General features: G+C 48.6%; 99 protein-coding genes, 1 tRNA gene and 1 pseudogene (1 of these 101 running past the window's edge). 17 read left to right on the forward strand and 84 right to left on the reverse strand.

Annotated elements, in window-relative coordinates:
- Positions 1-486: 486 nt before the first annotated feature.
- The 8 genes from EKM75_RS03600 to EKM75_RS03635 all read right to left on the reverse strand — a co-directional run bounded on the left by EKM75_RS03600 (position 487) and on the right by EKM75_RS03635 (position 8,823).
- Entirely contained in the window at positions 487-2,544 is a 2,058-nt protein-coding gene (locus tag EKM75_RS03600) for an LTA synthase family protein (protein WP_125692219.1), read from the reverse strand.
- A gap of 136 nt (positions 2,545-2,680) precedes the next feature.
- Positions 2,681-2,917, reverse strand: coding sequence for a YkuJ family protein (locus EKM75_RS03605; protein ID WP_125574787.1), 237 nt, complete (start codon positions 2,915-2,917; stop codon positions 2,681-2,683).
- 76 nt (positions 2,918-2,993) lie between these two features.
- Positions 2,994-4,028, reverse strand: coding sequence for a lysylphosphatidylglycerol synthase transmembrane domain-containing protein (locus tag EKM75_RS03610; RefSeq protein WP_125692221.1), 1,035 nt, complete (start codon positions 4,026-4,028; stop codon positions 2,994-2,996).
- A gap of 4 nt (positions 4,029-4,032) precedes the next feature.
- Positions 4,033-5,055: a glycosyltransferase family 4 protein gene (locus EKM75_RS03615; protein WP_125692223.1), complete on the reverse strand. Its 1,023-nt coding sequence runs from the start codon at positions 5,053-5,055 to the stop codon at positions 4,033-4,035.
- Positions 5,056-5,067: 12 nt separating this feature from the next.
- Complete coding sequence (locus EKM75_RS03620) at positions 5,068-6,246, reverse strand: glycosyltransferase family 4 protein (RefSeq protein WP_125692225.1); 1,179 nt, start codon at positions 6,244-6,246, stop codon at positions 5,068-5,070.
- Positions 6,247-6,458: 212 nt separating this feature from the next.
- Positions 6,459-8,189 carry a phosphoenolpyruvate--protein phosphotransferase gene (ptsP, locus tag EKM75_RS03625; protein WP_125692227.1) on the reverse strand — a complete coding sequence of 577 codons (1,731 nt, stop codon included), beginning with the start codon at positions 8,187-8,189 and terminating at the stop codon, positions 6,459-6,461.
- On the reverse strand, positions 8,189-8,455 hold the full coding sequence (locus EKM75_RS03630; RefSeq protein WP_125692229.1) for a phosphocarrier protein HPr: 267 nt from the start codon (positions 8,453-8,455) through the stop codon (positions 8,189-8,191). Before EKM75_RS03630 ends, ptsP begins: the two co-directional genes overlap by 1 nt.
- Before the next feature lie 164 nt (positions 8,456-8,619).
- Complete coding sequence (locus EKM75_RS03635; protein ID WP_164508722.1) at positions 8,620-8,823, reverse strand: hypothetical protein; 204 nt, start codon at positions 8,821-8,823, stop codon at positions 8,620-8,622.
- 299 nt (positions 8,824-9,122) lie between these two features.
- On the opposite strand from EKM75_RS03635, the gene EKM75_RS03640 reads away from it, so the two are divergent.
- Together EKM75_RS03640 and EKM75_RS03645 are read left to right on the forward strand one after the other, a co-directional pair.
- Positions 9,123-11,366 (forward strand): ATP-dependent Clp protease ATP-binding subunit, encoded by a 2,244-nt coding sequence (locus tag EKM75_RS03640; protein ID WP_125692231.1) that lies wholly within the window; start codon positions 9,123-9,125, stop codon positions 11,364-11,366.
- A 382-nt stretch (positions 11,367-11,748) separates the two neighbouring features.
- Complete coding sequence (locus EKM75_RS03645) at positions 11,749-12,855, forward strand: MucBP domain-containing protein (RefSeq protein ID WP_125692233.1); 1,107 nt, start codon at positions 11,749-11,751, stop codon at positions 12,853-12,855.
- 105 nt (positions 12,856-12,960) lie between these two features.
- Here the strand turns inward: EKM75_RS03645 and EKM75_RS03650 are convergent, their stop codons facing one another.
- Both EKM75_RS03650 and EKM75_RS03655 read right to left on the reverse strand, forming a co-directional pair.
- Positions 12,961-15,567 (reverse strand): cation-translocating P-type ATPase, encoded by a 2,607-nt coding sequence (locus EKM75_RS03650; protein WP_125692235.1) that lies wholly within the window; start codon positions 15,565-15,567, stop codon positions 12,961-12,963.
- 494 nt (positions 15,568-16,061) lie between these two features.
- The gene (locus EKM75_RS03655) at positions 16,062-17,495 is read right to left on the reverse strand and encodes a C69 family dipeptidase (RefSeq protein WP_125692237.1); all 1,434 of its coding nucleotides are present in this window, start codon (positions 17,493-17,495) and stop codon (positions 16,062-16,064) included.
- 235 nt (positions 17,496-17,730) lie between these two features.
- Here EKM75_RS03655 and EKM75_RS03660 point away from each other — a divergent pair, with 235 nt between their 5' ends.
- A complete protein-coding gene (locus EKM75_RS03660; RefSeq protein WP_125692239.1) occupies positions 17,731-19,086 on the forward strand; it encodes an FAD-dependent oxidoreductase in 1,356 nt (451 codons plus the stop codon).
- A gap of 558 nt (positions 19,087-19,644) precedes the next feature.
- Here EKM75_RS03660 and EKM75_RS03665 read toward each other — a convergent pair.
- Together EKM75_RS03665 and EKM75_RS03670 are read right to left on the reverse strand one after the other, a co-directional pair.
- Positions 19,645-21,771, reverse strand: coding sequence for a lectin-like domain-containing protein (locus EKM75_RS03665; RefSeq protein WP_125692241.1), 2,127 nt, complete (start codon positions 21,769-21,771; stop codon positions 19,645-19,647).
- Positions 21,772-22,074: 303 nt separating this feature from the next.
- On the reverse strand, positions 22,075-23,652 hold the full coding sequence (locus tag EKM75_RS03670) for a peptide chain release factor 3 (RefSeq protein ID WP_125692243.1): 1,578 nt from the start codon (positions 23,650-23,652) through the stop codon (positions 22,075-22,077).
- 171 nt (positions 23,653-23,823) lie between these two features.
- On the opposite strand from EKM75_RS03670, the gene EKM75_RS03675 reads away from it, so the two are divergent.
- The gene (locus EKM75_RS03675; RefSeq protein ID WP_125692245.1) at positions 23,824-24,375 is read left to right on the forward strand and encodes a hypothetical protein; all 552 of its coding nucleotides are present in this window, start codon (positions 23,824-23,826) and stop codon (positions 24,373-24,375) included.
- A gap of 288 nt (positions 24,376-24,663) precedes the next feature.
- Here EKM75_RS03675 and EKM75_RS03680 read toward each other — a convergent pair whose 3' ends face one another.
- The 5 genes from EKM75_RS03680 to ntdP all read right to left on the reverse strand — a co-directional run bounded on the left by EKM75_RS03680 (position 24,664) and on the right by ntdP (position 30,063).
- The gene (locus EKM75_RS03680; protein WP_125692247.1) at positions 24,664-26,688 is read right to left on the reverse strand and encodes a CDP-glycerol glycerophosphotransferase family protein; all 2,025 of its coding nucleotides are present in this window, start codon (positions 26,686-26,688) and stop codon (positions 24,664-24,666) included.
- Positions 26,689-26,702: 14 nt separating this feature from the next.
- Positions 26,703-27,587: a hypothetical protein gene (locus tag EKM75_RS03685; RefSeq protein ID WP_125692248.1), complete on the reverse strand. Its 885-nt coding sequence runs from the start codon at positions 27,585-27,587 to the stop codon at positions 26,703-26,705.
- A 66-nt stretch (positions 27,588-27,653) separates the two neighbouring features.
- Entirely contained in the window at positions 27,654-28,070 is a 417-nt protein-coding gene (tagD, locus tag EKM75_RS03690) for a glycerol-3-phosphate cytidylyltransferase (RefSeq protein ID WP_125683723.1), read from the reverse strand.
- A gap of 125 nt (positions 28,071-28,195) precedes the next feature.
- Positions 28,196-29,338, reverse strand: coding sequence for an AI-2E family transporter (locus EKM75_RS03695; protein WP_125692250.1), 1,143 nt, complete (start codon positions 29,336-29,338; stop codon positions 28,196-28,198).
- Between the two features lie 167 nt (positions 29,339-29,505).
- Entirely contained in the window at positions 29,506-30,063 is a 558-nt protein-coding gene (ntdP, locus tag EKM75_RS03700; RefSeq protein ID WP_125692252.1) for a nucleoside tri-diphosphate phosphatase, read from the reverse strand.
- A 165-nt stretch (positions 30,064-30,228) separates the two neighbouring features.
- Between ntdP and EKM75_RS03705 the strand changes: the two are divergent.
- Positions 30,229-30,474, forward strand: a pseudogene (locus tag EKM75_RS03705) (YdeI/OmpD-associated family protein).
- A gap of 1,136 nt (positions 30,475-31,610) precedes the next feature.
- Here EKM75_RS03705 and EKM75_RS03710 read toward each other — a convergent pair.
- Both EKM75_RS03710 and recX read right to left on the reverse strand, forming a co-directional pair.
- Positions 31,611-32,792, reverse strand: coding sequence for a serine hydrolase domain-containing protein (locus tag EKM75_RS03710; protein ID WP_125692254.1), 1,182 nt, complete (start codon positions 32,790-32,792; stop codon positions 31,611-31,613).
- Between the two features lie 30 nt (positions 32,793-32,822).
- On the reverse strand, positions 32,823-33,623 hold the full coding sequence (gene recX / locus EKM75_RS03715) for a recombination regulator RecX (protein ID WP_125692256.1): 801 nt from the start codon (positions 33,621-33,623) through the stop codon (positions 32,823-32,825).
- Positions 33,624-33,803: 180 nt separating this feature from the next.
- On the opposite strand from recX, the gene EKM75_RS03720 reads away from it, so the two are divergent.
- Positions 33,804-34,265 carry a flavodoxin gene (locus EKM75_RS03720; RefSeq protein WP_125692259.1) on the forward strand — a complete coding sequence of 154 codons (462 nt, stop codon included), beginning with the start codon at positions 33,804-33,806 and terminating at the stop codon, positions 34,263-34,265.
- 81 nt (positions 34,266-34,346) lie between these two features.
- Here the strand turns inward: EKM75_RS03720 and EKM75_RS03725 are convergent, their stop codons facing one another.
- Genes EKM75_RS03725 through wecB form a run of 3 tightly spaced genes read right to left on the reverse strand, consistent with a single transcriptional unit; the run spans position 34,347 to position 37,290 of the window.
- A complete protein-coding gene (locus EKM75_RS03725) occupies positions 34,347-35,285 on the reverse strand; it encodes a YihY/virulence factor BrkB family protein (protein WP_125692261.1) in 939 nt (312 codons plus the stop codon).
- A gap of 21 nt (positions 35,286-35,306) precedes the next feature.
- Positions 35,307-36,164: a nuclease-related domain-containing protein gene (locus EKM75_RS03730; protein WP_125683708.1), complete on the reverse strand. Its 858-nt coding sequence runs from the start codon at positions 36,162-36,164 to the stop codon at positions 35,307-35,309.
- Positions 36,157-37,290 (reverse strand): non-hydrolyzing UDP-N-acetylglucosamine 2-epimerase, encoded by a 1,134-nt coding sequence (gene wecB, locus EKM75_RS03735; RefSeq protein ID WP_125692264.1) that lies wholly within the window; start codon positions 37,288-37,290, stop codon positions 36,157-36,159. The genes EKM75_RS03730 and wecB overlap by 8 nt, the downstream gene beginning before the upstream one ends.
- 440 nt (positions 37,291-37,730) lie before the next feature.
- Between wecB and EKM75_RS03740 the strand changes: the two genes are divergently transcribed.
- Complete coding sequence (locus EKM75_RS03740) at positions 37,731-38,672, forward strand: glycosyltransferase family 2 protein (protein ID WP_125692266.1); 942 nt, start codon at positions 37,731-37,733, stop codon at positions 38,670-38,672.
- Positions 38,673-38,876: 204 nt separating this feature from the next.
- On the opposite strand, the gene EKM75_RS03745 is transcribed toward EKM75_RS03740, so the two are convergent.
- The 6 genes from EKM75_RS03745 to EKM75_RS03770 all read right to left on the reverse strand — a co-directional run bounded on the left by EKM75_RS03745 (position 38,877) and on the right by EKM75_RS03770 (position 44,242).
- Entirely contained in the window at positions 38,877-40,232 is a 1,356-nt protein-coding gene (locus EKM75_RS03745; protein ID WP_125692268.1) for a gluconate:H+ symporter, read from the reverse strand.
- A 158-nt stretch (positions 40,233-40,390) separates the two neighbouring features.
- Positions 40,391-40,843, reverse strand: a complete 453-nt coding sequence (locus EKM75_RS03750) for a universal stress protein (protein WP_125692270.1) — start codon at positions 40,841-40,843, stop codon at positions 40,391-40,393.
- A gap of 246 nt (positions 40,844-41,089) precedes the next feature.
- Positions 41,090-41,353 (reverse strand): hypothetical protein, encoded by a 264-nt coding sequence (locus tag EKM75_RS03755; protein WP_125692272.1) that lies wholly within the window; start codon positions 41,351-41,353, stop codon positions 41,090-41,092.
- Between the two features lie 393 nt (positions 41,354-41,746).
- Positions 41,747-41,819, reverse strand: a tRNA-Arg gene (locus EKM75_RS03760).
- Between the two features lie 50 nt (positions 41,820-41,869).
- Positions 41,870-43,225 carry a DEAD/DEAH box helicase gene (locus EKM75_RS03765; RefSeq protein WP_125692274.1) on the reverse strand — a complete coding sequence of 452 codons (1,356 nt, stop codon included), beginning with the start codon at positions 43,223-43,225 and terminating at the stop codon, positions 41,870-41,872.
- A gap of 15 nt (positions 43,226-43,240) precedes the next feature.
- Positions 43,241-44,242, reverse strand: coding sequence for a Gfo/Idh/MocA family oxidoreductase (locus EKM75_RS03770; protein WP_125692440.1), 1,002 nt, complete (start codon positions 44,240-44,242; stop codon positions 43,241-43,243).
- Positions 44,243-44,460: 218 nt separating this feature from the next.
- Between EKM75_RS03770 and EKM75_RS03775 the strand changes: the two genes are divergently transcribed.
- Positions 44,461-44,829: a DUF4828 domain-containing protein gene (locus EKM75_RS03775; protein ID WP_125692276.1), complete on the forward strand. Its 369-nt coding sequence runs from the start codon at positions 44,461-44,463 to the stop codon at positions 44,827-44,829.
- 86 nt (positions 44,830-44,915) lie between these two features.
- Here the strand turns inward: EKM75_RS03775 and EKM75_RS03780 are convergent, their stop codons facing one another.
- Entirely contained in the window at positions 44,916-45,680 is a 765-nt protein-coding gene (locus EKM75_RS03780; protein WP_125692278.1) for a GH25 family lysozyme, read from the reverse strand.
- 57 nt (positions 45,681-45,737) lie between these two features.
- Complete coding sequence (locus tag EKM75_RS03785; protein WP_225426652.1) at positions 45,738-46,601, reverse strand: MurR/RpiR family transcriptional regulator; 864 nt, start codon at positions 46,599-46,601, stop codon at positions 45,738-45,740.
- 141 nt (positions 46,602-46,742) lie between these two features.
- On the opposite strand from EKM75_RS03785, the gene gnd reads away from it, so the two are divergent.
- From gnd to EKM75_RS03805, 4 genes are all read left to right on the forward strand, one after another.
- Positions 46,743-47,648, forward strand: a complete 906-nt coding sequence (gene gnd, locus EKM75_RS03790) for a phosphogluconate dehydrogenase (NAD(+)-dependent, decarboxylating) (protein WP_125692280.1) — start codon at positions 46,743-46,745, stop codon at positions 47,646-47,648.
- A gap of 33 nt (positions 47,649-47,681) precedes the next feature.
- Positions 47,682-49,232: a gluconokinase gene (gene gntK, locus EKM75_RS03795; protein ID WP_125692282.1), complete on the forward strand. Its 1,551-nt coding sequence runs from the start codon at positions 47,682-47,684 to the stop codon at positions 49,230-49,232.
- A gap of 168 nt (positions 49,233-49,400) precedes the next feature.
- Positions 49,401-50,759, forward strand: a complete 1,359-nt coding sequence (locus EKM75_RS03800) for a gluconate:H+ symporter (protein WP_125692284.1) — start codon at positions 49,401-49,403, stop codon at positions 50,757-50,759.
- A gap of 448 nt (positions 50,760-51,207) precedes the next feature.
- The gene (locus EKM75_RS03805; RefSeq protein WP_125692286.1) at positions 51,208-52,527 is read left to right on the forward strand and encodes an APC family permease; all 1,320 of its coding nucleotides are present in this window, start codon (positions 51,208-51,210) and stop codon (positions 52,525-52,527) included.
- A 111-nt stretch (positions 52,528-52,638) separates the two neighbouring features.
- Here the strand turns inward: EKM75_RS03805 and EKM75_RS03810 are convergent, their stop codons facing one another.
- From EKM75_RS03810 to EKM75_RS03840, 7 genes are all read right to left on the reverse strand, one after another.
- Entirely contained in the window at positions 52,639-54,156 is a 1,518-nt protein-coding gene (locus EKM75_RS03810) for a gamma-glutamylcysteine synthetase (RefSeq protein ID WP_125692288.1), read from the reverse strand.
- A 428-nt stretch (positions 54,157-54,584) separates the two neighbouring features.
- A complete protein-coding gene (locus EKM75_RS03815; RefSeq protein WP_125692290.1) occupies positions 54,585-55,883 on the reverse strand; it encodes a pyrimidine-nucleoside phosphorylase in 1,299 nt (432 codons plus the stop codon).
- Positions 55,884-55,901: 18 nt separating this feature from the next.
- The gene (locus EKM75_RS03820) at positions 55,902-56,882 is read right to left on the reverse strand and encodes a sugar-binding transcriptional regulator (protein ID WP_125692292.1); all 981 of its coding nucleotides are present in this window, start codon (positions 56,880-56,882) and stop codon (positions 55,902-55,904) included.
- A gap of 21 nt (positions 56,883-56,903) precedes the next feature.
- Positions 56,904-57,611, reverse strand: coding sequence for a purine-nucleoside phosphorylase (gene deoD / locus EKM75_RS03825; protein WP_125692294.1), 708 nt, complete (start codon positions 57,609-57,611; stop codon positions 56,904-56,906).
- A 30-nt stretch (positions 57,612-57,641) separates the two neighbouring features.
- Complete coding sequence (locus EKM75_RS03830; protein WP_125692296.1) at positions 57,642-58,829, reverse strand: phosphopentomutase; 1,188 nt, start codon at positions 58,827-58,829, stop codon at positions 57,642-57,644.
- Between the two features lie 30 nt (positions 58,830-58,859).
- Positions 58,860-59,549: a deoxyribose-phosphate aldolase gene (deoC, locus tag EKM75_RS03835; RefSeq protein WP_125692298.1), complete on the reverse strand. Its 690-nt coding sequence runs from the start codon at positions 59,547-59,549 to the stop codon at positions 58,860-58,862.
- Between the two features lie 543 nt (positions 59,550-60,092).
- Positions 60,093-60,338: a helix-turn-helix transcriptional regulator gene (locus EKM75_RS03840; protein ID WP_125683669.1), complete on the reverse strand. Its 246-nt coding sequence runs from the start codon at positions 60,336-60,338 to the stop codon at positions 60,093-60,095.
- Positions 60,339-60,501: 163 nt separating this feature from the next.
- Between EKM75_RS03840 and EKM75_RS03845 the strand changes: the two genes are divergently transcribed.
- Positions 60,502-60,861 carry a helix-turn-helix domain-containing protein gene (locus EKM75_RS03845; protein WP_125692300.1) on the forward strand — a complete coding sequence of 120 codons (360 nt, stop codon included), beginning with the start codon at positions 60,502-60,504 and terminating at the stop codon, positions 60,859-60,861.
- Between the two features lie 422 nt (positions 60,862-61,283).
- On the opposite strand, the gene rlmD is transcribed toward EKM75_RS03845, so the two are convergent.
- From rlmD to EKM75_RS03900, 11 genes are all read right to left on the reverse strand, one after another.
- The gene (rlmD, locus tag EKM75_RS03850) at positions 61,284-62,651 is read right to left on the reverse strand and encodes a 23S rRNA (uracil(1939)-C(5))-methyltransferase RlmD (protein ID WP_125692302.1); all 1,368 of its coding nucleotides are present in this window, start codon (positions 62,649-62,651) and stop codon (positions 61,284-61,286) included.
- Between the two features lie 71 nt (positions 62,652-62,722).
- On the reverse strand, positions 62,723-63,739 hold the full coding sequence (locus EKM75_RS03855) for a diacylglycerol kinase (protein WP_125692304.1): 1,017 nt from the start codon (positions 63,737-63,739) through the stop codon (positions 62,723-62,725).
- Positions 63,740-63,756: 17 nt separating this feature from the next.
- Positions 63,757-65,178, reverse strand: a complete 1,422-nt coding sequence (gene gatB, locus EKM75_RS03860) for an Asp-tRNA(Asn)/Glu-tRNA(Gln) amidotransferase subunit GatB (RefSeq protein ID WP_125692306.1) — start codon at positions 65,176-65,178, stop codon at positions 63,757-63,759.
- Entirely contained in the window at positions 65,178-66,647 is a 1,470-nt protein-coding gene (gatA, locus tag EKM75_RS03865; RefSeq protein WP_125692308.1) for an Asp-tRNA(Asn)/Glu-tRNA(Gln) amidotransferase subunit GatA, read from the reverse strand. The genes gatB and gatA overlap by 1 nt, the downstream gene beginning before the upstream one ends.
- A gap of 3 nt (positions 66,648-66,650) precedes the next feature.
- Positions 66,651-66,959 (reverse strand): Asp-tRNA(Asn)/Glu-tRNA(Gln) amidotransferase subunit GatC, encoded by a 309-nt coding sequence (gene gatC / locus EKM75_RS03870; RefSeq protein ID WP_125683656.1) that lies wholly within the window; start codon positions 66,957-66,959, stop codon positions 66,651-66,653.
- A gap of 273 nt (positions 66,960-67,232) precedes the next feature.
- A complete protein-coding gene (locus EKM75_RS03875) occupies positions 67,233-68,378 on the reverse strand; it encodes a CamS family sex pheromone protein (protein ID WP_125692310.1) in 1,146 nt (381 codons plus the stop codon).
- 22 nt (positions 68,379-68,400) lie between these two features.
- Positions 68,401-70,434 carry an NAD-dependent DNA ligase LigA gene (gene ligA / locus EKM75_RS03880; RefSeq protein ID WP_125692312.1) on the reverse strand — a complete coding sequence of 678 codons (2,034 nt, stop codon included), beginning with the start codon at positions 70,432-70,434 and terminating at the stop codon, positions 68,401-68,403.
- A gap of 23 nt (positions 70,435-70,457) precedes the next feature.
- Positions 70,458-72,710, reverse strand: a complete 2,253-nt coding sequence (pcrA, locus tag EKM75_RS03885; RefSeq protein ID WP_125692314.1) for a DNA helicase PcrA — start codon at positions 72,708-72,710, stop codon at positions 70,458-70,460.
- A gap of 475 nt (positions 72,711-73,185) precedes the next feature.
- Positions 73,186-74,337 carry an ATP-grasp domain-containing protein gene (locus EKM75_RS03890; RefSeq protein ID WP_225426653.1) on the reverse strand — a complete coding sequence of 384 codons (1,152 nt, stop codon included), beginning with the start codon at positions 74,335-74,337 and terminating at the stop codon, positions 73,186-73,188.
- A 106-nt stretch (positions 74,338-74,443) separates the two neighbouring features.
- Positions 74,444-75,019 carry a xanthine phosphoribosyltransferase gene (locus EKM75_RS03895; protein ID WP_125692316.1) on the reverse strand — a complete coding sequence of 192 codons (576 nt, stop codon included), beginning with the start codon at positions 75,017-75,019 and terminating at the stop codon, positions 74,444-74,446.
- A gap of 89 nt (positions 75,020-75,108) precedes the next feature.
- Positions 75,109-76,017: a 1,4-dihydroxy-2-naphthoate polyprenyltransferase gene (locus EKM75_RS03900; RefSeq protein WP_125692318.1), complete on the reverse strand. Its 909-nt coding sequence runs from the start codon at positions 76,015-76,017 to the stop codon at positions 75,109-75,111.
- 105 nt (positions 76,018-76,122) lie between these two features.
- Between EKM75_RS03900 and EKM75_RS03905 the strand changes: the two genes are divergently transcribed.
- Positions 76,123-77,100: a polyprenyl synthetase family protein gene (locus tag EKM75_RS03905; protein ID WP_125692320.1), complete on the forward strand. Its 978-nt coding sequence runs from the start codon at positions 76,123-76,125 to the stop codon at positions 77,098-77,100.
- Positions 77,101-78,541: 1,441 nt separating this feature from the next.
- On the opposite strand, the gene cydC is transcribed toward EKM75_RS03905, so the two are convergent.
- The 4 genes from cydC to EKM75_RS03925 all read right to left on the reverse strand — a co-directional run bounded on the left by cydC (position 78,542) and on the right by EKM75_RS03925 (position 84,748).
- Positions 78,542-80,278: a thiol reductant ABC exporter subunit CydC gene (gene cydC / locus EKM75_RS03910; RefSeq protein ID WP_125692323.1), complete on the reverse strand. Its 1,737-nt coding sequence runs from the start codon at positions 80,276-80,278 to the stop codon at positions 78,542-78,544.
- Positions 80,275-82,008 (reverse strand): thiol reductant ABC exporter subunit CydD, encoded by a 1,734-nt coding sequence (gene cydD, locus EKM75_RS03915; protein ID WP_125692325.1) that lies wholly within the window; start codon positions 82,006-82,008, stop codon positions 80,275-80,277. Before cydD ends, cydC begins: the two co-directional genes overlap by 4 nt.
- Positions 82,009-82,290: 282 nt before the next feature.
- Positions 82,291-83,301, reverse strand: a complete 1,011-nt coding sequence (gene cydB / locus EKM75_RS03920) for a cytochrome d ubiquinol oxidase subunit II (RefSeq protein WP_125682728.1) — start codon at positions 83,299-83,301, stop codon at positions 82,291-82,293.
- Positions 83,294-84,748: a cytochrome ubiquinol oxidase subunit I gene (locus EKM75_RS03925; RefSeq protein ID WP_125692327.1), complete on the reverse strand. Its 1,455-nt coding sequence runs from the start codon at positions 84,746-84,748 to the stop codon at positions 83,294-83,296. Before EKM75_RS03925 ends, cydB begins: the two co-directional genes overlap by 8 nt.
- A gap of 287 nt (positions 84,749-85,035) precedes the next feature.
- Between EKM75_RS03925 and EKM75_RS03930 the strand changes: the two genes are divergently transcribed.
- Positions 85,036-85,986, forward strand: coding sequence for an NAD(P)-dependent oxidoreductase (locus EKM75_RS03930; RefSeq protein ID WP_125692329.1), 951 nt, complete (start codon positions 85,036-85,038; stop codon positions 85,984-85,986).
- Positions 85,987-86,459: 473 nt separating this feature from the next.
- On the opposite strand, the gene EKM75_RS03935 is transcribed toward EKM75_RS03930, so the two are convergent.
- The 14 genes from EKM75_RS03935 to EKM75_RS04000 all read right to left on the reverse strand — a co-directional run bounded on the left by EKM75_RS03935 (position 86,460) and on the right by EKM75_RS04000 (position 100,949).
- Entirely contained in the window at positions 86,460-87,911 is a 1,452-nt protein-coding gene (locus EKM75_RS03935; RefSeq protein ID WP_225426654.1) for a lipopolysaccharide biosynthesis protein, read from the reverse strand.
- Between the two features lie 51 nt (positions 87,912-87,962).
- On the reverse strand, positions 87,963-88,964 hold the full coding sequence (locus EKM75_RS03940) for a glycosyltransferase family 2 protein (RefSeq protein ID WP_164508723.1): 1,002 nt from the start codon (positions 88,962-88,964) through the stop codon (positions 87,963-87,965).
- The gene (locus EKM75_RS03945; protein WP_125692336.1) at positions 88,961-90,415 is read right to left on the reverse strand and encodes a hypothetical protein; all 1,455 of its coding nucleotides are present in this window, start codon (positions 90,413-90,415) and stop codon (positions 88,961-88,963) included. The genes EKM75_RS03940 and EKM75_RS03945 overlap by 4 nt, the downstream gene beginning before the upstream one ends.
- Positions 90,412-91,164 carry a glycosyltransferase family 32 protein gene (locus tag EKM75_RS03950; protein WP_125692338.1) on the reverse strand — a complete coding sequence of 251 codons (753 nt, stop codon included), beginning with the start codon at positions 91,162-91,164 and terminating at the stop codon, positions 90,412-90,414. The genes EKM75_RS03945 and EKM75_RS03950 overlap by 4 nt, the downstream gene beginning before the upstream one ends.
- Positions 91,161-91,652 carry a glycosyltransferase gene (locus EKM75_RS03955; protein WP_125692340.1) on the reverse strand — a complete coding sequence of 164 codons (492 nt, stop codon included), beginning with the start codon at positions 91,650-91,652 and terminating at the stop codon, positions 91,161-91,163. The genes EKM75_RS03950 and EKM75_RS03955 overlap by 4 nt, the downstream gene beginning before the upstream one ends.
- Entirely contained in the window at positions 91,652-92,101 is a 450-nt protein-coding gene (gene pssD / locus EKM75_RS03960) for a PssD/Cps14F family polysaccharide biosynthesis glycosyltransferase (RefSeq protein ID WP_125692343.1), read from the reverse strand. Before pssD ends, EKM75_RS03955 begins: the two co-directional genes overlap by 1 nt.
- Before the next feature lie 23 nt (positions 92,102-92,124).
- Positions 92,125-92,793, reverse strand: coding sequence for a sugar transferase (locus EKM75_RS03965; protein ID WP_125692344.1), 669 nt, complete (start codon positions 92,791-92,793; stop codon positions 92,125-92,127).
- A 39-nt stretch (positions 92,794-92,832) separates the two neighbouring features.
- Positions 92,833-93,567: a tyrosine-protein phosphatase gene (locus tag EKM75_RS03970; protein WP_125692345.1), complete on the reverse strand. Its 735-nt coding sequence runs from the start codon at positions 93,565-93,567 to the stop codon at positions 92,833-92,835.
- Entirely contained in the window at positions 93,568-94,302 is a 735-nt protein-coding gene (locus tag EKM75_RS03975) for a CpsD/CapB family tyrosine-protein kinase (protein ID WP_125692346.1), read from the reverse strand.
- A gap of 10 nt (positions 94,303-94,312) precedes the next feature.
- On the reverse strand, positions 94,313-95,080 hold the full coding sequence (locus tag EKM75_RS03980; RefSeq protein WP_125692347.1) for a YveK family protein: 768 nt from the start codon (positions 95,078-95,080) through the stop codon (positions 94,313-94,315).
- A 262-nt stretch (positions 95,081-95,342) separates the two neighbouring features.
- Positions 95,343-96,386, reverse strand: coding sequence for a dTDP-glucose 4,6-dehydratase (rfbB, locus tag EKM75_RS03985; RefSeq protein WP_125692348.1), 1,044 nt, complete (start codon positions 96,384-96,386; stop codon positions 95,343-95,345).
- A gap of 804 nt (positions 96,387-97,190) precedes the next feature.
- Entirely contained in the window at positions 97,191-98,279 is a 1,089-nt protein-coding gene (locus EKM75_RS03990; protein WP_125692350.1) for an LCP family protein, read from the reverse strand.
- A gap of 183 nt (positions 98,280-98,462) precedes the next feature.
- Positions 98,463-99,485, reverse strand: coding sequence for a lipoate--protein ligase (locus EKM75_RS03995; protein WP_125692352.1), 1,023 nt, complete (start codon positions 99,483-99,485; stop codon positions 98,463-98,465).
- Between the two features lie 51 nt (positions 99,486-99,536).
- Entirely contained in the window at positions 99,537-100,949 is a 1,413-nt protein-coding gene (locus EKM75_RS04000; protein WP_125692353.1) for an APC family permease, read from the reverse strand.
- A 223-nt stretch (positions 100,950-101,172) separates the two neighbouring features.
- On the opposite strand from EKM75_RS04000, the gene EKM75_RS04005 reads away from it, so the two are divergent.
- Together EKM75_RS04005 and asnA are read left to right on the forward strand one after the other, a co-directional pair.
- Positions 101,173-101,493, forward strand: a complete 321-nt coding sequence (locus EKM75_RS04005; protein ID WP_125692355.1) for a DsrE family protein — start codon at positions 101,173-101,175, stop codon at positions 101,491-101,493.
- Between the two features lie 444 nt (positions 101,494-101,937).
- Positions 101,938-102,945 carry an aspartate--ammonia ligase gene (gene asnA, locus EKM75_RS04010; protein ID WP_125692357.1) on the forward strand — a complete coding sequence of 336 codons (1,008 nt, stop codon included), beginning with the start codon at positions 101,938-101,940 and terminating at the stop codon, positions 102,943-102,945.
- Positions 102,946-103,141: 196 nt separating this feature from the next.
- On the opposite strand, the gene EKM75_RS04015 is transcribed toward asnA, so the two are convergent.
- From EKM75_RS04015 to secY, 18 genes are all read right to left on the reverse strand, one after another.
- On the reverse strand, positions 103,142-103,804 hold the full coding sequence (locus EKM75_RS04015) for a potassium channel family protein (protein ID WP_125692359.1): 663 nt from the start codon (positions 103,802-103,804) through the stop codon (positions 103,142-103,144).
- A 12-nt stretch (positions 103,805-103,816) separates the two neighbouring features.
- Entirely contained in the window at positions 103,817-105,169 is a 1,353-nt protein-coding gene (locus tag EKM75_RS04020; protein WP_125692361.1) for a TrkH family potassium uptake protein, read from the reverse strand.
- A gap of 227 nt (positions 105,170-105,396) precedes the next feature.
- On the reverse strand, positions 105,397-106,038 hold the full coding sequence (locus tag EKM75_RS04025; RefSeq protein WP_125692363.1) for a hypothetical protein: 642 nt from the start codon (positions 106,036-106,038) through the stop codon (positions 105,397-105,399).
- Positions 106,039-106,514: 476 nt separating this feature from the next.
- Entirely contained in the window at positions 106,515-106,907 is a 393-nt protein-coding gene (rpsI, locus tag EKM75_RS04030; protein ID WP_125682772.1) for a 30S ribosomal protein S9, read from the reverse strand.
- 13 nt (positions 106,908-106,920) lie between these two features.
- Positions 106,921-107,364, reverse strand: a complete 444-nt coding sequence (gene rplM, locus EKM75_RS04035; RefSeq protein ID WP_125682774.1) for a 50S ribosomal protein L13 — start codon at positions 107,362-107,364, stop codon at positions 106,921-106,923.
- Positions 107,365-107,502: 138 nt separating this feature from the next.
- Positions 107,503-108,300 (reverse strand): tRNA pseudouridine(38-40) synthase TruA, encoded by a 798-nt coding sequence (gene truA / locus EKM75_RS04040; RefSeq protein WP_125682776.1) that lies wholly within the window; start codon positions 108,298-108,300, stop codon positions 107,503-107,505.
- A 9-nt stretch (positions 108,301-108,309) separates the two neighbouring features.
- Complete coding sequence (locus EKM75_RS04045) at positions 108,310-109,110, reverse strand: energy-coupling factor transporter transmembrane component T family protein (protein ID WP_125682778.1); 801 nt, start codon at positions 109,108-109,110, stop codon at positions 108,310-108,312.
- The gene (locus tag EKM75_RS04050) at positions 109,103-109,975 is read right to left on the reverse strand and encodes an energy-coupling factor ABC transporter ATP-binding protein (protein WP_125692365.1); all 873 of its coding nucleotides are present in this window, start codon (positions 109,973-109,975) and stop codon (positions 109,103-109,105) included. The genes EKM75_RS04045 and EKM75_RS04050 overlap by 8 nt, the downstream gene beginning before the upstream one ends.
- Entirely contained in the window at positions 109,951-110,790 is an 840-nt protein-coding gene (locus EKM75_RS04055; RefSeq protein WP_125692367.1) for an energy-coupling factor ABC transporter ATP-binding protein, read from the reverse strand. Before EKM75_RS04055 ends, EKM75_RS04050 begins: the two co-directional genes overlap by 25 nt.
- A 26-nt stretch (positions 110,791-110,816) precedes the next feature.
- Positions 110,817-111,038: a hypothetical protein gene (locus EKM75_RS04060; RefSeq protein WP_125692369.1), complete on the reverse strand. Its 222-nt coding sequence runs from the start codon at positions 111,036-111,038 to the stop codon at positions 110,817-110,819.
- Between the two features lie 166 nt (positions 111,039-111,204).
- Positions 111,205-111,588: a 50S ribosomal protein L17 gene (gene rplQ / locus EKM75_RS04065; protein WP_125682782.1), complete on the reverse strand. Its 384-nt coding sequence runs from the start codon at positions 111,586-111,588 to the stop codon at positions 111,205-111,207.
- Between the two features lie 30 nt (positions 111,589-111,618).
- Complete coding sequence (locus tag EKM75_RS04070) at positions 111,619-112,569, reverse strand: DNA-directed RNA polymerase subunit alpha (protein ID WP_125682784.1); 951 nt, start codon at positions 112,567-112,569, stop codon at positions 111,619-111,621.
- Between the two features lie 87 nt (positions 112,570-112,656).
- The gene (rpsK, locus tag EKM75_RS04075) at positions 112,657-113,046 is read right to left on the reverse strand and encodes a 30S ribosomal protein S11 (RefSeq protein ID WP_125682786.1); all 390 of its coding nucleotides are present in this window, start codon (positions 113,044-113,046) and stop codon (positions 112,657-112,659) included.
- A 17-nt stretch (positions 113,047-113,063) separates the two neighbouring features.
- Positions 113,064-113,429 carry a 30S ribosomal protein S13 gene (gene rpsM / locus EKM75_RS04080; protein ID WP_125682788.1) on the reverse strand — a complete coding sequence of 122 codons (366 nt, stop codon included), beginning with the start codon at positions 113,427-113,429 and terminating at the stop codon, positions 113,064-113,066.
- A 25-nt stretch (positions 113,430-113,454) separates the two neighbouring features.
- Positions 113,455-113,574: a 50S ribosomal protein L36 gene (rpmJ, locus tag EKM75_RS04085; protein WP_008855781.1), complete on the reverse strand. Its 120-nt coding sequence runs from the start codon at positions 113,572-113,574 to the stop codon at positions 113,455-113,457.
- 28 nt (positions 113,575-113,602) lie between these two features.
- Entirely contained in the window at positions 113,603-113,821 is a 219-nt protein-coding gene (infA, locus tag EKM75_RS04090; protein WP_011668477.1) for a translation initiation factor IF-1, read from the reverse strand.
- A 163-nt stretch (positions 113,822-113,984) separates the two neighbouring features.
- A complete protein-coding gene (locus EKM75_RS04095; protein WP_318530967.1) occupies positions 113,985-114,635 on the reverse strand; it encodes an adenylate kinase in 651 nt (216 codons plus the stop codon).
- A gap of 90 nt (positions 114,636-114,725) precedes the next feature.
- A protein-coding gene (gene secY / locus EKM75_RS04100) for a preprotein translocase subunit SecY (protein ID WP_125682792.1) crosses the window boundary here: on the reverse strand, positions 114,726-115,343 show its 3' end. 693 nt of this gene lie beyond the right edge of the window; only the last 618 of its 1,311 coding nucleotides appear in the window; its start codon lies beyond the right edge, outside the window; the stop codon is at positions 114,726-114,728.

Here is a 115,343-nt window from a genome sequence, read left to right on the forward strand (position 1 = left end):
GGGTTTGATACTAAGTATCAAACCGCCCTACACATATTTGGTTTGTCGAAACAATGTTCAGTTTTCAAAGGTCTACCAGTTATTAACGAAACGATTAACGCTCCGTGACAACTTTTAAAGTATATCATGCTGTCAAAATCCTGTCAATCAATTTTTAAACAACTTTTTGAATAAATATCGAAGTTATCTGAATCAATTGAATAATTATTCTCAACAACGTTTACTACTATATCAAGAATCAAGCAGACCGTCAAGCCTTTTTTCAAATTCTTTAGTAGTGAAATCTCGTTGCTGTCATAATGTTTGTTCCGGTTAATGACAACAAAAAATAGTTTACCAATATCCAGCCGTCCGGTCAAGGGTAAAATGAATATTTACTGAAATAAATTGCAACTTTACCCGTTAACGTCGCCGATCAATCCCCGCTAATCACCCAAAAACCCCCACTACCGGCAATGGTAGTGGGGGTTCATTCGTATCTATGGTCTACTTCAATTCAGGTGCATCGGTCTTATAGTCCGTGGTCTTACCATCATTCTTAGCTAAAGCACTCGTCTTTTCCTTCTTTTCCGCCTCAGCCAATCTCTCCATGGCTGGTTTGTACTTATAAGTAAAGGACGACTTATCAACCTTGGTAAAACCAGTCGGCTTGTAGAACCGCAACAGGTCACCATAAATCACCCGATCAGACAACGAGAGTTCCGTCGTTACGTGGTTCTGCAAGCGATCAACTGCTTTCTTCTGAGCCGTCGTCAATTTCAGAACGTCCCCGGTCTTCGTATCATAGACAGTTCCCCCAAGCTTGGTGTACTTAGGTGAAACAAAGTTACCATTCCGGAAAGCAACCGTCTGATTCCGATTCTTAGCCAGCAAGTCTTGACCAAACTGCACTGTATCCGTGTTCTTGACCCCCAACAGATCTAATAACGTTGGCAAGACATCAATTTCTCCACCATAGGTGTGATTGATGCCCCCTTTGAGTCCGGTAGCGTGAATCATGAACGGTACCTTTTGGAACTGAGCCAGATCAAAGTTAGTGACCTTACTCTTCCCTAACAATTGTGCAATGGCTGGCCGGTGATTATTGGAAATACCATAATGGTCCCCATACGCCACAATCACACTGTTCTTGTACAGCCCCGCCTTCTTCAAGTAAGTTAAGAATTCAGCAAAAGACTGATCCAAGTAATGGGCCGTCTGAACGTATGGATCCACAGTCTTGTCCCCAGTCTTAGTAGCTGGGAAGTCCGTGTTCTTCTTATCTAGTTCATATGGGTAGTGGTTCGTCAACGTAATCAGCTTTGCATAGAACGGCTGTGGTAACTGTTCAATGTATTTTGCCGACTGCTTGAAGAAAATCTTATCCTTCAGTCCATACCCCACGGTATAACCGGACTTCTCCGTATAGTAACTGGAACTAAAGAAGTATTGATAGCCCCATGACTTATAGGTGTTGTCCCGGTTCCAGAAGCTTGGCACATCCCCATGGAATGCAGCCGTCGTATACCCAGCCTCCTGGCTCAGAATAGCCGGCGCTGCCTGGAACGTATTTTGCGTCCCATAGGTCGTCATTGCTGACCCCTGTGGTAACCCAAACAGAGAATTTTCCAACATCATTTCAGCATCAGAGGTTTTCCCTTGGGCAACTTGATTGTAGAAGTTGTCAAAAGAAAGGGTGTTCTGATTATGATAGAACTTATTTAGAGTCGGGGTGACTTCTTTCCCACCGACCTTATAGTCGAGCAAGAACTGTTGGAAACTCTCCAAATGAATGATAAAAACGTTCTTGCCCTTTTCCTTACCGTAGTAAGAAACATTAGGACTGACCCGATTCTGTTTGAGATACTTCAACACACTCTTCATATCACTGGCATTGGCACTCGCCCGCGTTGCGCTTTCCTTTTGTGTCTGGTAAGCGTTAAAGGCCGCGTACTCGTTCAAGCCGAGATACTTTACGATATAGTTGTTGTCAAATGTCCGCGTCAAGAGTCCTGACCGGTCAGCGTTCGCCATCCCGAACTCAGCAAACATGAGACCAAACGATAGAACTGTGATTGAGAAAGCATACCGCCGCTTAAATGGTCGCGCATCAATACGAATCACGTGCGTCACCAGTAACACAATCAAGACAATGATATCCAGATAAACAAAGAAATCATATAAATGGGTAATCTGAGCCATACTCTTCCCCAGATTATTTCCAACATCACTGGATCCCTTCATGATCCCAAATGAGAGAAAGTCCGAGAATTCCCGGTAATAAAGGACGTTCGCAAAGATCCACGTCGACTCTAACACATCGATGATCATCATCAGCCAGTAGGCCAACCGTCCCCGGAAGTAGAGGGCAATACCAAATACCAATAAAGTTGCCGGTAGTGGATTGATTAGCAGTAGAAACTGTTGCACACTCCCCTTTGCACCTAAAGTGAATTCGGTTTGATAGGCAATATAAGTCTTTACCCAAAATAGAACGATGACTAGCAGGAAGAAGCCCATTCGAGTATTCAACCAGTTGGTCTTCCGTTTAAAAAAGTTCGCCATGAGACAGCCTCCAGAAAATAATTAACATTACTACAGTATAGCTGATATCGAAGGGTAATCAATTCGATTCAATAACCTTTGAAAAAATTCAATGTTTAGCCTAAAAAAAAACAAAACTATGGCACCCATAGTTTTGTTAGTTATCCGTCAGTAAATCGAATAATTCGATAGCGACTAAATCAATGTTATCAAACTCGAAAGTTGTTTCCGGATTGTGTTCGGTTAATGTGTAAGTGTGGGTCAGTTGGTTAAATACGACCGTAGCTTGTTCCACGCCTTCTTTTTCAAAACGACGGGGTTGTGGCTCGTCGGTAGCATCCTCTTGCATCGCCTTTAAGCGATTGATAATGCCAATCAGTTGAGATTCTTCCATGGTTGGTCCCCTTTCTAGCTTTCATAATGATTTTACCAAACTTGGGCCACTATGGCACGCCCAAATCCAGAAAATCTTAGTCATTTACCTGATTCTTCTCTTCAACGACTTTATCTGGACGGATTACCATCGCAATGAGACCAGCGAGCATCCCCAAGTAATAGGTCAACAGACGCCATAAAATCATCGCTAGGACTAATTTACTATTCGACGTGATGTAACTTCTAAAAATCATTTCGAAGCTATACTCCGCTCCCCCAGAACCTCCTGGAATCGGAAATAGTGAGATTACCATCACGATTAGAATATGCAGACTGGTTACCATCACAATGCTGGCCGACGTGTAGCCGAGCGCTAGCATAATAAAATACGGAATTAAGTAGTAAAACATCAGTTGGAAGAAAGTAATGACAAAGACTCGTAACATGAGTTTCCCTTGGCCACTGATACGAACACTCTCCGCATAAAACGAATCAATCTTTCCGTTGATGTTAGCTTCCATACGGTCAAACCGTGTCGGTTTCATAAACCATCGCATTGGGTACAGGACGACACCCACCATCTTTTTCGTGAACGCGTACCAGAACATGACCATTAACAGACCAACAATCACCGCAAAGTGAATGGTAAATCCGAAGACGACCAACCAAGCCAGTGCGTGCAACTTATCCTGAATGCTATGGAACCCAATCAACAGCGCAAACAGGAAGTTGATGACAATCATGGATTGGTACACCACAAACTTCATCAACAGGACCGAACTAGCTTTACCCGCGTCGACCCCGGTCTGCATCAACGCAATCAGTTGGGCTGGTTGCCCACCAGATGAAAATGGCGTAATCCCATTGAATAATTGTTCGACCATGGGAATCCGCAGGGCGTCTTTAAACGTGAAGCCTGTGATGCGGTCAGAAATGAAGACCTTTACGATCCACGCTTCCAACCCCAAGTAAATCAACATACACAAGACGGCGACCCCAAACCACCAAAAGTTAATGTGCACGAAATCATTGATTAAAACTGAAAACTTAATGTCACGGAGTGAATAGGCAAAAATGGCAATCCCCAAGAGTAACATTACAGCTAGTACCCATTTATTTCGACGTGACATTCAGTTACCCCTCTTTAGCTTGTTGCTGATAGAATTTAAGCCAAATCTCCGCTAAATGTTCTTCGGAGTATCGGTTGGCGGCTGCCAGACTCTTCTGACGCCAATGTTCTAGAGCAACTTCATCCGTCGGTAACGTTTGAAGTTGCGCATTCATTTCATCATAGTCCTTGGCTGGTTGATAGTCCCCAGCAATAATCGCCTGGTACAGATCCAAGTCCCGCAACAAAACGGGTGTCCCCGTGCTAAATGCCTCTAAAACCGACATGGGGAATAATTCATTGAACGATGGTAGCAGAAACAAATCTGCCATATCATAATAATCAACGAGTTTGTCTCGATCAACGATTCCCGGGAAGCTCAAGTTAGCTGGTGGATCATCAACAACCTTCTTCAGCGCAGCGTAACCATCCGTCATCCGCCCAAACGAAAAGCCCCCAGCCCAGATAAACTGGAGGTCTGGATTGTTCCGAGCGAGCTTGATGAAGTCAAATAACCCTTTGCGTTCCTGAATCTGACCAGTTCCCAAAATTGTGAACCGATGATCATCATACCCATACTGCTGTCGTAACGCGACCTTTTGTTGGCCATCTACCGGATAAAATTCATCACGACTAACAAAATTTGGAATGTACGTCACCTTTTTTTCAGGGATTCCCGCCACCACTAACTTCGGAATAAACGTTGGATTGACCACCACGATGTGATCCATCCGTTTGTAAAAGGCAATCACATACTTATAGAAGATCGCCCGAAACGGTTGGGGAATCTTAACACTGCCCTCCAACGTTTCCGGGAGAAAATGGACGTAGCCCACCTTGCGGCCCCGGTGTGGGAGAAACGTCGATAAATAGTATGAGAAATTAATCGTGTGATAGTGGGTCAAGTCGACCCGGCGGTACTTATTCACGGACACATCAAACTCGTCACTCAACCGGGTGCGCAAAAGATTCATGAGTTCCAGGTAAGCACTCCCCACACCCTGACCCTTGACGGAATCGGCTGCAGAAAACATGTTGATTTTTAGCATTCAAAAACTCCTCTAATCAGTAAAGTCCGGGGTATCCTCGTGGGAGCGCTCATAGCTAGCCTGTGCGTCCTGATAAAATTCAATCACGTGTTGCCCAAACGTATCCGCTGAAATCTCAGACAGCGTCCGCGCCAACAAGTCAGGATCCTGCTCTTCATCCCCATGAAGCAGGTAATCAACCACATTTTTAATCATGGTCTCAGTCGTGCGGTAGGTCACGCCTAAAGTTCGACTGGATAATAGATCATCCGTATACGGACTGGTCATAACCACGATTTTAGTACCGGCCGCCATGGCTTCGATATACGTTAATCCTTGCGACTCCGAATCGGAAGACGACAGGAACACGTTGGCCATGTGATAATAACGGAAAACCTCATCGTTATTGACCTCGCCAGTGAAGGAAACGTGGTCAGTCAGACCAGCTTCTTCCGTCTGCTTGACCAGATCTTCATGAGCTGGGCCTTCCCCAACAATCAAGAGTTGGGCGTTAGGCACCTGTGCTAGAATCTGCGGCATCGCGGCAATGCTGGCCTTAATGTTCTTCTCATAGGCCAACCGGCTCAGTGATAAAATGACCGGCGTATCGGGCTCGTAGCCCAATTGCCGCCGTAAGTTGGCCGTATCGGGTTGCTCGTACTGGTGTAAATTGACTCCAGTCGGAATCACCCGAATCGGTGCCTTGACCCCATAATCAGTTAAAGTCGTTAACACCCGGTCACTGGGTGCCACCACCCCAGTGAGATGATAACAAAAAGCTAACGTCCCCTGTTTAACGTGAACGGGCTTAAGAATCTTGCCATTCGCCACGTAGTGTAGATAATCTTCATACATGGTGTGATAGGTGTGCAGGCATGGAATCTCCAGATTCCGTGCCACAAACTTACCGATCCACCCCATCGAAAACTCGGTTTGGGTGTGGACCACATCCAAATTTAACTCCTTCGCAATCTGATAAGCCTGAAACAGCCCCCGGACAGCGATTCGGCGGTCAGTAAAGGACACGAACGGAATACTCTGGAACCGAAAAACGTTGCGTTCATAAACATTCTTCTCAACGTGTGGGTCGGTCGTGGTGAATATGTAGACCTGATGGCCTTGCTTTTCCAGCTGGTCCCGTAACGTCTTAATAGACGTTGCCACCCCACTTACTTGAGGGAAATAGGTATCCGTAAATATGCCAATGTTCATCGCCAATCCCCCTTGATTTTGTGCTTGATTAAAAAAATAACCAGTATCTCTATTGTACAATCAACACAATTATATGGGTTTGCCTAGGTGATTGCAAACCACAACTGGCTACATTAAATAAAAAGAACGCTTCCAGAGATAGGCTACTCCAGAAGCGCTCTATTATGGCCTTATTTTCGCCTAAGTGAAACTACCCATGTACTGGTATAACATCATTTAACCACGTCTGGTGCGACCGCTTGGACCATCGTGATAACCTCCTGGCTAGTGCTGGCCGAATTTAAGACGGTTTCCACTAAGGACGCCAAGTCATGGGCCTTCAATTGCCCAATCAACTCACGCGTCCGGCCAAGTTCATTGGCTCCCATTGAGAACTCATCAAGTCCCATCCCCAACAATAGCGGTACGGCAATCGGGTCACCTGCCATTTCGCCACACATCGCCACTGGAATACCGGCCGCATGACCGGCCCGAATAATACTATCGATCAACCGTAAGACGGCTGGATGATAGGGTTGATACAGGTAGGCCACGTCAGGATCTGTTCGATCTGCGGCTAACGTATATCCAATGAGATCGTTGGTTCCAATACTCATGAAATCCACTTCTTGGGCAAAGCGGTCCGCTAAGATTGCTGCTGCTGGAACTTCAATCATCATCCCCACGTGAACTTGCCCCAAGGGAATATTGGCAGCCGTCAGCTGCGAACGCTCATCATTGTAAATAGCTTTGGCCTGCCGAAACTCATCCAGCGTTGAAATCATTGGAAACATAATATTAAGGTTGCCGTACGCCGACGCCCGCAAGAGTGCCCGCAGCTGACTGCGAAACATTTGCTGATGCGCTAAGCTTTGGCGAATAGCTCGTGCTCCCAGGAATGAGTTTTCTGTTTGACCAGCCACCTGATACGGTAAGGATTTATCCCCACCGATGTCTAGTGTCCGCATGACCACGGGACGTGGCGCTAATTTCTGCAAAATATCACGGTACGCCACGAACTGTTCGTCCTCGGAGGGTAATGAATCGGTCTGCATATAGAGGAACTCCGTCCGGAACAACCCCACTGCCTCGGCACCACCTTGAATAATGGCCGGCAAATCGGCAGCCGTTTCCATATTCGCGGCCAGCAGAACGTCCACCCCATCCTTCGTTAAGGTACCGTGATTCGGCTGTTCCGCTAGCTTGGCGGAATTGGCACGCTGCTTGGCCATCGTCACCTTAGCATGGTAAAGCTCGGCTGAACTCGGTCCCAACGTAATGTTGCCTAGCTTCCCGTTCATCACGATTGTTTCGCCATCCCGCAGTTGCGTGGTCGCTGTTTGTGCGCCGACCACCGCTGGAATGCCCTTGGCCCGGGCCAACAACGAAACGTGCGCGACACGACCACCCAAGTCCGTAATGATCCCCAGGATATTCGACATGTCGGTTGGAAAGGCCTCATTAGAGACCAGTTCATGGGCCACCAAGATAACGGGTCGATCAATCAACGCAATATCAGGTAACTTGACCCCCAACAAATGAGCAGTCAAGCGTTTCGTCACTTGGTGCAGTTGGGTCAACCGTTCTTCCAAATATGGATTATCCTGCAACGGCTGGTCGACTGTTTCTAGTTGCTCGACAGCTCGACTCAGTGCCACCTCAGCGTTGAGTCGTTGTTCATTAATAATCTGCTCAACACGTTTGACGAGTTCAGGATCCTTTAACATGGAAATTTGGTGACAAAAAACCTGAGCACCATCAGCGCCCAGGTTCTTCGTTACGCGAGTTTTAATCGTCTCAACTTCCGAGGTAGCAGCGTCAAGGGCCTGATGGAATCGTGTCAATTCGTAATCAAGATTTTTGATTGACCGGGGGGCACAGCTGAGGTCTGGATCAACCAGTCGGTAGACCGGCCCACAGACCACACCGTCACTCGCGGCAATTCCCTTGAGCATCGCTCTCATTAGTCAGACAAACCCTCTTTTTTCATTGTTTCAGCCACAGCACTCATGGCGTCAGCTTCGTCATCACCGTCAGTCGTAATGGTAATGTCAGCATTTTGGCCAACACCCAAGGACATAACACCCATGATAGACTTCAAGTTAACGGACTTGTCTTGGTACTGCAAGCTAACTTCAGAGTTGAACTTGCTGGCTGCTTGTACTAATAAAGTTGCGGGACGTGCATGGATTCCAGTTTCTGCTGTAACATGAAATTCGCGTTTTTCCATAATTGATCGATCTCCTTTAAGCTTAGGTTGACTACTTACCGACATAACCCGCCTTGACCTTGCGCATTGGCCAAACAACCATTCCACGAGCTACGCCTACCTACTAAGAATATCAATCTCAGCAGTAAATTACAAGCGCTTCATGAACCGCTTACATGAAAAAATTAAGATTCCGCATCTTCACCAGCGTCATGATCGTAGTGATAGATGAGTTGGCCGTTCTTTTCAGCCTGACCCACGACTCGCTTTCTGGTTTCAAATGCCATGAAGGCCCGCTGAAACGCGGGAAACTCAGCGGGCGTTACCGTAAAACTATCTATTTTCTTATCCTTTAATTGGTTCATTAAATCGGTATAGTCTTTATCCAACTCGCCACCCCTATTCTTGATGCCTTTCATATTCTACGGTGAAAATCGCCTTAGGTCAAAAATTTAGCAATTTCTCAAAAATGTGGTCGTCATTTTAGCATTCTACCTACGAGAGTGCTAAAATGTAGTCGTTCGCTGGAAATAGCCCAGCTACCGGGATTCATCTGCCAAACAAAATACTTGCAAGGCGAGTTGAACGCGGTATAATGTGGTCAATGGTCAAGAAAGGTCAAACGGCTTTTTGCAACGACCGCGTGGGGTTTCCCACGAGAATTCCAGGCAAGAAAGGAGACGACAAGATGCTATGTCAAAATTGCCACCGCAATGAAGCAACAATTCACCTCTACATGAGTGTGAACGGGCAGCGGCAACAAGTTGACCTATGCCAAAATTGTTACCAACTGCTTAAGCAGCAACAAAACGATTCTGGAAATGGAGGTGGCCGTATGGCACAAGATCCATTCGGCTTTGGTAACCTGGATGATATTTTCCGGGCCATGCAAGGCGGAAACAATAACCAAGCAGATTACCGGCAATCTTCCGCACAAAACGGTCAGCCAACCCAACCATCCGGCGGTCAGGGTTCCGGCGGGAAGGGCCTACTCAGTCAGTACGGCTTAAACCTGACGCAACTCGCTAAGGATGGTAAGATTGACCCCGTCATTGGTCGGGACAAAGAGACGGCTCAAGTCATCGAAATTCTCAACCGCCGGACTAAGAACAACCCCGTTTTAATTGGGGAAGCCGGTGTTGGGAAGACTGCGGTCATCGAAGGTCTTGCGGAACGCATTGTCGAAGGCAACGTTCCCGAAAAACTTGCCAATAAACAAATTATCCGCTTAGACGTCGTTTCACTGGTTCAAGGAACCGGGATTCGAGGTCAGTTTGAACAACGGATGCAACAATTGATGAAGGAAGTTCAATCTAGTCCTGATATCATCCTGTTCATTGATGAAATTCATGAAATTATGGGTGCTGGAAATGCCGAAGGTGGCATGGACGCTGGCAATGTTTTGAAACCCGCCCTCGCCCGCGGCGATTTCCAATTAATTGGGGCGACGACGTTAAACGAATACCGCGACATTGAAAAGGACCAAGCCTTAGCACGGCGGTTCCAACCCGTAACGGTGGACGAACCTAGCGCTGACGAAGCGATTGAAATCTTAAAGGGTATTCAAAAGAAGTATGAGGACTACCACCACGTTCACTACACGGATGACGCCATTGAAGCCGCCGTTCGGTTATCCGATCGGTACATCCAAGACCGTTACCTGCCTGACAAGGCCATTGACCTATTAGACGAGGCTGGGTCTCGGAAGAACCTGACGATCAACGTGGCTGATCCAAAAGCGATTGATGAAAAGATCAAGTCAGCTGAAGACCAGAAGCAAGCAGCTTTGAAGCAGGAAGACTACGAAAAAGCCGCCTACTACCGTGATCAAGTCACTAAGTTAGAGAAGTCCAAGGAATCCGCAACGAACGCGTCTGATAACCAGTCCGCTGAGGTCACCGTCAAGGACATGCAGGACATCGTTGAAGAAAAGACGTCCATCCCTGTTGGTGAATTACAGGCTAAGGAACAACATCAACTGCAGAGCTTGGCCCCTGACCTTGAGAAACACGTCGTTGGTCAAAATGAAGCTGTCGACAAGGTTGCTCGAGCTATCCGTCGTAACCGGATCGGTTTAAACGGAACGGGTCGACCAATTGGCTCCTTCCTGTTCGTTGGACCTACTGGTGTTGGGAAGACGGAATTAGCTAAGCAATTAGCTAATGAGCTCTTTGGTTCAGCCGATGCAATGGTACGTTTCGACATGTCTGAGTACATGGAGCCGCATTCCATTTCTAAGTTGATTGGGTCCCCACCTGGCTATGTTGGCTATGAAGAAGCGGGCCAATTAACCGAACAAGTTCGGCGCCACCCGTACACGTTGATTCTGTTGGATGAAATTGAAAAGGCGCACCCGGACGTCATGAACATGTTCTTACAAATTCTTGACGACGGTCGCCTGACCGACTCACAAGGTCGGACTGTTTCCTTCAAGGACACGCTGATCATTATGACCAGTAACGCCGGTACCGGAGATGCCGAAGCCAACGTTGGTTTTGGTGCCGCCGCTGAAGGAACCACCCACTCAGTCTTGGGCAACTTGACCAACTACTTCAAGCCAGAATTTTTGAACCGGTTCGACGATATTATTGAATTCAACTCACTCAGCAAGGAAAACTTGATGAACATTGTTGATTTGATGATTGGCGACGTTAACCAGATGTTGGCTGGCCAAGGCCTCCACATCCACGTAACGGAACCCGTTGAAGAGCAACTGGTGGCTAAGGGTTACAACCCTGCCATGGGTGCGCGACCACTCCGGCGAGTGATTCAAGAAGAAATTGAAGACCGTATCGCTGACTTCTACCTCGACCACAGTGACGTTAAGAACTTAGTTGCTAAGATTGAGGATGGCAAGATTACTCTGGCCGCCGATAATGACGCCCCAAAGCCTTCTGCTGAAACTAGTGACGATGCTTCATCTTCCAAATAAATGACTTTTAAAGAAACGGTCGTGCTGTGACGCGACCGTTTTTTTGTTGCCCAACATTCCGTAACATCCCCTCCCAGCATCACCGCATACCTGTAATCTACGCAAATTATCTTCATATTTTTGTCTCAACTGCTAAATTCATCACCTATTTCAACCGGTCTAACCGTTCACCTCACAATCTCACTGCCAACAATCTGATCTTATGGCCATCATCGTGGGTCTCGCAACACAGAGTTATCAGTCGCGGTAAAGAACTGCTCCCTGACCGTCTTCCAGTCCCAATGTAGGGCACCAACCCACCTACCGTTGGAAAAAGGCCTGCCGTCAACGGTTGGAATGCGGTATACTGTATTTTAAAGGAAACTTCTGGAGGTGAACTGACATGGCATTTTTTGACTGGCTACGTAATCTGATTGAACCTAATCAGAAACGCCCCGCTCGGCGACCACGACACGCCATTCAACGACCACAACGGTCACTGGATTCTGCCCCACATGAACCGACGGTAACCCCAGCGCCAAGTGCCACGCCCGTTACCCCACCCATTCAATTGACTAAAAATCCTGATTTTTACGTCTCTGAACAACCGCAAGCTTTGCCCCAAGCGACGTTAGTTATTCGCTTAGTGGATATTCATGACCAGGCCCTCCAACCGGCACTTGTGCTGACAGGTAACCTGGGTAGCTCGGTTCATTTTCACTTTCCCGAAATCTCAGGCTATGCGCTCTGGGACATTCACGGGTTCACGCAAGACTTCATCTCCCCCTACGGTCTGACGACGTTAATCTATGACCGTTGCTGGGGCCAACCGGTGATCAGCTACTTAGTCGACTTCGACTCCGGAAAGCTGTTACAGCTTCCCGTAATTCATCGCGGCCGGTTAGACGAAAGCTTCTCCCTAACCCCTCCTGACCTGGCCAACTACCATATCTTTCAAGCACAGGGCCGTCAACGGGGCATCTTTACAGATCAGACCCAACAGGTGGTTTACTTTTACCGACGTAAGTCCTGGCAAACGGTCCAACGCGTTCATCAATTTGTCCGTCTGACCACCGACCATGACGTCTTCGACGAACCAGCCGGCCAGCTCTACGGTTACCAGTTCCCGGCAACCTCGTTGTGGCGCCTATTTGGCATCATCACGCTAACCGATGGGAGCGTGTGGTACAACCTAGGTGGTGAGCAGTGGCTGAACGCAACCGAGACGACCACCCAGGACCACCGGCAAACGACGCCGGAATTGCCGCACCGTCGTAACTGGCAACCCCAACCATTCAACCAGATGGGAACCGTCGATTACGTGCCGGGCAAGTCTGTCTCCTACTATCAGGAACCTTACGGTGAAGTGGCTGGTCAACTTAAGCATGGCACCGACCTAGACATTCGTGTCCGCATCGTTGATGACCAGCGTCTAGTCTGGTTCCAGATTGGACCAGACGCTTATATCAACGCCCGTTACGTGAAATTAGCCCCTACTGAAACTATCTAAACTTGAACGAAAAAAGGAACCGTCAAATTCTTTAAGCGAATTTGACGGTTCCTTTTGATTTGCCGGTAGGAAACCACCGTTGCGGTGATGATTTCCTCAAACTTTCTAGTCCAGTTCGGCCCGCAATCGTGCTGGGCGTTGCTGCTGGACACGTTTCGTTAACTCTAACACCAGTGTTGGCAAGAACATTCCTGGAATCACCACCAACCAAGCAACCGCTGGTAAGGCGACGAGCCCGAACATTGCTTGGAGCCCGGGTACCGTGGCAATCAGGATCACCAACGCTACTGCCAACAAGAGGGACCAATTGAGCACCGGGTTGCGGCGCAGACTCCCTAGCGTCAGCGGCTGACGATCTTTGATAGCGTAAATATCAATCATGGACCCAACAGCCAGCACCAGGAAGGTCATCGTCATCCCGACCGTGGCTTGATTATTGGTCAGAACGAACCGCCCAAGGGCGTATACACCAAGTGTCAGGAAGGTAAATGTCGTTGCGCGAATGGCCAACCGACTCCCTAACCCACGGGCGAAGAGACTTTCTTCGTTGGCGACTGGTGGTTGTTCCATCGCTTCCTTTTCACCCGGTTCGCGACTAATGTAGAAGCCAGGAATACCATCGGCCAACACGTTGATCAGTAAGAGCTGTTCCGCTATCAGCGGGGCACCCCAACCCATCAGGACCGCACCAACCATCAAGAAAATCTGAGCGAAGTTCACGCCAACCAGGAATTCCACGGCCTTCAAAATATTTTGGTAGACCGTTCGACCTTCCTTAACTGCCGCGATAATCGTTGCAAAATTATCGTCGGTTAACACCATATCTGCAGCACCTTTGGAAACTTCGGTCCCAGTGATTCCCATAGCGATTCCAACATCAGCTGCCTTCAATGCGGGCGCATCGTTGACACCATCTCCAGTCATGGCGACCGTCTTACCAGCCTGCTGCCAGGACTGAACAATTCGAATTTTATCGGTTGGTGACACTCGAGCGTAGACCGCAACATTCTGAATCTTTGCTGCCAACTCATCATCCGTTAACGTTCGCAGTTCATCGCCTGACATCACCAGTTGACCAGGTGTCAACAGACCAATTTCTCTAGCAATTGCTTCGGCCGTCACCATGTGGTCCCCCGTGATCATCACGGACTTGATACCCGCCCGTTTGGCTTCCCGAATGGCAGGAATGACTTCCGGCCGGGGCGGATCAATGATTCCCACCAGACCAGCAAACGTCAGATCAGTTGCCAGGCTCGCCCACGCTACTTTGGTGGTCGTTGGCACGACTTTGTAGCCGACTGACAGAACACGAAGTGCTTTCTGACCAAACTCATCATGAATCCGCTGGGCCTGGGCCTGTTCACCCTGGCGCCAAGCTACCGGTAACCGGTCAAAGGCTCCTTTCACAATGACGAGCTGTTCATCGTCAGACAACCGATGAATTGTCGCCATCGTTTTCTTAGTAGAATCAAACGGATCTTCAGCAATCCGGGGTGCGGCGTGTTCAAAGGCTTGCCGACTATGATCATGACTCGCCAACCACCGGACGATTGCTAATTCAGTGGGGTCACCGGTCGTCTTTTCCTCACCAGCCACGACCTGAATCTCAGCGTTCGTCGCCAAACCTAAGTACTTCATTAGGTCGGCCCCCGCTGGTGACAAATGTTCCGCAGCCATTGGATTCTGGGTGTTCGGTGTCCAGTATTGGGTAATAGTCATCTGATTTTGCGTCAATGTCCCCGTCTTATCGGAAGCAATCACATCGACGCCCCCAATCGTTTCAACGGCGTTGACCCGCCGCATGATGGCATTACGCTTGGCCATTCGTTTGACCCCATGGGCCAGGCTGATGGTCACGATAATCGGTAACGTTTCGGGAACGGCCGCCACAGCCAGTGAAATACCAATCATTAAGCTATCCGCCATCCCCTGATTTTGCATCCAAATACTCAGGGCAAAAATAATGAACCCACCAATAATAGCAAAACTGGTCAGCCAGCCGGAAAGCCGGTTCAAACGGCCCTGCAACGGAGTGGCCCGCTTCTTCGTCCTATTCAATAGGCCGGCAATTTGACCCAATTCAGTCGCCATTCCCGTTGTAACGACCTGAATCACCGCTGTCCCAGCAGTCACAGCCGTTCCGGAAAAGACCTGATGAGTATCGCGTAACGCTGTGACGTCCGTCAACGTCTCTTTCGTGACTGGGACACTTTCCCCAGTCAACACAGCTTCATCTACGGCCAAGTTTGTGCTGGACAGAACGATACCGTCCGCGGGAACTTGGTCTCCCGCTTTCAGCAACACAAGATCCCCCGGCACAACATCTTTCGCTGGCACAGACTGGGCAATCCCTTCCCGCCGAACTGTTGTGGTCGGTAAGCTCATGGATTGCAGCGCCGCCAGCGCTTTTTCGGCCGAAGCCTCCTGGTACATCCCGATCACCACGTTGATGACCAGGATAGCACCGATAACCAGCGGCTTTGTCCAGCCTCCACCCTGAGCCACGGCCATGTACGTGGCTAGTCCCACCGCGAACAGTAAGACTAAGGAAGAGACGTCACTTAAATGATGGGCGACTTGTTGCCACCAATGTGGTTTCCGTGCTGCCACCAATTCGTTAGCACCAACCTGAGCCAATTGCAGCTGTGCTTGTTGCGTTGTCAGCCCATCTTGACCCGTCAATTCTACGTTATTCATCTCTTTTCTCTTCATACCATTTTCCTCCGTCGTATAAATGAATCACCCGATTAATTACTATATACTTATTAAAACGAAAAGTTTTGTATACAGTATGGACGAATTGTGAAGATTCCTAGAAATTCAAAAAAGCCGGTGAAGGATTTTCATGAATCTTCCGTACAAGCTATTTTATAATGGATTTCATAGCCTTTAGTTGGCAATAAAATTCCGGGTGAGCCGAGAGGCAGCCAGATTTGGGCTCAGGCGCGTCGTTCTGCTTTGTCAGTAGGTACTTTCCCTACTGGCTTAGCAGAAGACCAAGCTTGGAGACTCGAATCTTTCGAGGCTTCAAGTTGCGTCCGCACCGTTCCAGCCCATATCTGGCTGCCGGTAAGCCGGTAAGCCATACTGCATTACACACTACTATCGTGGTTGTGACACGCTTTAAGTAGCATTCACACTATTTATAAGCCTTCAGCAGAAAAAAGGACTGGCCATCTGCCAGTCCTTTACGCTATCGCTAAAGCTTATAAGTTCTTGTCCATGTTGAAGGTCAACTTCGACAGAGTCAGTCCCTTTTCAATTAAGTCATTGGTAAACTTCGTCGTAGTTGCTCGCATTGCTGCAACCACCTGATGATTTTGCTCAGTCAAATAAGCGGTGAGTTCATCGCCACTCAATTTTTGAGCGCCTGCCAAAGTGTTTGCTACGTGCGTCCGCAAGTCCTGCTTGGCTGCCGTGACGTAATCCGTGTCTTGTTCAATGAAGTTCCGGTAATGTGATTCAACGATCATCGACAACTTCCGGTACATCCAGTAAGCACTCTGGTCGTCCAGATGAACTGGCGTTTCACTGTAAGAAGGATCCGTGTCAGTGACGTTCGCAAAGAATGGCACGTACGGACTGAAAGCAGGCACCCCAAAGCACAGCCAGAAGATGGCTGAACTTTCAGCGGGAACGTCATTTCTCAGTTGTAGGACGTGAGAGTTCTGCGTCCGGTTCATAGAAATTGGCCGGAACTTCTTCCGATCAGCTTCTGGTCCCTGACCCAGTGGATCATACTTGGTTTCGTTGTAGTGCGAACTCAAAATGTATTCCACATCTTCCACACTAATCTTGTGGCTGGTCCGGCAAATGAATGGCAATTCGCTGGATTCTGGATCCTGTTCAATTTCTGGATTCAACACGTGTTGGCCAAACCAGACCCGCGGTGTGTTATAGTGACGATCCTTTTCCGTACTCGTCCCAAAGATATGCCGGAAGTTCCAGCCGTTTTGGTCCGGGTTCAGATGGTTCGTTGTCACAAATTCCTGAATCCCGTCGGAGAACATGAAGTTATCGGGATCATCAAACGTCACTTGTTGAATGGCAACCTGATTAGCAGCCACAGCGTAGGCGTCATCAGGAATCCGTTGGGCAACCCAGTGATGACCGGTAACGATTTCCATGTACCAGACTTCATCGTGGTCGGAGAATAGTACCCCGTTACCTTCAGGTGAACCATACTGTTTGATCAAGTTACCCAAGTAACGAACGCCATCCCGAGCAGAATTGATGTAGGGAAGAACCATCGTCTGCAAGGAATCTTCGGCGAGACCATCGGCAACGAGCGGATCGAAGGCCAGCGCTTGTGGATTACCATACACACTTTCGGTGGCACTCATTGCCACGTTCTTCTCGTTAAAGCCACTTTCGGCGTAAACCCCTTCTTTATCAACCTCAACGTTGGGTGTTGCCAAGTAGCGGTAACCAGCATTAGGGATCGGTGCAGTAAACCCATTTTGGTTCGAGACCCAGGTCCGTTCTGGTTGATCATGTTCGGCCGGGTGAACGTAAAATCGTTGTGGTGTCAGTGGTAAGAAGGTGTCGTCGTTCCGGGCGATCATCGTGGACCCATCCACCGTGGCGAGCTTCCCCACCAGCACTGTGGTACATGCAGAAAGATGCTTTGCTGCTTTCATGTTAAATATCCAACTCCTTTAAAAGTTCTACAAGCAATAGTGTACCCCTTTTCTCGCGGCAAGACTAGCTTCGGCTTTTAACCCCCACGTCATCAAAATGGTAACACTTTCAAAAAAAGTGTTGACATTAAAAACGAATTGTCTAAAATAGAGTTGTAATCAATTGAGATTTATTTCACAACCAGCTACTTGTGAATACTATCTCAATAAAAACTTGTTTTGGGAGGCAACATTCATGAAAGTTACAGTTGTAGGTTGTACACATGCGGGTACCTTTGCCATCAAGCAGATTTTAGCAGAACACCCAGACGCAGAAGTTACCGTTTACGAAAGAAACGATAACATCTCCTTCTTGTCCTGTGGTATCGCCCTTTACTTAGGTGGCCAGGTCGCCGACCCACAAGGCCTGTTCTACTCCAGTCCCGAAGAACTGAAGAGCTTGGGTGCCAACGTTCAAATGAATCATAACGTCTTAGACGTCGACCCTGACCAAAAGACGGTAACGGTTGAAGACTTAACTTCACACGAACAAACCACCGAAAACTACGACAAATTAGTCATGACCTCTGGTTCATGGCCAATCATCCCTAAGATTCCTGGCATTGATAGCGACAAGGTCAAGCTTTGCAAGAACTGGGGCCACGCACAACAATTAATCGAAGACGCCAAGAGTGCCAAGCATATCACCGTCATTGGTGCCGGCTACATTGGTGCTGAACTGGCTGAAGCTTACTCCACCACTTTTCACGACGTTACCCTGATTGATGCTATGGATCGTGTTATGCCTAAATACTTCGACCAAGAATTCACTGATGTTATCGAAAAAGATTACCAAGATAACGGTGTCCAACTCGCCATGGGTGAAACCGTTCAAAGTTTCACGGACAATGGTGACACGGTGACTATCAAAACAGATAAAGGCAGCTATGATACCAACCTGGCCATCCTCTGCATTGGTTTCCGGCCAAACACCGGTCTCTTAAAGGGCAAGGTCGACATGGCCAAGAATGGCGCTATCATTACCGATGACTACATGCGCTCATCCAATCCAGACATCTTCGCAGCCGGTGACAGTGCCGCCGTCCACTACAACCCAACCCACCAGAATGCCTACATCCCCTTGGCTACTAACGCCGTTCGTCAAGGAATCCTGGTCGGGAAGAACTTAGTGAAGCCCACGGTGAAGTACATGGGCACCCAATCCTCATCTGGACTGGCCCTTTACGGTCGGACAATTGTCTCAACGGGATTGACCTTAGCCGCTGCTAAGATGCAGGGCATCAAGGCAGAACGGGTTCTAATTACCGACAACTACCGGCCAGAGTTCATGCCAACGACCGAACCAGTCATGATGTCACTGGTATTTGATCCAGATTCCAAGCGAATCCTGGGTGGTGCCTTGATGAGTAAGTACGACGTGTCACAGTCTGCTAATACCCTCTCGGTCTGCATCCAAAATGAAAACACAATTGATGACCTGGCCATGGTCGACATGCTGTTCCAACCAAACTTTGACCGGCCATTCAACTACCTGAATATTCTGGCACAAGCCGCACAGGCGAAGGTTGCCGAACTCGAAACTGCTAATTAACCACTAAAAAGATGAGCCACCCTTTAACGTTTGGGTGGCTCTATTTTTGCTTATTTTTAGATGCCTGTTAGGCTGGTTATAACACCGATACCATCTGGCAATCCAATGTGGTCTTCCGCCTTACCGGCCGCCAGATATGATCTGGAACGGTGCGGACGCAACTTGAAGCCTCGAAAGACCCGAGTCTACAAGCTTGGTCTTCCGCTAAGCCAGTAGGAAAAACACCTACTGACAAAGCAGAACGACGCGCCTGAGCTCATATCTGACGACCTATCGGCTTACACAGCATGCCATTACCAACAAAAAATGCTCCATAAACCTGTAAAAAATTGTGTACGTGAGATTCTCAGCATTTATTACGTTAAACCACAGGCGACTTTGGAGACACGGATGCTTCATGGCTTCAAATCGCGCGAGCAGCCCGCCCTTTGGCTGAGGCGTCCCCTAGCAGGCTGAATCTCTGACCACCGGAGTGCGACCAATTTAGCAGCCCAGATACGTGGCAATAATGGATTGACGCCACCCATTTATCTTTCCGTTCACTTCGTTTGCCCTAGTCTAAGGGACGTCATTTAACGTCCATGTCATGGTTCCTTCATAGGTTCCTTCTGCCGCCCCACTATTGATTTCTAATAATAAGCCCTGGTCTTCACTCCAGTCAGCAGCCACATCGGTCACCACGTCCGTATCGGCTGCCGTTCCTTGACCCACAGTGACTGGCACCTCATTGATGACAGTTGGTCCGTTAGCATCGTAGTAGGACAGTTTCCCAGCCAAACGCCTGCCATTGGCTGTTTGAAATGGTGTGCTGGTCACCTGAACCACCCATTTAGCACCAGCCTCGCGGGTATCCAAGACCTGGACCCGCCAGTCCCCGGACCGTTTGATGCGTTGACTCTCCCCCGTCAGCGTGACGTCGCGAAAAGTACTGGCTTCCGCGACGGACTGAAAGACCAACTGACGGGATACTGTCAGCGTATGGGTCAACGTGTTGGAGACATTACCATAGGGATCCTCCACCGTGAGCGTCAACCGATTGTCCCCCGCCTTTAACAATTTTGCTGGAACCGTCATCGTAAACTGACCGCTTGAGTTGTCCGTGCCCGCAGGTATCTGAAAGTCTGTCAGCGCAGTCCCATTAAGTTGCGGATGAACCGTGATATCTGTATTCTCCAAGTGAACGCCATCCGGAATGACCACCTGCGCGTTCACCCGACCATCGACCCCCGGTTTCACCGTCTGGCTATTACCAGAAAGCGATAGCAAATGCAGCTCGAATTTTGGATTAATGATCACCGCTGGGGTAGTCGCCGTGACCACCCCATTGACTGCCTTAAAGGCACTACCAACGGCTGGGACAGGTGTCGGTACCTCAACGTCGGCCGCCACTCCGGTCAGAGAAATGGTAGCGCTTGCATTTTTATCAGACAGTGCTTTGGTTAATTGATAGCTAAGCGTTTGCCCGCTCAGTCCTACCAATGAAATCTGATTACTAGATCCGTCAGCATAGGTGATAGTCGCTCGCTCATACGTGAGGTTTTGCGGTAAATTCAGCTCGGCAATCACATCCTTCCACGACTGCTTACCAGCAACGTAGGACAACTGATACGTCAGTTTAAATGCATCCCGACTCTTCAGAACGTCATCATCCGTCAGCGTTTTACCAGCTGTCATATTCGTAAGGGTTGCTTCTGCCTCGGCGTCAACGAGTCCCGGAACTTCTTCGAACACCACCAGGTTATTCTCATAGCTGTCTCCCGTAGCCCCGGTAAATCCCCAGCGAATCTGACCGCTGTTGTCGGGATCGATTTTTTTGCGATCCAGTTGTACAGTGGCGGAATGACCAACTTGGTCCGTCCCAGTAATGGGGTTCTTATCATCAAACGTGTAGGTCATCTGCTGCGTATTTGCCTGCCAGTCCAAGCTTAAATGATGCCAGGAGCCGTTGGCTAACAACGTGTAATCACCGTTGATCACCCCATTGTGGGTCTGAGTGGCGTAATAACCAACGCTATAAACTGGCAACCAGGTAGAAGTCCGTTGCATCTCATAGGTATCCTGATCACCCGGATAATTACTGGCAATGTGGGGGCCCTTCAAGCCAAGGTCAAATGAATCGGCATCCCCAGCGTTGCCGTAATTGGTTGACGTATTCAGATGCGTATCAAACTCCAACGCCCAACTATTTTGAATGGCTGACTGGGCCAACTTCTCCGAGGTCGTTTGCTTTTTATCCGTATCAACGCCCCATACACCTAGCGTTTCTCCGGAGACCGTCTTACCAAAGCTGGGCGTCGCAGCTAAGCCACGGCGATCATTTTGAAAAACCAATGCCATCCCGTCAGCTGCCTTCTTCCCAGTATTCCCGAAGTAGAGCCACATTGAGGCCGATTGATTTTGATCCAGGTGAAAAAAATTATCCGCCGTCGACCAGAGGGCTCCAAACTGCTTCTTACCGTTGGTGACCTTAGCCGCCTGAGTCCCAGTAATTGCTGGGTTAGTCGTTCCCACCACCGCAGCCTGATTATTACTAGTCGTCCCTGGGGTGAAGATATTATCCAAGGAAATGCCCTGGGGAGCGCTTCGTAGCGCTTGATCGAAATCTGCGTCTGCCTGCGCCACCACCCCCGTCATTGCCAGTACCCCAACACCAATTAACAGCCCCCACCATTTTCTGACTGTCATCGCAATCGCTCCTCTCTACCCCTGAAATTGTGGGCAGCAATGGTGTGCCCCCATAATGATTCTGCAAATAGTTTAGCACGATTTTATTTATAACAAGTTTTTTTGCCAATTCTCGTAGATAGCCATTCGAAACTTGACCGGTTATGTAAATAATCCGTAACGCCATTGTTAATAGCGACCAGCCAACACTTACACGCATTCGCCACGGTACGCAAAAATGGTTCCAGAAATCTTGATCAGATTTCCAGAACCATTTTGTTGCTGCTAGTTTAAATGGTGTCCTCTTAGACACTTAATCTCTAATTAAAGTTTGGCCGTCAGTTCAACGTCAGGATACTTATCCTTGAACCAACGTTCAGCAAATTGGTTTTCGAAGAGGAACAGTGGCTCGCCATTGTTGTCCTTCACCAACAGGTTCCGGGATGAAGACATCCGTTCATCCAGTTGGTCGGGGTTGATCCACCGGGCCGTCTTCTTGCCCATTGGTTCCATGATAACTTCTGAGTTGTACTCATTTTGCATCCGGAATTGGAAGACTTCAAACTGCAGCTGCCCCACGGCACCCAGAATGTAATCGCCAGTTGAGTAGGAGGTGTAAAGTTGCACGGCCCCCTCTTGCACCAGTTGATTGATTCCCTTATGGAAGGACTTCTGCTTCATCACGTTCTTAGCTGCGACCCGCACGAAGAGTTCAGGCGTAAACTGTGGCAGCTTTTCAAACTTGATCTTGTTCTTACCAGTATAAATGGCATCCCCAATTTGGAAATTCCCCGTATCGTAGAGGCCAATGATATCCCCAGCAACGGCCTTTTCCACGTTCTCACGGGTATCCGCCATAAACTCGGTCACGTTGGAAAGCCGTAATTTTTTCCCAGTCCGTTCCTGCATCACGTCCATGCCACGGTCAAACTCTCCGGAGCATACCCGGACGAAAGCAATCCGGTCACGGTGATTGGGATTCATGTTTGCTTGGATTTTAAAGACAAACCCAGAGAACTCTGAATCGGTTGGCGCCACATCCGTATCCTCTTCAGTGTGATGAGAGGCTGGTTGTGGGGCATACTGGAGATAAGTTTCTAGGAACGTCTTAACACCAAAGTTTGCCAACGCTGACCCAAAGAAGACGGGTGTTTGATCCCCACTGGCAATTTTGGCTTCATCGAATTGGTTACCAGCTTCACCGATCAATTCCATGTTATCACGAGCATCTTGGTACCACCCGTCATCCTGTAAGTCATTTGGTTCAACGAGGTCACCCTCATCATTTAATGGCAAGTATTGATGGTCCTCATCGTCCGGACGGAATAAAGCCACGCGTTGGTGGTAACGGTCATAGAGGCCCTTTAATTCACGACCCATCCCGATTGGCCAGTTCATGGGATAGCCTTCAATGCCTAAGACATCTTCAAGTTCAGCAATCAGGTCCATCGGATCCCGACCATCTCGGTCCAGCTTGTTCATGAAAGTGAAGATCGGAATTCCCCGCATCTTACAGATTTGGAACAATTTCTTAGTTTGTGGTTCGATCCCCTTAGCGGAGTCAATCACCATGACCGCGGAGTCAACCGCCATCAACGTCCGGTACGTATCTTCAGAAAAATCCTCATGTCCTGGGGTATCCAAAATGTTGATACGCTTGCCTTGGTAGTTGAACTGCATCACGGAACTCGTGACCGAGATACCCCGCTTCTGTTCAATTTCCATCCAGTCAGACTTGGCGAAGTTTCCACTCTTCCGGGCCTTAACGGTACCGGCTTCCCGGACAACGCCTCCGAACAGCAGGAGTTGCTCAGTAATCGTCGTCTTCCCGGCATCGGGGTGAGAGATGATGGCAAAAGTTCGGCGCTTAGCGACCGCTGATGCTAATTCTTTTTCGTTCATATTTTTTCCTCACAAAATTTTATTTTCGTTTTTAAGTTTATCCAGTGATTTTCAATTTTACACAGCGCTTTGATTTTAACACATTTAGCGGCACAATTCACTGTTTGTTGGGCCGAGCCACTTTTCGTGGTATGATAATACAATGAAGTTTATTTAGAAACGGGTGAAACTATGTCGGCGAGTACCGAAGCCTTTTTAATACAAGCACTCTTTATTCTAGGCGCCATCGTAGTGGTGGGTGCCCTGATTGCACTCCTAGTTGCTAGGAGCCAACGGAAGCCCTTGCGACCAATGATGAGTGTCATTCTCTGTGGTGCAGGATTAGTAGTCATTGCGGCATTGCTCAGCACACTCCTCTTCAAGAGCTATGACAATTTTCAGGTCAAGAAGGATCAATACTACGAGATTACCAGCCTGACCAATAATATGCACGCTTCCTTGGCCAGCAGCCGGACGACCAATCAGCCGGTCAGTCCCCAAGCTAAGAAGGCCAGCAAAAATGTGACCTACCTGATCAAGAATTTAAAGCAACCGAAGTCTTCCGTCAGACTTGCTGAAACCGCCCAGCATCAGCTGACACAGGTCAAGCAGCCGGACGTCCAGCTAGTTCGCCACAATTACCGGCAAATCTTACATCACTATTTTGCGCAGTTGACGGATTCCGCTAGTACCCAACAACGACTAACGAAACACGCCTACGATAAAGTTGTGACCTATCACTAAGACCTGCCGACCAATTGAATCTGAAGAAGTAGCGTGGGACCAAAGACAATCAACCAGTAAGCACACTGTTTAGCAAAGTAAACCGAAAGACAAGAAATGGGTCAAGGACAACAGTCCTTGACCCATTTTGCGCTCTGAACGGATATAGCTGAAACATGCAACTAAAGGCAGTCAGCTCCGCTTAACCCCGATAGACAAACAATCCAAGACCGGGATTATTCGCCTATCGACGTTAACGCTCACTGACTAACCGCCTTTGGTCCCCACTCTCTTTTCGTATAAACGAGTTTAGCTATTCTTCTCAATTTGTTGAACGACGTAGTTCACAATCTTCAGGGAACTCAACCCGTCATCAATGGCACAGAAGCGACGATAGAAGTCCATGAATTTAGTATTATCACTCATGTCTGGTGTCTGCAGCTTGGCAGCCACCAAGTCGAGCAACTGGCTTTCGTCGTGAGCGATTTCACCCGGTAAGTCCTTCTCGTAATCGAGGTAGAAGCCCCGCAGTTCATCCTTGTACATGTGATAGTCGTACGGGTAGAACAGAATTGGCCGCTTAAGGTAAGCGAAGTCGAAGAACACGGATGAGTAGTCGGTGATCAACATGTCACTGACTAAGTAAAGGTCGGAAATGTTGGGATGGTTGGAGAAATCAAAGACGACCCCTTCGTACCCACTAATGTCCAACGCATTACTGATCAAGTAGTGCATCCGTAAAACCAAAACCGCGTCCTGGCCAAATCGTTCCCGGAATTCATCCAGGGAGAACGGCAACTCAAACGTGTACTTCCCCTTCTCAGCAAACTGGTTATCCCGATAAGTTGGCGCATAAAGCACGACCTTCTTGTCCAATGGAATTCCCAGTTGTTCCTTTAAAGCCACTACATCGTCCGGCGTACTGTTGATCAGTTCGTCGTTGCGTGGATAACCAACCTTAAGAATCTGGTTGTTGAACCCAAAGGCGGACCGGAAAATCTTCGTGGAGTAGTCGTTAGGCGAAACCAGGGCATCCCACCGGTTAGCTTCACGTACAAAGTTGGCGTGGTACTTGGCCGTTGTGGTGCCAGGCATCGACACATTTTCGATGTCCAGTCCCAGCTTTTTCAGCGGTGTTCCGTGCCAAGTCTGAATGTACGTCACGTAATTGGGCTTACGTACCCAGGATGGGAAGCGGGCATTGCTGATCCAGAAACTCGATTTTTCCAGCGTCCTGACCCACTTTGAGGTCCGGCGAATAACAAACGGAATTCCATTTTCCTTACAGAATTTCTTCTGAACCCGGTCGATCGACCAGACAAAAGTGAAACCCGGATAGAGTTGTGTAAACAACCGATAGATTGCGTATGGGGAATCACTAACCTGACGCCCACCAAAACTTTCAAAGATAATCGTTGGTTGATCGTATGGTCGGTGACCACGCTTAAACAACCGCCGCATCCGAAACAAGTTCGCCTTATCCATCAGCATGGACAACAGCCGCGTGACGCCACCCACTTTGCCGGGCACATTAGCCAAACGCTGTGGTAACGTAGGCGCAGCCATCTCCTGCACACGAATCCCGTTGTCATACCGCTTCTCCAAAATCACTAAGCGGTGACTGCTCGTAATGGCTTGCGTGACTTGACCTGCTAGTGACTTAGCTAACACAACCCGCTGTTCCAGGTCTTCACCATCAACGGTCGACCGGATGAACAGTTGCTGGGTCGTGTTCGCTGCTAAATCAGATAATGGAATGGCAGCGGTGAATAATCCATGAATTCCCATCTTGGTGATGGGCCACTCTGCAGAACTATCCTGCTGCGTATTCTTTAAAACTAACCGTTGATTTTCAATGGGTTGGTTGTTCAAGCGACTGCGGCCAATGACCTGCAACTGATCGTCCTGCAAGTTGATTGCATTAATGGTGAAATCAGATTTAGCCTGTTGCGTATGCATATTGAATAACGCCATTCCGTTGGCATCACTGTTCACCTGATAGAAGCTGGTTAGGGACAGTTGATGGCGGTCACTCAGGTATTCACTTTCCACCTGAATAAGGCCCCGCGTATGCTGTTGCTGCAAATTAAGGTACAACTCCCAACTAAACTCACTCTGCCCTTCCTGAGCAAACTGCAAGTCGTTGGCATCCACGCGAATTCGAACTACTTCAGCACTGACAACCTTGCTGATAGGAAACGTGATGGAGGCCTGGGTCTGCTTTTCCAAGAAGGTGACCGCTAAGTCATCGAATGGTTCTGGGACGTCGATCAATTCAAGTTCGAGTTCCTGTTTATTTTTCTTATGATGTAATCCAGATAAAATCGCACGCACGATGGAAAAACTCCTTAGTAATTAAAAATCAACTGGTTCGGCATCTGTGGAGAGAACGCTGCGTTGGCAGCAAGGTCCACGTACAATTGCGTGTCTGACGTCAACAAGCGACTCAAGACCGCCTGGTAAAAGGCATAAACGTCTGCGAATCGACGGTAGTTGGAGTAGGCCAAGACACCATAGTACGTTTCAGTCGTACTGATGATCGATGTGTGGTCGATGGCTTCTGCTGCCACTTTTTCCTTTTGGCGTTGTGTCATATTGGCCTGTTCTGCATTCTGCTTGGCACCAGAAAATTCAACAGCCGTCATGACAGAGTTTGTACTCAAATTATAAACCTGTTCAACTGGCCGTTCATGACGAACGAAGCGCAAGACCGCTTCTCCCTGTTCATTGAGAATGTAGCTTGTCTGAGCAACCTCGTCAACGACCTTTTCAATGGCCACCACTTGGCCGTCCAAACCATATGTATCCGTCTGAACTAACTGATCGGCCTGATATTGACGCAAAACCATTGGGGTTTCATCATCCAGTTGACGAAGCTCGGCAACCAAGTGACCTTCATTTAAGTAACGTTTAACCTGTTGTTGGTCGTCCGCAAACAGGCGTTCATCGAAGCTAGTTAAATCAGGTGCGTTCCGTTCATCGCTGGTCAGCTTGAGGCCCGACTCGTGACGGAACATATCTGCTAACGTTACCAGCTCAACGTCCGCTACCTGCCGATGCTTCTTGGCCAACCGATTCAAGTATTCCCGAACCAACCAGGAAGCGTCAAAATCAATCAACGCGACCATCACACTCACCCGCGCTCCGCGAGCTAAGGCCTGCAAAAGTTGCTTTGAGAAATTAGGTTTGTGCATCCCGTTCAAGGACGTCACTAGAAAAATAATCTGTTGCATTCGTCTGCCTCCATTACGCGCTCCAAGAAAAAATCCCTAGTCTACGACTAAGGATCATCACCAACACTATTCCTTTTCCTGCCAGTCTTCTTCCTCTGTCAAGCCAAGGTCGTGCTTAATTTTAGTCGTGGAGATGCCTTCCGTCCGTGGTAAGTAAACAACTTCACAGTAATCCTTCAAGAAGTCGAACTTCCCTTTCCAGTCGTCACCCATGACGAAGATATCAATATCATTTTCTTGCACGTCGCGAATCTTTTGGTCCCACGTGGTTTCAGGAATCACGTGGTCAACGTACTTGATGGCTTCCAAGATATACTTACGGTCTTCGTAAGACGTGTAAGCGCGCTTACCCTTCTCGGCGTTAAATTCGTCGGAAGAAACGCAAACGGTTAAATCGTCACCTAAGGCTTTAGCCCGCTTGAGCAGCCGGATATGACCCTTGTGTAATAAGTCGAACGTTCCATAAGTAATTACTTTTTTCATGTAGAATCTCCTACTTTATCTGGTTAATCTCTCCGAACGCTCTCGTCGGAGGTTTTCGCTAAAATTCCAATAACAAACTAAATAGTAGCATATTGAGCCGTGACGTCAACTTCAAACCACAAACGTTAGTCTTTTCTTGAGAAGTTGACCGGTAATTCTGCCGCCGGTTTATCGGGATGTTCCAACCGCCAAATACTGTAAATGTACTGAACGACCGTCTTAACTACCGCATACAGTGGCACCGCTAGAATCATTCCTAGCAACCCAGCTATGTTCCCAGCCGCTAGCAAAATGATAATAATGGTCAGAGGGTGAATCTGGAGGGACCGGCCAATAATGTTCGGATAAACCAAATTACCATCGATCTGTTGCACCACAATCACCACAATAATCACGTACAAGACCATATTCGTACTGATGGTAAAAGCCACAATGAGTGCCGGGAGAATCCCGATGTACGGCCCCACATACGGAATCAAGTTACAGAGTCCGCCAAATACGCCTAGCAACAGCGCGTACCGTTCACCGATCACCATGTAGCCAATCGCCGTAAACGTCCCGACGAATAAGCATTCGAGAATCTGCCCGCCTACGTACCGGGCAATCGTGGCGTTCATCCGGCTCAACAGCTCTGCTGTTTGATCCGCGTGTTTAGCTGGCAACCACCGGCGAACTGCTGGCATGAACCGTTCGCCATCCTTCAACATGTAAAACAGCATCACAGGCACTGTAACGGCCGTGACGGTCACTGTCGTCACGGTGCCAATGATTGTCCCAATTCCGGTTGTTAAGCCGCTCATGAAGCTCTCAGCGTACTTAGACAACGCGCTCTGCAACTGGGTCAAGTATTTGGAGAAATCAACATCCTTAAATAGCGGCTGCTTCATCAGATTTGAAAAAACTGCTTCGCTGGATTTGGCAAAATCAGGGATGTTGCCAATCAGGTTCGTTACCTGAGTAACCAAACGGGGAACAATCCACATACCCCCAGCAACAAGTACCGCCACTAAGAGTAAAAAGACGATAGCAACCGCGCCGGTCCGATTAATGTGAAATCGCCGCCACCGAACCTTCTCCAGGAGCCGAACGATTGGATTCAGGAGATAGAACAATACGCCAGACAACAGCATGGGTGCAAAGATAGTCGAGAGAAAGACGCCAATTGGTGAAAAGAGAAAGCTGATTTGGGTACAGACCCAGATCAATGCCGCGACAATCAGTAATTCAACGGACCAAAACATTAAACGCGAGTTGGCAAACCACTTCATGGGCAAAGTCCTTTCAAGCATAGATGCTAACGGTCAAACAGCTAGATTATTTCTTATGTATTCGTCACAACGTTCAGCAACGTGGTCACTGACCAGCACTGGCATTATTTTTAAAAAAAGGAGCGAGCCACGAATGGACTTGCTCCTGGTGGTACGGAAGACAACTCTTACTGATCATTCGAGCGCCGTAGTAGCTCCTGATACCGTTGATACCAAAGGTCGACATAGGCTTGGGAAAAAGGCCCCTTATGATGATTGATCCAATCGACAAGCGTCAAGACGTTGGCCTTCAAGATGCGGTCCGTCTCTTCACCGTAGTTCCACCGTTGGCTAAAATCCTCATACTCGTCAACGTCGAGTAGGCGTTTTTCACCATCCGGAAAGACCTTCACGTCGAGATCATAATCAATGTATTTAAGTGCCTCTTTATCCAAAACGTATGGGGAAGCCAAATTACAGTAATAAGACACCCCATTGTCTCGAATCATCGCAACAATGTTGAACCAATAATGCTTATGAAAATAAACGATTGCGGGCTCACGTGTCACCCACCGCCGACCATCGTCTTCAGTGACCAACGTGTGGTCGTTGACGCCGATGAGGGCGTTCTCGCTTGTTTTGAGTACCATAGTGTCGCGCCAAGTTCGATGCAAACTTCCGTCGTGCTTGTAGCTTTTGATCGTAATGAAGTCGCCTTCCTTAGGTCCTCTAGCTTCGCGCGTCATGTATAAACCCTACTTTCTAAGTAACGGGTAACTATAAAAATTCACTCAACATTATACCAGATTCGAGCCCCTTTGAATAGGTTCAGACCGATTCTGGTCGACAAATTCCTTGGGTAACAGCTGAACTTACGGTAAACTTAAGTGAATTAACGAGGTGAATCAATTATGGCACAAGCACCACTTAGCAGTTTTGAACCAATGATCCCCCAGGTTGCCGAACTTTTAGCGGATGATGACTAGTTAACGACCTTCTTCAATAACCTCACAATTGGCTATCAACGTGAATGGGCCCGCTACGTATTTGGCGCCAAGGCCGCGGCTACCCAGCAACGCCACATCGCTGATATGCGGTTGATCTTAGCAGCTGGTTACAAATCCAAACGGGCTTACGGCAGCCGACCCCATAAATAAGGAACCCCCTCGGATTAATACCTAAAGGTTGAAAATTTAAAAACTGTTACCAAGCCAAGAATAGTAGGACGTTATCGGCTTAAAACTAGTCTTACCCAGCCACATGCAGCGGTCAGAGATTCCGCCTGCCGTGGGGAACGCCTGCGGCCTGAGAAACGGTCCTTCGGCTCGGTTTGAAGCCTGGAAAAACCGCCAGTCTCCAAACACGTCCCACGCTGTAAGCCGAAAATCGGCTAACACCGTCGACACAGCAGGCTCCACCTCTGACCCCCTCCGGTTAAACGGGTCCTTGGAGACTAAGCTAGCGTACATGCTTGAATAACAGCACTTGCTCAATATTATTGGTGCGCCACTAGGTAGCCGAGAGTGAGTCAACTTTGGACTCAGCCGTGGGATTTTCAAGTGATTTTCTTGAAAATGGCAGCTTGAAGACGTGTTTTACCGCTTCAAGCGAGGGTCAAGACTACCCTTTGACTTGTCCCGTCCTTCCCACCGCGTTCCGGTCCAAATTTGGCAAATGGTAAGACGGCAATTTTTTACTATGTCTGACCCACTCCTGGTTGTATCAGGCATAGTGGGTGTTTCAATACTTTCAACCTTTAGTTAACACTCAAAAACCTCGACGGTTAGCAAGTCACAAGCTAACCGTCGAGGCTTTTTCACGACTATCTGAAAACTTTTAAAGACCATTTAAACTTGCTATACCAACGATATTATCGTACAAGTAGGTAAATTTAGTGTAGCCATCCACCTTATCGGCTTTCAACTATGGGCTGGAACGAGCCGAATACGCCCGACCTCATAGCTGGCGACTCTCAACCCATATAGTATTTCGCTACCAACTGACTTGCTATCAGTCAACTATTATAAATAGCACGTGTAAGACCACTGAATGCGTTAAAACATAATCAAAGCTGGAGGAGGCCAAGGATGTAGCCAGCTGTGGCGGTGGTGTTTGCTGGTGATCTTACCAGCTTACAGCACGGGCGACTTTGGAGACACGTGGTCTTCGTGGCTTCAAATCGAGCGAGAAGCCCGTCCTTCGGCTGAAGCGTCCCCATAGCAGGCGGAATGCCTGGCCTCCTGCGTGCGACAATCACCGCTAACCACTGAATTGTAATGTCTAAACCCAACCGTTAACTGTTCAATTGCCCCGCTTCAAGCAGGTTCCAAATGGAAATGGCAGACGTTTGGGCCAGTTGGTTGGCCCGGTAGTAGTTGGTCAGAAGAATCACACCGTCCTGTCCATCCTTGCTGACCAAACCGGCCGCTTCATACCCGTAAGCCAGCCCGTGTACCCGAATGTAGTTCGGGTACACGTAGGCCCCACCACCATACATGGAGGAAGACCCCGGTGCCAGCAACGTGTTGACATCATTTTGGGGATATAGCTTACCTAACAACATGTTCCGTTCACCAACAAATAAATCATGCGCCGACATGTAAACCTGCCCCGTCCCAAACTGATAAAACATGGATGCCCGGGACTCCGGATAGGCTGAGTCGTAGTTTGTCCCCACGTCAGCCGCATTGTTATTCTGATACCCCTGTGAATACGTCCGCCGTTGGTCCATCCGAAAGACGAAGCCCGTATGGGTCAGATGCCACGGCTGAATGATGTTTTCCGTGAAGTATTGGCGGTAACTCTGTCCGGTAACCTTTTCAATAATCCCTGCCAAAAGCATAAAATTAACCGGTGAGTAGTCCCACTTACCTATTGCCTTGGGATTGCTGATGACGTTACGCAGGATAAAGCGGACCATCCCTCGTTCCGAGTTCAAACTGTCCGGAAAGGCGGTCAACGTCAGGCCGCTCTTCATATCCAGCATATCCCGCAACGTAATCAGATTAGCGCCCCTAATTTGCGGGTAGTATTTGGCCAAATTGTCATTGAGCGACAGTTTGTTAGCAGCAGCCAGCTTCATGATCAGCCCAGCCGTAAAGGACTTCTGTACGGATGCCAACTGGTAAATGCTGTTAACACCATTCTTCTTTTTCTGATTGGCATCAGCATAGCCAAACCCTTTTTGGTAGATCACCTTGTTCTGATGCATCACCAACGCCGTCCCCACAAACCGATTAGCACGCAAGATGGTATCAATTTCCCGACTTGCCGCCGTTTGCTTGGGCACGACTTTCTTTGGGGGCACGACCTTCTTCGGTTGTGGCTTCGGTTTGACCGGCTGTACGACTGAACTGCTCGATGACTCCGGCTGGGCGTCCGAATTGGTTTGACCACTGAACCACCATGCGAGACCCCCACCAAGTCCTAATACCAGCCCCAACGCGATAACTGCCCCCATCGTTTGTCTCCTCATTGCAAGCTCCCCCCTTACTCTTATTCTCAACTAATCGGCCGATTCCCCTAAATCAGCAAGCCATGCGCTAATGTCATCCAGGTTGAAACCCTTTCGGTACAGTGCCTGCTTGGTCTTATATTGACGTTCAGAATGACTCAACGTGCGGTAACGGTGCCACAACTTTTCCCCCTGCTTCACCAGAAGATCATGTTGCTGATCAACATCGGGTTTCAAATCTAACGTAGCCAGCATCTTACTGGCATCATCGTTGTCAAACCCTCGCGTCAGCAACCCCTGACGAATCTTTTGTTGCTGGGTTCCAAACGCCTGACGGTGATACCGTTTCGCCAGCTTCTCAGCTACTGCCGTCCCCACGGCAAGGCGTTCCTCTGGTGTATAAAGGGTCAACGCATCGTCAATGCCTTTTTCACCCACGCCTTTTTGACGTAGGTGCTGGCGAATCACTCGTGGGCCCTTATCCCCGGTGTGCATCACGGTCCGCACGTAGCTGGCGGCGTAATGAGCATCATCGACCAAAACCAATTCCCGTAACTTCTGCAGGGTTAAATCAATGGTTTCTGGTGGCACTTCCAAGTCGGCCAACTTGTCCCTGACCTCTTTTTCGGTTCGTAACTGTTTAGAGAGGTAATCTAACGCCCGGTTATAGGCCTTCGCAACGTTATCAGCATCGACTAGTTGAGCTTCTAATTCCTTATCGACTTCCATGCCTTTAAATAGACTGAAATCAATCAGTACGCTCTCACTCACTGGAAAAGCATATTCTCCGTCAACGTAGACGTTATAACGGCCGCTACGTTTTTGAGCTTCAATCATGGTAATGACGGCCATTAATGTCACATCCTTTTAGAAATTTCGCCGAACAACTTGTGGCTGTTCTTGCAATTATTCTACCAGTTCTCAGGTGCTCGGGGAAAGCGAACAACCAGATTAGTTAGCCAATTAACTTTTCGCGTTGACGATGTCCTGCTATAATTAGCACAACTAAGCAACTTGAAGGAGTGGTCTGATTTGGTAACAGCACACGTAGTCTTTGCCACCATCACCGGCAACAATGAGGACGTGGCAGACATCGTCACGGAAAAGTTAGAAGAACTGGGCTGTCAGGTCAAAGAAACCGAAATCTCTCAGACTGATGCCGCAGAGTTCAAACAAGCTGACATCTGTGTCGTTTGTGCGTACACCTACGACGAAGGATCCCTGCCCGATGAGGGGGTCGACTTCTACGAGGATCTGCAAACGTTAGACCTTAAGGGCAAAATTTATGGCGTCGCTGGGTCGGGAGACACGTTCTATGGCAAGTACTACAACACCACCGTTGACCACTTTGAAGCGGCCTTTCAACAGACCCACGCCACTAGTGGTGCCACCGGCGTCAAGATCAATCTTGAACCCGATCAAGCAGCTATTGACCAACTCGATTTATTTGCAACTCAGCTGGTCAACACCTACCGACAGGGTCACGCGGATTAAATCAACCAACCAGAAACGACTCACAGCGACCTGCCTTGATACAGGTCACTGTGAGTCGTTTTGTTTAAACTGTTAAAGTTCCTATTTTTTAATCTTGGGCCGCACGCCATTCTTCTTCAATCGGTACCGCCGATACTTAAGCAAATTGGGTAATGCCAACGACTTTTGTTCCTGAATCGCCCCAACAATGAGTTCTTGAATGGCAGCATTCAGTACCGCCCCGAACATCAAAATTAGGCCCGTAAAATCTAACCAAAACATCAAGAAAATAAACGTTCCAATCGTTTTGTAGCTATCGATATTGTGGACGAAGTACTTAACGTAAAGTGAGAAGGCTTGCGATAGCAATAACCAGCCTACCGTCGCCACTAGGGCTCCCGGCCACACGAACCGCCACTTTAATTTAGCGCTAGGCACAAAGTAGAATAGAATCATGAGGACCACAAACACCACGAAAAAGGTCAGTGGCCACTTCAATCCGTTGACATAATCTAAGATTGCCGTGGGTAAGTGTAGTAATGGCGTCAATTGTTCCAAAACAATCTGACCAAAACTAAAGAAGATCATTAACACAAACATTAGCGCAATCAGGACAACCATCCAGAAAAACGCCACGATTCGATTGACGATTCCGTTTTGATTTTTCGCAACCCCGTAGGCACTGTTGACCGTTCGTTGAAACGCAGCTACTGCCCGTGAGGACGACCAAATAGAGATGATGACCCCAATGGACAGCACCCCCCCACTTCGATTGTTGAGGAAGGAGTGAATAATGGGTTCCATCATGTCGAAGATTCTCTCCGGCATCAGCGGTTCAATACTATTTAGGACCGTATCCGTCTGAATATCGAGGTACGGTAACAGGCTCGCTAGGACCAGTAACGCTGGGAATAACGACAAGAGGGTATAGTAAGCCAGCACGACAGCCGAGTCGGAAACGTTGGCCATTGTGTAGTGCTTGCTGATGGTTTTAATCACTTGCGTAACTTGTGTTGCGCGCTTGCGCCATTGAATGGCCACTGTTTTCGGCCCCCTTTCGCTTTAGAATGACCCGTAATCCTCAGCGAACTTAAGTGTGCTGATCATTTTTTCCAGCGTCTTGCGACTAAAGCGAACGCGCTTAGCCTGCCGGAATGATTCGATGAAGGTCGCCAGGTCTTGATAGTTACCGACGGCCGTACAATTGTACGCATCATTGGGATTGAGCTTTGTCTTATTGCCGACGACCAGTGAGTTACTGTGATCATACCGGTCGTAGTAGTTGTAATACACTAATGGCTTAACAAAGTCGATAATTCGTTCATTCTTATTTTCTAGTTTCTTATGCATCGTGATTTCACTGTTAATGTAACGCACCAACAGCTTGGAAGAAAGCTCCGACTGGGTAGCTGGGTTACTGATTCCCGTATGCAACGTAATCGATCGCTGTCCCCGCCCTTCCTGCTCAAGGCTCATTGTGTACCCCTGGGTCAGGGATTCGTTCTCTTCTGACAAGTTTGGCAGGAAAAACCGGTCGAGGCGACCAGTCAGCATCTTCGTTGTCTCTTTTTCCTTTTCGCGACTGGACAAATTGACCGCCGAAAAATCATCCAAACTGGACGAAAAAATTTCTTCCGACAAGTCATGGAAAATCATGCCGCGCCAATACTTACTTTCCACGTTAATGACCCCAAATGACGTCACTAACAGATTATCAATCTGCATGACCCGCCAGGAATCACCCTCGTTCATTTCCTGCGTCACAGGATTTTTGACCTTATTAGCAAAGTGAACGTTTCTTAAAATTTTGTAGTCAAAGCGTTCATTCTTCTTTTTTGCGGCTTGATGAATATCCCGCATAATTTCAGATAATTGCTCAGTGGTCTTAATTTCGGCCCGGTCATACGCCGTCTCAGCCATTCGCATTGCCTCCATTGATGGCAGCTTGGATAGCTGCCAAAATCCGTTCTGAAGCGTGACCGTCGCCGTAAGGATTCTCGGCTTGGGCCATTCGATCATAAGCTGCTTGGTCGGACAACAGGCTTTCCATAGCCGTTGTGACCCGTTCTGGGTCGGTACCTACCAACTTCAAGGTGCCATTCTCAACACCCTCTGGCCGTTCCGTACTGTCTCTGAGGACCAATACCGGTTTGTTCAACGAAGGGGCTTCTTCTTGAACCCCACCTGAATCGGTCATAATCAGGAAACTCCGTGCGGCAATGTTGTGGAAATCAATTACGTCCAACGGATCAATCAAATGAATCCGATCCATCCCATCTAATTCCTCGTGGGCCACGCTCTGAACAGCGGGACTCAAGTGAACTGGATAAATCACTTCAACATCAGGGTGTGCCTCAACCACGCGGCGAACAGCCTTTAGCACCGCGTGCATCGGTGCACCTTGATTTTCCCGCCGATGCATCGTCAATAAAATCAAGCGACGGTCAGGATCGACTTGATCCAAAACGGCATGATGATAGTCCGCATCGACCGTCTGTTTGAGCGCGTCAATGGCAGTATTCCCCGTGACAAAGATATGATCGTCAGCGTGAGCCTGCTTTAACAGGTTCTGCCGGGACAGCTGGGTTGGTGCAAAGTACAGGTCACTCAACACATCCGTTAGTTGCCGGTTCATTTCCTCAGGATAGGGTGAATACTTATCCCAAGTCCGTAACCCTGCCTCGACGTGGCCTAACATGGTTTGATGATAGAAGGCACTAACACTGGCCGCAAAAGTCGTGGTCGTGTCTCCGTGGACTAGGACGATATCTGGTTGCGCGTCCTCGATGACCGCATCCAGTTTGGTGAGCACCCGCGTCGTGATTTGGCTCAACGACTGCTTAGGCCGCATGATATTTAAATCATAATCTGGTTTAATTTTAAAGATATCAAGCACCTGGTCCAGCATCTCCCGGTGTTGCGCCGTAACGGCCGTAATCGGGGTGAACTCGGCGGGACGTTGTTGCATTTCTAGGATGATTGGTGCCATCTTAATGGCTTCCGGACGGGTACCAAACACCGTCATAACTTTAATTGGTTTCGTCACAATTCTTCCTCCAGTGGTGTTGATTAGGTCAATTATAGCAGAAGCCCTGCCTTCATGATATTAAATACGAATTTTACCGGCAAATGTGCTAAACTGAAGAAAAAATTTTTACCCTAGACTCAGGTGATGAATGGTTTAAGCTGGCCGCCTATAGTGGTCAGCAGTGGCAGTGGCGTTTGCTGTGGGCCGCTTCAGTCAAAACAGCCCTCACTTTTACACTGCTTTAATGCCACGACCATTCGCGAAGTTCGGCCGTTCATTCGCAGCGCAAGTAATTTGCCGGGTAAGACGTTTCCGCTTCCAAGGCCGTCGCTAGTGGTATCAACGCTTTCAGCTGGCCGAGCATGTGACTCATCGTCGCACAAATTTAAAGGAATTGTCATGGTAAGCCCCCAATAATTGAGGTAAGATAGTAACGTTGTGTGAAAGGAATGTCTGTGATGAAAAAGCTTAGTCTGGTCGTTCCTTGCTATAACGAGGAGGAGTCAATTCCCTTATTTTACCGAACCGTTAGCAAGGTGATCGATTCAATGAACACCCCTACACCGACGGTAACGCCGGAATACATTTTTGTGGATGATGGGTCGAGTGACCACACCTTAAACGAAATGAAAGAGTTACACCAAAAGTATCCTGACACGATCCACTTTCGATCGTTCTCTCGCAACTTTGGGAAAGAGTCGGCTCTCGCTGCCGGACTTCAAGCCACGACCGGGGACGTGGTGGCAGTCATGGATGTCGACTTACAAGATCCACCTGAGTTATTACCAAAGATGCTCGCGTTAATCGAAAACGATGGGTACGACTGTGTTGGGACCATTCAAAAGGAACGTCGTGGCCAAAGTAAGCTGCGGGCCTTCCTATCAACGAGTTTCTATAGTGTTATCAATAAGATTTCGGACGTGCGGATCGAACCAAACGCCCGGGACTATCGCTTGATGACTCGCCAATTTGTTGATACCGTGCTCTCATTGCCTGAGTTCAATCGGTTCTCAAAGGGAATCTTCAGCTGGGTCGGCTACAAGACGACTTACCTAGCCTATGAAAGCCAACCACGTGCTGCTGGAACAACTCATTGGAGTTTGAAGCAATTATTCTCTTACTCAATCGAAGGTATCATTGATTTTTCCAATGCGCCGCTTCGCTTGGCCACCTGGGTCGGCAGTATTTCATTCATCTTGTCGATCATTGGCTTGATTTTTGTCATTGTCCGCGCCCTCACCGTTGGGGGTTCAGTCGCCGGCTGGCCATCACTCGTCGTTATCCTCTTATTAGTCGGTGGGATTCAATTATTCTGCCTGGGGATATTAGGTCAATATATCAGTAAGATTTACCTAGAAACAAAGCACCGCCCACAATACATTGTGCGCGAAGAAAAATAAGACTTACCTGGACCCGAATGCTCGCAGAGTGTTGTGGGTCCTTTTCTTTTGCTTCAAAATAGGCGACCAATTAGTCCCGGTCGTGAATTGCCCGTCTAGCGAGGTTGAGCGGCATTAACTGCCCTCTGTACACGTTGCGACGATAGACGTTCAGCGTACAAAAAAGGTCCGAGACAATTGTCTCGAACCCGAAATTTAAATAGTTTAGTGAATAATGAGGTTCATCAGTAAGACCATCAACAGTCCGACCACCGAGATGACCGTTTCCAATGTTGTCCAAACCTGGAACGTTTGCTTAACGCTCAGGTCAAAGTATTCAGAGAACATCCAGAAACCAGCATCGTTCACGTGAGAAGCAGCCAACGAACCGGCACCGATTGCCAGGGCAATCATGACAGGGTCAGCCCCCAACGTGTGCATCAATGGTGTGATCAACCCGGAGGCCGTCATCCCAGATACCGTCGCAGAACCCAATGAGATCCGTAAGATAACAGTAATTAACCAAGCCAATAGGATTGGTGAGAAACTGGAGTGCATCATTAACTGTTGCACAGCCTTCCCCACACCACCGTCGATTAAGACTTGCTTAAAAGCAGACCCACCGGCGATAACCATCAATAACATGGCAATCGACTTGATAGCGTCTTCCAGCGTCCCACTGATTTCCTTCATGGTCCGACCACGATGGAAACCCATGGACCAGATGGCAAAGAGTAAGGCAATCACCATGGCAATCACTGGATTCCCCAGCATCGTGATGACAGCGTCTAAACCATGTGGATTCTTCGGCGCAGCCCCCCCATTAACGGCCATTTGATAAATCGTTGCCAAAATCATGAAGACAACTGGGAATAATGATGTGAAGACGGACAGACCAAAGCCTGGCGTTTCCTTCAAATCAAATTCCTTCACTTCACCAAAGGCGGGTAAGGACTTCTTAACGACGAACAAGCCGGGATTGAACCGCCGAATGACACGCGTCCAGATAGGACCAGCGACAATCACACACGGAATAGCCACGATGACTCCGACCATCAACATCTCACCAACGTTGGCGCCCAAAGCGGTCGCAACGGCAGTTGGTGATGGTTGTGGTGGTAAGAATCCTTGTGTAGCTGATAACGCGGCGGCCATTGAAATCCCTAGATAAAGGAACGGTACATCGGCTTCAAGCGCAACCGCGAAGACGATTGGCGTAACCAATACCAGCCCCACTTCAAATAACAGGGAAATCCCAATCAGGAAGGAAGCCACCACAATGGCAACTTGGAGACGACGCTTCCCAAAAATCTTAATCAGTGTCCGGGCAATCCGGTAAGATCCACCAGCATCGGACACTAACCGACCAATCATGGCACCAAAACCAAAAACGATAATCAGTTCGCCCATGGAGCTCCCAATACCGTTTTTGATTGACTCCGCAATATTTGCGGGGTTCATGCCTAATCCAAGCGCTACCAAAATTGAGGTAACGATCAGTGATACGAAGGTGTTTAACTTTACTCGAATGATTAAGAAGAGCAACAGTAAAATACCTAATAACAAAATCACGAACTGCATTTTTCTCTCTCTTTTCTTATGCTTAATTCTGATGAACGACCTGCCGCAGTCGATTCAACTCTTTCGCATAAGAACCATTGTATGAAAAATATTTTCAACTTGCAAGGGGGCAATTGAATGTTATTTACAATTCATGCGTGAAAACAGTCGTGAAAACGCTATCTGACAATCATCACAGAGATTGGAGAATATTTTGCCATGTAGGCAGCCTGACTCCCAAAGTACTTGCGAACGCCGGATTGGGACAGCGACCCAATGACTAACAGGTCTGGTTGCACCTCAGGAATAATCTTTTTCACAATAGTTTCCCCGGGGTCCCCTTCACCGATCACAAATTTTACCTTAGTAATACCAAAACGTTCTGCCAAGTTTTGATACTGTTGTAAATGCTTTTGTAAGTCCGAACGTTGACCGTGAACGTAATCCTTGCTCAACGCCTGGTAGATATTCATGTTATCCGATTCCAACACTGAACAGATCACCAGTTCAGCGTTGTCAAACTTGGCTCGGTTCATTGCGTACCGAAAAGCCAACTGCGCATCAGGAGAGTCATCGACCCCGACCAAGATGCGCGTAAATTTCTTAGGGTTCATTGATTCAACGTTATCCATCGAAAAATCATCCTCCTTGTTTGACTACCCCCATTATAGATGAAAACAGTCCCCATGGGGAGTCCGAACAATTGAAAGCTTTTAAAGCTGAGTTATATCATGCCTTCCGCCAGCTACGGGCTGGCAACGGGCTAACTTGAAAGGCCCGAGTCTACCACCTTGGTCTGCTGCTGAACCCATAGCTGGCTACCTCCCCGACCTCTGACGTGCGACCACCTTAGACTAATTTAGCAGTACTGATACTTGTTAGTAAACATCATGTTCACGTAACTTAGCGTTCAACCAGCGGAAACCATAAATCACCAGCGTTGTAACCAACCAGCACCCCAAAACAACCGCCACTACCAGGGTCAACGTTGCCAACTTATCCGGCCCCTGCCACCAGTCCTTGAGTAACTCCCAGGCCTGAATCTTACGGTGAAATAAAAGTGTTAGCGGTAAAAAGACAATTTCAAGCCCAATACCCAAGCCAAACAATCCCCAGGCATCTCGCATCGATTTTCGAAACATTAACTCCCCTCCTCTAAGTCTAGAATACGGGAGATTAGGTGACTTGCCAAGCCGTATTTGTGAGGGATTGAATTTATGACGAAGATTCCCCTTAAATAGCAATCTCAAACTATTCTCAACCTTTTTTGAGTCACCTATTTGGCAAATCTCTTCCTATTAGTAATAATCTCACAATAGGTTCCAACTTATTATGTTGGTAAACCGGTGGTGGGGTTGTTAATTGGTGGTATGTAAAAACGGTCACAGGATTTTTCCCGTGACCGTTGCTGAAACGTGCAAAATCAGGCAGCTAGCTCCGCTTAACCCCGTTAGCCCAACGACCCAAGTTCGGGTCGCTACGCTAACGACGTTAATGCTCACTAGCTAACCGCCTGATTTTACACTCTTTATAATTGGCCCCACCCGGACTCGAACCGGGATCATTCGCTTAGGAGGCGAGTGCCCTATCCAGTTGTGCTATAGGGCCATAAAAGATCCGTAATTTATTCTGACACGGATCTTTTTAATTGTAAAGGACTACTTATTTTGGGCGTCTTGATCACGCCACTTTTTCCGCATTCCTTTGTTCTTGGTATGCCGGTTCTTGTGCTTCTTTTTCTTAGTTGGGTTCGGTGTCTCCACCTTGGCCGCAGCTGCCTTGCGGGGCTTCCGCTTAGCTGGTTGCACTGGGCCGTCTACCGTAGCTGCCGCCTCAACTGTGGCTGACTGCTTAGCCGCCGCAGAAGTTACCGCTACTGGGGCTTTCTCCACTGGTTTAGCCGTTGCTACCGGACGTTCAGTGGTCAATGTCCGCCCACTGAAGTATACGGGTTCTAGCTCATAATCAGTTTCCTTCAAGAGTTTCTTCAAGTCCCGTAAGTCATGGTCATCCCCCAGGCTGATTACTTGGCCTGGTTCCCCCATCCGACCAGTCCGACCGACCCGGTGAACGTATTCGTTGACCGAGGTTGGGAGGTCATAGTTGATGACAGCTGGTAGCTTCGGAATATCTAATCCCCGTGCCGCCACATCAGTCGTCAGCAATAACTTGATGTGCCCTAGTCGAAAATCCTGCAAGGCCTTTTCTCGTTGTACCTGGCGCAAATCACTCGTCAGGCTGGCAGCAGACACGTGGTCATGGTAAAAACGCGTCGCCGTTTTCCGTAAAGTGTTGGCTTGCTTGAAGAAGACCAACGCCCGGAAATTAGGCATTGCCAATAACCGTTTGAGCATCTGATCACGCTTGCCCATCCCCACTTCTAACATCCCGTGGTGCACTTGACCTTGTGTATCATCTTGGTCCCGCACGTCAATTCGTTCAACGGTCTGGCCAAACCATTGGTCCAATTCATGAAGAATCGGCGTATCAGTTGCAGAGAAGAACCCAAGTTGGACGTCCGCTGGCGCAGCCTGAGCAATCGAACGAACCGTATCTAACGTGTCACCCGTTAGCAGGTCATCCGCTTCATCAACAATCATGAGGGAAACTAGATGTAGCTTCAATTTCCGATCACTGACTAAGTTCAACACCCGACCAGGGGTTCCCACTACGATTTCTGGGCGCTTCTTCAACCGTTCCGTTTGCCGTTTCACATTAGCGCCACCCGTTAAAGCTGCGACCTTCAAGTCCAATAGTTTAGCCCAGTCCCGAATAACCCGGCTGGTCTGAATGGCCAACTCTTGAGAAGGTTCTAAGACAATCAACTGAATCCCATCTCCCGGTAACAGGTTTGCCAGGGCTGGCAACGTAAACGCCACCGTCTTCCCTGAACCGGTTGGCGCAAGCCCCAACACGTTCTTATCACCGACCATGGGGTCATAAACGGCCGTCTGGATAGCGGTGGGTTCGGTGTAACCTAAATCTTTAAAATGCGCCTCAAATTGTTTTAACATACTGTTTCCTTTCTGCTAGTGCTCATCAGCCGGAAAGCGGAGGTTACCCGCTACCCGTAAACTGTAAAGCACATCGTTAACGGTGATACTCCACTTGAGCCACCGTTGATAATCTTTTTCATTTTGCGTTTCTTCTGGTGCCAACAGGACCCGGGCAAAGTCGATAACTTCTGGCAACATAGGATTCTCCAAGGCTGGTTCACTTAGGTCCGTCAACGCCCCCTGATCATCGCGCAACCCAACTTTCGTCAGTTCACCAGCGCTGTCGATTTCAATTGTTTCCTTGAGTCCGTAAATTTCAGAGGAAGCATAGGAATTGCTGGTCTTGCCATAGGCAACGGTCACGTCATAATCCGTATACCGCAAGACTGCTAGCCCCTTGCCATCCCCACCAGTCGCAATCAACGTTGGAAACAGGGAGACGTTCTCAGGTTGGCCAAACAACGCGATAGCCAAGTAGATAGGATAAACACCGAGGTCCTGTAAAGCACCAGCGGAAAATTCCTTGGTAAAGACGTTAGGCGCCTCACCGTCGAGAACTTGATCATACCGAGACGAATACTTCATGAAAGTCAGGGCCGCTCCTTGAACCGTAGGTAACCCGGTCAGCGTCTTTTCAATCTGTTGGAAGTTTGGTGTATGCACGTGCCGAGCCGCCTCGAAAAATTTAACCTGGGGATGCTGTTTGAGAGCCGCGAGAATAGCCGTCATTTCTTGACGATTGCTGAAAGCTGGCTTTTCCACGACAATTGAAACGTCGTGCTGAATGGCCACCATGGCTTGCTCAAAGTGCAAACTGTTTGGCGAGGCAATGTAAACAGCGTCCAAATCTGCCTGGGTCAACATTTCCTCGTAATCCGTGTAGCTTGCCTGGGCGTGATTCTTGGCAGCAAAGGCCGCCCCCGTATCAGCATGGCGAGAATAAACCGCCGCCAACTCGTAAGACTTACTCAACGCCAATGCCTCGACCAGCTGTTGCGTAATCCAGTTAGTACCTACCGTTCCCATTCGAATCATCATGATCCCTCCAGCATGTTTTAGTTGATAAACTCATTCTAACAGTCGGACTCTCTCTGCGATAGCATAAGGATTAATTTTCCCCAAAAAGGAGGGATTTATTGCAGCATACCCAGCCAAAAATGTTATATTTAAGAGGTAATCACTTACGGCATTGAAAACAGCTTAACAACTCGCTTTCAAGCTTAACGTAAATTCATTCAAGGGAGGGATTACCGGTGAAGGGTCGAGAGATTGCACTTTTTGGTATTTCACTAGTTGCCGGATTAACCGGTGGTTTTTCGTTGCGCAAGAAACAGCAGACACAACCTAGTGACTCACCGTTGTTTTACGTTGGCACCTGGCAGTTTGTTGACCCCCATAACCAACGCCAACACCGGTTAGAAATTAGTCCTAATCTTGACGTGCAAATTGATGATCACCAGCTTCAAGTCCGGGTCAAGGACCTTAACGAGCAGCAGCTCACCTTTCAGGACAAGTTTGGCTATCATTTGACGATTCACGCCAATGAGCGTCAACCCATTTCATTCTTCGATGAAGCTGACGACTGTACTTATGCCATGCACCCACTTGATGGTGACTCCTAAAATTCTGACAGACTAACGAACTCACCCGCCAACTTTGACACAATCAAAGCTAACGGGTGAGTCTTTTTGTCGTTGTTTAATTTAACTTATCCTCGGGTAAAGGCCCGCCAGTCCTGCTTAGTGCCATTGAATACAGAACGCGCCACGGTCTGTTCTTGCCCATTCTGTGTGACCGAACCATCGGCATCGTATTCGATGAACTTAACTTGCTTCGAGTTCGCACTTAGTTTACCACCAGCGATCCAATAGTCCTGGCTGGGTAAAACTGGCTTCACAAATTGGGTAAGCACCTGTTTATTAGCAAATACAATAACGCCCTGCTGATAGTGACTCCGTAACTTTTCAATCAGATGTTTCAGTTTCTGGCCCTGAAGCGCCATATCCTGACTATTACTATTGTATTTACCATAGTAGTTAACGGCCACCATAATCGGCAACGTCCCAGAATTATTGCCGACCGTTGCCTTAAAGTGATGGTACTGGCGTTTGGCCGACGTGGTGAAACTAAAGGTGTGAATGACCCCCACCTTGAGTGATGCCCCCTGCGAACGTGAATAATTGTCGCTAAAATCATCGTCGGTATACGTCGCCCCAGAGGTTGCCTGGAGGTAGACAAAGGTCACGTGGTTGGCTAGTTGCTGAAAATCCAGGTAACCACTGTCTTGATTGAGCGTCACCCCGCGCACCGGATAGTTGGCCAGTTGTTCACGCTGATGAGACTGCCATTGATACCAGCCAAAGTAACCAGCTCCGGCGAACACTAACAAGATAAGCACAACTAACCAACGCCGTAACCGATGGTGGCGGCGAAACGTGTTGTCATATATAGGTTGATAGTCTCGTCGTTTCACCGTCAGTCACCGTTTCTCCATAACCTGGAATGATTACCAACTATTATACCATGTTGCCTAGGATTCGTGGCGGGTCTGTTCGATCACGTCGCGAACCTTGGTTAAAATATGGTCGGTTCGTGAGGAAATCCTCAGAACCGTCATCATAAACAGACTGTCCAAAATCGCTAGTTGTGAGATTAACGAATACATGCCCTCGGAGCGATAATTCACTTCATCCGTTAATGAAAGAAAGGCCACATCCGCACGTTGGGCCAATGGTGACCCACTGTAACTGGTAATGGCGATGATTGTCACATCATTTCGCTTGAGTTCGTCCACAATTTTTAAAGTTTCATGATTCCGCCCCGAGTGGGAAATAATTACCGCACAGTCGTCCTCCCCCATCCGAGCGGCCTGCATTAGCTGAATATCGTAGTCCGGATAATACGTTACATTGAGCGACGTCCGCATAAACTTGTGATATCCGTCCAGTGCGGCAATTGAGGAGCCCCCTAGCCCAAAAAAACTAACCATCTTCGAGTTGATCAATTTTAAAACGGCCCGAGCGAGATCCTGTTCATTCAAAGCTTCATTAGTGGCCTCCAAAGAATTCATCGAAAAGTGAAACGTCTTACTTGCAATGGTAGCAAGTGAATCACCCTCGGCCAGTTCTGGAAAGGAACTGGGATGCGAAGTGTCTTCAATAGACGTGTGCATCAATGCCATGGTAAACTCCCGGTAGTTAGCGTAGTTCATGCGCTTCACAAAACGAGAAATGGTGGCCGTAGACACACCTGCGGCGCTCGACAATTCTTTGATCGTCATTTCACTGACGACTGCCGGACTGTCCAACGCCAACTGTGCCACTTTTTTTTCAGTTCGAGATAATTGGTCATAGGTTCCCCGAATCTTGCCAATAGTAGAACGAGCGATGGTCACCGTCCCCTTTCCAAGTTACGAATTTTGATTTAATTTTATTTTTGTAAACATTTTACATCATTTCTCTTGAAATGTGAAACTTTTTTACATATAATACTCATTGTCAGAAAAATTTCGTATCTTGTAAAGGAGATTAATTTCATGAAACTCGGATTAATTGGTTTAGGTAAGATGGGTCTTAGCTTGGCTATGAACGCAATGGATCACAATCACGAGATCGTTGGTTTTGATTTAAACAAGGATTTTGTCGACAAGGCTGTTGCTGCAGGTGCTGAAGGCGCCGACAGTTTGGAAGACATGGTTGCCAAGTTACCATCACCTAAGATCGTTTGGGTCATGGTTCCAGCTGGTAAGCCTACGGACTCCACAATCGAATCATTGAGCACGTTACTCGGCAAGGGTGACATCTTGATCGATGGTGGGAACTCCTACTACAAGGACTCACTTCGTCACAACGACATCTTGAAGGCCAAGGGCATCGACTTCTTCGATTGCGGTACTTCAGGTGGTATGGAAGGCGCTCGTTCACACGGGAACTTCATGATCGGTGGGGACAACAAAGCAGCCTTTGAAACGATTCGCCCACTTTACGAATCCATTTCCGAAAAAGACGGCTACCTTTACACCGGCCGTGCCGCTTCAGGCCACTACTTGAAGATGGTCCACAACGGGATCGAATATGGTGAAATGCAAGCCATCGCCGAAGGTTTCGAAGTACTTGAAGCGTCCGACTTTGACTACGACAACGAAGCCGTTGCCAAGGTATGGAGCCACGGTTCCGTTATCCGGGGCTGGCTCATGGAACTTGCTGAAGAAGCCTTTTCTGAAGATCCAGAATTGGAAAAGATTGCTGGTCGGATGCATGCATCTGGTGAAGGCCAATGGACTGTTCAAGAAGGTTTGGACAGCCACGTACCTACGCCAGTTATCGCTTTGTCATTGATGATGCGTTACCGGTCAATGCAAGATGACACCTTTACTGGTAAAGTCGTTTCAGCTTTACGTAACGGTTTTGGTGGTCACGCCATGGACAAGGCTGACAAATAAGCTTTAAATTAGCAACACGAAAGGAAGAGCACTATGGACTACATGATTGGGGTCGATATTGGAACTACCAGTGTCAAGACCGTATTGTACGATACCACAGGTAAGATGCAGGGTTATTCAAACAACCTGTATCCCCTCTATCAAGATGTTCCAGATATGGCTGAAGAAGATCCAGAAGAAATCTTCTCCGCTATCATTGATGGTTTAACGACCGTCCTGCGTAAGGCAGACTTAAAGAACGGCCAATTACATGGCGTTTCTTTTTCAGCTGCCATGCACAGTCTCATCTTGTTAGACGAAAACCACAAGCCATTAACTCGGGCCATTACTTGGGCCGATAACCGTTCCGTGAAGTATGCGGATGAATTGCGGGAAAATGGTGTGGGTAAACAACTCTACGAAAAGACTGGGACACCAATTCACCCGATGACCCCCCTGAGCAAGTTGATTTGGTTGCGCAATGAACAGCCTGACCTCTTCAATCAAGCTCACTGGTTCGTCGGCATCAAGGAATACGTCATCTACAAGTTATTTGGCGTCTTGCAAGAAGACTACTCCATCGCTAACGCTACCGGGATGTTCAACATCTTCAATATGGACTGGGATGACCAAGCCTTGGAAGTTGCTGGTGTGACGCGTGACCAACTTCCTAAGTTGGTTGACACGACCGCTCAAATCTCTGGCATGAAGAGCGACTATGCGGGTGTAATTGGTATCGATCCACAAACCCCATTCATCATGGGCGCTTCCGACGGTCCTCTGGCTAACCTGGGGGTTGATGCAATTAACCCCGGTGTTGTCGCTGTGACCATTGGAACCTCTGGTGCCGTTCGGGTCGTCACTGACAAGCCGAAGATCGACCCTAAGGGCCGGGTCTTCTGTTACTACCTATCCAAGGACCACTGGGTCGTTGGTGGGCCAGTAAACAACGGCGGAATCGTCTTCCGTTGGGTCAGAGATCAACTCTTCGCACCAGAAAAGATTACGGCTGAACAAATGCACGTGGACTCTTACGACCTCTTAACTGAGATTGCTGCTAAGGTCCCTGCTGGTTCAGACGGGCTGATTTTCCACCCATTCTTGGGTGGGGAACGGGCACCTATCTGGGATGCCAACGCTCGTGGTTCCTTCTTCGGATTAACCCGGACGCACTCACGAGCTCACATGGTTCGTGCTGCGCTGGAAGGAATTGTCTACAACCTCTACACCGTGATGCTCGCCTTGGAAGAAGTCGTTGGCAAGCCATCTAGTATTCAAGCAACGGGTGGTTTCGCCCGTTCCGAACTCTGGCGGCAAATGTTAGCGGACATCTTTGAACAAGACGTCACGATTCCTGAAAGTCCTGAAGGAACGGCCTTAGGGGCTGCAACGTTAGGGATGTACGCCTTAGGGATGATTGATGACCTAGATGCCGTGAAGAACTTCATCGGTGTGTCTAACGTCCACCACCCTAACCCCGAAACTTACGATGCTTACCGTGCCTTAGTTCCGATTTACATTCGCCTTAGTCGGCAATTACAATCAGAATACAAGAACATTGCTGAGTATCAACGTACTTATGTTCACCAATCAGACACCAAGTAGTTTGGCGACTTTAGTACTTTCAGAAAACCAACTAAATTAATTAACTTTTTTGAAAGTTTCTTATGTACAAACGAGAATTTATCAAGTACAATATGTCTACTTGATTGAGAAGCCAGCGCTTACACCGTTGGCTTTTCAAAATTTTGAAAATGAAAGGGCTTACTTCCAATGGAACTTATAGCTTTACTCATCGGGGTCATCTTCTTATTGGTCCTCATTATTAAATTTAAGATCAATACTTTCGTTTCCCTGATTCTTACCTCCGTCCTTACTGCAATTCTCTTAGGAATGGACTTAACCAAAATTGCCATGACAATCGAGTCCGGGATTGGGAGCCAATTAGGCGAGCTGTCCTTGGTCTTTGGGTTTGGTGCCATGCTGGGTCGGTTAGTTGCCGACGCCGGTGGGGCCTACGTTATCGCCACGACCTTAATCGACAAATTCGGGAAGCAGCGGCTGCAAATGGCCATTATGCTTGCTTCATTTATTCTCGGTATTGCCCTCTTCTTCGAAGTCGGAATGGTCCTCTTGATTCCTATCGTCTTTGCCATTGCCGTTGAAGCAGAAGTTCCAATTCTCTACCTCGGAATTTCTATGGCAGCCGCTCTATCCGTTACCCACGGATTCCTGCCACCTCACCCCGCACCAGTTGCCATTGCGCAAGTGTTAGGTGCCAACGATGGTAAGGTTCTCTTATTCGGTTTAGTAGTTGCGATTCCTTGTGCAATTATCGCCGGTCCAATGTTTACGAAGTTAGCACAGAAGTTCGCACCAGATGCCTTCAATCAAAAAGGAAACTTGTCTTCATTAGGTACCATCAAAACGTTTAAGCCTTCCGAAGCACCTAGCTTTGGTTTATCCGTTCTGACTTCCCTCTTCCCCGTTATCCTGATGGCCATCACGACCATCTACAAGATGACGGTCGACGGTGGGACCACGCCTACCAAGAACGCCACCTTGCTGGACCAAATCGTTGCCTTGATTGGTGACCCAGCCATCGCGATGTTGATTTCACTTATGGTTGCGATGTTCACCATGGGTTGGGGCCGGAAGCGTAAGACCGCTGATATCATGGCCACTCTGGAAAATGCTGTGAAGTCCATCGCTATGCTACTGTTAGTTATCGGTGGTGGTGGGGCCTTCAAACAAGTCCTGATTGACGGTGGTGTTGGTAAAGAAGTTGCCAAATTGTTCATCGACTCTAACATGTCCCCATTAGTTCTGGGTTGGTTAGTCGCTGTGGTTCTCCGTATCGCTCTGGGTTCCGCAACGGTTTCCGCACTGACTGCTGCCGGAATTGTGGCCCCATTGATGGCCCAATCTGGTGTTGACCCTGCCCTGATGGTTCTGGCCATTGGTGCTGGTTCCTTAGCCGCTTCTCACGTGAACGATGCCGGGTTCTGGATGTTCCGCGAATACTTCGACTTAACTGTTAAGCAAACGTTAAGTATCTGGACGGTATTGGAAACAATCATCGCCGTGGTCGGTCTGCTGATTGTGCTGCTCCTGAACCTTGGTTTCCACTAACAACTGACCTTTAATTAATTTTTCTGACAAATTGATCTACTTTGGGCTTCCGGGTATTATTCCTGGAAGCTTTTTTTGTATAACTACATCGATACATAAAAGGTGGACAATTGACCGCCTGCGGCTCTGAATAGTCATTGCTTCCAAACAATAATGAACCTCCCCAAAGTCAGGACCCGGACAGGAAAACCGCAGCCTCAACGATGTTATCAAGCGTTTTAAGCCTGGTAACATCATGGGACAATCTAGGAAACTTATCGCCTTTCTGAGGCTGTTAGTTGCACGGCAAGTCCCCCCTTTGGTTTGCTTCGGTCCCTACAGTGGCCCCTGTCCAACAGTGGTGCCTCCACATTTCCAATTGATTTGATTAAAATTCTCATCCACCCAATAAAAGGTAAGTGCTATAATAGTTGAATCCCGCATAAAGAGAGAGGAGTTTCAACTTACCTTGGCAAAAGAACTACGCCGAGAAATCGGCACCTTTACCGCCCTAGCCACCGTCATGGGTACCGTGATTGGAGGCGGGGTCTTCTTCAAAACGGCTAGCGTTATTGCAGCCAATCATTCGGCCAATATGACCCTCCTTGCCTGGGTGGTTGGTGGTCTGTTAACGTTATGTGCTGGGTTGACCAGTGCAGAACTCGCGGCCGCCATCCCACGAACGGGTGGCGCCATGCGTTACCTGGAATACGCCTATGGTAAGCCACTGGGATTCTTGATGGGCTGGGCGCAACTACTGGTCTACTATCCAGCTAACATTGCCGCCTTGTCCATCGTTTTTAGCACGCAGTGGTTGGCCCTATTTCACCTCAGTAGTGCGTGGCAGTTACCCATAGCCATCCTCTGTGGCGGCAGTATTACCGCCCTTAACTTTCTGGGTGCCCGGGTTGGTGGAACCGTCCAATCGGTCGCTTTAATTTTCAAATTGCTCCCCATAGCCGTCATCGTCGGTGTTGGCCTGTTTGTCCCCGCTAACGTGCCTCTAAGCTTCTGGCCGATCTCCACTGGCCATCACCTGGGATGGGGTGGCGCCTTCTCGGCGAGCCTCGTTGCCACTATGTTTGCCTACGATGGTTGGATTGGAATTGGGAATATTGCTGGTGAAATGAAACGTCCTGAAAAGGACCTTCCCCGCGCCATTATTCTCGGTCTAACGCTGATTACCGTCATCTATACCTTGATCAACTTAGTCTTTCTCAAGACCCTGCCCATTGACCAAATTGCTGGTAATCAAAATGCAGCAGCCGAAGCTAGCATCCACCTCTTCGGTCAGTTTGGTGGTCGCCTCGTGACCATTGGTATTTTGATTTCCGTTTATGGCGCCATCAACGGTTATACACTGACCGGTATGCGCGTCCCCTTTGCCATGGCTGAGGAGGACAACTTGCCGTTTTCAAAATACTTTCGACGGCTGTCACGTCACACCTATGTCCCCTACTTCGCTGGTAGCGTTCAGTTTGCTATCGCGCTAATTATGATGTTGTTAGGTAGTTTTGACCTGTTGACGGACATGTTGGTCTTCGTCATGTGGGTCTTCAACTGTTTCATCTTCATTGCCGTCTTCCGCTTGCGCAAACGGGAACCAGAACTAAAGCGACCTTATCGCGTCCCCTGGTATCCCATCATCCCGTTGATTGCTCTACTTGGTGGCTTTTTCATCCTCATCACGACCCTCGTGACTGAACCTGGCTTGGCTGTCACTGGATTGGTACTCACTTTACTGGGACTACCCATTTACTACTGGCATCAACGACCAACGTTGAAATAACTTTACTGATTTTTGTACCATCTAAAAACGGCTACACAAGTTTTCCAAACGGAAAATCTGTGTAGCCGTTTATTTTAAATTAAAATTGTTGTTCACTTATCAAAAATAAACTTATTCTGCTGGCTGTTCCGGCAAGGGTGGCAGGTCTGGGAACAACCGCCGCAGATGCTCCACTGGATTATCGACTTTAGTCTCTCGTTCGCCGAGAACCTGTGTCACGCCATCAAACGTGAACATCAAGAGATCTGCACCATCTTCATCACGGACCTGATAAAACCGGACCCCCGCCTGTAAGGCCGATAAAATGAAACGTTGCGATTGCGGATCAAGTCGCCGCAGTTGGGGCAATAGGTCCTTGGTGGTCGTCCGCTCCTGATACCAACGCCGCGCCACCGACTGTCCAAAGGCCATCAAACTATCGTCCTCAATGTGCGTCAACATCTTAGCTGCCGGCGTTAATTCAGGGTGCATCAACACCTCTTCCAAGTCATCGATGACTCCCCAGTGTTCGGTGTGTGCGCCAATCTGATCGGCCATTTCCCGGAGATCAGCGAAAATTCGCTCCCCCTCGTCCTGGAACTTGGTGGGCGTTAACGGATTCTCCAACGCTACTTCCTGGTTCTTGGCCCGCGCAATGGTTAGCTCATCTGCCAGATTATCCGGCAACTGTTCCGTTAGCAGGTAAATCATGAACATTTTAATGAAGTATAGGGCGTGGCGACTGACGCCGTTCCCGGTGAACGGCGTATTATCGAAGTCGCGTAGTTCCAAGTACTGGATGCCCCCCGTCAAAAAGTCCCGTTCATTGGCCTGCCCCTTCAATCGGACCGGACCATAAAATTCGTGAGCGGAGAAGTAAGTCCCGTCATCAATCAAGCGCTGTAACTGTGTCAGATGAGCTGGCAGCGACGTGTAGGTCACTTGCTCCTGTGGCAGGTTTACGAAGCCATACCGACTGTTGCGAATGCTTCGTACCGGATTATGCAAGGCTTCCGGCTTCAGGTCAAAGAATCCCTTCTCAGCAATCGGACTAGCCCCAAAGAGATACGTCAACAGCCACTGATGCCGCACAAAATTTTGTGCAATTCGGAAATACAACGCATTCTTAAAAGCAACCAGTGAGCTAAACTCTGAGGTGTAGTGACTGTACAGGCGGTGAATAACGGGATCTGGCAGGCTGTAATTCAAGTGAACTCCCGTGAGACACCCGTGTTGGAGCCCGTACTTTTTGACCAGGTATTCACGGTAAGGCCGCATGGCTGGCCTCTCAAAATGGTCTGCCACAAACTGCAAGTCGTCGTGATCCATGACCGGTGGCATACTCAACGGCCAGATTCGGTCTGGCCCCTCAAGTGAGCGATAAGCGACCGTCTGGAGTGTATCCAATTGGTCTAACGTTCCGCCGATGTTGGGGTTCGGGTCCGTAATAATTTCAAGTTGCGTTTCAGTAAAATCAGTTTGGATGTACGGATGAAATGTCCGGGATCCCAGCTTGCTAGGATGTGGCTGTCGACTTAACCGGCCCTGTTTATCAATGCGTTGTTCTTCAATCTCTAACCCGACAAGACTGTGATAAAGTTGTTCCGATAAGTTTTCTTCACGAATAACCGCTAATAAATTGTCCAGCATGGCGGTATCATCCCCTGACCTTCAGTTTGATTAACTTTACCCTAAAGTGTAAACAATATTGATGCCCCTGTCACTCTTATTGTGGCATATTTTACAAAAAATATGAGGTCCTCACATTCTTGTGTCATCCCGTTATTAAGAGAGCCTTGCGTTGAATCACCAGCTACGCGTTCATCCCTCCCATTCACCGCCTGACAGGATTACGTCAGCTAAGCCAACATGAACTGTTCGACCACTTGCCAATCTTCAGGTAAATCAGATTTTGTTGTGAATTCTACGTATTCTGACTCACTCCATCGTTAGGGGGTGACATTTTCTCGCTGAATTTCGTTAGTAAATTAAACGCAGCTAAAAAAGGTCTGGAACCAAAGTCCCAAACCCTTACTTATTCAGTCGAAACGTTAGCGCTAGAGTAGCTAGTGGCACGCTTACCGAACCGTTTCGTGAATCAACGTGAATGGCTTAGCGCTGGCACTAATTTCAATGTTCGCGTAGAGTCGTTCCTTAATGTCAGCAACGTCTTCACGATTGCTGTAGATAGTCAGCAGCGTGTCGCCTTCCTTGACGGCGTCCCCGACCTTCTTATTCATCATGATACCAACGGCGTAATCAAGCTGGTCATCGGCCTTCTGGCGACCACCACCCAGTAACATGCTGGCAATTCCCATTTCATCAGCCTCAACTTGACTCACAACCCCACTGCTCTTAGCAAGCAGTGGAATCTTGAACTTCGCTTGGGGCATAATTTCGGGATGATCGATCACATTTCGGTCACCGCCCTGAGCAGCAACCATGTCGCCGAATTTCTTCAGTGCGGAACCATCTTCAATGGTCTTCTCACACATTGCCCGGGCCTCATCCAAGTCCTTCGCTTTACCAGACATAACGACCATGTGGGACCCTAATGTCAGTACTAAATCAGTAATATCAGCCGGAGCTTCGCCCTTCAGAAGGTCAATGGATTCCTTGATTTCCAAGGCATTCCCAATAGCGTTTCCCAGGGGTTGGTTCATGTCTGAAATAATGGCCATGCAGTCCATGCCAACACCTTTACCAATTCCCACCAAGGCCTTCGCCAATTCACGGGAATCATCCAATGTCTTCATGAAAGCCCCCGCACCGGTCTTCACATCAATAACCAACGCATCGGTGCCAGAAGCAATCTTCTTACTCATGATGGAGCTAGCAATCAGTGGAATTGAGTCCACCGTATCCGTCACGTCACGCAGGGCGTAGATCTTTTTATCAGCTGGGGCAATGTTGCCAGTCGCACCAACGATGGCAAGTCCCTGGTCTTTTACCTGTTGTAAGAAATCTGACTCACTGATTTCTACTTGGTATCCTGGAATCGCTTCCAATTTATCCAAGGTTCCACCAGTGTGCCCAAGCCCCCGCCCAGAGATCATGGGAACAGGGATACCGAGCGCAGCAACAATTGGTGCTAGTGGAATACTCGTCTTATCACCAACACCACCCGTCGAATGCTTATCGACCTTCATCCCAGGAATACTGGATAGGTCCAAATGGTCCCCGGACTTCATCATCGCCATGGTGAGTTCGGAACGTTCCTCATCCGTCATGTCCTTGAAGTAGGTCGCCATTAAAAAGGCACTAGTTTGGTAATCTGGAATTTCACCGGAGACGACACCGTCAACGAAGGTTTGAATTTCTTCCTTAGTCAGTTCGCCACCGTTACGTTTCTTATCAATAATGTCTACCATTCTCATAATTCAGCCACTCCATTTCTAATCGACTGCTGGCTTGACCGCATCAGTAGCGGGTGCCAGCTTCAATAGTTGTGCTGCTGCGTGTTGATCAATAATGAGGCAGTTCGGATAACCACCTAGCAGTGCCGCTCGTACCGCCGGCACCTTCGCGTCACCGGCAGCCACCAGAATCGAATGATCCTTTTGCCGCAAGTTATCGAGATCAATGCCAATGGTTCGTTGGTTTAACGTTGGCGCAACGATTTCACCATTCTCGTCGATGTAGCGTGAGAAGATATCCCCCACTGCATGTTCCTGCAAAAAAGCTTGTTCATTCGTATGCAGGTAGCCCAACTGAAAGACCAATGCGTTGCTACGGACGGTACCAACTGAATAGATTGCGATGTTGGCTTTGCGTCCTAACTCAAGTAAGTATTGAATATGCCGCTCCGCTTCCACCAATTCCTTAGTTTGTTGGTGGTCAAAAATCACTGGTAGCGGCAAATACTGGGGTACTGCGTGAAAAGCGTTGGCAAAGGCGTCAATGCTTTCGTAAGCGTAGGTGTGCTCCGTTGAATAACTGACACTTCCCTTGAGTTGAATGACCTCTACCCCGGTCAGGGTATCCGGCTGCAGGTTTGACCCAATTGCATAAATGGTCTTGCCCCACCCGATGCCAATCACATCATGCTCTTTCACAATTGTTTCTAAGTAGCGCGCGGCGTATTGTCCCACCGCATTTAAGAGTTCATCCGCACCAGTCGACCGACTAGGCACAACGTGAACGTCGACGTGATAGGCTGCGGTTAACGCTTGTTCCAGCGTTTGCACGTCCTGCACGGGGTCCACGATTTGAATGCGTACCACCCCTTGTTCCCGCGCAAACTGTAGCAGCCGGGATACGGTTGGTCGCGAGATTCCTAGTTTGGCAGCAATCTGACTTTGACTTTGATCAGCTTGGTAGTACATCTTAGCGACCGTTAACCCTTGGGCCAATCGCTGTTCCGTCGTCTCCGTCATTAGATTGCCTCCTCATTTGTCTTATCCTTTAACGGCCGCCTCCAAAGCAACCTTGATCATGTCGTTAAAGGATTTTTCCCGTTCTTCAGCTGACGTTGATTCGCCGGTCATCAAGTGGTTACTGATAGTCAGAACGGAAAGTGCTCGGACGTTGAACTTAGCAGCCAACATGAAGAGCGCTGCCGATTCCATTTCCGTGGCAATGACACCGTAGTCCACCAACTTTTGACGATCCATTTCATCATTGTAGAATCGGTCTTCCGCTAAGACGTTCCCCACCCGTACTGGAATGTTCAGGTCTTGAGCAGCGTGGTAGGCCGTGTCTAACAAACCAAAGTCACTGATTGGTGCATAGTAGATTCCGCCGCCAAACGTGTTATGAATAATGGAAGAATCAGTTGTGGCAGCCTGAGCCAGCACCACGTCACGAACGTGCACGTCGGGACTCATCCCACCAGAGGTGCCTACCCGGAACAACTTCTTAACACCATAATCGTTGATCAATTCATGCGCATAGATGGAGATGGACGGAATTCCCATCCCAGTACCTTGTACGGAAACTTTTTTACCCTTGTAAGTCCCAGTGTAGCCAAAGGCATTCCGAACCCGGTTATAGCAAACTGGATTTTCTAAGAACGTTTCAGCAATGTACTTCGCCCGTAATGGGTCACCTGGCAGTAAAACAGTGTCTGCAATTTCGCCTATCTTTGCTTCCAAATGATTACTCATGATTAGTTCCTCCTAAAATGGTTGTCGCAACTATTTCAAGTCTGCTAAGAAACTGTGGCCTTCTTCGTTACCAGCCACCCCAAAGTTATCCAACACAGTCGCCCCAAAGTCAGAGAATGGTGACCGAACACCGAGACTCCCACCCTGCTTAAAGCTTGGTGAGTAGGCCAATAGTGGTACCTGTTCACGGGTGTGGTCCGTTCCTCTAAAGGTTGGGTCGTTCCCGTGATCGGCCGTAATCAGTAAGAGGTCGTCGTCATGCATGTTGTCCAAGACCGTCCCTAAGCGGGCATCAAAGTCCATCAGCGCTTGACCAAACCCATCTGGATTCCGTCGGTGGCCGTACATGGCGTCAAAATCAACTAAGTTAATGAAGCAGAAGCCGGTAAAGTCCTCCGTCATAACGTGGTCAACGTGATCCATCCCATCCATGTTACTTTCGTTATGGTAGCCTTCATCGATGCCATGACCTGAGAAGATATCATTCGTCTTACCCACAGCCACTACGCGAACGCCAGCTTTTTGCAAACGATCCAAGTCGGTTTCACCAGTTGGTTCCAACGTAAAGTCCCGCCGGTTAGCGGTCCGCGTAAAGTGGTCAGCATCTGGACCTACGTATGGCCGGGCAATGATTCGACCAACCAAGTAGTCGGGGCCATTAACCAATGATCGGGCGTATTCGCAAATCTTGTACAGCTCTGCCAAAGGAATCACGTCTTCGTGTGCCGCAATCTGGAGAACAGAATCACCAGAGGTGTAGACAATCAGGTCACCCTTAGCCATCTGTTGCTCCCCCAGTTCTGCGATGATTTTCGTCCCAGATTCAGGCCGATTGCCAATGACCTTTCGTCCTGAGAACGCTTCCAATTTTTCGATGATATCAGCGGGGAATCCGTTAGGGAATGTATCCAGTGCCTGACGCACAGGTAACCCCATCATTTCCCAGTGACCATCCATGGAATCCTTGCCGGCTGAGATTTCCCGCATCTTACCATAGTAAGCCTTAGGCGCTTCAGCCACCGGAACACCCTCGATTGGTGTTTCGTGCAAATTAGATAATCCCAGTTTTGCTAAGTTTGGTAAGGCCAGCTTACCTCCGAAATGATGACCCACGTGACCCAGAGTGTCGGAGCCCACGTCGCCAAATTTATCGGCATCCGGTGCAGCTCCCGCACCAACAGAGTCCATGACTAACCCAAAAATACGTTTGTACTTCATTCTGATAACCCCGCTTTCACAAATTAACTTCTAGTAGCCCGACTTAGCCTGTGCTGATTCACCCGTTAAGATAGCGACCGTTGCACTGACCCCTAACCGGCTAGCACCAGCATCGATCATGGCTAAAGCTTCGTCCTTACTATGAATCCCACCAGAAGCCTTCACGCCTAAGCGGTCACCAACAGTTTCCCGCATCAATTTAACGTCTTCCAGCTTAGCACCAGCAGTTGAGAAACCAGTAGAAGTCTTCACGAAGTCTGCACCAGCCTTTTCGCTCAGTTGGCAACCGCGAACGATTTCTTCATTGTTTAACAAGCAGGTTTCCAAGATAACCTTCAATAACTTACCCTTAGCGTGAACGGCAGTTGCTAAAGCTTTGATGTCCGCTTCAACGACCTCGTCGTTGCCAGACTTTAATTCACCAACGTTGATTACCATATCGATTTCTTCAGCGCCATCTTCAATAGCTTGCGTTGCTTCAAAGACTTCACTAGGTGTTGCCATAGCGCCTAATGGGAAACCAACAACGGCGATTGGATTTACATCCGTGTTCTTCAATTGCTCAGTAACGAACGGAATCCAGTAGGAGTTAACACAGACGGAAGCCGTGTTAAATTTGGCAGCTTCGTCACAAGTTTGCTTGATACTTGCCTCAGTGGCATCCGCCTTCAAGTTGGTGTGATCCATGTACTTTGCGAGTTCTTCAGTCGTTAATGTCATAGTATGAAACCCCTTTCATTTGTCTATCATAGAATACCGGAATCCTGCACATTTGTAAACCCCTTCGCTGCACCAATGTTCATTTTGCCTGCTTCTTGTGAAACATTTATCTTTCATTTAATGTAAATCAGGTATATCGTTTTACTATAATTATTGTAGTGATACCAAGCTTTCATAAACTCAAAATAAAATGATTTGGTTCATGGTCATGACGTTCAAGTGGGCATCTTTGTTGTCAAAAATTCTTTTGAATTTTTTATATCTGGTCTGCTCGAGTAGTCAGTCATTACCATAAAGCTCTCATTAACACACCACATTCCCGCTAAGAGGCCGGGTTAGACCTTTCCCTATAACTTTACCCTGGATCACCCTGACGACCTTGAACAGTCCAACTAAGCGGTTCTAACTTTGTCCCCTTAAACTATTACCACCTGAAAAATCCAAGCAAGAAAAAATCGTCTGAGATCAGTCTCAGACGATTGGTTAACTTCTTCTGTTTTTATTTACCGGACCAGCCCGGTACTCCCCCACGGAAGTGTCGCCTTACTTCTTGGCCGCGCGCTGGCGCAAAGAACGAATAAAATCGTTTTTGTTTCCAAAAAAAAGGTAATCCTTAGGAATCTGATACAGATCGGACAAACGATCAATGGTGGTAATCCCCATGTTCGAGCTGTCTCGTTCCCAGGCGGCTAAGGTTTGGTAGTGAACTCCCAGCTGTGCCGCAGCCTCTTTCTGAGAGTAACCAGCGTTATGACGGGCGGCTTCTAGTGTGATTTGTAGGTTCTCCATCACGCACCCTCCTTAGAAACACTTTCACATCATAAATGGTTTTATTCGTTTTGTCAATTGCCAAATGGTACACCCAATACTTTTGTTTGATTGTGGACAACTTATTCGTTATAATGACGAATGAAAGGTTTTTACTAAGAAATTTTACTAAGGAGTGACTGCGGTGCCCCGTCACAAATTAACGACATTTGAGAGAAGTCTTCGCCAAATCATCGCGCAGAACTTAAAGCAGGTCAGCCAAGGAATGACGCAAAACGACCTGGCCACCAAGACGGGTATTCCAACCTCCACGCTTTCAGGTTATTTTGCCCAGCGCTCCACCCCTAGCCCCGGAAACGTGCAGCGCATTGCTGACGCCCTCGACTGCAACAAATCCGCAATCGACCCGCGTTTCAACGACGCCTTCCTACATAGCGACGCCTGTTTTCAAACCGTTTTCGTTCAGCTTTCAACAGAACGACAAGCTTCCGTTCTCAAATTCGCTCAGGCTCAGTTAATTGAGCAAAATACGCAACGCCAGTAAAACCTGTACGCATCAGCAAGCGATGTGTACAGGTTTTTTACTAAAATTAGAATTGGGTTGCAGCATCCGGTCATGGCTGTCGAGGTGGCCCGCTGTAGGGAAAGTTTACTGCCAAAGAACGGGCTTTCGACTCGCCTTTAAGCTCTAAGGACAGCACTTAAAACGCATCCTACGCGGTCAGGTCAGCAACCAAATTAACTGCGGCCGTACTCACCCAGCCAATGGGTAAGAAAAAATGGGTCTGGGACAAAAGTCCCAGACCCATTTTGCACTCTGAACATATATGGTCGAAACGTGCGCCAAAAGGCAGTCAACTCCGCTTAGCCCGATAAACAAACTATCCAAAATCGGGATTTTTCGTCTATCGACGTTAATGCTCATTGGCTAACCGCCTTCTGTCTCACTCTCGCCAGTGAACTAACCTATTTCTTTACTAAAACCGTAACACTTTCAACGTGTGGCGTTTGTGGGAATTGGTCAACTGGTTGGATTGGGCCGTCAATAGCGTAACCTAGTTCCTCGAACCGTGCCACATCGCGGACCAACGTGGCTGGGTTACAGCTCACGTAGACAACCTTCTTAGGTCCCATCTCAGCGGTGGAATCAATCAAGCTTTCGGCCAGGCCTTTACGTGGTGGGTCAACAACGACAACGTCAGGCTTCACGCCATCCTCTTGCCATTGGGCCATTTGCGTTTCTGCCTTAGCCACAGCAAAGGTAACGTTGGCCAAGTGATTCTTTTGGGCGTTGACCTTAGCGTCTTCAATCGCTTCGGCAACCACATCGACACCCAGCACCTGCTTAGCATGCTTAGCCAAGGCCAAGGAAATCGTCCCGATACCACAGTAAGCATCGATGACAGTCTCTTCGCCAGTCAGGCCAGCCTTATCAATAGCCATTTGGTACAGCTTTTCAGTCTGTTGAGGATTGACCTGATAGAAGGAACGCGCCGAAATGGCAAACGTTAAGCCCATCAAGGTATCTTCAATCGTTGGCTTACCGTACAACGTCCGGGTCACGTTACCCATGATCACGTTCGTCTTCTTGGCGTTCACGTTTAAGACAATACTCTTGACCTCAGGCAAAGCCTTTTGGATTTGGTCGACCAATTGCGCCTGACTAGGCAGCTTTTGGGTACGACTGATCAGGACAATCATCATTTCATGACTGTAATAGCCCCGACGTACCATGATGTTCCGGATAACACCCTTGTCACTGATTTCATTGTAGGCAGGAATTTCAAACTGACGAAGTAAGTCACGGACCTTAATGATGGCTTCATCGATAGCGGGATCCTGAATGTAGAAATCCGTTAATGGAATGAGGTCGTGACTGTGCTGCCGGTAAAACCCGGTTTCCAGTTGACCTTTGATCATCCGCACGGGAACTTGTGCCTTGTTCCGGTACTGCGTCGGATTGTCCATCCCCAGCGTTGGCGCAACTTCAACTTCCTGATGATTCTTCTTAAAGAGTTCTGCAATTTGATGTTGCTTGAACTTTAATTGGGCTGGGTAAGCCAAGTGTTGTAATGGCGCAATTCCAGTCTGACGGTACGTCTTGTCAACGTCTGTAACCCGGTCAGCAGATTCGCTCTGCCATGAAAGGGCCCGGGCAAACCCGTAGCTCTTAGCGACCTTGGTTACTAAGATCGTGATCTTTTCTCCTGGTAAGGCGTTTTCGATGAACAGTGGAAAGTCATCGACTTTGGCCACACCCATCCCCTGATAAGTCAGGTCGGTAATGGTAACGTCAATGCGGTCATTCTTTGTTACTGGTGCTTTAATTTTCATAACTACCTCAATTTCCTTTAATGAGAAAGGGATTTTGCCGAAATCAGTTCGCGCAAAATCCCTCCAGTTTCTTAATCTTCCTTTGCATTATCCGCTATCTCAGGTAATTCTTCAACCTGTTTCACGAAATTCTGCTCAGCTTCCAAGAATTCTTCAGTTTCATGAGTCACTGCAGAATCTGGAATAGCATCTAGGTTGGCGTACATTTCAATGTGTTGCCGCAGGTTCCGGAACTTCATCGGTGCATCACCACCATATTCCCCATCCAGATTGATCATCATTCGGTCGTCTACCGGCCGGGCAATCACCTTGCTGGTCTTCTTGTAAATGATATGGGAATCATTAATGTGCTTACCCCCGTTAAGGACCAAGCCCATCAACCGTAAAATCTCGGGCATGCTGGCCGTCTTGACAATGATCATGGTGAATTTCCCATCATCCAACGCTGCATCGGGCACAATTTGCTCAAAGCCCCCGATTGAGTTGGTCAGGGCCAACAAGAACATTGACGCCTTCCCCCGGAAGTGACCATCATCGTACGTCAGATCCATATCAATGGGTTTGATGCGTGGCAGCAACTCGGCCCCCTTCATCAGGTAAGCCAAGTAACCAAAAATTGATTTCAAGTTAGACGGAACGTCATAGGTTAGCTCAGTCAGAAGTCCCCCACCAGCAATGTTGATGAAGTACGTCGATCCAGCTTCCCCAATATCCATCTTGATGGTCTGATCCTTCAGAACCACCTTGGCCGCCGCCAACGGGTCTTCACGGGGAATGTGAAGTGCCCGGGCATAATCATTCGTGGTCCCGGCAGGAATGATCGCCATCTTTGGCCGATGCGGTAGGCCGGCAATTCCGTTAACAACTTGGTTAATGGTGCCGTCGCCCCCAGCAGCCACGATGAGTTCGAAGCCGGCCTTAGCAGCCCGTGTCGCCTCATTTTGAGCAGAATTGGGAGCCGGTGTCGTGGCGTAGGCACTCGTCTCGTACCCCGCCTGCTCGAACACCGCTAGAATATCGATCAAGTCCTTCTTCAACGCTTCGCGTCCTGAAGTTGGATTATAAATGACCCGTGCCCGTTTACGCATGATGTGCCTCCATTGTCCTAGTGCTTTAATGCAGTCATCAATAATTTATTGACAACTTGCGGGTTAGCTTGTCCGTGTGTCTGCTTCATGATTTGACCAACCAAGAAACCAACGGCCCGCTTTTTCCCATTGTTGAAGTCTTCGATGGATTGCGGATTAGCTTGCAAAACATCGTCGATAATTGGTTGCAGCTTAGCTGGGTCTGACAGTTGAACTAATCCGTGCGCTTCCACGTAAGCCTTAGGTTCTTCACCATTTGTGATGGCCTTGAAGACCTTCTTGGCCATCTTGCTAGAAATCGTCCCGTCAGAAACCAGGTTGATCATTCCAGCCAAGTTAGCAGGCGTTAATTTTGTGGCTTGTAAGTCCACGTGGTTGTCGTTCAAGTAGGCGTTAACGTCCCCTTGCAGGTAGTTGGCTGCCATCTTAGAATCAGCCTTCAGTGCGACCGTCGCGTCAAAGAAGTCAGACATTTCCTTGGTCTGCGTGATAACCATGGCGTCGTAATCCGTCAACCCAAGGTCGTTCACGTAACGTTCACGCCGCTTGGTAGGCATTTCTGGCATAGCATCGCCGAGTTCCTTGATCCAGTCGTCACTGATGTTTAAGGCTGGTAAGTCTGGTTCTGGGAAGTAACGGTAATCATCTGAGCCTTCCTTAACCCGCATCAGAATCGTTTCGCCGGTCTTTTCATCAAACCGCCGCGTTTCTTGACGGACAGAGCCACCGGACATCAGGACTTGTTGTTGGCGCTTTTCCTCGTATTCCAACCCACGTTGCACGTAGTTGAAGGAGTTCAAGTTCTTTAACTCGGTCTTGGTCCCAAACTTCTTTTGGCCTACGGGACGAACGGAGATGTTAACGTCGACCCGCATGGAGCCTTCTTCCATCTTCACATCAGAGATCCCAGTAAATTGAATTCGTTGACGCAGAGCTTCCAGGTAGGCATACGCTTCAGCAGGTGAAGCAATGTCTGGCTTAGATACGATTTCAATCAGCGGCGTCCCTTGCCGGTTCAAATCGACGTAGGAGTAATCGCGTTCATGTGTGTTCTTCCCGGCATCTTCTTCAATATGCATTTCTTCGATACCGATTTTCTTCTTCACACCGTCAACGTCGACTTCCACCCAGCCGTCATGGGCGATGGGCTTGTCAGCCTGCGTGATTTGGTAAGCCTTAGGATTATCGGGATAGAAGTAGTTCTTCCGGTCAAAGTGTGTGTGTTGTTCAACATCAGCGTGTAACGCCAGAGCGGCAATAATACCGTCGGCAACAACGCCCTTGTTGGTCGTTGGCAAAACCCCAGGGTATCCCCAATCGATAACGTTGGTGTTGGCGTTAGGGTCGACCCCGAATTCAACGGGTGATGGGCTAAAGATCTTCGAATGCGTCTTCAACTCCACGTGGACTTCTAGTCCAATGGTTGTTTCAAAGTTCATTAGTTTTGGCCTCCTAACGTGGGTACTTGTAAATGAAAGTCAGTGTTCTGTTCGAAGGCGTACCCTGCTTTGTACAAAGTGCTTTCGTCAAATGGCCGGCCAATCAGTTGCATGCCGACTGGTAGATTGTTACTGAACCCAGCTGGCAATGATAACCCTGGTAACCCAGCTAAGTTCACTGGAATCGTCAAGACATCGTTCATGTACATGGTCAGTGGATCCTTAATTTCAGCACCGATACCAAAGGCAGGTGTTGGAGCAACTGGGCCCATGATGAAGTCGTGGTCCTTTAAAACGGCCTTGAAATCATTCATGATAACGGTCCGAACCTTGGCAGCCTTCAAGAAGTAAGCGTCATAGAATCCAGCAGATAAGGAGAACGTCCCTAACATGATCCGCCGTTTAACTTCGTCGCCGAATCCTTCAGAACGAGATTTTACGTAAACATCTTCCAAATTCTGTACGTCCTGTGCCCGGTAACCGTAGCGAATCCCATCGAATCGTTGCAGGTTAGATGAGGCTTCGGAGGACGCGATGATGTAGTAAGCTGCAACCCCGTACTTGTTGTGTGGCAAGGAAACCTCATCCACCGTGGCACCCAGCTTCCGGTAAGTGTCGGCAGCGGCTAAAATGGCCGCCTTAACGTCGTCACTGACCCCTTCAGCCAAGAATTCCTTAGGCAGCCCAATACGCATGCCTTTAACGCTAGTTGCTTCATTCAATTCAGCAGCAAAGTCAGGGACGGCCTGCGTTGAACTCGTTAAGTCATGGTCATCGTGACCAGAAATTGCGCTCAATACTGAGGCGTTATCCTTCACGCCGTGAGTCAACGGACCGATTTGATCCAAGCTAGACCCAAAGGCAATCAGGCCCCACCGAGAAACCCGGCCGTACGTTGGCTTGATCCCAACGATACCGTTAAAGGAAGCCGGTTGCCGAATAGAACCACCGGTATCGGACCCCAAAGCTGCGGGAACTTGACCAGAGGCAACGGCAGTAGCGGAACCACCTGAAGATCCGCCAGGGACCTTAGTTTGGTCCCAAGCATTCTTAGTCGTCTTGAACGCAGAATTTTCGGTTGAACCACCCATGGCAAACTCATCCATGTTGGTCTTCCCAACCGTGATCATCTGTGCTTGGGCCAATTTTTCAGTCACCGTAGCATCGTAGACTGGCGTAAAGTCTGCCAACATTTTAGAAGCAGCCGTCGTCTTCATACCCTTGGTGACAATGTTGTCCTTTAAAGCCACTGGAATCCCAGCTAACGGTTGGTCAGCGGAAATCCCTTGGGCATCAATTTCAGCCGCCTGTTTGAGGGCAGCTTCTTCGTTAAGATTTAAGAAGGCATCGACCTTAGGGTCGGTTGCCTTAATGTTGTCGAAAGTGGCTTGGGTCAATTCCTTAGAACTGATCTTCTTGGCCACCAAGTCGGCGTGGAGACTGGCGAGATCTGTTTTGAAATAATTCATCTGTTAGTTGTCCTCGCTTTCATCAATGATGGCCGGCACTTTAATAAAGCCACGTGCGGCATCCGGAGCGTTCTTCAGTAATGCTTGACTCTGACCCCAGTTATCCGCTACGTCTTCACGCATGACGTTCAGTTGATCAGAAACGCTGCTAGTTGCTTCAACGCCCTCCGTATCCACTTCACTCAGCGTTTCAAACAGGCCAATAATGTCGTCAAGTTGGGGCGTAAAGGCGTCCAACTGGGCATCCGTAAATTCAAGTTTTGCCAGACCGGCAACGTGTTGAACTTGTTCTCGATTAATTCGATTAGCCATCAATATCCCTCTTTCTGATTTATCCGCGATTCTCGATTTATTCCACACGTATTGCAGAATAAACATACATTGTCATTTTACCATATATCCGTGTCAGGCCAAAGATTCTGACAAAATAAGCTACCAGCATTTTAGTCCTCGCGTGGTAACGACTTGCACTACTTTCTCTTTTCATGAACTGACTAGCTATTTAGAACAGAAAAGGAGCCTGGGACAAACGCCCCCGACTCCCTCTTTAGCAAATAAAAGCACTCGCTTCTGCTTTCCTAAAGTTTAATAACTGTTAAATACATGACTACTAAATTTCTTTTCACCACTGGCCCGGTTCAAGAAGCTTTGAACCCCATCGGTGGAAGAAACCGTGATGTCGATTGGTACACTCGATGGCAGATACTTCTGTGCCGTGGTCTGCAAGTACTGCGTGAAGCTGATGATTTCCGTTTGACTGTAGAATTGCGTCGTAATATTGACGTGCATTCCAGTCAACGTGTTCCCACTGTAGTGTGCCTGAGCAGTAACACCGCTCAAGTTGGGGAAGAAGTTTTCAACCTCACTCTTAAAGTTGGAGAACGAACTTGCATCGTTGCTGTTCGGACTGCTAGAACCACTTTGAACGGGGAAGGTCACACTCTTCTCGCCCAACGCGTTCCACTTGTTGACCTTGGCGGTGCCAGCCTTGTTTTCAGAGTAGGCAATGAAGTTCCCACCAACCAGGCTATCGTTGGAAGCCTGACGGTAGATGGCAATTACGATTGGAATATTCTTTAAGCCCGACTTCTTACGCATCCGCGCTAGAACCGTATCCGCCGCCTTCTTGGCATAAGCCTCACCTTCAGCCTTGGTGATCTTCGTCTCAAACGTGGCCCCGTACTGGGTCTTCTTGTAGTAATCAACCGAGTTCACGGCAATCCCAATGGTCATCCCGCTTAACGTCAGTTTGTTATTCTTTTGCGTCATGTAATCTTGTTCCTCAAGCGCCTGAATGTAGATAGGATTCCGCTTGGTGGCTGAAGTCGACCCATTACTCTTAGGGTTCAAGCCCGTGGTGTTCGACTTTGACTGCCGATCCAGCCAATTCTGAACGGTCGAGGTGCTTAGGTGTTGGCCTTCTTCAAAGACGTATTTCTTGGTTGAGAAGATCTTCTTTGAGACCGTCAACATCCCGTTTTCAAAGCTCTTCAGGTTGTAAGTATTCCCGGAGTCTTGACTGTTCGTCACCCCTCGCGACTTACTCGTCTGATAGTGGCCACTCTTAATGACCCCTTCGTAATCCCCATCATTGCTTTGCCCCGTCAGTTGAGTGCCACCGGACTTACTACCTCCGGAAGTTCCCGACATACTAGAACTACTTAAATTACCACACGCGGCTAAAAATAATGGCACTGCCGCCAATGCAATAAATGTTCGTAACCGTTTCACGACTTGTTTCCTCCTAAAGTCATCATTTCGTTTCGTCCATGGCAGCGCGAAGTTGGGCTTCGTTCCAAATTGGAACGTCCAACGACTGTGCCTTGGTTAGCTTGCTACCAGCAGCTTCTCCCGCAATCAAGAGGTCGGTCTTCTTGGAGACACTCCCTGTGACCTTGGCACCCTGCCGCTCCAACCACTCAGTGGCTTCCGGTCGGGTTAACTCCTGAAGCTTACCGGTCAAGACGACCCGTTTGTCCGCAAACTCACTATCACTTGCTACTGGGGTTGTTGGGCCACTGGTATAGGTCAAATTGACTCCCACGGCCCCCAACTCTTGAATCAATTGTTGTACTTGATCACTTGAGAAATAGGTCACGACGCTGTCCGCAATCGTCTCCCCCACCGTGTCGATGGCGGAAATCGCTTCACTATCAGCGGCTTGCACATGAGCCATGTCACCAAACTCGGCGGCAATCGACCGCGCGGCCTTAGCCCCCACGTGACGAATTCCCAAACCAAATAGCAATCGCTCTAATGAATTATTGCGACTATTATCAATGGCTGTCAAGAGGTTTTGGGCGGACTTCTCCCCAAATTTATCTAAAGTTAATAATTGGTCGGCCGTCAGTCGGTAAAGACTGGCCACATCGTCGACTAAATTGCGATCAAATAATTGACTGACAATCTGGGGACCCAAGCCAGCAATGTTCATGGCATTTCGAGAAGCAAAGTGATTCATACCCTCTGCCAATTGTGCTGGACACCGCGGATTGATGCACCGCAACGCCACTTCCTCATCCAAGTGAACTAGTTCTGCCCCACAGGACGGACAATGCGTCGGAATTGGGTACGGTTTTGCATCCGCCGGACGTTTAGCCGCCACAAATTGGGAAATCTCTGGAATAATGTCACCCGCTTTGTGCAGTAAAACCGTATCGCCCAAGCGAATGTCCTTAGCTTCCAAATAATCTGGATTGTGTAGGGAAGCCCGAGCCACCGTACTTCCGGCCAAAGGAACGGGTTCCATGACTGCAGTTGGTGTCACGATACCTGTCCGGCCAACCGTCCACTCAATGTCCAAAATTTTAGTTTGGACCTCTTCTGGGGGAAATTTAAAAGCAATGGCCCACCGCGGAACCTTGACCGTCGCCCCCAGCTCCCGTTGTAGGGGTAATGAGTTGGCTTTGATTACGATACCGTCAATACCATAGGCCAAATCAGAACGTTGTTCCTGATACGCCTCGATGAACGCCGCCACCTCAGTCATATTGTGGGCGACCTGGTAAGTTGCATTGGTGGTAAAGCCTAACTCCGCTAACTCGTCTAGTAACCCACTCTGAGTCCGCGTATTTAACGGTTCATAGTCAGCAATGTTGTACATGAACGTCGCTAACTGCCGGTCTGCAGTGACTTGCGTATCTAACTGGCGTAAGCTCCCAGCAGCAGCGTTACGTGGATTGGCGAATGGCGCCTTACCGGCCGCTTCACGTCGCTCGTTAAGCGCCAGAAAAGCCGCCTTAGGCATATAACACTCCCCACGAACATCAATCGTCAGGGGGCGACTCAACGTTTGTGGAATCGACGGAATGGTCTTCAGATTGGCAGTAATGTCCTCACCAATCTGGCCGTTCCCTCGCGTGGACCCTTGGACAAATTCACCATTCTCATAGCGTAAGGAAATGGCTAACCCATCGATCTTTAATTCACAGTTATAGTCAAAATCCTCATCGACGTTGCCACGAAGGCGTTCGTCAAATTCTTTCAGCTCATCAATGGAGAAGACATCCCCCAATGACAGCATGGGAATATCATGCGTGACTTTGGGTAAGTCCCCCCGCGTGGTGCCACCAACGTTTTGTGTCGGCGACTCCGGCGTTACAATTTTAGGAAAAGCCGTTTCCAAAGCAACTAACCGCGCGTACACCCGGTCATAAACATCATCTTCTACGGTCGGTGCATCGGCGCTGTAATACTGTTGGCCCCACTTGATCAGTTGTGGCCGTAACTCAGCTGCTTCAGCGGCAGCCTGCTCTTCAGTTAAGGTATTAATGGGCTTATCAGTCATCTTAATCCTCCCACGTTAACTTATTATTCAACTCGTTTGATTGGTGCAAACGCTGCTAATAGCCGCTTCACACCTTGTTCTGGAAAGGCGATGTCAAGTTCGGCATCTTCACCGGTACCGTTAACTTTAACCACGGTCCCAATGCCCCACTTCTTGTGGCTTGCCTTGTCGCCAACGGACCAGCTGAGCTTACCCGCACCGGTACCGGCCGGTTCACTGACCCGACCGGTCTTCCCGTGATAAGGGGTAGCAACGGCACTAGCCGTCCGTCGCGCAAATGGCACATCTTGCCGGCTCGGCGCGAGTCCTGACTTGGTTTCGCTGTAGTCCAAGTGCAGCAGTTCTGGCGCAATTTCCGTAATAAAACGGGACTGCGGGTTGTTTTGCCGCCGACCATACAACATCCGTGAGTAAGCGTTGGTCAGATAGAGCTTCTTCTGAGCCCGCGTGATTCCCACGTACGCCAGCCGCCGTTCTTCTTCCAGTTCGTCGTCCTCTAACAATGCCCGTGATAACGGGAAGATTCCTTCTTCCAACCCCATTAAGAAAATAACGGGAAATTCGAGTCCCTTAGCCGCATGAAGCGTCATCAGGGTAACTTCAGCAGGTTCTTCCTCAACATCGTCCTGAGCGGATACCAGGGCCAAATCAGCGAGGAATTCAACCAACCGCTCTTCATCTTCATCGTGATCAGCCTGATCCCAATCCGCATCAAATTTTTGCGTCACGGACAGAAATTCCTCGATGTTTTCGATACGCGTCTCAGCTTCCAAGTTCTTCGAAGCCTTTAAGGCCGCCATATACCCCGTCTGGTCCAAAATAGCGTTAGTGATGTCGGACACACTCATAGTCGCCGCATCATCTTGAATCGCTTTGATAGTCAGCCCAAATTTCTCCATGGCATTACGAATGCGCGCACCGAGATTATTGGCCAGGCTGACGTTACGCGTAGCTTCTAACTCGGTCCAGTCGTTCATTTCCGCAAAGTCTCGTAACTTTTCAAGACTAGTTGCCCCAATTCCCCGCTTAGGTTCGTTGATAATCCGTTCCAAACTCATGGAATCAGCTGGATTGGCAATTAGCGTCAGGTAAGCCAAAACGTCCCGAATTTCCTTACGATCATAGAACTTGTGCCCCCCGACCATAGTATAAGGAATGTTGGCCTTGACCAAGGTTTCTTCAATGACCCGAGACTGCGCGTTGGTCCGATATAGGATTGCAAAATCCCCGTAATCATGATGGTTTTGTTCGCGTTCCTCCTGAATCTTAGCCACCACATAATGGGCCTCATCGTTTTCATTTTGACCCCGATAATACGAAATCTTATCCCCTTCAGGATTCTCCGTCCATAGATCTTTTTTCTTCCGGTTCACATTTTGTTGGATCACATCGTTAGCCGCCTGCAAAATCGTCTTGGTTGAACGGTAATTTTGTTCCAGTAATGTCACGTGAGCATCTGGATAATCGTGCTCAAAATTCAAGATATTTTCCATGTTGGCGCCCCGCCAACCATAAATACTCTGGTCACCATCCCCAACCACACAAAGGTTACCGTGCTTTTTGGCTAACATGTTGACCAACATGTACTGAGCATCATTGGTATCTTGATATTCATCAACGTGAATGTAACGGAATTTATCCTGGTAGTAGCCTAAAACTTCTTGGTCCTGCTTAAACAGTTTGATAGTCAGCATGATCAAATCGTCAAAGTCCATCGCTTGGTTCGCCTGAAGCTCCCGTTGATAATTTTCATAAACGTTCGACACCGTTTCTTCAAACGGATTGCCAGCAGCTTCCCGCATCATTGCTGGTGTCTGAAGCGCGTTCTTAGCGTTGGAAATGGCTCCTAAGACCGAACGGGGGTCAAACTTCTTAACGTCTAAATTGAGTTGTTGTAAAACCCGCTTGATCAGCGTCCGTTGCTCACCCGTATCGGCAATGGTGAAAGCTCGGTTATAGCCCAATTTATCAGCATCTCGCCGTAAGATTCGGACACATAACGCATGGAACGTGGAAACCCACACGTCACTGCCGTCAGGTCCCAACAGCTTGATGACCCGTTCACGCATTTCCTTGGCTGCCTTGTTGGTAAAGGTAATGGCCAAGATCCGCCACGGCATCACATTTTCGTGTTCAATCAAGTAAGCTACCCGGTGCGTTAAGACCCGGGTCTTTCCACTACCGGCACCCGCCAATACTAACAGTGGTCCCTCCGTTTGAAGGACGGCCTCCGTTTGCTTATCGTTCATGCCAGTTAACAATTCTTCTCCTGCCACCGTGAACACAATCCTCTCTGTAATTAGTCTTGAATAGTATACCAAAAAAACATACGTTCCGCTGGTTGTCGGGCCGATTCTTTCAAATTTATTTACCTTGGTAGCCGAGATAATTCAACTTGTCATCCAGCGCAAATAACCGGTGACTTAACCACTTCTAACACCTGTCATTTCTGCCGGAAACAGTTCTTGAGATGGCTTCATTAACATTATTTCAACTTTCAACTACTCTGCTACGCGACTAGCAACCTGATATGTCACGCAATTGAGCTCAGTCACTCTCACAACTCATGCCACATATGAATTGTAATTTTCACATCTGTGTAACCGCAGGCAGCGAACACCAACCAAATAAAAAAGGTTTGGGACAAACGTCTCAAACCCTTTTTGTGCTCCGAAGGTAATTAGTCGAAACGTGCGACAACAGGCAATCAATGAGCACTAACCGCCCTTTGTCTCACTCTCTCGTGGGAAACTATGCTTGCGTCGGCGTATCATCGGCCGCCGTCCAAATTCCCGTATCATCGAGTTGATCTAAAATTAATTTAACGGCACTGCCCTGAACAGCAATGTGCCCCATCACGTCATCGTCTTCTTGGTGACGCAAGTGGTAGAACGTAAAGTGCCAGTTAGGCTTCAACTGCCACTGCGTCCGAACCGCAGACAACTGAGCGGCCGTAAAAGCAACCGTCACTGCTGGTGTCAAAACTTGTGGTTCCGCCAACGGTAAACCAGCGATTGCCCGCAGGTGTTGGCTGAACTCATTGACCGTGGCTGAAACCTCGAAGACGTACCCGGCATCACTTGGTGCTGGTACAATCTTTTTCACGTAAATGGCGCCACTGTTAGTCAGGTAGAAGGAGACTTCAAAGACCCCTACGTAGTTCACGTTCTTAGCAACTTCACCGGCAATACGATGAATTTCACTTGCAACCGCTTGGTCAACTTGCGCTGGCATCCACGTCTTGGACGTCCGGTCGCCATCAGATTGGACCTCAGTGATCGGGAACGCCTGCTGGTTACCAGCTTGATCACGCGCCACCATGATGGAATACTCACGGTCGTATGCGATTTGGGATTCCAAAATATAGGTGCCCCAATCCAACAATCCCGCTGCTTTGGCAATATCTGTCTGCGTTTTGATGACAAGTTCCCGGCCACGTGACCATTCCTTTTGGATGGGTTTCAACACACATGGGTACCCAATGGAGTTGATGGATTGATAAACATCATCCAAGTTAATAATGGTCGCGTACGGGGCAATATTGACGTTGAGCTGTTCGAAGAAGGCCCGCTCTAGTAACCGGTCTTGCATCATCTCCAGCATATCGCTCCCCTGTGGGATTCGCGTATACTGCGCCAAGAACTTAATAACATTCGTGCTGACCCGATCAGAGTCGTAGACAATGGCAGCACAACTCTCCGCAAAGTGTTGTAACTTATCCTGGTCCTTGGTAGTCCCGACAGCCTTAAAATCCGCCAGCTGCAAGGCCTCACTCGTTTCATCAGCACCGTATGCGCCTACGCGTAGTCCCATTTTACGAGCCGTTGTTACTAACATGGCGGCGTTGGCACTGTCGCCAATCACCCCAATCGTATCTCCAGGATACAAGACCGTGTTCGTCAATTTACTCCCTACTTTCTTACCTATAATTTCATTTTTAATTATTAAATACTGAGTCAGTTCACTATCAGTTTAATGGCTCCGAAACAATTAAACAAGCCACCCGTTGCTAATCCTGGGCAAAGACCACCTGGCCATCTTCAAATGCTGCGATACTGGCCAAAGCCTCTAATTGAATGCCAGCGTCTTCAACCAGTTGATGCCCCTTCTGAAAACGTTTCTCAATGACAACCCCCACACCAGCAACCTTGATCTGCGCCGTCTGGGCGATGTCCAAAAGCCCCTGAACGGCCTGCCCATTGGCTAAGAAGTCGTCAACAATCAACACGCGGTCTTCCTTATCCAAGAAGCGCCGATCGATTGAAATGTCATTGTTGACCCGCTTGGTATATGAATACACCTTTGCCGTGTACAAATTATCGGTCAGTGTCAGGCTCTTATGCTTCCGCGCAAAGATTACTGGAACGCCCATGTGAAGCCCTGCCATAACGGCGGGGGCAATGCCGGAAGACTCAACCGTCAAGATTTTTGTGATGCCAGCGTCCTTAAACTGGTGTGCAAATTCAGCACCTATCTGGTCCATCAGTTGGGGATCGATTTGATGATTCAGGAAGTTGTCTACTTTTAACACGTTTCCTGCCAAAACCGTGCCATCTCGGCGAATGCGATCTTCTAAGATTTTCATAGTGTAGCCCGACCTCCATAAAGTGTTTCTTCCATTCTACCTGAACCGACCTTAAAATGGCAACGCGACAGCCCGACATTTAGAAATGCTTAACCCAGCCACAGGCCCAAGCTCTCGGCCAAAGTCGTGGTCAATGCTAAAATTGCTAGGTTGCGGACGGCTAGGATGAAGGTTTCCTTCTTAACTTGGATCCGAAATAAGCCGCGAACATTCTTCACGACGAGTGGGATGCTGATTAGCGCTAACAATGACCAAACTGGTAGGTCGCCCAACCAGACGCTCGCAATCAAGCTCAGGTAACCAACAACGTAGAAGCCAGCAAACAACCATAGTGCGCCCCGTACGCCGAGGTAGTAGACGATGGTCTTCCGGTTCAAGGCCAAGTCTTCCTGAGCGTCACAAATGTTATTAGCCAACAATAACGCCGCAATCGCCATAATAGCAATGCCTGAAGTTAAGAGTACCCGCCCCATGAGCATCCAGGAAAAATACGGGGTGTTATAGAGATTTAAGTAAACAGTGATTAACATAATCATGTAGCCCATGGTAAATCCCGCAAAAAACTCGCCAGTTGGCGTCCCTGAGAGTGGTCGGGGCCCACCGGCATAGACGTACCCCACCAAAAAGCAGAAAACGCCCATCAGTAGTAAGGGCCAACCAGTTCGCCAAACCAAGTAAAGTCCAATCACGCCCGCAACCACCGCTAGGCCAGCCATCAGCAGAAATATCCGCCGCACGGACAGCCGATGTACCCCGATGATGTTCGTGTGTTTCTTCCACTCAGCCGCCTGATTACCAGCCTTGGTATAGTCCTGATAATTATCATTGATGTCCACGGCCATATTGAAAAGCAACATGGCAATAAAAAACAGCGCGGTCACTCCCCAATTAAGATGTTGGTAATTCGCCTGTACAAAGATCATGCCCAATAAAAAAGGCCAAATTGACGCAATTTTCGCTTTGATTTCAACTAGTTCTAAAAAGATTCCCAGTGTCATACCGTTCCCCCCGTTGTCGATTTCTAAATTGATGATAACCTTTATTTGACAACGTTTCCACTAGTCGGTAAGATAAAATTTAACGCGTACATAGTGAGGTGCAGTATGGATCGACAACTTTGGCGGCAATTCCCACAAGTGGAACCGCAATTAAATGCGCTACAAGATTACTTATTAAAAGCCGTACAACTGGATAATCAACCGATTCATAGCAAGATACTTTCGTTGCTACAATCCGGCGGCAAGTTGTTGCGTCCCGGGTATTTTTACCTATTTTCACAGTTTGGTGACGCTGCCACCCCTGCTGAGTTACAGGCGGGGGCAGCCGCTCTCGAAATCTTACACGTCGGAACTTTGATCCACGACGACGTTATTGATGAGTCCCCGACCCGCCGTGGCGTGCGCACGATTCAGATGAAGTATGGGCAACGTAACGCCATCTACGCGGGCGACTTTATGTTTACCGTCTACTTCAATCAAGTCCTTAAGTCAACCGCTGACCGGACTTTAGTTCAGAGTCATATCGACTCAATGCACCGGATTCTACAGGGCGAACTCCATCAGATGGATTTAAACTACCGTGAGGATATTACGGTGGCCAAATATCTGGAAGAGGTCGCTGGCAAGACCGCAGAACTCTTTGCGCTGAGCTGTTACCAAGGGGCCAAGCTCACTGGGGCCCCAAGTTCTGTCACTAGCGTCGCCCGGGAAATCGGCATTAAGATTGGCTGTGCTTACCAAATGCTCGATGATATTCTCGATTACGCTGGTGACCCAAATAAGACCCGAAAACCCATCCTAGAGGATCTCCGTTCGGGTGTCTATTCATTACCTTTAATTTTGGCAATTCCTCAGGCTCCTCGTGATTTCCATCGTCTGCTAAAGAAAAAACACGACATGACTGCTGCCGATATCACCGCGGTTCAAACGTTAGTCGCCCAACACGGTGGCGTCGATGCTGCCCGAGCCCTAGCCAGTGATCACACGGCGCAAGCTTTGGCTTTGATTCAACAATTACCAGCTGGCGATTCTCAAGCCAACTTGGAAAAGCTCACGACCATGTTATTACGCCGAGATCACTAATCAGTCAAACAGCCTAAAAATTGAAAGTTCGAAAACTGTTATCAAACGAATAATAGCATGGTATTATACACTTGAAATTAGTCTCACCCAGCCACCTGCGGCGGTCAGAGATTCCGCCTGCTGTGGGGAACGCCTCCGGCCTGAAAAACGGTCCTCCGGCTCGGTTTGAAGTCTGGAAAACCACCAGTCTCCAAACACGTCCCACGCTGTAAGCCGAAAATCGGCTAACACCGTCGACACAACTGGCTCCACCTCTGACCCCCTCCGGTTAAACGAGTTCTTGGAAACTAAGCTAGTTTAAATCCCTGGATGACAGCACTTACGTAATATTATTGGCGCACCACTAGGTAGCCGAGGGAGCTTCAAGCGAGGGGCAAGACCACCCTTCCCACCACGTTCCGGTCCAAATTTGGCGAACGGTAAGGCACCAACTTTCCACTATGTCTGACTAACCTCAGCCTCTTGCTATATCAGTCATATTGGGTGTTTCAGTGTTTTCAACCTTTAGTCAAACAACTTATTTAGCGATAGCAATCCCCTAGCAGCCACGGCCACTGGGGATTTTTTGGACCGCATTTTCTTTTAGATGTCTAGACAAAAACCTAGGCTTATTTTGGTGTACCCAGTTATCTGGTAGTAACGTGCGACAAAAGAATTCACGCTCAAATAGAACAATTGCTAAATAAATAAACCACCAATCTTGTTGTTGAGACATTTAGTAGTGTTTCTGAGGTCCATCCGCTATTATAACGGTGAAAGGATACTGAACATTCCAACTCCCAACACTGACCTTTCAGTATGATCGACACCTCATTCTTCAAGTGATAGACGACTAAACACAAACACATCTTCCTATGCCACAATTGGCATGAGGCTTCCATTCATTAATGTATCCAAACTCTTCATGTTTCAAAACCCATTGGTACGATGTTCAGTATCATTTCACTTTGGCATGTTGCTCCTAATGGTCATCGCCGTTGGGAGCTATTTTTTTGAAAAAATTTAGCCAATAATTAATCGACCAACGGACTAGATCACCTTTAAAATCAGTCAGCCGACCACTGGTTGCTGGCAAGCACTAATCGCGGTGTAAAGCGATTTTTAAGCAATTTAATTGTCTTTTCGACAGTGCTTCAGTAACATAAAAGTATGGATGAGTTTGAGGTGATTCATTCATACTAACCAATCCGCTGTCCTGTGCGGGACAGCAAAAGAAACAGCGAGTATCGTCGGTTTGGAAACGCCGGCGAGCCTCGCTGTTTTTTTAGAATTTTGTGTTTATTTGCGTTGCGGATCGCTACATGCTTGCTACTACGTGGAACCAACACCACTGAAGGCAATCAAAAACCAACTAGAATGTGACATCTTCTAAACATTTAGCGGTAAACATCCACAGTTTGCGCCGGAGCGCCAATTCATACAAGTATGATATTTAATCTGTCTAACGACCACGGTCCAAATCATACAGCGCTCTGAACCGAGCATTCTTCTGATAGAGGTCCGCAGGCGTCCCCTGCATATCAAAGTGGCCATCTTCAATGAACCGCACCTGGTCAACGTGGTTGATACCCGCCAGATGGTGGGTCACCCAAATAATCGTCTTATCTTTCAAAACGCTGAACACCGTATCCAGCAAGTGTTGTTCAGTGATCGGGTCCAAACTGACCGTGGGTTCATCCAAGATAATAATGGGCGCATCCTGTAGTAGAATGCGAGCCAACGATAACCGTTGGCGTTCCCCACCGGAGAACCGACTACCGGCCTCTTGCACCTGGGTCTGATAACCCAATGGTAACCGTGAAATTAAGTCATCCAGTTCCACGGCTTTGACTGCCTGACGTACTTCTTCATCCGTGGCATTCAGGTTGCCTAGTCGCACGTTGTTCATCACCGTCGTGTTAAACAAGTAAGGTTGCTGGTCTAAAACGCCAAACAATTGTGCCCGCTGTTCCTGCAGTTTTTCAATGGGCTCCCCATTCAAGGTAATGGTGCCACTGGTCGGTTGCTCATCGCCCAGAATCAATTTAAGCAACGTACTCTTACCAGTCCCACTGGGACCTAAGAGGGCTAATTTTTCACCTGGGTGGAGCGCCAATGACAAATCATCGATCACTTGTCGCTCGGCGCCAGGATAGGTAAATTTTACGTGATCCAGCGTCAGGTCTGTTAACGTCCCAATTTCCGTCTGGGCAACCTGTTCCGGAACATTCTCATCCAACCTGTTGACCCGTTTGATGGAGTCCTGGTAGACGGGCCATTCGCTGACTCCCTGGCTCATGTTAGAGAAGGGTTCCACCGTCGGAAATAAGGCTAATCCAAACGCAGCGACCCAGTTAGCCTCTGACTGATTATGGGTAAACATGACGCCCGCCCACCAAACAATCAGAATAACCGCGGCACCAAAGATGAATTGAATCGCAAAATTACGCCACCACTGGAAATGGTGATCTGCCCGCCGCAACGTGGCAATCTCGTCGATGGGTTGATCCTGCTGTTCCAAGAAATCTCCCCGCCGACCAGAAATGAGCCAGTCACCTAAGCCTAAGACCGCATCGGTCAGTTGCGTGTAGAAGGTCCGTTGAACCTGCCGCGCTTGGAACTCTCGCCGGCCATTGACCGCAACGGAAAGTAGCGGCATCACCAAAACGATGACGCCCAGCAACACCAACATGAGTAGTCCAAAGGCCCAGTTGAAGTAACCAATACCAATGACCACGAATAGATACAACAGCCACCCAATTACGAGCGGAAAGACTGTCCGCAGGTAGAGATTTTCAATGTGATCAATGTCTTCAGCTAGAATACTCAAGACATCCCCCGTTTGGTGTGTTTGCCGAATCGCAACGGCTTGCTTTTCAACAGCCTGATACAGTCGCTTCCGAAAGTCAGAAACAATTCGTAAGACCCAGTTGTGACTGGTTAGCCGTTCGGCATACCGAAACGCCGGCCGCCCAATCCCGAAAGCCCGGGCCAAAACGATGGGCACATAAATCATCAAAATGTTGTAAGGATGCGTCGCCGCCCGTGAAATCAGGTAGCCTGAGTTAAACATCAACGCGCCTCCACAGAAGAACGTCATGAATCCCAGAAATAGAACCAGTGCCAATAGCTTCCGGTAACGGCGCAGGTACGGCATGACCCAGTGATCATTTTTAAAAGTTGCAAAGAATCCCTTCATCGTGTCGTCGCCCCTTCCATTTCTGACCGTAAACGTACGTACGCGCCATTTAATTGTTGTAGCTCAGCTGGCGTTCCTTGTTCAACGATTTGACCATGATCCATGACCAAAATGTAATCCATTTCGTTCATCCAATGTAACCGGTGGGTCGCAAAGAAAACCAAGTGGTCCTTAAAGACCGGCATCATCGTCTTTTTTAAGTCAACTTCCGTCTCAATATCCAAGTGCGCCGTGGGTTCGTCAAATAACAATACCCGCCGCGAATCATCCAAGAAGGCCCGGGCCAGTGCAATTCGCTGTGCCTGTCCCCCACTGACGCCGCGAGCACCTTCACCAATTTGGGTAGCCAACCCGTCTGGCAACGTGGCAACCCAATCCGTCAGGCCGGCCCGCGCAACCGCCGCATTAACGGCCTCGTCACTCGCATCCGGCGTATAAAAGGCCAGGTTCTCCCGCAAACTCGCGTGGAACAAATAGGGCGCCTGTGGAATATAGACAAAACTCCGCTGCCAGGCCTTCTGATCTAAATGGGGCACCGCAGTCCCCCGGACACTGATTTGGCCCTCAGCTGGGCTAAGAAAGCCTCCTAAGGTATTAATCAGCGTCGACTTACCAGAACCCGAGGCCCCGATGATGCCGACCTTTTTAAAACCGTGCACGTCAAAGTTAATGTCCTTCAACGTTGCCGCATCATCCCCGTAAGCCACGTTCACGTGACTGAAGTTAACGGTATCATCTGCTTGCCAAACGGGCTCACGAACCGGTAATAGCTCCCGGTCGGTCGGCGTTTCCCGTTGCAAGATATCTAACACGGCCGTCAACGCATTCTTCCCGTTCAACGTCGCGTGATAGTCGTTAGCGAAGTTTCGAATCGGCGCAAAATAATCTGGCGCCAACGTCAAAATAACCAACGCTGGCAACAATTGAATGGTATTATTCATCAATCCAAAACCTAGGAAAACGGCAATAATCGCAATCGACAGGGTCGTGAAGAAGTCGAGCGCAAAGGTCGACGTCATGGCAATCGTCAACGTGGCCATCGTCTTCTTCCGGTAGTCTTCACTCACCTGATAAACGTTATCCGCGTACTGTTCATTTAATCCCAACTGTTTTAGAGTTGGCAGGCCCCGCAACGTATCCACGAAGTGATTGGATAGTCGTTGATAACCAGCGTACTGCCGGTCGGCCTTAGTCTGCGCCGCAAGCCCTAGAATAATCATAAATAAGATAATCAATGGATAAATGGCTAGTAGGAAAAGTGCTTCCTTCCACTGGATGAAAGCTATGTAAATCAATACTAACCACGGCGTAATCGACAAATCCAGGACCTTGCCAATGATCATCATAAGATAGGTCTGAATCTTATCAATTCCTTCAAGCCCCATGGTCACAACGTTCCCCGTTCCTTCCTGAGCAACCACACTCGGTCCCAGGTCGAACAATTTCGCCATAAACTGCTTACGCAATTTTTTGGTCGTCTTTTCCACGAACGGATAGAACAACCAATCCTTCAATAGTGTCAATAAATGCCGAGCTAAAAAGGCCACAGCAAACACCGCTAATGGGAAAACAATTGTTTCCAGCGGTTGTTGCTTCCAGAGCTGAACAATGGCCGTTGCTAGGTACTGCGCTTGAATAATAATCATAATTGCTTGAATCAGCGTTAGGATACCCACCATTAGGGCGGCCGGTTTTACACCTGGAAATTTAAAAACCCGTTGATCAATCACAAAGAAGCCCCCTCGTAACAAGTGATAAAACGCGATTACCTTGATTAACACAACCGGCTGAACACCGGACTCTGCTAACTTAAAATAACCCATAACTCATACTGTAATGATAGCATTTTTACCGTTTCTAAGCGCTACCAAACTGCTGATTTACGAAAATGTTTTTGCCAATTAGATAGCTCACGACAGAACCAATGAACCGGCCCTACCCGTAATTATAAAAATCCCCACCACTCCGAAAAGCGGTGAGGATTTGTTAGCTCAAATTTTAACTCACGGTACCTAGGCGTTCTGCTTTGGTGAAGACAAGCGCTTGTAGAAGACCCAGTAGCTCCAAACAAAGTAGATCAACACAATTGGTAAAATACTAAACGTGAGAATCGTCATCAGATGTAGCGTGTACGGTGAACTTGATGAGTTCTTAATCAGTAACGAGTTGGCCGGATTGTTGGCAATCATGACCCGTGGGAACAGACCATTGAAAATCAAGACGACCACACTGATTAGCGATAACCCGCTTCCAATGAATGAAAGCCACTCGTGGTTACCTAATACCCCCCAGTAAGCCAGGCAAGTGAAGATTACCAGCGCAACGACGATTGCCGTCGTACTCAATGGCTTCTTGTCGAAGAAATCAGTTGAGAAATATAGCAATACAGCGAACAAAACTTCACCAGCAAAGAGGATTGGGTAAACGACTTTGTTCCAAGCCAAGGCCCGATCACGTAAGCTACCTTCCGTCTTTAAACGAATGTAGTTCAACCCGTGGACCAGGCACAGAACAGTTACGGCAACCCCGCCGACTAAGGAGAACAAGTTCACGTAGTCGAAGAAATGGGCGCTCATGTCCCCGTTCTTATCAATTGGCATCCCAGCGATCATCGCAGTGAACAGCATCCCAAACAGGAAGGCCGCACAGAAGCTCCCAATCGTTGAAGCCCATTCCCAGAAGCTCCGCCAAGTTTCCGTCCGCATGTTGGCCCGGAACTCAAAGGAAACACCCCGGAAAATCAAGGCTGCTAAAATCAGGAATAGAATCAAGTAGAACCCTGAGAAGAGGGTTGCATACCACATTGGGAATGAGGCAAACATGGCACCACCAGCAGTGATCAACCATACTTCGTTACCATCCCAGTGTGGTCCAATCGAACGAATCACAACGTCACGTTCGGCATCAGTTTTGGCGAAACTCTTGACGAGCATCCCCACCCCAAAGTCGAATCCATCAAGGAAGAAGAACCCGCTGAACAAGACCCCAATTAAGATAAACCAGATGAATTGCAGACTAGTCATGGTTGAACGCCCCCTTTGAGTAAGGATCCAGGTCAGTATCACTGGCTGCGTACCCATCAGTATTTTCATCGTTGTCAGGACCGGCCTTCAAAGTCCGGTGGCAGAGGACGATCATGACGACCCCCATCCCAGCAAACATCAGGAAGTAGATGATGTTTGACGTCAACAGCGACGCAACGGAGACATTAGGCGATACCGCATCGGCAATCGTCAACAGACCATAAACAACCCATGGGTAACGGCCAAATTCAGTGATGAACCAACCAGCCGTGTTGACAATAAATGGCAGCCACAGGCACAGTCCCATAATGTAAAGGAACCAACGTTGCTTCATAATTGCTTGCGACTTCTTACGGTTGAAGAACAGCCCGACAATTGCTAGTAACGCAAACAGTGCACCGGCACCCGACATAATCCGGAAGCTCCAGAACAACGTGTTCGTTGGAACGTAGTAATTAATATCGCTACCGTACTTTTTATCGTACTTCGCGTGCATTTCTTTGTTAATGGTATTCATACCTTTAACCGTCCCAGTTGTCTTATGGTAGCTCAACAGGTTGAGGACGTAAGGCACGTCAACTGACCAAGTCGTCTTATGGTTCTTTGTATCAAATCCAGAAACAGCCGCCCATTCACCTTTGTTGGTCGAGTCCTTGTAGAGCCCTTCCATTGCGGCAAACTTCATTGGCTGGTTGTTAATTAAGTAACGACTTTGGATATCCCCACTGGCAATTGAACCCAGCGAGAAGATCAAGCCAATAACTAAGGCAACGTTCAATGACTTCCGATAGAATGTCACGTGATCCTTCTTGAGTAACCGCCAAGCAGCACAACCAGCGATGACGAAGGAAGCGGTAACAAATGCGCCGAAAATAACATGTGGGAACTCACTCCACAACTGGGGGTTACTCAGGACAGCCCCAAAACTGACCATTTGTACGTGACCCGTTTGTTGATTGATGATGTAACCCAGTGGGTTTTGCATGAAACTGTTGGCTGCCAGAATCCACAGTGCAGAAAGTGAAGACCCGAACATTACCAGCCAAATAAAGAGCGTGTGGACCCATTTATTGAAGCGATCCCAGGTAAACATCCACATTCCGATAAAGGTGGATTCCATGAAGAAGGCTGCCAGAGCTTCGATGGCCAATGGCGCACCGAAGATATCGCCCATGAACCGTGAGTATTCCGACCAGTTCATCCCGAATTGGAATTCTTGAATGATCCCGGTAACCACCCCAACGGCGAAGCTATACAGGAACATTTTGCCCCAGAACTGGGCCATCTTCTTGTAATCCTCATCACCCTTGATGGCGTACATAGTTTCCATGACGGCAACAACGAAGGCTAACCCAATTGAAAATGGAACGAAGAAGAAGTGAAACACAGTCGTCATTCCAAATTGAAATCGAGCTAGGCCTAGGATATCCAGACCAAGATTTAACATTTTTCTAACCTCCCCAAACGTTATTAGTATAAATAAATAATTGCTATCCTGAACCTATTATATCGAGTGATAAGTCAATTATCAATGGTTAGGCGCCAATCTCCATAAAGTTAATAGAATATATTAGTAATTTGTGTGCAACTTGGTTGTTGACGTTGGTAACACATTCGTTAATGTGTGCTACTCAAGTAAGCGATTTCTGCCGTTCTGATAAGGTTTTTAGGAAAAAATGCACAAACTCGTGCTAAAATAAAGGAGACGCAGAACGTCTAAGGAGGTTTTTGATCATGAAAGAACGGATACTTGCCTTTCAACATTTATCACCAGAACAAACGGAACAGCTGACTAGCATGGGGGTTGATGTCATACCCGCCGACCAGTGGGACACTGCTAGGGACATCAGCATCGTCTTTGGTTGGAGCACGGAACACGGCCTCGCCGTCTTACAAGATCCGCACAACAACGTGCACTGGATTCAAACTGTCAGTGCCGGGGTAGACTACCTTCCTTTGGACTGGATCACCGCGCACGACATCCAATTGACGAATGCCAGTGGTGCCTTCTCAGCGGCGATTGCGGAATCAACGATTGGGTACCTGCTCTACTTCCTGCGGGACTTCAACGAAGCCGTCAAGAACCAAGCCGGTCACTTCTGGCAACGGCCACTGCGTAGTGAAATGGCGACGTTAGCGTCCCAAAAAGTAGTTATCTACGGGACCGGAAGCATTGGTCAACACATCGCTGAACTGCTAAATGGTTTCGGAAATTACCCATTTGGCGTTAACCGGTCGGGCCATGGCGTTTCTGGTTTCCAAGGAACTGTAGCGATGAAGGATGACGCGGACCTTGTTAAAGACGCCGACATTATTATCAACGCGATGCCAGCCACACCTAGCACTGTCCACTACTTCAATACGGACTTCTTTGATAAGCTAAATGGCACCCGGGTCTTTGTCAACGTTGGTCGTGGTAAATCCGTCGACGAACAGGCCCTGATGCACGCCCTACTCTACCAAAAGGTGTTGAACGCTGGCCTCGATGTCTTTGAAACTGAACCGCTCCCAAAGGATTCCAAGTTGTGGGACTACCCGAACGTCTTGATTACGCCCCATCAAACCGGCTTTGCTGGCGCGGAAAATATTCGGGCCATCTTTGGTTACTTCAAAGACAACTTAGCCAGTTGGACACAAGATGGAAAACTCACCGTCAACCTGACCGACCCTAGCCGCGGCTACTAATTGGTCAGCAACTTAATTTAACTAAACGGCAAAACCCCCGCGACGATTTGGTCGCGAGGGTTTTAATTATCTCTGCTAAAGATTGAAAGCACTGAAACACCCACTATGCCTGATACACCCCGGCTTGGAGCAAACATAGTGGGAATTTGGCTCACTCTCGGCTACCTAGTTGCGCTCCAATAATATTGCGTCAGTGAGGTCATGTAGGTATTTAAGCTAGCTTAGTTTCCAAGAACCCATTTAACCGGAGGTGGTCAGAGGTGGCGCCAGCTGTATCGACGGTGTTAGCCGATTTTCGGCTTACAGCGTGGGACGTGTTTGAAGACTGGTGGTTTTTCCAGGCTTCAAACCGAGCCGGAGGACCGCTTCTCAGACCGCAGGCGTTCCCCACAGCAGGCGGAACCTCTGACCGCCGCAGATGGCTGACGGACACAAACCACTGACGTTTTTTAAAATACACTGAATTGAATTCTTCACTCCGCCGTTTCATCCCCTTGTCTCACCGCAATCAGGTCACGAACCGTCGTCACCAACCGACGCCGGGTTAAGAAGAGCGCCAGAATGCCAACACCAATCAACCCGTACCGAATCAACGGCCAGTGATAGCTAGCTAGAAATAGCAGCCCAATGCTCATAAAAATGCCAATGATCCCTAATAGCCGTCGCGGCCGATAGACCCGCACGCCCGACAGTCGCTCACGACAGATACGCTGCATTAGTAGATAGTGGCCTAGCGCGTACGCGACGTAGCAGATTAAAGTCGTGTAACCCGCCGCATAGAACCCTAGCCGTGGAATCAACCAAAAGTTTAGGCCCAGGTTCAACCCGGCACCAGCAATGGTAGCTACCGTCACGAATAACGTTTTCTCGTAGTACAGTTCAAACACCACGAAAAAATTATAGAGAAAAGCGAAAAACACACTCATCGTAATCGGTGGCATGACCCAGATTGCTTGTAGATAAGATGCTGGCGCAAAAATAGCCACTAGTTCCGGCGCAAAAGCAATGAACCCAATGTTAATTGCCGCAATCATCCCCAACGCAGGCAAAGCAACTCGTGAAATATCCCCCGCTCGTCCCGCTTTTATCTTCTGATACATCCAGGGCTCCAACGTCTGTAGCAGCACATCGTTAAAAAGGGTCGTTAACATCGAGATTGCACTGGCTAGTGTGTAAATCCCCGCTACCCCGGCACCCAACATCTTATCGATCATGATGCGGTCCGAACTAAACAACACTGCCTGTGAGAGAAAATGTGGCAGTAACGGTACATTGAAGCAGATGGCGTACTTCCAAAATCTAGCGGAGAAGAACCGCCGTCCTCGACTCATTTGAACGAAGAAGAAGCCCACGTACGCAATCAGTTGGACCAAAGCCAACCCCACGATTCGCGCTGTCACCTTGTCCTGAGCGTGGACCACTAACCAGATACCCACCACTGGCTGGCTAACGGTCACCAGCAGCGTCATCGCCACCAATCGTCGGTAGCGGTAGGCCACGCGTTGCGCTACCGACCAAAAGTTAAACGCCGCGCCAGCCCAGATAATCACCAACATGGCCAACACTTGCACCGTCGGCAGACCGAGCAGTTGATTCACCTGCGTCCTGAATAGCAGATAGCCAGCGGTCCACCCGCCGGCCAAAACGACCGTCAATCCCTGCATGGAAGAGGAAAAAGTCGCTTGTTCTCGGTCAAATTTCACTAACCCCTGCATATACACACCGGCATAGAGGTTCAGTGATACCAGGATAGTCACCACATTTAACCAGGAATTGAAGACACTAAATTGCCCGTACTCTTGCGGGGTCAGCAGGCGCGTAAAGATGGGGGTCGTCAGGACTGACAACCCCCGCTGAACAAACGCACAAATCAGAAACCAAAAGGAGGCCCGCACCTGGACTGGTAGCTGCTTATATTTTGTCATCAACTTTCTCATATAATTTCCCCGAACCTCTTCATTCATGCGAGCAACCGGCTACGGCCTAGCCAACCGGCAACGCAACCAGTAGAACAGGCGACTCTTCACTAGTGACTCTTTCACACAGAAGAGTCGTGCTGCTCCCTCAAAATGCCAGTTGGCCACCCGGAGAATCGTCCGATTAGCTGGTCCATACACCCAATGCTGGCAGCGTGGTGATAACCGACAATACATAGCGCGCAGTTGTTTAAACTCCTGCCGATGACTTCTTAAGGCACTACTAGCCAGTTCTATAATCAACCGATTCCGACGGACCTCGAGATCCGTTTGAAACGCTGTCGGGACACTGGTCAGCATCCGATTGACCGCTTGAATCGCCGTGATTTTCTTAGGATTAAAGCCTGAATTCACTAGCGACTCGGCGTGTTGCCAATACACGTACAATGGCTCCGGCAGACACAGAATCGTCGTCACCCGTTGGATTAATTGGACATTAAACAATTCATCCTCCAAATAAGCCACGTGTTCATCAAAATACATTCCCTGAATGGCAGCCCTACGATAAGCCTTGTTACAAGCATAGCCGCGAAAGCCACCCTGGGTGAAAATTACTTCTAGGAAACTGGGGGCTGCAAAAAGCTGTGGCCGAGCAAATCTCTCGTTCAGTGCCATAGCGTACGTCCGATTATAACTTGCCAACAAGACGTTGAAACAAGCAATATCTGGTCGACTCACCAGCTGCTTTTTCAAAATCGCCAGTGCATCTGCCGCTAGATAGTCATCCGGGTCTAGGAATAACACGTACTGTCCCCGTGCTACTTTTAACCCAGCATTCCTCGCGGCCGAGACGCCCGCGTTGGCTTGAGAAAGCACCTGCAGTGTCGTTGTCTTCACTGTAAATTGTTGGAGCACCGCCAACGAAGCATCCGTTGAGCCGTCGTCCACCGCCAAGATTTCAAAATCTGTGAATGTCTGGCTTAACACGGATGTCAGGCAGCGCTCCAGAAAATGGGCGGCATTGTACACCGGAATAATGATTGAAAAGTATGGGGACTTCATGGGGACTCCTCTCCTGCCGGGCGACGAAAAACTGGTCCCATCGCAAGTAACATCATATAGATTGCAATACATTGTGGGGTAAATGTATTGTCTTGAAAAATACTCATGATAATCAAAATTACTGGTAGATACGCCAACCGCAGACAACTAGCCTGGACTCGTCGCGTCAAAGAATTTAAACGAACCAGATGTTGACGCCCCAGCTGAACAAAAATCAGGCTCAAGATGCCAATTCCCACTAAACCAATCTGATACCCAAACGACAGGAGAGCAGTTTCACCGCCCGTGCTCAACCAGGTGGCATCATCACTCTCCCCAACGTTCAGCACTGCGGCAGCGTTGCCCCCAGTGCCTAGACCATGTCCTAGCGGTCGGGCTAAGATATTGCGCCACGTTTCCGTAATAGCAGTAAAGTGGTTGCCCACTGCCCCACCGAACGTTTGGTAGTAAAAATTACTGTACAGGTAAACCAAGCCAGCAACGAGTAGCAGCACGCCCAGATAAATGGCCCGATCATTTAGAAAATGAAGACACCATTTCAGGCTCCGGTGAATTCCTGGGGCCAGCAATGCTAAACCCAGCACCATGAGTGCCCCCTTCCCGAAGGTTAGGAACACCCCTACCAGGACGATGGTGTCACTGACCACCCGGACCACCCAACTCTGCGTCCAGCGGAACATCAACAAAAACAGGAGGATTCCCACCAACAGATAGCCGAGGTTGACGGGCTCGTAGTACAACGATCCCATCCGCGTCACAGCGTGACCAAAGGCATCTGAGTAAAACCGACCGTCTAGTCCCGCCTGCGCAACAGCGGTGGCCCCCTTAGCACGATAAACTTCATCAATACCAATAGTAGCGTACGCACGATATCCGCCCAGCAGAAAAATCACGCCGACGCCAATAATCAGCAAGGCCAGGTGGCACAATCGTCGACAAAGAGCCGCGACATCAAAAGATGCCAGCCGACTATTTTGCCAAGCTATCTGGTAGACCATGAAAAAGAACGTCAAATTTCTAAGATTGGCAATAATCGCCCCCAGCGACCCGTGCCCGAACGCTAGCGAACCCAGTGTGATCGCCAGTAGCCCGAGAAAAAGTCGCGTCACCCAATCCCAACGGATGGTTTTGAGCGGACCGCCAACGAAGAGCCCCACCGTGAAGAGCAATGGCACCTGTGTCAAAAAAGTCAATCCCTGGTCATTTCCCGCTAGGTGAGCGCCCACGCCAATCAAGAAATTTTGAAAAACCAGTAACACCACGATGGCCAGCAAAATTAGCTCGCGCTGTTGCCGTAACTGATTGAGGAACCACCCAGCAACGACGGCAACTAACCAAGCGACAGGAAAACCACCGGTGACGGCCGCCAAAAAAGTTGCCGTAAAAGTCGTTAACAACGCAACGATATATTTAACCGGTAACCCCGGCGTTTGGGAAATAGTTGTCTTCAAATCTTGCTCCTTACCGTGTTGTACCAGCTCTTCAGTCGTGCATAACTCCCTTCCCCACCAACGGCATCAATGATACGACGGCTCCTGATTTTCCACCGGGTAACGGTTAGCGAGGTAGCGGGCTTCCAGGTGACCGCGTAATGGTGAATAGCGACGCTTTGCGCCGTAAGTCGTAACTTGCCAGAGGCGAGATCCTCCGGACAAAAATAGGTTGGTGGCAAGATGACGACGCGCTTATCCTGTAAATATTGGATTTGCTGATTTCGTTGGACCCCCCACTCCTTGAATAACGGGGCCGCAATCGTGACGCAGGTGGTTAGATCCGGTCGATTGCGACACATGAACTTACGCTGTTGATACTGGGCCAATAGGTCTTCTACCATGGCATGCTTACTGATTGCCCCAAACCCGACACCAGTATTCACGCGGCCCGGCTCCTCCATGCCAAAGAACGCATCGTATGTTAAAAACGCATCTAACGGCTCGAGAAGTTCCACGTCCGTGTCTAAATAAATACCACCGTGCCGGGCAATTACGTCTAGACGAGCAACGTCGGCAACAAAGGCAAACTTCTTTTGCGCGTACGCCTGCCGCACATAAGGCATTTGCGTCACATCCCAGTTTGATTCATCCCAGCGTTTAACTTGATAATCCGGACAGACGCGCCGCCAGGACGCCAAGCAACGTGTCACACTGTCAGGTAGTGGTTGACCACCAAACCAGCAGTAATGGATTACTTTAGGAATCATGACGACACTCCCATCCGCTGAATTGCCGTCGTCAACTGCTGGTTAAATTGGTGCGTGTGTGAGGGCAACTGGTGCGGCACGGCACAGGCAGCCGTAAAGATTGCCGCCAACTCGGCCACGTCGTCAACTACGGTCAACGGGTACCCCTGCTGCTCTACCTGTCTGGCGAACGTCAACTGGTGATTGTTCACGTGCTCCCGAAATGCCATTTGACGGGGCACCACAATGCTTCGTTTGCCCAACGCCAGGGCCTGCATAAAGGTGGCCGGTCCCCCGTGACAGACAATGGTGGTCGCCGACTGCATCGCTTGCTGCATACCCTGATTACTCAAAAAATCGGTCACCTCACAGTGGGGAGCTACCGCGGTCGCGTACCCCGACTGAATCACGACCCGGTCTGTAATGATCCCCCGCACAACTAAATCTTCCATGGCCACTAACAGGCGGTTAAAGGGTTGTTCATGAGTGCCTACCGTCACAAAGATCATTAGAAAATCCTCCCGAGATTCACTGCCTTGGGGTACACCTTCCGCATTTCTGGCCACTGAACCACGAAGAGGTCCGTGACTGGGTAAACGAGCTTGCCCGTTAAAGTGGGCGCATCAATCCGGTCAAAGACTTCGATGTAGACCGTCTTGATACGTAAGAGCTTGCTGACGTAGAAAAATGGCACGGCCACCGCGGCGCCCGACGAGATAACCACGTCGGGACGTTCCCGCCGTAATACCTTGAATGCTAACCACGTATTCTTAACCAGGTTTTTCAAGTTGCGATTGGTCGGAAAAAAACAATTGATTCGACGCTCACCCTTGAGCAGACTCCGCGCATCCGGCTTGTCAAAGGTGACCCAGAACCGCTGCTCGTCCGCCCAGAATTCTCGGAGTAGCCGCAGATGTGCTAAGTGACCACCACTGGATCCAACCAAGCATACCTTCATTCAGTCATCTCCTTTCTTAACGACTAGTAAGCCCCGTTAGGTTTCACAAAAACACGAATTGTTAAAAGTAACACATACAGGTCCAGCAGAAAACTCCGGCGCGCAATATACTGAAGGTCCAGCAACACCATTTCGGCAAAACTCACCTCATTGCGGACCGTTGCTTGCCACAACCCCGTACACCCGGGTTTCACCGTCAGGCGCTGTAAATCGTGAGACGTGTAGGTAGCCACCTCCCGTGGCAATGGTGGCCGCGGACCAACTAGACTCATCTGACCCAACAAAACGTTCAACAGTTGCGGCAATTCATCCACGCTGTATTTACGAATAACCCGACCAATTTTGGTGATTCGGAGATCTTGCTTCATTTTGAACATGGCCCCGGCCACGTCACTTCGTTGTAGCAACTGATTGAGCTGATGGTCAGCATCGGCCACCATTGAACGGAACTTAAACATCCGAAAGGGCCGTTGGTTCACGCCTACCCTAGTTTGTGAATAAAACACAGGTCCCCGTGGGTCTTCCAACTTGATCAAGAGGGCAACCACAATGAATACCGGCATCAGGAGCAACAATCCTAAGAGACTCATCATCATATCAAATACCCGTTTACTCGTTCGGTATAAATACCGGCGTCGTTGTCTGGCCTGGTCAAGCGAGCTACTCTGATAGTTTGTGTCACGATAATCCATTAAAAGTCCCTAACCCTTTCTTCTGAGTGGCAAAAGTGTTTAGCCGCCCGTAAGTAGGGATTCCCCGTTGACTACGGCGACGGCATTATCATTGATTTTTCGACAACGGTCTAACCCTACTTCACTCGCTAATTGCTGAAAAGCCTGCGCCATGACGCAAGGGCGCCGCAAGTGGTTATGGGCATCGGAAGCTAGTAGAACCCCCGGTACACTCGCCAACAAGCGAGTGGCTAATTTCTGAGCAGCGCGACCGAACATCCCCAGATAACTTCCCGCCGTCACCTGGAGTAGACATCCCAGTCGCATCAATCCTTCTAAGCGGTCCGGTTCCCGTTGCAGCACCGGATGTCGTTCTGGGTGAGCTAAGACGGGGATGATTCCCCGCAATGTCAACTGAAATAATAGGTCTTCGGTATACAGGGGCACGTGTGTGGCTGGCAGTTCCAGCAACAAGTAAGTCCCCACCCCGTCTAAAAATAACAGGTCATCGGCTGCCAAATGATTTAACAGGTCCCCGGTCATATGAACCTCCTGCCCGGGGAATACCGTCAGTGGAATACCTGCCAACTGCAACGCAGATTGAAAGGCAACCACGCGCTCCTGTACAGCCCATTTAGGGTTGACGTAATCAGCCAGCAAATGATGCGGTGTCAATACGGCGTGGGTCACGCCTTGGGCAACCATCATCTCTGCTAGTCGCAACGCTAAGTCACGGTTTTGCGGTCCATCGTCCATTGCTGGTAAAAGATGGGTATGAATATCAATTAACCCCATCTAATTATCCGTTCGACCATAGTAACCCTGGTACGCCTGTCCGTAGTAACCATCCGATTTCAAATCAGTGACACGGTTCATCACCGCCCCCAAAACATTGGCATGCACGGCCTGCAAGAGTTGCTGAGCTCGTCGGACACCATTCTTAGTGGCAATTCCTTGCGGCACCACCAAGATGGTCCCGTCCACCTCTGCCGCCAATAGCTGACTATCCGTCACTGTATTGACTGGAGGTGCATCCACAATTATCAAGTCATAACTGGCCTGTAACTCCTGTAACAGTCGCTTTAACCGCGAACTTCCCAGCAATTCTGCTGGATTGGGCGGCATAGGTCCACTGGTCACCACCGACAAATTGGTGATTGTTGTTGCCTGCACCACCTCTGCCAGGGTTGCCACACCGGATAAGAAATTAGTCATGCCCAAACGATTGGTTACGTCAAAAGTCTGGTGAACCGTCGGACGCCGTAAATCTGCATCCACCAGGACCACCCGTGCCCCCTGACTAGCCCACGTGACGGCCAAATTGTTACTCATAGTCGACTTGCCCTCTGAGGGCGCAGAGGAAGTAAACAGAATCGACTTAACTGGGTGATTCACTGAGGAAAACTGAATGTTCGTTCGCACCGTGCGAAACTGCTCAGCAATCTGATGCCCCGGTGCCGTAGCGGTAATCAACCCCACGCCATTTTTATGACTGGCATCACTTAACGTCTTGTGCTTGAACCATCGCATACTCTTCCACCTAAACCCTTCTTTGAACGCGTCGTACCTGAGTGTTAGTCTGACCAGTCAACGTTGACTCAGATGACCGGCGCCCCTGTGCTTGTTCCTGCGGAATCTCGCTAAGAATTCCGAGACTGGTTATGCCCAGGTCTTCGGTCAAGAACTTTTCCGATGTCACCGTTCTATCCGTTGCTTCTCGAATGAAGGCTAAACTCATCCCCATCAAGAGACCCGCCACCACGCCTAGTAGAATGTTAATCGCCTTCTTGGGACTGACGGCCCCACCACTAGCGGTTGCTGGTGAAACAATGGACACATTATCAATGCGCATAATTTTACCGATTTTATCCTTGAATGACTGGGCTGTTTTGTTGGCAATTGCCGCGGCAGTTTGCGGATTGGTCGCCGTCGCCGTTACCGAAAACACCTGTGAATTAGGTTCATTCTCAATCTGCAATGCCTGCTTCAAGCCATCTGGATGGCCAGGTAAGTCACGAACCTCCCGGCTGACTGGTTCCAAAACCGTTGGGCTAGTGATGATATCCTTGTACGTGCTGATCATTTGGACATCGGCCTGCACCTGTTGTAGTTGACCGCCCTGTTCCGTCGCCGTCACCCGGCGATTTACGAGAATGTTGGTCGTTGCCTGATACTTGGGTGTCATGATCCAAAAGGTCGCCACCACGGCTAAGACCGTGACTAATAGGGTGGTTAGACTGATCAATCTGACGTGCTTCCGTAGAATGTTGGCAACTTGTGCCAAGTTTATTGTTTGTTCTGACTCCATACTCTCCTCCGTGTAGGTCCTGGTGACTAACGTGAGCGACCACCACTTGTTCAAACGCGCGCTAGCTTTTACAACAACTTTTATATTTGTTACCATACTATAAACCATTTTTCGCAATCAAGTCAATCCTATTGCGTTTTTTCGTTTTAGCTATTAAAAGGAATCTCAGCCAACTCATTTACATATAATGCTACTAACGGATGGTTATAATTGACAATTAAATTAATGGTAAAAAAAACGAGACCACCGCCTCGCCCTCACTTTATTCATAGTTCCTAGTCGCCTCGGTCGTTTGAACAGCCTGATAAGCGGCCTCAACTGTCGCCTTTTCTTCCTGCCACCAGCTTTCATGTGTCCGATACCAAGTAATGGTCTGCTGCAGGCCGGTTGAAAAGTCCGTTATCTGCGGCTGCCACCCCAATTCAGTCTCGATTTTAGTAGCATCGATAGCGTACCGCCGGTCATGCCCCGGACGGTCGTGCACGTGATCATAGGCATCGACTGGTTGGCCCATCGCCGTTAAGATTGCCTGCAGGACCGTTAAATTCGAACGCTCACCGTTGGCCCCAATCAGATAAGTTTCGCCAATCTTCCCTTGCGTTAAAATTAGCCAGACCGCTCGCGAGTGATCATCCACGTGAATCCAGTCGCGTACGTTTTGCCCCGTCCCATATAACTTGGGCCGCCGCCCACTGAGAATATTCGTAATCTGGCGGGGAATGAATTTTTCAATGTGTTGGTAGGGCCCATAGTTGTTAGAACAATTCGAAATGGTCGCCCGTAGCCCAAACGATCGGACCCAAGCGTGCACCAGCATGTCAGAGCTCGCCTTGCTAGCGGAATAGGGACTGCTGGGATTATACCGCGACTTGGGGGTAAATTTATCCGCTGCGTCGTTCATCCCAGCATTTCTGAGTGGCAGGTCACCGTAAACCTCATCGGTGGAGATGTGATGAAACCGGACGTCGTAGCGAACACAGGCCTGTAACAGCGTATAGGTGCCAACGATATTGGTTTGAATAAACGGCGCTGGATCACGTAACGAGCGATCATTGTGGCTCTCGGCCGCGTAGTGAACAACGGCATCGACCTGCTGGACCAGGTCATTGACCAAGCGTGCGTCAGCAATGTCGCCGACCACCAGCCGCACCCGGTCAGCCGGTAGCCCAGCCAGATTGGCCCGATTCCCGGCGTACGTTAACTTATCCAGCACCGTTACGTGAACCGTCGGGTGATTGGCCACCACATAACGAACAAAGTTGGCGCCAATAAAGCCGGCGCCCCCCGTAACTAAGATATTTTTCATTTGGCAATAACTCCCTTCAACGCTCACTACTGATACCTTACACTACAACGAACTAGCGGGTGGAAGCAACTCATCAAGGATCACCCACCTAGTATGATACCTATAGAAAAAGCGCCCAGACCTCAGTCTGCAGCGCTCTTTCTTATCACAATCAATTCATTCCAAAAGGTTGAAAATACTGAAACGCCCACTATGCTTGATACAACAAGGATTGGGTATTGGTGTTTAGTCAGACATAGTTGGAAATTGCCACCTTACCGTTCGCCAAATTTGGACTGGAACGCGGTGGGAAGGACGGGACAAGCCAAAGAGCGGTCTTGTCCCTCGCTTGAAGCCGCAAAACACGTCTTCAAGTCGCCATTTTCAAGAAAATCACTTGAAAATCCCACGACTGAGTCCAAATTTGACTCACTCTCGGCTACCTAGTGGCACGCCAATAATATTTCATTCAGCCATTTAAGATAGCTTAGAACCCGTTTAACCGGAGGGGGGCAGAGGTGGCGCCAGCTGTGTCGACGGTGTTAGCCGATTTTCGGCTTACAGCGTGAAACGCGTTTGAAGACTGGTGGTTTTTCAGGCTTCAAACCGAGCCGCAGGACCGTTTTTCAGGCCGTAGGCGTTCCCCACAGCAGGCGGAATCTCTGACCGCCGCAGGTGGCTGGGCAAGACTAATTTCAAGTCGATAACGCCTGATTATTCTTGGTTTAATAACGATTTTCGAACTTTCAACCTTTAGTTCATTCACTAAAGGTTGAAGCATCCCCACAGTAGGCAGAATCCTTGCCCTCCGGAGTGTAACGACTCTTAGTAACCGCCACCAGGGCCACCATTATTGCCGTTATCAGTGATCCCCGTGCTGCTCGTCGCGTCACTCGAACCAGCCTCGCCAGTCGATGCGTCAACCTGAGCAATGGTCCCCGTTGACTTATGAGCTAAGCCTAAGCCGGTCCGAATATAATTCGTAACCCGTTGTAACTCAGTCTTTGAGGCAACTTCCATGCTCTGACTGTTAAGCGTCTCACTAGTCCCCTGCAAGTGGGTCGTCTTAATACTCTTCGTGGCACGACGATAATTCGTAGCCAGCGCCGTCAAGTCGTTAAATGTTAGGTCAGTCTGCGTCTGCTTGGTCAGTGAACTAATGAAACTTTCGTTCAACAATGACGTGACCGAACCAGACTTGTTCAACAAGGCCATGATGACCTTCCGTTGCCGCGTCTGCCGACCATAGTCTCCTTGGGGATCGTCGTCACGCATCCGGGAGTAGGCCAACGCCCGTTTCCCATTCATGTGCGTTTTCACGCCCTTCTTGAAGGTGTACCCGCCATAACTAAAGCTCAACGTTGGCGTCAGGTCCACACCACCGACCTCGTCGATGATCTTTTCCATCCCCCCCATGTTGATGATGGCGTAGAAGTCAATTGGGATGTTTAACATATCTTGGACGGTCGTGATGGCCGTCTTTGACTTCCCATAAGCGTACGCAGCATTAATCTTAACCGTGCCGTAATCTTCATACCCGGGGATTGAAACCGCCGTATCCCGCGGAATACTGGTAATGGTCGTCTTCTCCGTTTCCGGATTGATCGTCACGACCATCATACTGTCAGTCCGTCCCTGAAATGTCCGACCAAGGGCCCCCGTGTCGGTCCCCATTAGCAGAATCGAAATTGGCTTCTTCTGCTTAAGGACTGCGTTGACGTTCCGGAGTTTCTTAGCACCAGATGCTTGGTACGTGGTATCAACGGACTTCTTGATACTTTGATACTTCTGATAGCCGTACGCCACGCCTCCCACTAATAGTGCCAGAATCAGCACCAGAATTGTGTTCCGGACTGGATGTCGTTTTCTTCTTGGTCGTTGTCGTTTTTCCATTTCCATGGTTTGGTTAGCCACCCTTTCACCCACCCGCAAACTGCCAGGTGGTCGTTCTTAAAATTAATCATATGAATCAACTTGTCCATTATAGGGGTAATTCCTTAAGGTTACCTGATTGCCAGGCAACCTTAATAAAAAACAAAGCGTTACCGTCTCTGCAGCAACGCTTCGACTAATCAAGTTCTACGAACCAGTCTCGTCCTATTCAGTGGCTGGCTGCTTAGTCAGCAGGTCAACCAATTCATTTTTGGTGATTTTACCAAAGTAACTCGGAACATCCAGTGTGTCAAAGACGGCAGCAACGGCAGCTGGCGTGTAGGTCACTCCAGTCAATTTAGCCGTCACCTCGTCAATTGGTAATTGGCCAAAGAAGTCGCCGTGAATCTGAATGGCTTGGATCTTACCACCTGCCACATCCAGGTCAAACTCAACCGTTCCTGCAGTAAAGTGCTGACGACGCGTCAGCGAATAGGCCGGATCGTTGCCATAAATCCAATCCCAGTTGTTGAAATACTGGTCGGCTTGCTGCTTGATACCCGCCTGATCCGCCGCCGTCAACTGGTAAGTCTGGGCATCCTTAAGATCCGATACCGCTAAAATCTCCTTGGCCAAGGTATCCCGAAATTCTTCAATGGTCAGATGCTGATAGGCCTCAGCGAAATACGGTTTTAGGTTCGTCACCCGACTCTTCACCGACTTGACCCCTTTGGAAGCCAACTTGTCGGCTGGTACCTGCAAGGATTTGGCAATCTGCGTCTGATCCACATCATACATCAACGTTCCGTGGGAGAACATCCGTCCATTTTCGACGTGCATGGCGTTACCAGAGAACTTCTTGCCGGCAATGGTCAAATCATTACGACCCGTCATGGCGGCACCGGTCGCCCCCATCTGATGGAGTGCTTTGATTACCGGGTCTGTGAAGCGTTTGAAATTGCCCACGGCATCCCCATCATCCTGGGTAATAAAGCTAAAGCTCACGTTACCAAGGTCGTCGTACACGGCACCCCCACCAGAGGTCCGCCGCGTCAAGATAATGTTGTGGTCTTTAACGTACTGCTGATTGATTTCAGCCAACACGTTTTGGTAGCGGCCAACGATAATGCACGGTGAATTGATATAAAAATACAGGATGGGCTCCGACAGATCGGCGTGCTCCATCAAATACGTTTCAATTGCTAAATTTTGGCGAATATCTAAGCTTGAACTTGCTAGGTAACGCATCCAGTCATCCCTCTCGGTAATCTAGGACTATTTTAGCACGAAATGAAAGCGTTAACCTTCAACTTGCTGGCGCACCACACTGTGATGGTAACCGTAGCTCATGTAGACAATCAGTCCCAGGACGACCCAGACGGCAAATGCGAGCCAGGTGAAGGCCTGTAGCTGTGTCATGAGGTAGAGACAAGCTAAGAACGATGCGATTGGTAAAAAGGGATACCAGGGCACTTTAAACGAGGTGTCCAAATTTTTAAACCGTTCGTCATGCCGTAAGAAGACGATTCCGAGTGAAACCATGGCAAAGGCCGATAACGTCCCAATGTTGACCAGCTCGGCAATCTTATCAATGGGAATCACCGCCGCAAATAAGCTGGCCAGGACCCCAAAGATCCAGGTATTCGCCACAGGAACGTGAGTCTTAGGATTCAACTTCTTCAATCTGGCCGGCAACAAACCGTCCCGACTAATGGCAAATAACAAGCGGGTTCCTCCGTAAGACATGACGATCAATACGGTCGTCATCCCCACGATGGCCCCAAACGAAACCACCCCGGACGCCCAGTTCTGGTGAATGAGGCTCAAGGCCAAGGCCACGGGATCGGCCACACTCAACTTGGTGTAGTGGACCACGCCAACCAGTACGGCGGACAAACCAATGTACAGAACAGCAGCCACTAACAGGGATGAGATAATCCCAATTGGCATATTCCGCTTGGGATTCTTGACCTCTTCACTGGCCGTCGAAACAGCGTCAAACCCAATGTAGGCGTAGAAGGCCACCGCGGCTCCCTTAAAGATACCTGCCGTGCCAAATGGCAAAAACGGGTTATAGTTCGCTGGCTTAACGTAGAAAACAGCGATTCCAATAAATAGCAAAATGACTAAAATTTTGACGATAACCATGATGTTGTTGATCTTAGCGGACTCGCGAATCCCCTTAGACAGGAGCCAGGCTACCAACATGGTGATCACTAAGGCAACCAGGTCAATGCCCCCACCCTTCACGCCAGCGGTGCCAGCTGCTGCGCGAAAGAAAGCCGGGAGTTTGAAACCAAAACCCGCTAATAAGTTCTGAAAATACGAGGACCAACTGACTGCTACGGATGACACGGCGAAGAGATATTCGGAAATTAACGCCCATCCCAAAATCCAGGCAGTAAATTCACCAAAGACGGCGTAGACGTAAGTGTAAGCACTCCCCGCCAGCGGAATCGTTGACGAAAACTCTGAATAACACAGGGCAGCCATCGCACAGACGACCACGGCAATCAGATACGACAACATCACACCGGGGCCGGCGTAGTTAGCGGCAATTAAGCCCGGAGTGATGAAAATTCCGGCACCGACAATTGCGCCGATACCCATAGTTGTTAGAGAAAACGCCGTTAACGTCTTTTCCAACCCAGTTTTCTTATAGAGATCCGTTTGCACCTGTTTTTTAATAAAGAGTTGATGAGGTCGTGCCAAGCCGACTCCTCCTTTTGTTTTTAAATGAGAATTTGATTAAACCAATTCTAATAGTTTAATTTTTTTTGACCCAAATGTCAATAGAAAATTGTTATGAAAACGTATAATAACAGGCTTATCAAGCAAAAAGTTGGCGAACAAACCTGACATTCAGGCGTAAGCATAAACCTGAATCTGACAGGTTTATGCTACGATGAACGAAACGTTCCGAGGAGGAATCTGCATGCAATTGGGTGTGATTGTGAAAACAAACGATCCAGAACAGGTCTGGAATGCCTTAAAATTCAGTGTGACTGCCCTTAAAAAAGGCCACGTTACCCGCCTGTTATTGATGGGAGCTGCCGTCGAGATTACGACCATCGGCAACGCCCGCTATGACATTAGCGACGAGTTGACGGCATTTAGCGCTGCTGGTGGTGCCCTATTTATTTGTGAAACTGGGCCCCGAATTCACCGATTCAACCACCAAGTGCCCTACCCCCTCATCAGCATGCCCGACAGCGTCGATTTGATCGAATGGGCGGATAAAGTTGTCACTTTTTAAAAAAATTTTGACCCCGTAAAAACCGTGACGGGGCCGCCCTTTTTTAAGGATTTTCGCCATTTAATTCTAGTCAAATTTTAATTTTTTAGTTTACAAACGCCAAAATCGTGCTAGGATTAATGCCATAAGATAAATAACGGAGGAAAGAGGAGTAAGTTAACGCAGCCTGCCAGTGAGTTGGGAGTTAGTGCAAACCCAATCAGTGTTCGCGTTTTCTGAAAAACACTTTCTTAGTTGCTACCTGAACTGCCCCGGGGCATAGTAGGTCTAGCCGTTAACCGGTACGTTACCATCGGTAGAGTATGTTTGTACTCTAATTGAGCTGGTTTATTTTTGATGATAAACAACTTGGGTGGTACTGCGAAAAGTCTTTTCGTCCCTTGATATAAGGGATGGAAGGACTTTTTCTTTTATCTAAATTTAAACCACGAAGGAGAAATTACTATGCATTTAATCGTACCTAAGGATTACGATCCTAAGCTATCCGTTAAGGAAACGCAGGCCGCCATTCGCTACATCCGTGAAACGTTCCAAGATGAATTTGGTGCCCAACTGAACCTTTCCCGGCTCTCTGCCCCCATGTTTGTCAACAAGGCTTCCGGGTTGAATGACAACCTGAGTGGGGTCGAAAAACCCGTCTCCTTCACAATGAAGGACATGGGTGACGATACGATTGAAATCGTTCACTCCTTGGCTAAATGGAAACGATTGGCCCTGAAACGTTACGGTTTCGGGATGCACGAAGGCCTCTACACCAACATGAATGCCATTCGGAAGGACGAAGACCTGGACAACTATCACTCCGCTTACGTGGACCAATGGGACTGGGAAAAAGTCATTGCCAAAGATGAACGGAACGAAGAAACTTTGAAGTCCACTGTTCGGACCATCTTCAAGGTCATTAAGCATATGGAACACGAAGTTTGGTACAAGTTCCCTCAAGCCGTTCACCACTTACCAGATGAAATCCACTTCGTCACGACGCAAGAACTGGAAGACACCTACCCTGATATGACGCCTAAGGAACGTGAAGACGCCATTACCAAGAAACTGGGCTGTGTCTTTCTGATGAAGATCGGTGGCGCCTTGAAGAGTGGCAAGCGTCATGATGGCCGGGCCCCTGACTACGACGACTGGGAATTAAACGGCGATATCTTGTTCTGGTACGAACCCCTGAACAAGGCCATTGAAATCTCCAGCATGGGTGTCCGGGTCGACGCCGACCGGATGATGAAGCAATTAAAGATTGCGCATGCTGAAGATCGTTTGATCTACCCTTACCACAAGATGGTCATGAGCGAAGACATTCCGTTCACCATTGGTGGTGGAATCGGCCAATCACGGCTGTGCATGCTGCTGCTGGGTAAGGCACACGTTGGCGAAGTCCAAGCAGCCATCTGGCCACAAGAAATGATCGACAAGTGTGAAGCTGCCAACATTCATTTACTGTAAAGCTCTTGCGGGGCTCTTTACTAAATAAATAGGATCACTCATTTCAAATTTTCGAATAGCCAAAAGCAGGTTCTCACCCCCATCAGGTGGAGAACCTGCTTTTTTTATGACTAGATATGTGCGCGACACGCTCCGAAGGCTAGAGATTCTGCGCGTTGTGAGGACGCTTTAGACTGAGAAAATCACCAGCCAACCATCACTTCTTCAAAGCCTCATCCAACTTTTCAACGTTTTCAATTGGCCCCACTACCGTCAGCACGTCATGCAACTGAACAGCATCCGTCGGGTTGGGTGAGATGTTGATTTTACGGCCGTGTTGAATGGCAATGACCGTCAAATCAAACCGTTCCCGCAGATTTAGCTGAATCAAATTCTGGTTCACAAAATTGGGGTCAGTAATCACGATTTCGGCTAACGTATACTCGTCGCTGAGATCAATGAAGTTCAGAATGTGATTGGACAACAGTTTACGGACGATACTGTGCCCCATGTCCCGCTCAGGAAAGACGACCTGATCCGCCCCGACCCGTTGAAGAACCCGGCCCTGATCGGCCGTCTCGGCCTTCGCAATGACCTTCTTGGCACCCAGCTCTTTAGCCAGCATGGTCGTCAAAATACTGGCTTCCATGTTATTCCCGATACCAACAATAACGTAGTCAAAAGTATCGATGTTAAGTCCCCGCAGGACTTCTTCATCCCGGGTATCCGCAATCAACGTCTGTGTAGCCACATCCATCATCTGATTGACGGGTGTCTCTTGAACGTCGACCGCGAGAACGTCCTGGTGAGTCTCGGCCAGGGTTTCAACCACGCTTTGACCAAACCGCCCAAGTTCCAGAACAGCAAAATTCTTTTTCATTTATAAAACTCCTTAACCTATTAAGACATTTTCTTCTGGATACCGAATCTGGTTGACCTTGGTCTGCCGCTTTGAAAGTGAGTATAGCGAGGTGAAAATACCAACCCGTCCGATGAACATCAGCAGCATGATGACTAGCTTACCAATAACCGTTAAGTGCGGCGTCAAACCAAGACTCAGTCCCACCGTACCAAATGCCGACAACACTTCAAAGACAATGTATTCCAGGCCGAACCCCTTGGGAATCCGTTCCGTCTGGGTCAGAATCAACGTCGCCACAACAATCACGATACTGGCCAGAAAGACCAGTAATAGCGCGCGACTGATGTTGGTTTGACTAAAGCGACGGTGACTGAATTCAACATCTTTTTTACCCCGGATTTGAGCAATACTTTGCAGCATCAATACCCCAAACGTGGTGGTCTTGATTCCCCCAGCGGTCGAACCAGGCGTCCCACCGACAAACATCAGGATCATTAAGATAAATACACTCCCAGATTGAAGCTGATGCGTTGGCAATGTGATCAACCCCGCAGTCCGTGGTGTAACACTCAGGAAGAGCGTATTGACGGTGCGGTTAAACCAGGAGGTATGGGTCGGCATCAGTGATAGGTCTCGCTCTGTAACCAAGAGGAGTAAGAAACCGACCACAAACAGTGTGCTGGTCGTCACCAACGTCAATTTAGAATTCAAGGTCAGCCGTTTCCGCTCATGGAACAGTAAGAGGTCCCGCCAAACCAGAAAACCCAGACCCCCTGCAATAATCAAAATAATCGTCACAATCAATAAGTACGAATCATCCTGAAATCCTCTAAGGCTGTTGCCAAACACATCAAAGCCGGCGTTACAAAACGACATAACTGAATGATAGACGGACACGTACAAGCCCCGCTTCCAGCCAAAACGTGGGATAAAGTCGGCGCCTAATAGAATGGCGCCCCCAATCTGAAAGAGCGCTGAGAGACCAATTACATAGCGCATAACGCTCTTGGTATCACTTAAGTTTTCCAGGTTCAATGATTCCTTAACCATCAGTTGTGTTGAGAGGTTGAGATGGCGCCGAATGATGTTGAATAGTAACACAGCAAAGGTCATATAGCCCAACGCCCCGACTTCGGACAACGCCAAAATAACCACTTGACCAAAAAACGACCAATGCGTGGCCGTGTTGACCACTGTGAGTCCCGTAATGCAGGTCGCGCTGGTCGCCGTGAAGACGGTATCAATAAAGGTGGAACCGTGCATCCCCCGAGTTGCAATCGGCAGGCTCAGGAGAATCGTCCCCACCGTGATCAGGAGAATAAATCCCCAGACCATTTTCTTAGAAAGTGTATCAAATAGCTTTGAATTCTTAATTTTATCCATATAATTTCCAGTCCCGTAATGTACTTCTCATTCAGCTTAAGACATTGGTTGCGGGAAAACAACACCTGGCTGCGGGAAAAACTGGAAAACACGATTTTTTTGATAACGGGTGACCGACGTACAAGTCCGAGTGACCCGAAACCAGCCTGGAAATTCTGCATTTAGCTGTCAAAATAACACCAGGAAAAATAAATATTTTTGTTGACCCCCAGCGCGGTCAACGTCACCTACTTGCGCGTTAAAATGCTGCTGAAATTCGATTTGGCCTTCCGATGACACCACCCACGCCACCGAGTTAGCCAGCCAGAATTCTGAGTCGCCGAAACCGTCAGTGTGGCGACCCGTTCATGAACTTCCTTGAAAATGGTGGTTAGAAACACATAACTGGTCGGACTCACACCTACGCGCCGGTAACGAACCGTTGTCTGCTTCAAACCAATGGCCAATTGGCCTGGGGCCAACATAGCAACACTCAGCGGTAATGATGGCACCTGGCCAACCGTCAAAAGATGTTCCCTAATGAGGCCTGTTCCCAAAGCTTTTAAATCCAAGCCATCAACACCGGCCCAGTTCAGTAACAGAATGGACTGCCCTGGCGTCACCGTTACCCGTAGCTGCTCTAGCACATCTGGCTGAGCATCGGCCGTCACCACAATTAAATCCGCCCAGTCACTTAAAGCCTGATAGTCGGTGCCAATCTGAATTTTGAAATGACTCTCAAAAATGCCGGTGATGATCAACGCGTGTTGCCGATAAAAAGTTGACTGCACGACGTCGTTCGTCAATATCCGGACACAGTCCCCCTGTGCTTGTGCCAGTCCCGCTAACGCTAATCCTGTATTACCTGCACCAATAATAAATAAATTCATTCTATTTCCTCCCAACAAAAAAAGTCCCAGAACCTACAAACTGTAGATTCTGGGACGACGTATCGTGGTACCACCCATTTTTGGTAATCAAAAAGACTACCCTTCGTTTCATGTCATTTAATAACACTAGTAATATATCGGTTACAACCGTTCAAATAGCCCCTGACACGAACCACTAGAAAGACTCCAGGCTCATCTTCATGATGCTCACCAGGCCGCTTTACACTAAACACGGCTCACTTGACTGGCGGTAATCATTACTCTTCCCTTCGATGTCTCATTGATATTTAATCAATCTTTAATAAGATATTAACACAATCTCGTTATGAGTCAATTCATTTTCATTTAATTAATCGGAAAGTTCCAACTTTTCTAAAGTCGCTCATTGCTAACGCTGTGTGACCAGTCGAAACACTACAACAAAAAAGCCCCCACCGTAAACGGTGAGAGCTTTCCCAATTGATAATATCGAAATATTAACGCTTGGAGAATTGTGAAGCCTTACGTGCCTTCTTCAGACCTGGCTTCTTACGTTCCTTCATCCGGGCGTCACGAGTCAAGAGACCCGCACGCTTCAGCGGACCACGGAAGTCTGGGTCAACTTCGAGCAATGCCCGAGCGATCCCATGACGAGTTGCACCGGCTTGACCGGAGAAACCGCCACCGCGCACAGTAACTAATGCATCATAGTTACCAAGCGTTTCCGTAACGTTGAATGGTTGTAAGACAACTTCACGAATACTTGCAAATGGAATGTAGTCTTCGATTGCCTTCTTGTTCATAACGATCTTACCTGAGCCGGGTACTAAACGTACACGAGCAGAGGAGTTTTTACGACGGCCAGTGCCGCGATATTGAACTTGTGCCAATTTGGTTTCCTCCTTAGATTAGGTTAGTAATGTCTAATACTTCTGGCTTTTGTGCTTCGTGCTTGTGGTCTGCACCAGCATACACATGAAGCTTCAATGCCATTTGGTGACCTAAGGAGTTCTTAGGAAGCATACCTTGAACAGAAGTTTCGATCAATTTTTCTGGGTTTTCATCCCGGAAGTTACCAGCAGTCCGTGACTTCAAACCACCAGCGAAACCAGTATGGTGGTAGTAAATCTTACCGGTTGCTTTACGGCCAGTTAAGGCGACATTTGCAGCGTTGATGACGATTACGTTATCACCAGTATCCACGTTAGGCGTGAAAGTTGGCTTGTTCTTACCACGTAATACAGAAGCAACGACTGAAGCAAGCCGACCTAAACTAACATCGGTTGCGTCGACGATGTACCATTTGCGGTCCACGTCGTTAGGTTTTGCCATATAAGTTGTACGCACGTTAAATTCCTCCATAAATCTGTGTTTGTCTGACACCAAGTAAACTTTCCGGGGCTTATCGTGGGGCAAACAATACCAACAACCATGATACAAAGTTTTACTCATAAAGTCAATGATTGTTTGTCCCCCTAACGAAAATTAACGCTGATGTTGCGGTAATTTTGTTGGGTGTTCCGGATCTTCACCCATATAATACACGTGTTTCAGATATAAGCCAGCCGCTGGCACTGTTCGCCGTGCTTGCTTACGGTCCTTGACTTCGTACAGTCTGGGAATGTCGTGCACTGGTCTGGTCCCGGAACCGATTTCTACCAAGACCCCCACCATAATTCGCACTTGGTTATACATAAACCCATTTCCATAAAAATCAAAAACCAATTCATGATTGGCCTCATCAACATGACAACTGGCTTCGTAGATTGTTCGGACGAACGTCCGTGTCTGCGCACCAGACGCCACGAAGCTGGTAAAATCGTGTTCTCCGACCAAGTCGGCACAGGCCTGATTAATCTTATTCAAATCAACTGGAAACTTCCAGTGGCCCGTATAATTGCGTTTAAATGGATTTCGAAATTCGCCCATGTCCATTCGGTACTGATAGCGCTTGCCGGAGACATCATACCGCGCGTGGAACGTATCGGCGACCTCCTCGACCTTCAGGACCTCCATATCCATCGGTAACATGCTGTTTAAGCCCTTGCGCATGTTCTCCGCGGGAATCAGGAAGGGAAAGTCAAAATGGACCACCTGGGCCAGCGCATGGACACCAGCGTCGGTCCGGCCAGAACCGTAGACCACAATCGCGGGTTGCGGTTGCTTAGCCATCTTATTAACAACAGCTGTCAGGGTGCTTTCCACGGTCCGTTTATTTGGTTGCCGTTGAAAGCCGGCAAAGTTCGTGCCGTCATACATTAAAGTTACTTTGTAACGTTGCATCAGGTCCTCCTACCAACGACGAAAAGCAAGAATCGCCGCAAATCCAATTATAAATATGATCCAGGTCACCGTATCTCGTTTTTGCCAGGTGAGAATCCGGTACTGACTCCGGTGCTCACTGTCCTGGTACCCCCGCGCTTCCATGGCCGTTGAGAGGTCCTCCGCTCGGTTAAAGGCACTCATGAATAGCGGTACCATCAAAGGAATCAGTGATTTGGCCTGTTTGAAGAGACCCCCTTCACCGAAATCGACCCCACGAGCGCGTTGCGCGTTCATGATCTTGGTGGCTTCATCCATCAAGGTTGGCACGAACCGTAACGCGATCGACAGCATCATGGCCAACGTATCCACGGGAACGTGGACCCACCGCAGCGGTTTCATCAGCGATGACAGCCCGGTAGCAATGTCCAACGGCTGGGTCGACAGCGTCAACAGGGTCGACATCATGATGATCAGTAAGAACCGAATAAAGATATATCCGGAGTTCACGACGCCGTACTGGGTAATGTTGATAAACGCCCAGTGAAAGTACACGTGCCCGCCAGCTGGACTAAAGAGCAACTGTAAAACCACCGTGAAGACAATCAACCAAAGTAAGGGGCGAATCCCCTTTAAGAAGAAGCCCAGGCTAATCTTCGAGGCAAAAATTGCAGCTAGCGTGAACACAATCAAGATCCCGTAGGTTACCAGATTGTTGGCCATAAATACCAGCACGATGTAGAAGAAGCTCAACATGAGCTTGGCCCGCGGATCTAACCGGTGCACTACGGAATTCAACGGTAAGTACCGACCAAAAATAAAGTTAGACATGGTCCGTCCCCCGTTTCTGCCACTGCTCTGCAATCTGCTCTGCTAGCTGATCAGCGGTCAACGGTAAAGGCTGCCACTGGAATCCCCGTTTTGCTAATTGCTGCGCAAACTGTGCTGCCCGAGGGACGTCTAGTTGGTTGGCTAACAGCCAGTCAGGGTCACCAAATGCCTCCTGAACATCGCCAAACTTGACCAACCGTCCCTCACGCATAATCGCAACTTGTTCAGCGTACTCAGCCACATCCTCCATTTGATGGGTGACCAAAACAATCGTCAGTCCTTGCTCTCTATGGAGTTGTTCAAATAAGTCCATCATTTCCTGACGTCCCTGCGGATCCAGCCCCGCCGTGGGTTCGTCCAGAATCAAAACTTGTGGCCGCATAGCCAGTACACCCGCAATGGCGACACGCCGCATCTGACCGCCGGATAATTCGAACGGTGAGCGCTCAGCGTAACTGATATCTAAACCAACCGTGGTCAACATTTGATCAGCCAGTTCGTTGGCATCCTCCGGGGACATACCAAAGTTTTGTGGCCCAAACGCAATGTCCTTGCGAATCGTTTCCTCAAACAATTGGCTCTCTGGAAACTGGAAAACCATACCTACGTGTTGCCGCAGCGGTTTCAGGTCCGCATTGGTCGTATTCGGCGTGATGGTAAAATCATCAATCTTAATTGTGCCGGATGTCGGCTTCAACAAAGCGTTGATTTGTTGAACGAGCGTCGATTTACCGCTCCCCGTGTGACCGATGATGGCTAAATAGCCGTGGTCAGGCAGGTTGAAGGAAACGTCTTCCAAAGCCGTCTGCGCCATGGGCGTGCCAGCTTGGTACGTAAAGGTTACGTGTTCGAAAGAGATTGCCACAACCATTCCTCCATTTCCGCCATCGTTTGATAATTTGTGGGAGGCTCAATGCCCCGTTTCTTTAGTGCCGCCTTGAGCTTAGCCGTGAAAGGTAAATCTAAGCCTAAGTCCACCAGCTTTTCACCCAACGCAAATATTTCCGCAGGCGAGGCCTCTTGAACCAGCTGACCATCATCAATCACCAAAATTCGGTCAGCATTCGCTGCCTCATCAATGTCATGAGTGATTGAGATAACTGTTAGCTTCTGATCCCGCCGTAGCTTACTGACCAACTCAAGCATGTCGTGCCGTCCTAAGGGGTCCAACATACTAGTGGCTTCATCCAAAATTAAGATGCTGGGGGTAATCGCCACAATACCGGCCAACGCCACCCGTTGTTTCTGACCACCAGATAACGAACTTGGTTCACGCTGCGCAAAGTCATGCATGCCGACTTCTTCGATAGCCGCCTTGACCCGCGGAATCATGTCCTCGCGGGTAACCTGCCGATTCTCCAAACCAAAAGCAACATCATCCTCCACGGTTGCCCCAACAAACTGGTTGTCGGGGTTCTGAAAGATCATGCCAATTTTTTCGCGGACCTGCCAGACGGTCGCTGGCGAAAGTTCCAGGCCATCAACGGTGACTGTCCCCTCGGTAAATGGCAATAGCCCATCCAAAGACTTAGCCAGTGTGGATTTTCCACTCCCGTTATGGCCAACAATGGCCAACCACTCGCCACGGTGAACGTCAAAACTGACATCGTTTAATGCCGGCCGTTGCTCCTTGCCGTAACGGTATGAAAGATGTTTAACTTCAATGATATTTTCCATCAGCGTTTTTTAATTCTCCCATGTAAAAGTCACCAGTAATTATACCAAATGTTGATGAGATAACGTAGTGGTTCACCAATATTCACCGGAATCCCCCGCATTTCTGGCCAACGACTGCCAACTACCAGTTGTTGCGTGGTCAACACACTCCCACAGCTACTGACCAATCCAATTGCGCCGCAACTGTCAAATTCGTGGCCACCCATCGCTACTAGCCATTGCCCACAACGCTTATATAAAAATATGTACAAAAAAAATCACTAACAAACCAGCGGCGCTGAGGCGTTCGCCCCCATTCAAGCTAGACTCGGGGAAAACCCATCATCATAACGCTCTATACCACATGGTCCTAGTGATTAATTTGAAACCTAATTGCCACGTTTAGGGAAGTGACAAACTCCCTGAATCCGAAACTAATTAGTCAACGAATTCCAAGATAGCCATAGCAGCGCCATCACCACGACGAGGCATCGTCTTCATGATACGCGTGTAACCACCCTTACGATCAGCATACTTAGGTGCTAAATCGCTAAATACCTTTTGCAATGCGCTGGTAACAACGACATCGTCGCCATCTTCCTTAACATCAGCAACCACGTTGCGGATGAAAGCAGCGGCTTGACGACGTGCGTGTAAGTCGCCTTGCTTACCCAAGGTAATCATTTGGTCAGCCGTCTTGCGAACTTCCTTAGCACGTGCTTCAGTCGTTTCGATGCGGCCGTTCAAGATTAAACTAGTGGTCAAATCGCGTAACAAGGCACGACGTTGAGAACTAGTCCGTTGTAATTTACGGTAACTCATAACCAGAAACCCTCCTTTGAGTGTCTAAAATTAGTCTTCCTTCCGAAGTGACAAACCTAAGTCAGCTAACTTAGCCTTAACTTCTTCAAGGGACTTGCGACCCAAGTTACGAACCTTCATCATGTCTGCTTCAGTCTTGTTGTTCAATTCTTGGACCGTGTTGATACCAGCACGCTTCAAGCAGTTGTAAGAACGAACGGACAAGTCGAGCTCTTCGATGGTCATCTCAAGCATCTTTTCCTTGTGAGTTTCTTCCTTTTCAACCATGATTTCCGCATTCTTAGCTTCGTCAGTCAGGTCGACAAACATAGCCAGATGTTCGGTCAAGATCTTTGCAGCCAGAGCAATGGCTTCGCTTGGATTAATTGAACCGTTTGTCCAAACATCCAGGGTCAATTTATCATAGTCAGCCCGTTGGCCAACCCGTGCATTCTCTACTTGGTAGTTAACCCGTTCGATTGGGGTGTAAATAGAATCCACAGCTAAGACACCGATAGGCATGTCCGTGTTGCGAGTCTTGTTCTCGTCAGCAGAAACATAACCCCGGCCCTTGTCAGCCGTCATCCGCATATGGAACGTTGCACCATCGGCAACCGTTGCAATATACAGATCTGGGTTCAAAACGTCAACGTCGGCACCAGCCACAATATCACCAGCGGTGATTTGGGCAGGTCCCTTAACGTTGATCTCCATGGTTTCTTCCTGATCATCAGAACCGTTTAACTTCAATGCAATCTTCTTAACATTTAAGATGATTTGCGTGACGTCTTCAACGACCCCTTCGACAGTAGAGAATTCATGCAGAACCCCGTCGATTTGAATGCTGGTAACAGCTGCACCAGGTAATGATGAAAGCAGAATCCGACGCAGAGAGTTACCAAGCGTTGTTCCGTAACCACGTTCCAACGGTTCGACAACAAACTTGCCGTAGTTACTGCTTTCGTCAATTTTATGAATGTTAGGCTTTTCAAATTCAATCATTCTTATCGTTTACCCCTTTCAAACCGCGTTGAGCTCCTATAAGTCAATCCCATCATGAAGGTTGCCCTCATTAATGAAACGCTCACGTTAAACCCGACGGCGCTTTGGAGGACGAGTACCATTATGAGGCACTGGCGTAACGTCACGAATAGCCGTAACTTCGATACCAGCAGCTTGGATTGCCCGAATAGCAGCTTCACGTCCTGAACCAGGACCCTTGACAGCAACTTCAACGGACTTAACACCATGTTCTTGTGATGCTTTAGCAGCGGCTTCAGCGGCCATTTGTGCAGCAAATGGCGTTGACTTCCGACTACCCTTGAAACCTAAGGCACCAGCTGATGACCAAGCAATAGCGTTCCCTTGAACGTCTGTGATCATAACTAATGTGTTGTTAAACGTAGCGTGAATGTGTGCAACACCGGCTTCAATATTCTTCTTGACCCGACGCTTGCGACTAGTTCTTCTAGTAGCCATAAAGTGATAAACCTCCCTTACTTCTTCTTACCGGCAACGGAAACGGCTTTACCCTTCCGAGTGCGGGCATTGTTTTTGGTGTGTTGGCCGCGAACAGGCAGTCCACGACGGTGACGCATACCGCGGTAAGAACCCATTTCTTGCAAGTTCTTGATGTTCAAGCTAACTTCACGACGTAAGTCACCTTCAACTTTGTACTTGTCTACTTCGGCACGAATCTTGTCTTCTTGATCAGGCGTCATATCGCGAACCCGAACGTCTTCTGCGACACCAGCATCCGCAACAATCTTGTGTGCGGTGTTGATCCCGATTCCAAAAATGTAAGTCAAACCGTAAGCGATTCGCTTATCACGTGGTAAATCCACTCCAGCAATACGTGGCATTTAAGTGCACCTCCTATAAATTGAATTACTTACCCTGGCGTTGTTTGTGCTTAGGGTTAGCTGAGCAAATGATCATTACTCGGCCTTTACGCTTGATAACCTTGCAGTGTTCGCACATTGGCTTAACTGATGGTCTTACTTTCATGAATATCCCTCCTACATCTGTCTAACCGTTACTTAAAGCGATAAGTAATCCGGCCTTTAGACAAGTCATACGGTGACATTTCAACAGTTACTCGGTCACCAGGCAAAATCCGGATGTAATGCATCCGAATCTTACCGGAAACGTGAGCGAGAATCTCATGACCGTTTTCTAATTCGACCCGAAACATCGCATTTGGTAATGTTTCGGTAACTTTACCTTCGACTTCGATGACATCGCTTTTCGCCACGAAAGTACCTCCCTTTTAATTGCGTGTAAATACACGTAAAAGCGGCAAGGACAACGAGTTGCCCCCACCTAGCACCTGTGAATCGCGTCAGCGCGCCATTTACAGGCTAAACCTGAATAAGCTTACCATAATTCTTCCAGTTAAGCAAGAACTAAGCCACTTCCTAGAGGTTCTTCAGGATCTTTTCGATGTCGACGTAAACATCATCGATGTCACGGTCACCATCAACGGTAAACAACAAGTTCTTCTTGGTGTAGTAATCAACCAGCGGTGTATTTGCTTTCAAATTCACTGCCAAACGATTCTTCACCGTTTCAGGCTTGTCGTCTTCACGTTGATAGAAGTCATGACTACCACAGACGTCACACGTACCCTCAACCTTAGGCTGTTTGTACAGCTTGTGGTAAGTTGCACCACAGTTGCGGCAAATGTAACGACCGGAAAGGCGTTCAACCAAAACATCTGGTTCAACGTGAATATTAATCACGGCGTTGATGGTCCGATCAAGTTCAGGGCCAAACGTGTTTAACGCTTCGGCTTGAACAATAGAACGGGGAAACCCATCCAACATGAACCCGTTTTTGGTATCATCCTGAGCTAACCGGTCGCGAACGATGCCGTTCGTGACTTCATCCGGCACAAGTTCACCTTTGTCGATGAACTTCTTCGCTGCCAATCCCATTTCAGTTTCGTTCTTCATCGCATCACGGAAGATATCTCCCGTGGAAATATGCGGCAAGTTGAACTCCTTGATAATCTTTTCGGCTTGCGTACCTTTACCGGCACCTGGTAAACCCATGAGGATCAAATTCATTGCTGTCATGTTCGTTCTCCTTTAACTCGAAATTTACCCGAAAAACACAAGCAGGTGTGCTAAAAGATCAACACACCCGCTGGAAACTCATTAAGCTGGTTCTGGACCTTGGATAAAGCCAACGTATTCGCGCTTCATCATTAATCCGTCGATTTGCCGCATGGTTTCAATAGCAACCCCAACCACGATTAAGAGGCTGGTACCACCTAAACCAATTGACTCATCTAAGTTCCACAGGTTCTGGGCAACTAACGGAATCAAAGAAATGAATCCAAGGAAGAGCGCCCCAACAGTGCTAAGACGCATCAACAGACTGGAAACATAAGATTGTGTTTCGTGACCAGGCCAAACTCCAGGAATGTAGCTCCCCTGCTTTTGCAGGTTCTCAGCTAACTTTTCTGGGTTGACTTGAACGAACGCATAGAAGAACGTGAACACAACGATCAGAACAGTGTACAATACGGCACCATCCGGCGTTTGCATATTAAAGACGTCTGTTAAAGTTTGGTACCAAGCATCTTGAGAGTGCGTGTTTTGGAACGCCATCAGAATAGTCTGTGGCGTCGCAATGAACGAACTCGCGAAGATGACGGGGATAACCCCGGCAACGTTGACCTTTAATGGGAGGTAGCTGCTATCTGGCGAACCAGATACTCGCCGAGTGTATTGAATAGGTACTCGCCGCTCTGCTTGTTGAACCCAAGTCGT

The organism is Levilactobacillus tongjiangensis, assembly GCF_003946345.1.
GTDB lineage: Bacteria > Bacillota > Bacilli > Lactobacillales > Lactobacillaceae > Levilactobacillus > Levilactobacillus tongjiangensis.

Coding starts and splice junctions, on each gene's coding strand:
- rfbB (WP_125692348.1), bottom strand. CDS start 96,386: ATGAAAAATATCTTAGTTACGGGGGGCGCCGGCTTTATTGGCGCCAAC.
- EKM75_RS03730 (WP_125683708.1), bottom strand. CDS start 36,164: ATGGCTGAGACGGCGTATGACCGGGCCGAAATTAAGACCACTGAGCAA.
- ligA (WP_125692312.1), bottom strand. CDS start 70,434: ATGACTGATAAGCCCATTAATACCTTAACTGAAGAGCAGGCTGCCGCT.
- EKM75_RS04045 (WP_125682778.1), bottom strand. CDS start 109,110: ATGTCTAACTTTATTTTTGGTCGGTACTTACCGTTGAATTCCGTAGTG.
- EKM75_RS03755 (WP_125692272.1), bottom strand. CDS start 41,353: ATGTTTCGAAAATCGATGCGAGATGCCTGGGGATTGTTTGGCTTGGGT.
- EKM75_RS03655 (WP_125692237.1), bottom strand. CDS start 17,495: ATGAAAGCAGCAAAGCATCTTTCTGCATGTACCACAGTGCTGGTGGGG.
- EKM75_RS03815 (WP_125692290.1), bottom strand. CDS start 55,883: ATGAGAATGGTAGACATTATTGATAAGAAACGTAACGGTGGCGAACTG.
- EKM75_RS04025 (WP_125692363.1), bottom strand. CDS start 106,038: ATGAATTTATTTATTATTGGTGCAGGTAATACAGGATTAGCGTTAGCG.
- EKM75_RS03600 (WP_125692219.1), bottom strand. CDS start 2,544: ATGGCGAACTTTTTTAAACGGAAGACCAACTGGTTGAATACTCGAATG.
- EKM75_RS04095 (WP_318530967.1), bottom strand. CDS start 114,635: ATGAATTTGATCCTCATGGGTTTACCAGGTGCCGGTAAAGGTACGCAA.
- EKM75_RS03855 (WP_125692304.1), bottom strand. CDS start 63,739: ATGCGTAAACGGGCACGGGTCATTTATAATCCAACTTCAGGACGCGAA.
- EKM75_RS03620 (WP_125692225.1), bottom strand. CDS start 6,246: ATGAACATTGGCATATTTACGGATACCTATTTCCCTCAAGTAAGTGGG.
- truA (WP_125682776.1), bottom strand. CDS start 108,300: ATGCAACGTTACAAAGTAACTTTAATGTATGACGGCACGAACTTTGCC.
- tagD (WP_125683723.1), bottom strand. CDS start 28,070: ATGAAAAAAGTAATTACTTATGGAACGTTCGACTTATTACACAAGGGT.
- EKM75_RS03965 (WP_125692344.1), bottom strand. CDS start 92,793: ATGGATTATCGTGACACAAACTATCAGAGTAGCTCGCTTGACCAGGCC.
- deoC (WP_125692298.1), bottom strand. CDS start 59,549: ATGACATTAACGACTGAAGAACTCGCAAAGTACATGGATCACACCAAC.
- EKM75_RS03830 (WP_125692296.1), bottom strand. CDS start 58,829: ATGAAGTACAAACGTATTTTTGGGTTAGTCATGGACTCTGTTGGTGCG.
- pssD (WP_125692343.1), bottom strand. CDS start 92,101: ATGAAGGTATGCTTGGTTGGATCCAGTGGTGGTCACTTAGCACATCTG.
- EKM75_RS03660 (WP_125692239.1), top strand. CDS start 17,731: ATGAAAGTTACAGTTGTAGGTTGTACACATGCGGGTACCTTTGCCATC.
- EKM75_RS04005 (WP_125692355.1), top strand. CDS start 101,173: ATGCAATTGGGTGTGATTGTGAAAACAAACGATCCAGAACAGGTCTGG.
- EKM75_RS03650 (WP_125692235.1), bottom strand. CDS start 15,567: ATGAAGAGAAAAGAGATGAATAACGTAGAATTGACGGGTCAAGATGGG.
- gatC (WP_125683656.1), bottom strand. CDS start 66,959: ATGGCTAATCGAATTAATCGAGAACAAGTTCAACACGTTGCCGGTCTG.
- EKM75_RS03605 (WP_125574787.1), bottom strand. CDS start 2,917: ATGGAAGAATCTCAACTGATTGGCATTATCAATCGCTTAAAGGCGATG.
- recX (WP_125692256.1), bottom strand. CDS start 33,623: ATGGCCGTCATTACCATGATTGAAGCTCAAAAACGTAGCGGCCGTTAT.
- gatB (WP_125692306.1), bottom strand. CDS start 65,178: ATGAACTTTGAAACAACCATTGGACTAGAAGTCCACGTGGAGTTGAAG.
- EKM75_RS03800 (WP_125692284.1), top strand. CDS start 49,401: ATGGAACTTATAGCTTTACTCATCGGGGTCATCTTCTTATTGGTCCTC.
- EKM75_RS03665 (WP_125692241.1), bottom strand. CDS start 21,771: ATGACAGTCAGAAAATGGTGGGGGCTGTTAATTGGTGTTGGGGTACTG.
- EKM75_RS03840 (WP_125683669.1), bottom strand. CDS start 60,338: ATGGAGAACCTACAAATCACACTAGAAGCCGCCCGTCATAACGCTGGT.
- EKM75_RS03925 (WP_125692327.1), bottom strand. CDS start 84,748: ATGTTAAATCTTGGTCTGGATATCCTAGGCCTAGCTCGATTTCAATTT.
- EKM75_RS03975 (WP_125692346.1), bottom strand. CDS start 94,302: ATGCGATGGTTCAAGCACAAGACGTTAAGTGATGCCAGTCATAAAAAT.
- EKM75_RS03695 (WP_125692250.1), bottom strand. CDS start 29,338: ATGAAGTGGTTTGCCAACTCGCGTTTAATGTTTTGGTCCGTTGAATTA.
- EKM75_RS03900 (WP_125692318.1), bottom strand. CDS start 76,017: ATGACACTGGGAATCTTTTTAGAACTAGTTGAAATCAAAGCGAAAATT.
- EKM75_RS03995 (WP_125692352.1), bottom strand. CDS start 99,485: ATGCGTTACCTAGCAAGTTCAAGCTTAGATATTCGCCAAAATTTAGCA.
- EKM75_RS03905 (WP_125692320.1), top strand. CDS start 76,123: ATGGATCGACAACTTTGGCGGCAATTCCCACAAGTGGAACCGCAATTA.
- EKM75_RS03640 (WP_125692231.1), top strand. CDS start 9,123: ATGCTATGTCAAAATTGCCACCGCAATGAAGCAACAATTCACCTCTAC.
- EKM75_RS03810 (WP_125692288.1), bottom strand. CDS start 54,156: ATGCTGGACAATTTATTAGCGGTTATTCGTGAAGAAAACTTATCGGAA.
- EKM75_RS03770 (WP_125692440.1), bottom strand. CDS start 44,242: ATGATTCGAATGGGAACGGTAGGTACTAACTGGATTACGCAACAGCTG.
- gatA (WP_125692308.1), bottom strand. CDS start 66,647: ATGAATTATTTCAAAACAGATCTCGCCAGTCTCCACGCCGACTTGGTG.
- EKM75_RS03980 (WP_125692347.1), bottom strand. CDS start 95,080: ATGGAGTCAGAACAAACAATAAACTTGGCACAAGTTGCCAACATTCTA.
- EKM75_RS03740 (WP_125692266.1), top strand. CDS start 37,731: ATGAAAAAGCTTAGTCTGGTCGTTCCTTGCTATAACGAGGAGGAGTCA.
- rplQ (WP_125682782.1), bottom strand. CDS start 111,588: ATGAGTTACCGTAAATTACAACGGACTAGTTCTCAACGTCGTGCCTTG.
- EKM75_RS03970 (WP_125692345.1), bottom strand. CDS start 93,567: ATGGGGTTAATTGATATTCATACCCATCTTTTACCAGCAATGGACGAT.
- EKM75_RS03745 (WP_125692268.1), bottom strand. CDS start 40,232: ATGCAGTTCGTGATTTTGTTATTAGGTATTTTACTGTTGCTCTTCTTA.
- cydC (WP_125692323.1), bottom strand. CDS start 80,278: ATGAAGGGATTCTTTGCAACTTTTAAAAATGATCACTGGGTCATGCCG.
- ntdP (WP_125692252.1), bottom strand. CDS start 30,063: ATGACGCGCGAAGCTAGAGGACCTAAGGAAGGCGACTTCATTACGATC.
- EKM75_RS03895 (WP_125692316.1), bottom strand. CDS start 75,019: ATGAAAATCTTAGAAGATCGCATTCGCCGAGATGGCACGGTTTTGGCA.
- EKM75_RS03645 (WP_125692233.1), top strand. CDS start 11,749: ATGGCATTTTTTGACTGGCTACGTAATCTGATTGAACCTAATCAGAAA.
- EKM75_RS03950 (WP_125692338.1), bottom strand. CDS start 91,164: ATGATTCCTAAAGTAATCCATTACTGCTGGTTTGGTGGTCAACCACTA.
- rpmJ (WP_008855781.1), bottom strand. CDS start 113,574: ATGAAAGTAAGACCATCAGTTAAGCCAATGTGCGAACACTGCAAGGTT.
- EKM75_RS03710 (WP_125692254.1), bottom strand. CDS start 32,792: ATGAGGAGACAAACGATGGGGGCAGTTATCGCGTTGGGGCTGGTATTA.
- ptsP (WP_125692227.1), bottom strand. CDS start 8,189: ATGAGAGCGATGCTCAAGGGAATTGCCGCGAGTGACGGTGTGGTCTGT.
- EKM75_RS04020 (WP_125692361.1), bottom strand. CDS start 105,169: ATGGATAAAATTAAGAATTCAAAGCTATTTGATACACTTTCTAAGAAA.
- rpsK (WP_125682786.1), bottom strand. CDS start 113,046: ATGGCTACTAGAAGAACTAGTCGCAAGCGTCGGGTCAAGAAGAATATT.
- EKM75_RS03630 (WP_125692229.1), bottom strand. CDS start 8,455: ATGGAAAAACGCGAATTTCATGTTACAGCAGAAACTGGAATCCATGCA.
- EKM75_RS03820 (WP_125692292.1), bottom strand. CDS start 56,882: ATGACGGAGACGACGGAACAGCGATTGGCCCAAGGGTTAACGGTCGCT.
- EKM75_RS03615 (WP_125692223.1), bottom strand. CDS start 5,055: ATGCTAAAAATCAACATGTTTTCTGCAGCCGATTCCGTCAAGGGTCAG.
- EKM75_RS03765 (WP_125692274.1), bottom strand. CDS start 43,225: ATGTTAAAACAATTTGAGGCGCATTTTAAAGATTTAGGTTACACCGAA.
- EKM75_RS03750 (WP_125692270.1), bottom strand. CDS start 40,843: ATGGATAACGTTGAATCAATGAACCCTAAGAAATTTACGCGCATCTTG.
- EKM75_RS04070 (WP_125682784.1), bottom strand. CDS start 112,569: ATGATTGAATTTGAAAAGCCTAACATTCATAAAATTGACGAAAGCAGT.
- EKM75_RS04015 (WP_125692359.1), bottom strand. CDS start 103,804: ATGAAAAAGAATTTTGCTGTTCTGGAACTTGGGCGGTTTGGTCAAAGC.
- EKM75_RS03930 (WP_125692329.1), top strand. CDS start 85,036: ATGAAAGAACGGATACTTGCCTTTCAACATTTATCACCAGAACAAACG.
- EKM75_RS03935 (WP_225426654.1), bottom strand. CDS start 87,911: ATGACAAAATATAAGCAGCTACCAGTCCAGGTGCGGGCCTCCTTTTGG.
- EKM75_RS03685 (WP_125692248.1), bottom strand. CDS start 27,587: ATGCAACAGATTATTTTTCTAGTGACGTCCTTGAACGGGATGCACAAA.
- EKM75_RS03670 (WP_125692243.1), bottom strand. CDS start 23,652: ATGAACGAAAAAGAATTAGCATCAGCGGTCGCTAAGCGCCGAACTTTT.
- deoD (WP_125692294.1), bottom strand. CDS start 57,611: ATGAGTAATCATTTGGAAGCAAAGATAGGCGAAATTGCAGACACTGTT.
- EKM75_RS03940 (WP_164508723.1), bottom strand. CDS start 88,964: ATGAAGTCCCCATACTTTTCAATCATTATTCCGGTGTACAATGCCGCC.
- rpsM (WP_125682788.1), bottom strand. CDS start 113,429: ATGCCACGTATTGCTGGAGTGGATTTACCACGTGATAAGCGAATCGCT.
- cydB (WP_125682728.1), bottom strand. CDS start 83,301: ATGACTAGTCTGCAATTCATCTGGTTTATCTTAATTGGGGTCTTGTTC.
- gnd (WP_125692280.1), top strand. CDS start 46,743: ATGAAACTCGGATTAATTGGTTTAGGTAAGATGGGTCTTAGCTTGGCT.
- EKM75_RS03610 (WP_125692221.1), bottom strand. CDS start 4,028: ATGTCACGTCGAAATAAATGGGTACTAGCTGTAATGTTACTCTTGGGG.
- gntK (WP_125692282.1), top strand. CDS start 47,682: ATGGACTACATGATTGGGGTCGATATTGGAACTACCAGTGTCAAGACC.
- EKM75_RS03675 (WP_125692245.1), top strand. CDS start 23,824: ATGTCGGCGAGTACCGAAGCCTTTTTAATACAAGCACTCTTTATTCTA.
- rlmD (WP_125692302.1), bottom strand. CDS start 62,651: ATGAAAATTAAAGCACCAGTAACAAAGAATGACCGCATTGACGTTACC.
- EKM75_RS03955 (WP_125692340.1), bottom strand. CDS start 91,652: ATGATCTTTGTGACGGTAGGCACTCATGAACAACCCTTTAACCGCCTG.
- asnA (WP_125692357.1), top strand. CDS start 101,938: ATGCATTTAATCGTACCTAAGGATTACGATCCTAAGCTATCCGTTAAG.